The sequence below is a fragment of the Brevibacillus sp. 1238 genome (genome assembly GCF_029892995.1).
GTDB classification, from domain to species: domain Bacteria; phylum Bacillota; class Bacilli; order Brevibacillales; family Brevibacillaceae; genus Brevibacillus; species Brevibacillus parabrevis.
In genome coordinates, this window is record NZ_JARXWC010000001.1 from 1 (window position 1) to 113,659 (window position 113,659).

The 113,659-nt window shown below is 52.9% G+C and carries 112 protein-coding genes and 1 riboswitch (1 of these 113 cut by a window edge); of the genes, 92 read left to right on the top strand and 20 right to left on the bottom strand.

The window, feature by feature from the left end; all coding sequences use genetic code 11:
• The 6 genes from M2298_RS00005 to M2298_RS00030 all read left to right on the top strand — a co-directional run.
• Positions 1-674: IS3 family transposase (locus M2298_RS00005; RefSeq protein WP_280648074.1), on the top strand; the 674-nt coding region annotated here is incomplete at its 5' end.
• A gap of 597 nt (positions 675-1,271) precedes the next feature.
• Entirely contained in the window at positions 1,272-1,679 is a 408-nt protein-coding gene (locus M2298_RS00010; RefSeq protein ID WP_173600014.1) for a hypothetical protein, read from the top strand.
• Positions 1,680-2,038: 359 nt separating this feature from the next.
• Positions 2,039-2,578: an RNA 2'-phosphotransferase gene (locus tag M2298_RS00015; RefSeq protein ID WP_122962727.1), complete on the top strand. Its 540-nt coding sequence runs from the start codon at positions 2,039-2,041 to the stop codon at positions 2,576-2,578.
• A gap of 460 nt (positions 2,579-3,038) precedes the next feature.
• Positions 3,039-3,494: a GNAT family N-acetyltransferase gene (locus tag M2298_RS00020; protein WP_280648075.1), complete on the top strand. Its 456-nt coding sequence runs from the start codon at positions 3,039-3,041 to the stop codon at positions 3,492-3,494.
• 294 nt (positions 3,495-3,788) lie between these two features.
• Positions 3,789-4,208, top strand: coding sequence for a hypothetical protein (locus M2298_RS00025; RefSeq protein WP_122962729.1), 420 nt, complete (start codon positions 3,789-3,791; stop codon positions 4,206-4,208).
• Between the two features lie 14 nt (positions 4,209-4,222).
• Positions 4,223-9,196, top strand: a complete 4,974-nt coding sequence (locus tag M2298_RS00030; protein ID WP_280648076.1) for a DUF4132 domain-containing protein — start codon at positions 4,223-4,225, stop codon at positions 9,194-9,196.
• Between the two features lie 66 nt (positions 9,197-9,262).
• On the opposite strand, the gene M2298_RS00035 is transcribed toward M2298_RS00030, so the two are convergent.
• Entirely contained in the window at positions 9,263-10,030 is a 768-nt protein-coding gene (locus tag M2298_RS00035; RefSeq protein ID WP_173596009.1) for a sulfite exporter TauE/SafE family protein, read from the bottom strand.
• A gap of 172 nt (positions 10,031-10,202) precedes the next feature.
• Here M2298_RS00035 and M2298_RS00040 point away from each other — a divergent pair, with 172 nt between their 5' ends.
• Positions 10,203-10,667, top strand: a complete 465-nt coding sequence (locus M2298_RS00040) for a hypothetical protein (protein ID WP_063228442.1) — start codon at positions 10,203-10,205, stop codon at positions 10,665-10,667.
• A 104-nt stretch (positions 10,668-10,771) separates the two neighbouring features.
• Here the strand turns inward: M2298_RS00040 and M2298_RS00045 are convergent, their stop codons facing one another.
• Positions 10,772-11,209, bottom strand: coding sequence for a Dps family protein (locus M2298_RS00045; protein ID WP_122962735.1), 438 nt, complete (start codon positions 11,207-11,209; stop codon positions 10,772-10,774).
• Positions 11,210-11,324: 115 nt separating this feature from the next.
• Here M2298_RS00045 and mobA point away from each other — a divergent pair, with 115 nt between their 5' ends.
• A complete protein-coding gene (gene mobA / locus M2298_RS00050) occupies positions 11,325-11,948 on the top strand; it encodes a molybdenum cofactor guanylyltransferase (RefSeq protein WP_217364953.1) in 624 nt (207 codons plus the stop codon).
• Positions 11,949-11,985: 37 nt separating this feature from the next.
• Here the strand turns inward: mobA and fdhD are convergent, their stop codons facing one another.
• On the bottom strand, positions 11,986-12,783 hold the full coding sequence (fdhD, locus tag M2298_RS00055; RefSeq protein ID WP_173596010.1) for a formate dehydrogenase accessory sulfurtransferase FdhD: 798 nt from the start codon (positions 12,781-12,783) through the stop codon (positions 11,986-11,988).
• A 397-nt stretch (positions 12,784-13,180) separates the two neighbouring features.
• On the opposite strand from fdhD, the gene M2298_RS00060 reads away from it, so the two are divergent.
• The 5 genes from M2298_RS00060 to mobB all read left to right on the top strand — a co-directional run bounded on the left by M2298_RS00060 (position 13,181) and on the right by mobB (position 19,244).
• A complete protein-coding gene (locus M2298_RS00060; RefSeq protein ID WP_173596011.1) occupies positions 13,181-14,455 on the top strand; it encodes an L-lactate MFS transporter in 1,275 nt (424 codons plus the stop codon).
• Positions 14,456-14,507: 52 nt separating this feature from the next.
• Entirely contained in the window at positions 14,508-14,873 is a 366-nt protein-coding gene (locus M2298_RS00065) for a Na-translocating system protein MpsC family protein (RefSeq protein WP_122962739.1), read from the top strand.
• Between the two features lie 192 nt (positions 14,874-15,065).
• Positions 15,066-17,414 (top strand): FdhF/YdeP family oxidoreductase, encoded by a 2,349-nt coding sequence (locus M2298_RS00070; RefSeq protein ID WP_122962740.1) that lies wholly within the window; start codon positions 15,066-15,068, stop codon positions 17,412-17,414.
• Between the two features lie 43 nt (positions 17,415-17,457).
• A complete protein-coding gene (locus tag M2298_RS00075) occupies positions 17,458-18,717 on the top strand; it encodes a molybdopterin molybdotransferase MoeA (protein WP_122962741.1) in 1,260 nt (419 codons plus the stop codon).
• Positions 18,718-18,719: 2 nt separating this feature from the next.
• A complete protein-coding gene (mobB, locus tag M2298_RS00080) occupies positions 18,720-19,244 on the top strand; it encodes a molybdopterin-guanine dinucleotide biosynthesis protein B (RefSeq protein ID WP_122962742.1) in 525 nt (174 codons plus the stop codon).
• A 33-nt stretch (positions 19,245-19,277) separates the two neighbouring features.
• Here mobB and M2298_RS00085 read toward each other — a convergent pair whose 3' ends face one another.
• Entirely contained in the window at positions 19,278-19,820 is a 543-nt protein-coding gene (locus tag M2298_RS00085; RefSeq protein ID WP_122962743.1) for a histidine phosphatase family protein, read from the bottom strand.
• A 61-nt stretch (positions 19,821-19,881) separates the two neighbouring features.
• Positions 19,882-20,541, bottom strand: a complete 660-nt coding sequence (locus tag M2298_RS00090; protein ID WP_217021854.1) for a suppressor of fused domain protein — start codon at positions 20,539-20,541, stop codon at positions 19,882-19,884.
• Positions 20,542-20,727: 186 nt separating this feature from the next.
• Here M2298_RS00090 and hmpA point away from each other — a divergent pair, with 186 nt between their 5' ends.
• Entirely contained in the window at positions 20,728-21,945 is a 1,218-nt protein-coding gene (gene hmpA, locus M2298_RS00095; protein WP_122962745.1) for an NO-inducible flavohemoprotein, read from the top strand.
• 21 nt (positions 21,946-21,966) lie between these two features.
• On the opposite strand, the gene M2298_RS00100 is transcribed toward hmpA, so the two are convergent.
• Positions 21,967-22,476, bottom strand: a complete 510-nt coding sequence (locus M2298_RS00100; protein ID WP_122962746.1) for a Crp/Fnr family transcriptional regulator — start codon at positions 22,474-22,476, stop codon at positions 21,967-21,969.
• Between the two features lie 268 nt (positions 22,477-22,744).
• Between M2298_RS00100 and M2298_RS00105 the strand changes: the two genes are divergently transcribed.
• The 7 genes from M2298_RS00105 to M2298_RS00135 all read left to right on the top strand — a co-directional run bounded on the left by M2298_RS00105 (position 22,745) and on the right by M2298_RS00135 (position 31,297).
• Entirely contained in the window at positions 22,745-23,686 is a 942-nt protein-coding gene (locus M2298_RS00105; RefSeq protein WP_173596015.1) for an MBL fold metallo-hydrolase, read from the top strand.
• Positions 23,687-23,825: 139 nt separating this feature from the next.
• Positions 23,826-25,607 carry a M3 family oligoendopeptidase gene (locus tag M2298_RS00110; RefSeq protein WP_122962748.1) on the top strand — a complete coding sequence of 594 codons (1,782 nt, stop codon included), beginning with the start codon at positions 23,826-23,828 and terminating at the stop codon, positions 25,605-25,607.
• Positions 25,608-25,828: 221 nt separating this feature from the next.
• A complete protein-coding gene (locus tag M2298_RS00115) occupies positions 25,829-26,791 on the top strand; it encodes a metal-dependent hydrolase (RefSeq protein ID WP_122962749.1) in 963 nt (320 codons plus the stop codon).
• A gap of 204 nt (positions 26,792-26,995) precedes the next feature.
• Entirely contained in the window at positions 26,996-27,937 is a 942-nt protein-coding gene (locus M2298_RS00120) for an ArsR/SmtB family transcription factor (RefSeq protein ID WP_217021856.1), read from the top strand.
• On the top strand, positions 27,930-29,171 hold the full coding sequence (locus M2298_RS00125; RefSeq protein WP_217021857.1) for an MDR family MFS transporter: 1,242 nt from the start codon (positions 27,930-27,932) through the stop codon (positions 29,169-29,171). The genes M2298_RS00120 and M2298_RS00125 overlap by 8 nt, the downstream gene beginning before the upstream one ends.
• Positions 29,172-29,607: 436 nt before the next feature.
• Positions 29,608-30,822: a bis-aminopropyl spermidine synthase family protein gene (locus tag M2298_RS00130; RefSeq protein WP_254223219.1), complete on the top strand. Its 1,215-nt coding sequence runs from the start codon at positions 29,608-29,610 to the stop codon at positions 30,820-30,822.
• A 118-nt stretch (positions 30,823-30,940) separates the two neighbouring features.
• Entirely contained in the window at positions 30,941-31,297 is a 357-nt protein-coding gene (locus M2298_RS00135) for a DoxX family protein (RefSeq protein ID WP_122962752.1), read from the top strand.
• 30 nt (positions 31,298-31,327) lie between these two features.
• Here M2298_RS00135 and helD read toward each other — a convergent pair whose 3' ends face one another.
• The 3 genes from helD to M2298_RS00150 all read right to left on the bottom strand — a co-directional run bounded on the left by helD (position 31,328) and on the right by M2298_RS00150 (position 35,092).
• Complete coding sequence (helD, locus tag M2298_RS00140; protein WP_280648077.1) at positions 31,328-33,694, bottom strand: RNA polymerase recycling motor HelD; 2,367 nt, start codon at positions 33,692-33,694, stop codon at positions 31,328-31,330.
• Between the two features lie 278 nt (positions 33,695-33,972).
• The gene (locus M2298_RS00145; protein ID WP_280648078.1) at positions 33,973-34,572 is read right to left on the bottom strand and encodes a DUF6143 family protein; all 600 of its coding nucleotides are present in this window, start codon (positions 34,570-34,572) and stop codon (positions 33,973-33,975) included.
• Between the two features lie 145 nt (positions 34,573-34,717).
• Positions 34,718-35,092, bottom strand: a complete 375-nt coding sequence (locus M2298_RS00150) for a DUF423 domain-containing protein (RefSeq protein ID WP_122962755.1) — start codon at positions 35,090-35,092, stop codon at positions 34,718-34,720.
• Between the two features lie 201 nt (positions 35,093-35,293).
• Here M2298_RS00150 and M2298_RS00155 point away from each other — a divergent pair, with 201 nt between their 5' ends.
• The 6 genes from M2298_RS00155 (at position 35,294) to M2298_RS00180 (ending at position 42,046) form a co-directional block, all read left to right on the top strand.
• Positions 35,294-35,476 (top strand): hypothetical protein, encoded by a 183-nt coding sequence (locus tag M2298_RS00155; RefSeq protein WP_122962756.1) that lies wholly within the window; start codon positions 35,294-35,296, stop codon positions 35,474-35,476.
• A gap of 279 nt (positions 35,477-35,755) precedes the next feature.
• Positions 35,756-35,983, top strand: coding sequence for a hypothetical protein (locus M2298_RS00160; RefSeq protein ID WP_173596021.1), 228 nt, complete (start codon positions 35,756-35,758; stop codon positions 35,981-35,983).
• A 367-nt stretch (positions 35,984-36,350) separates the two neighbouring features.
• Positions 36,351-37,121 (top strand): AAA domain-containing protein, encoded by a 771-nt coding sequence (locus M2298_RS00165; protein ID WP_280648079.1) that lies wholly within the window; start codon positions 36,351-36,353, stop codon positions 37,119-37,121.
• Positions 37,122-37,326: 205 nt separating this feature from the next.
• Positions 37,327-38,748, top strand: coding sequence for a SpoVR family protein (locus M2298_RS00170; protein WP_122962758.1), 1,422 nt, complete (start codon positions 37,327-37,329; stop codon positions 38,746-38,748).
• 139 nt (positions 38,749-38,887) lie between these two features.
• Entirely contained in the window at positions 38,888-39,823 is a 936-nt protein-coding gene (locus M2298_RS00175; RefSeq protein ID WP_122962759.1) for a 3-hydroxyacyl-CoA dehydrogenase family protein, read from the top strand.
• A gap of 240 nt (positions 39,824-40,063) precedes the next feature.
• A complete protein-coding gene (locus M2298_RS00180) occupies positions 40,064-42,046 on the top strand; it encodes a methyl-accepting chemotaxis protein (RefSeq protein ID WP_217021860.1) in 1,983 nt (660 codons plus the stop codon).
• Between the two features lie 114 nt (positions 42,047-42,160).
• Here M2298_RS00180 and M2298_RS00185 read toward each other — a convergent pair whose 3' ends face one another.
• Positions 42,161-42,595, bottom strand: a complete 435-nt coding sequence (locus M2298_RS00185; RefSeq protein WP_217021861.1) for a hypothetical protein — start codon at positions 42,593-42,595, stop codon at positions 42,161-42,163.
• 267 nt (positions 42,596-42,862) lie between these two features.
• Positions 42,863-43,123, bottom strand: coding sequence for a hypothetical protein (locus M2298_RS00190; protein ID WP_122962764.1), 261 nt, complete (start codon positions 43,121-43,123; stop codon positions 42,863-42,865).
• 181 nt (positions 43,124-43,304) lie between these two features.
• Between M2298_RS00190 and M2298_RS00195 the strand changes: the two genes are divergently transcribed.
• The 29 genes from M2298_RS00195 to M2298_RS00335 all read left to right on the top strand — a co-directional run bounded on the left by M2298_RS00195 (position 43,305) and on the right by M2298_RS00335 (position 69,787).
• Positions 43,305-43,529 carry a hypothetical protein gene (locus tag M2298_RS00195; protein WP_122962765.1) on the top strand — a complete coding sequence of 75 codons (225 nt, stop codon included), beginning with the start codon at positions 43,305-43,307 and terminating at the stop codon, positions 43,527-43,529.
• A 36-nt stretch (positions 43,530-43,565) separates the two neighbouring features.
• Positions 43,566-45,131 (top strand): PucR family transcriptional regulator, encoded by a 1,566-nt coding sequence (locus M2298_RS00200; protein WP_280648080.1) that lies wholly within the window; start codon positions 43,566-43,568, stop codon positions 45,129-45,131.
• A gap of 288 nt (positions 45,132-45,419) precedes the next feature.
• A complete protein-coding gene (locus M2298_RS00205) occupies positions 45,420-47,030 on the top strand; it encodes an OPT/YSL family transporter (protein ID WP_173598476.1) in 1,611 nt (536 codons plus the stop codon).
• 21 nt (positions 47,031-47,051) lie between these two features.
• Entirely contained in the window at positions 47,052-48,113 is a 1,062-nt protein-coding gene (locus tag M2298_RS00210; RefSeq protein WP_173596026.1) for a DUF917 domain-containing protein, read from the top strand.
• A 63-nt stretch (positions 48,114-48,176) separates the two neighbouring features.
• Positions 48,177-49,121, top strand: coding sequence for a DUF1177 domain-containing protein (locus M2298_RS00215; RefSeq protein ID WP_280648081.1), 945 nt, complete (start codon positions 48,177-48,179; stop codon positions 49,119-49,121).
• A gap of 76 nt (positions 49,122-49,197) precedes the next feature.
• Positions 49,198-49,872 (top strand): AroM family protein, encoded by a 675-nt coding sequence (locus tag M2298_RS00220; protein ID WP_217021863.1) that lies wholly within the window; start codon positions 49,198-49,200, stop codon positions 49,870-49,872.
• Between the two features lie 106 nt (positions 49,873-49,978).
• Positions 49,979-50,311, top strand: coding sequence for a hypothetical protein (locus tag M2298_RS00225; RefSeq protein WP_280648082.1), 333 nt, complete (start codon positions 49,979-49,981; stop codon positions 50,309-50,311).
• Positions 50,312-50,507: 196 nt separating this feature from the next.
• Positions 50,508-51,209, top strand: a complete 702-nt coding sequence (locus M2298_RS00230; RefSeq protein ID WP_280648083.1) for a TerC family protein — start codon at positions 50,508-50,510, stop codon at positions 51,207-51,209.
• A 2-nt stretch (positions 51,210-51,211) separates the two neighbouring features.
• The gene (locus M2298_RS00235; protein ID WP_217021866.1) at positions 51,212-52,084 is read left to right on the top strand and encodes a LysR family transcriptional regulator; all 873 of its coding nucleotides are present in this window, start codon (positions 51,212-51,214) and stop codon (positions 52,082-52,084) included.
• Between the two features lie 179 nt (positions 52,085-52,263).
• The gene (locus M2298_RS00240) at positions 52,264-53,343 is read left to right on the top strand and encodes an AbrB family transcriptional regulator (RefSeq protein WP_280648084.1); all 1,080 of its coding nucleotides are present in this window, start codon (positions 52,264-52,266) and stop codon (positions 53,341-53,343) included.
• A 278-nt stretch (positions 53,344-53,621) separates the two neighbouring features.
• A complete protein-coding gene (locus M2298_RS00245; RefSeq protein ID WP_122962775.1) occupies positions 53,622-53,834 on the top strand; it encodes a hypothetical protein in 213 nt (70 codons plus the stop codon).
• A gap of 567 nt (positions 53,835-54,401) precedes the next feature.
• Complete coding sequence (qoxA, locus tag M2298_RS00250) at positions 54,402-55,379, top strand: cytochrome aa3 quinol oxidase subunit II (protein WP_122962776.1); 978 nt, start codon at positions 54,402-54,404, stop codon at positions 55,377-55,379.
• A 21-nt stretch (positions 55,380-55,400) separates the two neighbouring features.
• A complete protein-coding gene (locus M2298_RS00255; protein ID WP_122962777.1) occupies positions 55,401-57,371 on the top strand; it encodes a cbb3-type cytochrome c oxidase subunit I in 1,971 nt (656 codons plus the stop codon).
• Between the two features lie 2 nt (positions 57,372-57,373).
• On the top strand, positions 57,374-57,976 hold the full coding sequence (gene cyoC, locus M2298_RS00260; protein WP_173596270.1) for a cytochrome o ubiquinol oxidase subunit III: 603 nt from the start codon (positions 57,374-57,376) through the stop codon (positions 57,974-57,976).
• 1 nt (position 57,977) lies between these two features.
• The gene (gene cyoD / locus M2298_RS00265) at positions 57,978-58,295 is read left to right on the top strand and encodes a cytochrome o ubiquinol oxidase subunit IV (RefSeq protein WP_063228404.1); all 318 of its coding nucleotides are present in this window, start codon (positions 57,978-57,980) and stop codon (positions 58,293-58,295) included.
• A gap of 137 nt (positions 58,296-58,432) precedes the next feature.
• Positions 58,433-58,957 (top strand): GNAT family N-acetyltransferase, encoded by a 525-nt coding sequence (locus tag M2298_RS00270; protein ID WP_122962779.1) that lies wholly within the window; start codon positions 58,433-58,435, stop codon positions 58,955-58,957.
• Positions 58,958-59,117: 160 nt separating this feature from the next.
• Positions 59,118-59,687, top strand: a complete 570-nt coding sequence (locus M2298_RS00275; protein ID WP_063228402.1) for an FAD-dependent oxidoreductase — start codon at positions 59,118-59,120, stop codon at positions 59,685-59,687.
• Positions 59,688-59,853: 166 nt separating this feature from the next.
• Positions 59,854-61,377 (top strand): MDR family MFS transporter, encoded by a 1,524-nt coding sequence (locus M2298_RS00280; RefSeq protein WP_274874964.1) that lies wholly within the window; start codon positions 59,854-59,856, stop codon positions 61,375-61,377.
• Positions 61,378-61,390: 13 nt separating this feature from the next.
• Complete coding sequence (locus M2298_RS00285) at positions 61,391-61,912, top strand: PadR family transcriptional regulator (RefSeq protein ID WP_063228400.1); 522 nt, start codon at positions 61,391-61,393, stop codon at positions 61,910-61,912.
• A 94-nt stretch (positions 61,913-62,006) separates the two neighbouring features.
• Positions 62,007-62,297 carry a DUF3817 domain-containing protein gene (locus M2298_RS00290; protein WP_122962782.1) on the top strand — a complete coding sequence of 97 codons (291 nt, stop codon included), beginning with the start codon at positions 62,007-62,009 and terminating at the stop codon, positions 62,295-62,297.
• Positions 62,298-62,411: 114 nt separating this feature from the next.
• A complete protein-coding gene (locus tag M2298_RS00295; protein WP_122962783.1) occupies positions 62,412-62,609 on the top strand; it encodes a hypothetical protein in 198 nt (65 codons plus the stop codon).
• 78 nt (positions 62,610-62,687) lie between these two features.
• A complete protein-coding gene (locus M2298_RS00300) occupies positions 62,688-63,614 on the top strand; it encodes an ADP-ribosylglycohydrolase family protein (RefSeq protein WP_280648085.1) in 927 nt (308 codons plus the stop codon).
• Positions 63,615-63,788: 174 nt separating this feature from the next.
• Positions 63,789-64,307: a DUF2179 domain-containing protein gene (locus M2298_RS00305; protein ID WP_122962785.1), complete on the top strand. Its 519-nt coding sequence runs from the start codon at positions 63,789-63,791 to the stop codon at positions 64,305-64,307.
• Between the two features lie 192 nt (positions 64,308-64,499).
• Entirely contained in the window at positions 64,500-65,228 is a 729-nt protein-coding gene (locus tag M2298_RS00310) for an amino acid ABC transporter ATP-binding protein (protein WP_122962786.1), read from the top strand.
• A 33-nt stretch (positions 65,229-65,261) separates the two neighbouring features.
• Positions 65,262-66,116: a glutamate ABC transporter substrate-binding protein gene (locus M2298_RS00315; protein WP_122962787.1), complete on the top strand. Its 855-nt coding sequence runs from the start codon at positions 65,262-65,264 to the stop codon at positions 66,114-66,116.
• 83 nt (positions 66,117-66,199) lie between these two features.
• On the top strand, positions 66,200-66,853 hold the full coding sequence (locus M2298_RS00320; protein ID WP_063228395.1) for an amino acid ABC transporter permease: 654 nt from the start codon (positions 66,200-66,202) through the stop codon (positions 66,851-66,853).
• Positions 66,854-66,866: 13 nt separating this feature from the next.
• Entirely contained in the window at positions 66,867-67,517 is a 651-nt protein-coding gene (locus M2298_RS00325; RefSeq protein ID WP_122962788.1) for an amino acid ABC transporter permease, read from the top strand.
• An 80-nt stretch (positions 67,518-67,597) separates the two neighbouring features.
• Positions 67,598-68,866: a sensor histidine kinase gene (locus M2298_RS00330; RefSeq protein ID WP_122962789.1), complete on the top strand. Its 1,269-nt coding sequence runs from the start codon at positions 67,598-67,600 to the stop codon at positions 68,864-68,866.
• Between the two features lie 3 nt (positions 68,867-68,869).
• Positions 68,870-69,787, top strand: coding sequence for a response regulator (locus M2298_RS00335; RefSeq protein ID WP_122962790.1), 918 nt, complete (start codon positions 68,870-68,872; stop codon positions 69,785-69,787).
• A gap of 141 nt (positions 69,788-69,928) precedes the next feature.
• Here the strand turns inward: M2298_RS00335 and M2298_RS00340 are convergent, their stop codons facing one another.
• The 4 genes from M2298_RS00340 to M2298_RS00355 are packed head-to-tail and all read right to left on the bottom strand — an operon-like array spanning position 69,929 to position 73,468.
• A complete protein-coding gene (locus tag M2298_RS00340; protein WP_280648086.1) occupies positions 69,929-70,657 on the bottom strand; it encodes an ABC transporter ATP-binding protein in 729 nt (242 codons plus the stop codon).
• Between the two features lie 4 nt (positions 70,658-70,661).
• Positions 70,662-71,468 (bottom strand): ABC transporter permease, encoded by an 807-nt coding sequence (locus M2298_RS00345; RefSeq protein ID WP_274874965.1) that lies wholly within the window; start codon positions 71,466-71,468, stop codon positions 70,662-70,664.
• A 27-nt stretch (positions 71,469-71,495) separates the two neighbouring features.
• The gene (locus tag M2298_RS00350) at positions 71,496-72,083 is read right to left on the bottom strand and encodes a nitrous oxide reductase accessory protein NosL (RefSeq protein ID WP_122962795.1); all 588 of its coding nucleotides are present in this window, start codon (positions 72,081-72,083) and stop codon (positions 71,496-71,498) included.
• Positions 72,080-73,468, bottom strand: a complete 1,389-nt coding sequence (locus M2298_RS00355) for a right-handed parallel beta-helix repeat-containing protein (protein ID WP_274874966.1) — start codon at positions 73,466-73,468, stop codon at positions 72,080-72,082. The genes M2298_RS00350 and M2298_RS00355 overlap by 4 nt, the downstream gene beginning before the upstream one ends.
• 281 nt (positions 73,469-73,749) lie before the next feature.
• On the opposite strand from M2298_RS00355, the gene M2298_RS00360 reads away from it, so the two are divergent.
• Positions 73,750-74,061, top strand: coding sequence for a hypothetical protein (locus tag M2298_RS00360; protein ID WP_274874967.1), 312 nt, complete (start codon positions 73,750-73,752; stop codon positions 74,059-74,061).
• 93 nt (positions 74,062-74,154) lie between these two features.
• On the opposite strand, the gene M2298_RS00365 is transcribed toward M2298_RS00360, so the two are convergent.
• A complete protein-coding gene (locus M2298_RS00365; RefSeq protein ID WP_173596032.1) occupies positions 74,155-74,685 on the bottom strand; it encodes a peroxiredoxin in 531 nt (176 codons plus the stop codon).
• Positions 74,686-74,898: 213 nt separating this feature from the next.
• Between M2298_RS00365 and M2298_RS00370 the strand changes: the two genes are divergently transcribed.
• Positions 74,899-76,497, top strand: coding sequence for an FMN-binding glutamate synthase family protein (locus M2298_RS00370; RefSeq protein WP_274874968.1), 1,599 nt, complete (start codon positions 74,899-74,901; stop codon positions 76,495-76,497).
• Here M2298_RS00370 and M2298_RS00375 read toward each other — a convergent pair.
• Complete coding sequence (locus M2298_RS00375) at positions 76,477-77,721, bottom strand: copper amine oxidase N-terminal domain-containing protein (protein ID WP_122962799.1); 1,245 nt, start codon at positions 77,719-77,721, stop codon at positions 76,477-76,479. The genes M2298_RS00370 and M2298_RS00375 overlap by 21 nt on opposite strands.
• A gap of 273 nt (positions 77,722-77,994) precedes the next feature.
• Between M2298_RS00375 and M2298_RS00380 the strand changes: the two genes are divergently transcribed.
• The 21 genes from M2298_RS00380 (at position 77,995) to M2298_RS00480 (ending at position 100,090) form a co-directional block, all read left to right on the top strand.
• Complete coding sequence (locus tag M2298_RS00380) at positions 77,995-80,085, top strand: TerD family protein (RefSeq protein ID WP_280648087.1); 2,091 nt, start codon at positions 77,995-77,997, stop codon at positions 80,083-80,085.
• Between the two features lie 180 nt (positions 80,086-80,265).
• Positions 80,266-80,487, top strand: a riboswitch (cobalamin riboswitch).
• 270 nt (positions 80,488-80,757) lie between these two features.
• Positions 80,758-81,297 (top strand): cob(I)yrinic acid a,c-diamide adenosyltransferase, encoded by a 540-nt coding sequence (gene cobO / locus M2298_RS00385; protein ID WP_173596035.1) that lies wholly within the window; start codon positions 80,758-80,760, stop codon positions 81,295-81,297.
• Positions 81,297-82,403, top strand: coding sequence for a threonine-phosphate decarboxylase CobD (cobD, locus tag M2298_RS00390; protein WP_280648088.1), 1,107 nt, complete (start codon positions 81,297-81,299; stop codon positions 82,401-82,403). Before cobO ends, cobD begins: the two co-directional genes overlap by 1 nt.
• A gap of 5 nt (positions 82,404-82,408) precedes the next feature.
• Positions 82,409-82,939, top strand: coding sequence for a bifunctional adenosylcobinamide kinase/adenosylcobinamide-phosphate guanylyltransferase (cobU, locus tag M2298_RS00395; protein WP_233454051.1), 531 nt, complete (start codon positions 82,409-82,411; stop codon positions 82,937-82,939).
• Positions 82,936-83,676, top strand: a complete 741-nt coding sequence (gene cobS, locus M2298_RS00400; RefSeq protein ID WP_280648089.1) for an adenosylcobinamide-GDP ribazoletransferase — start codon at positions 82,936-82,938, stop codon at positions 83,674-83,676. The genes cobU and cobS overlap by 4 nt, the downstream gene beginning before the upstream one ends.
• Positions 83,673-84,278, top strand: a complete 606-nt coding sequence (locus M2298_RS00405; RefSeq protein ID WP_122962805.1) for a histidine phosphatase family protein — start codon at positions 83,673-83,675, stop codon at positions 84,276-84,278. The genes cobS and M2298_RS00405 overlap by 4 nt, the downstream gene beginning before the upstream one ends.
• A gap of 13 nt (positions 84,279-84,291) precedes the next feature.
• Positions 84,292-85,251, top strand: coding sequence for an adenosylcobinamide-phosphate synthase CbiB (cbiB, locus tag M2298_RS00410; protein ID WP_280648090.1), 960 nt, complete (start codon positions 84,292-84,294; stop codon positions 85,249-85,251).
• Positions 85,252-85,338: 87 nt separating this feature from the next.
• Positions 85,339-87,123, top strand: coding sequence for a precorrin-3B C(17)-methyltransferase (gene cobJ, locus M2298_RS00415; RefSeq protein WP_280648091.1), 1,785 nt, complete (start codon positions 85,339-85,341; stop codon positions 87,121-87,123).
• 50 nt (positions 87,124-87,173) lie between these two features.
• A complete protein-coding gene (locus M2298_RS00420; RefSeq protein ID WP_280648092.1) occupies positions 87,174-88,193 on the top strand; it encodes a sirohydrochlorin chelatase in 1,020 nt (339 codons plus the stop codon).
• 13 nt (positions 88,194-88,206) lie between these two features.
• Complete coding sequence (cobK, locus tag M2298_RS00425; RefSeq protein WP_122962809.1) at positions 88,207-88,974, top strand: precorrin-6A reductase; 768 nt, start codon at positions 88,207-88,209, stop codon at positions 88,972-88,974.
• A 57-nt stretch (positions 88,975-89,031) separates the two neighbouring features.
• Positions 89,032-89,682 (top strand): precorrin-8X methylmutase, encoded by a 651-nt coding sequence (locus M2298_RS00430; RefSeq protein ID WP_063228372.1) that lies wholly within the window; start codon positions 89,032-89,034, stop codon positions 89,680-89,682.
• A 4-nt stretch (positions 89,683-89,686) separates the two neighbouring features.
• Positions 89,687-90,823 (top strand): cobalt-precorrin-5B (C(1))-methyltransferase, encoded by a 1,137-nt coding sequence (locus tag M2298_RS00435; RefSeq protein WP_280648093.1) that lies wholly within the window; start codon positions 89,687-89,689, stop codon positions 90,821-90,823.
• Positions 90,786-92,015, top strand: a complete 1,230-nt coding sequence (gene cbiE, locus M2298_RS00440; RefSeq protein WP_122962811.1) for a precorrin-6y C5,15-methyltransferase (decarboxylating) subunit CbiE — start codon at positions 90,786-90,788, stop codon at positions 92,013-92,015. Before M2298_RS00435 ends, cbiE begins: the two co-directional genes overlap by 38 nt.
• On the top strand, positions 92,012-92,725 hold the full coding sequence (cobI, locus tag M2298_RS00445) for a precorrin-2 C(20)-methyltransferase (protein WP_063228369.1): 714 nt from the start codon (positions 92,012-92,014) through the stop codon (positions 92,723-92,725). Before cbiE ends, cobI begins: the two co-directional genes overlap by 4 nt.
• The gene (cobM, locus tag M2298_RS00450; RefSeq protein WP_063228368.1) at positions 92,722-93,501 is read left to right on the top strand and encodes a precorrin-4 C(11)-methyltransferase; all 780 of its coding nucleotides are present in this window, start codon (positions 92,722-92,724) and stop codon (positions 93,499-93,501) included. Before cobI ends, cobM begins: the two co-directional genes overlap by 4 nt.
• A complete protein-coding gene (locus M2298_RS00455) occupies positions 93,498-94,640 on the top strand; it encodes a cobalt-precorrin 5A hydrolase (protein WP_173596047.1) in 1,143 nt (380 codons plus the stop codon). Before cobM ends, M2298_RS00455 begins: the two co-directional genes overlap by 4 nt.
• Positions 94,637-96,016: a cobyrinic acid a,c-diamide synthase CobB gene (locus M2298_RS00460; protein WP_122962813.1), complete on the top strand. Its 1,380-nt coding sequence runs from the start codon at positions 94,637-94,639 to the stop codon at positions 96,014-96,016. Before M2298_RS00455 ends, M2298_RS00460 begins: the two co-directional genes overlap by 4 nt.
• Entirely contained in the window at positions 96,009-97,526 is a 1,518-nt protein-coding gene (locus M2298_RS00465; RefSeq protein ID WP_122962814.1) for a cobyric acid synthase, read from the top strand. The genes M2298_RS00460 and M2298_RS00465 overlap by 8 nt, the downstream gene beginning before the upstream one ends.
• On the top strand, positions 97,523-98,575 hold the full coding sequence (cobT, locus tag M2298_RS00470) for a nicotinate-nucleotide--dimethylbenzimidazole phosphoribosyltransferase (protein ID WP_217021872.1): 1,053 nt from the start codon (positions 97,523-97,525) through the stop codon (positions 98,573-98,575). Before M2298_RS00465 ends, cobT begins: the two co-directional genes overlap by 4 nt.
• A complete protein-coding gene (gene cobA, locus M2298_RS00475) occupies positions 98,572-99,360 on the top strand; it encodes a uroporphyrinogen-III C-methyltransferase (RefSeq protein WP_122962815.1) in 789 nt (262 codons plus the stop codon). Before cobT ends, cobA begins: the two co-directional genes overlap by 4 nt.
• 73 nt (positions 99,361-99,433) lie before the next feature.
• A complete protein-coding gene (locus M2298_RS00480) occupies positions 99,434-100,090 on the top strand; it encodes a precorrin-2 dehydrogenase/sirohydrochlorin ferrochelatase family protein (RefSeq protein ID WP_173598463.1) in 657 nt (218 codons plus the stop codon).
• Between the two features lie 39 nt (positions 100,091-100,129).
• Here M2298_RS00480 and M2298_RS00485 read toward each other — a convergent pair whose 3' ends face one another.
• Positions 100,130-100,435, bottom strand: coding sequence for a hypothetical protein (locus tag M2298_RS00485; RefSeq protein ID WP_173598462.1), 306 nt, complete (start codon positions 100,433-100,435; stop codon positions 100,130-100,132).
• Positions 100,436-100,520: 85 nt separating this feature from the next.
• Here M2298_RS00485 and M2298_RS00490 point away from each other — a divergent pair, with 85 nt between their 5' ends.
• Together M2298_RS00490 and M2298_RS00495 are read left to right on the top strand one after the other, a co-directional pair.
• Entirely contained in the window at positions 100,521-101,213 is a 693-nt protein-coding gene (locus M2298_RS00490; protein ID WP_280648094.1) for a hypothetical protein, read from the top strand.
• Positions 101,203-101,769 carry a peroxiredoxin family protein gene (locus M2298_RS00495; RefSeq protein ID WP_173596052.1) on the top strand — a complete coding sequence of 189 codons (567 nt, stop codon included), beginning with the start codon at positions 101,203-101,205 and terminating at the stop codon, positions 101,767-101,769. Before M2298_RS00490 ends, M2298_RS00495 begins: the two co-directional genes overlap by 11 nt.
• A 101-nt stretch (positions 101,770-101,870) precedes the next feature.
• Here the strand turns inward: M2298_RS00495 and M2298_RS00500 are convergent, their stop codons facing one another.
• Complete coding sequence (locus M2298_RS00500; RefSeq protein ID WP_122962820.1) at positions 101,871-103,100, bottom strand: cation:proton antiporter; 1,230 nt, start codon at positions 103,098-103,100, stop codon at positions 101,871-101,873.
• Between the two features lie 2 nt (positions 103,101-103,102).
• Positions 103,103-103,600: a cation:proton antiporter regulatory subunit gene (locus M2298_RS00505; protein ID WP_173596053.1), complete on the bottom strand. Its 498-nt coding sequence runs from the start codon at positions 103,598-103,600 to the stop codon at positions 103,103-103,105.
• A gap of 260 nt (positions 103,601-103,860) precedes the next feature.
• Here M2298_RS00505 and M2298_RS00510 point away from each other — a divergent pair, with 260 nt between their 5' ends.
• The 11 genes from M2298_RS00510 to coaA all read left to right on the top strand — a co-directional run.
• Positions 103,861-104,115 (top strand): hypothetical protein, encoded by a 255-nt coding sequence (locus M2298_RS00510; RefSeq protein ID WP_063228359.1) that lies wholly within the window; start codon positions 103,861-103,863, stop codon positions 104,113-104,115.
• A gap of 244 nt (positions 104,116-104,359) precedes the next feature.
• A complete protein-coding gene (locus M2298_RS00515) occupies positions 104,360-105,106 on the top strand; it encodes a stalk domain-containing protein (RefSeq protein ID WP_122962822.1) in 747 nt (248 codons plus the stop codon).
• Positions 105,107-105,279: 173 nt separating this feature from the next.
• Positions 105,280-105,960: a response regulator transcription factor gene (locus M2298_RS00520; RefSeq protein ID WP_122962823.1), complete on the top strand. Its 681-nt coding sequence runs from the start codon at positions 105,280-105,282 to the stop codon at positions 105,958-105,960.
• Positions 105,950-107,434 carry a HAMP domain-containing sensor histidine kinase gene (locus M2298_RS00525; protein ID WP_122962824.1) on the top strand — a complete coding sequence of 495 codons (1,485 nt, stop codon included), beginning with the start codon at positions 105,950-105,952 and terminating at the stop codon, positions 107,432-107,434. The genes M2298_RS00520 and M2298_RS00525 overlap by 11 nt, the downstream gene beginning before the upstream one ends.
• Complete coding sequence (locus M2298_RS00530; RefSeq protein ID WP_173596054.1) at positions 107,431-108,801, top strand: sigma-54 interaction domain-containing protein; 1,371 nt, start codon at positions 107,431-107,433, stop codon at positions 108,799-108,801. The genes M2298_RS00525 and M2298_RS00530 overlap by 4 nt, the downstream gene beginning before the upstream one ends.
• A gap of 233 nt (positions 108,802-109,034) precedes the next feature.
• Entirely contained in the window at positions 109,035-109,964 is a 930-nt protein-coding gene (locus M2298_RS00535) for a S66 peptidase family protein (protein ID WP_173596055.1), read from the top strand.
• A complete protein-coding gene (locus tag M2298_RS00540; protein ID WP_280648095.1) occupies positions 109,961-111,175 on the top strand; it encodes a M20 metallopeptidase family protein in 1,215 nt (404 codons plus the stop codon). Before M2298_RS00535 ends, M2298_RS00540 begins: the two co-directional genes overlap by 4 nt.
• Before the next feature lie 100 nt (positions 111,176-111,275).
• Positions 111,276-111,728: a Dps family protein gene (locus tag M2298_RS00545; protein ID WP_122962828.1), complete on the top strand. Its 453-nt coding sequence runs from the start codon at positions 111,276-111,278 to the stop codon at positions 111,726-111,728.
• 179 nt (positions 111,729-111,907) lie between these two features.
• Positions 111,908-112,399 (top strand): RNA polymerase sigma factor, encoded by a 492-nt coding sequence (locus tag M2298_RS00550; RefSeq protein WP_280648096.1) that lies wholly within the window; start codon positions 111,908-111,910, stop codon positions 112,397-112,399.
• Positions 112,390-113,376 (top strand): hypothetical protein, encoded by a 987-nt coding sequence (locus M2298_RS00555; RefSeq protein ID WP_280648097.1) that lies wholly within the window; start codon positions 112,390-112,392, stop codon positions 113,374-113,376. Before M2298_RS00550 ends, M2298_RS00555 begins: the two co-directional genes overlap by 10 nt.
• 155 nt (positions 113,377-113,531) lie before the next feature.
• Positions 113,532-113,659: the start of a type I pantothenate kinase gene (gene coaA, locus M2298_RS00560; protein ID WP_229049841.1), read on the top strand. Its footprint extends 805 nt past the window's final position; 128 of the gene's 933 nt are visible here — the first part of the coding sequence; the start codon lies at positions 113,532-113,534; the stop codon falls past the right edge of the window.

A 113,659-nucleotide genomic window follows, 5' to 3' on the forward strand; every position in this document is an offset into this window, starting at 1 on the left:
GAACCAGAAAGATCAAGGCAACCCTACAAAAAGAAGGATGGATCGTTTCCAGACGGCGGATTGGACGCTTGATGAAAAAGAATGGTCTTGTATCGGCGTATACGGTTTCCCAGTATAAACCGCATAAGTCACCGTGTAACGATTCACCAATCCAGAATGAACTGAACCGCGAGTTTACAAAAGATGAACCACTCGAGGCGGTTGTGAGTGATTTGACGTATGTCCGAGTCGCAAACAAATGGCACTACATCTGTCTGCTCGTGGACTTATTCAATCGGGAGATTATTGGGTATAGTTGTGGAACCAGTAAAGATGCTGCGCTCGTCTACCAAGCTTTTGCAAGCGTAAAAGGAGACCTACGTCAAATTCAGCTCTTTCACACGGATCGAGGCAGTGAGTTTACCAATCGTACGATTGGTGACGTCATCCGTACATTCAACATCAAGCGCTCATTAAGCATGAAAGGCTGCCCCTATGACAATGCAGTCGCAGAAGCAACTTTTAAGCTGATTAAAACGGAGTTTGTCAAGAATCGAAGATTTGGGTCACTCGCACAGTTGAAGCAGGAACTAGGGGCATACGTGAAATGGTTTAACGAAACAAGAATTCACTCGACATTGGGGTATTTGAGTCCACTCGTTTACAAACAGAAAGCACTTAAGAAATCTGTCTAGTTTGGTGTTGACAGTCCAACGTCATCTCAAAAACGGAGGGGATGTCCACCCCGTATCAGTACAGCGGTGAGGCGTATCCGTTTATCATATCAAGTCAAAAATTGGGCGACGGAGGATATATTAGACGGGACACTTCCGATTTTGAAGGAGGCTTGTCTTATGTATGTGTAGAGTATGCGAAGAAGATGTGGGGATTCGAAGCACAGTGATAGGTTTAGCAAGCGTAAATAAATGAAAGCTTTAGAAACTCTAGACGAATAGGCTGCTGCTCGCTTGGGACCAACTTTCAAAGGCTTATTCCCACTGGAACGATGAGGTGGAATGAGCCTTCTTTGCATCCCAAATATCAAAGGAAGAATAGGTAATTTGTTAAACAAGTACAAGCAACAGCGAAACGTTGGGTTAGCGATTTTGTATCGGCCAACCGTTCCCCTTCAATATATTACTCAGCAATAGTTGATTAGTTTGGGGGAATGGAAAATTTTCCAAGAAAGAATTGCTTTCGAAAAATAGGTTACATGCCAAGCTATATTTAAAGATAGAGAAATAGTGGCATTGTATCTAAAATTAGGATAATTATCAGGATTGGAGGAAAACATGAATGTTGTAAATCCTCACTTCTTGGATGTTTTTTTAAGACCATTAATAGGTTTGGCTGATGACGACGAGGCGATAGCACATTATAAAGAAGTAGAGCTACAAACAGAGGAACAATATAAAGCAGTAATCAGAGAAACACTTGTTGAGCAGTTTAATAATCTTGAGGAAGTGGAAAAGAGAAAATCAAAACTAGCACTTAGCTACTACTTAACAAAACCAGGAATAGATTTTGAAAGTGTATTTGAATCACTGCTTCCACCATTTGACCTTCCGCCTAATGCACGAGATTTCTTTTTATGGCTTTGGGAAGAATTGTTTATTGGTGAAAGTTATGAGTTAGCTGATGCAGAATCATACAAGGTTGTCGCAGATATGTATGAGCCACTCCGCTCTACAAAAAACTAATCTATACTAAAAATTTTGGATGTTAGGAATAGTTGGCGACCATCTAGTGCCTGGCCCTAAACGAGTAATGAATAGCTCGGATGGGGCTTTTTTTACACTGATTCTATGAAATGAAGTGGCAATATGTTAGGGCTACCTTCGCTTCGGCATTGAGCGACCATGTCAGCTAAGCGAATTGAATACTGTGACTTGCAGCATGCAAAATTTGATAACCGAATGATTTGATCAAAAGGATTTTAGCTGACTCCAAAAGTATCTTACTCATGAAGAAGTACGTACTGTCCGATACGAATAAATAATGAATGATGGCTATTGGACTGTTTGATCACCAAAATTACTCCCCAAAAAGGAGGCCCCACATGGACCTGGACAAACTCAGCAAAGAACTCTCATACGCCCTCAGGCACGCCCCGCACGAATATGAGCTGGAACTGGATGAGAACGGCTGGGTAGACGTGCAGCAGCTATTGGAAGCATTGAGGGAAGCAAAGCGGTGGAGGGAAGTTAAGGAAGAGCATTTGTTTCAAATGATCGAAGCCTCCGCGAAAAAACGTCATGAAATATCGGGAGGAAAAATTCGGGCCTTGTACGGTCACTCCGTACCGCAGAAAATCTCGAAGGAGAAAAAACAACCGCCGGAAGTGCTGTACCACGGGACGGCGACACGGTTTGTAAGTTCCATCATGGAAAGCGGCCTCTTGCCAAAAGGCAGGCAATACGTACATTTGTCAGAGGATACAGAAACTGCGCTGCAAGTCGGGAAAAGAAGAGATGAAAAGCCTGTCTTGCTGAAAATTCACGCGAAAAAGGCATGGGAAGAGGGAACTGCCTTTTATTTTGGCAATGAAAAAGTATGGCTGGCGGACGAGATTAGCGCAAAATATATCACGATTTGCTAGGATGCTCCTGCTGATGCGCGAAAAATCCATCCAGAAGTTCCGACACGAAAAGCTTATTCCCACTCAAGCAACGAAGGGAATAAGCTTTTTGCGTGCTCATAATCAATAGCGAAAAGGGACAAGCGACCATGCCAGCAAGCCCTCAAGCAAGGGAAAAAGAACGGAGCTTCATTACCAGCAAGCAGTCTAAAAGGCAGAGGATAGCTGCCGAGACATGTTCCTGCTGCCAAACCAATGTAATGTGTGGCATTTTTTCTATTCATACGTCTTCTATTAATAGTTCGATTTAGCTTCCGGAACACCAGCCAGCAAGGCCCTTTTCAGCAAACAAGGAGCTATCATGCCAAAAAAATCCGAGGTTGATTAGCAGCACGAACGGGGCGGGATGATGAATGGAACTTCCATTTCGCAAGTGAAAGTAAATAAAAATAGAAGACACAGCAAGGAGAGAAACAAACTCATGCATATCCAGCAACTGCAAGCAGATCAGCCATACCTGTCCCAAATCGTGCGTTTATGGAATGACAACGCCCAAGAAACAGCAGATTGCTCGCTGAGCGAAGAAGAGATGGAGGCAATTGGGCAGCAGCTGGCTGATTACGTACAGTCTCCGTATGGAATGGTACACATCGCTGTTGACGACGAGCAAAAACTGGTTGGCTACGGCCTTGCTTCCCTCAAAAAAGACATGCTCACAGAGGACTATATAGGCCAAGTAGATGAGCTTTACGTCGTCCCAGCCTACCGAAAGCAAAAAGCGGGGCAAGCCATTTTTCATAGCCTGAAAAGTTGGTTGGAAAACCAAAACGTTGTGGCGATCCGGGTGTTTGTCGACGTGGATAACGCATCGGCGCAAGCGTTTTGGGAGCGCACAGGATTCAGCAAGGAATTTTATGTGATGTCGGAAGAGGAGTAAAAATGAAGGAACGAAACTCGCATAGCAGCATCGTAAAAAGGGACTTCCCCAGCAGGATTTGCAAAGACTGGGGAAGTCCTTTTTTTGACAGCAAGCTTTCCACAAAGTGCCTAATGTGAGGTGCTTTCTGTTCCCTCTAGGTTGATCGTTCCAATCCCGCCATTTCCCTATAGTTCGAACTAACGATTCTTGCTGGAAAGCACTCTATCAATTTGGAAAATCAAACCACAATTTAGTAGAATAGCTGTATAGAACATATGTATCCATAATTGGACCGAAAGGAGAACACCGCGTATGCGTCTGGCTGTCACAGTCAAAAGCATTGGCAAGCGCAAAAATGCCCTTAGCCGCATCCCGGTCGAGCTGCTGCCATCTCCCCGGACATTGCGGGAGCTGATTGCCGGATTGGTAGAGTGGAATATTCGGGGGCTGCTCGAAAAACAGCAGCAGGTAGCGCTTGTTCCTTACTTGACCGCCGAAGAAGTACAGGAGCAGGCGGAGATTGGCAAAGTGGGCTTTGGCGCTGTCTACAATGACGGGGTTCCAGATGTGCAGCAAGCTGTCGACACAGCGATTCTCGCTTTTGAAGACGGCTTGTATCGCGTGTTTGTTTGCGAGCGGGAAATCGAGGCATTGGATGAGCCGCTTGCTTTAAAAGAGGACGATGAGATCGTGCTGATCCGGTTCACGATGTTGGCTGGGAGATTATGGTGAGAGGGGAGCACCCAATGAGTCATGAAGAAAAAGAGCAAGCATACGAAGAATTGATCCAGGCTCGAATCCAGGCAATTGCGAAAGAAGATCGGGATTTCGCCCATTTGCTTGTCGAGCTGAGCAAACAGAGATACATCGATGAAGACAACATGAACGAGTGCAGAAGTTTTCTGCTGGAGCGGGCAGCGGGGGAGGAGAGCCGTCTGTTCGAGCCGCTCGTCCAAATCGTGGGACAGTTGCTGGAAAGCGAGCAGGCTGAGGTGTTGCGCCATATTGTAGTGCATGCCTCGGAATATCCGTTCGCCCAAGGCTATGCGCGTCGGCCGTTCCGTACAGCTGAGGCAGCGCCGAAAATGGGACTCATCGTTCAAAAGGCAATCGCGCTGATGGTCATGGACAGGGAGCAGTTCAAAATGTCGGATTATTTGACCACGACAGACTACTCTCCGGCGAGAAACTACCAGATTCGCCATGTTATTGGCGACGTGATCGGCTTCGAGCTGGACCGGGGCAACCAGCAAGTGCGCGAGGCACTCAAAGAGATCATTTACGGGGAAAACCAGACAGCGCTGCTCACTCACGAAATGATCAAAGGGATTGTCATGAGTCACCAGGAAGACATGTACCAAATGCTCGGGGAGCTGTTAAAAGCGGCTCGTCTGCAAGAAGGGCTGCGGCAGAGCATCGTCGAGCGGATGGACGAGGGTACGCTTGCGGCAAATTTGTACATGCTCAAGCTGATCATCGACGAAGGCTACATACGTTACAGTTCCGTAGTCCGGGCATTGGGCGTCTGGACGGGCATGTCTCTGGAAGCGGCCAATCAACGGGTGGCCGGACAGTTGATCGAGCAGGCGTACCGCGCTTTGACAGAAGCAGATGTGCGCGAGCAGTGGCTGGCGAGCAGCCATGCCAACGAGGTTTACATTGCGCTCTGGGCGACGGCCGTCCATGAGGAAAAAGACTTGTACGAGCAGATTGAGCGGTTGATGCGCGAGGGACAGCGTCACCAGAAGATCGTTGCGCTGTACGTGCTGGCGAACAGCCAAAACCGCGAGCTGCGTCTGCGATTGGCTCGCGAGCAGCTTCATGAGACTGATCCCGAGCTGCAATACTGGGTACTGATGAATTACTGCTACCAATACTACCCGCTCTGGCGCAAGCCTGGAACAGAAGCAGACGGTCCGACGATTACGTTTGAGCAGGTAGAGGCGCTGAAGGACAAAAACGAGCGGCAGCGTGATTTTTCACTCTTGCTCGCGATGTTTGACGTAATGGAAAAAGAATACTCGGCTCCGTCCAAAGCTCTCGATTTTGTCCATATCCAGTACACGTCCGATTTGCCTGTGCAGAAAATGCTGTACATAGCGGCATACGATATGGACAGCGACTGGATTGCCCAGCTCATCTCGCGCAAAGACAAGATGAGCCCTGACCAGCGCGGCGCCATGCTGTCCCATTTTATGAGCGACAAGGAGCGCCCGGCGCTGCGATCATTTATTTTTGAGAGCCTGACGGACAAAAGCATGAAAAACCGCGAGCACGCGCTGGAACAAGCCAAAGAAATGAGCCTCGCGGACGAGGAACTGCTTCCGATGGAGGAACTGTTGAAGCTCAAGACGGGTTCGCTTCGTCAAAGCACGATTGGGCTGTTGCTCAGCCAGCCGGAAGAGATTTTGAAGTCTTCCCTGACCAGACTGCTTTCGGCCAAAAATGAGTTGCAGCGACTGGGCGGACTGGAAGTTTTGACAGAAGTGAAAAGCGATGCTTCGCGCCAGGAGCAGTTTGAACGATTGCAACCGTTGGCAGAGCTGATCGCTGAGCCGACGGCAAAAGAAAAAGCCGTTCTGGACAAGCTGGTGCAAACAAGCAGTGCAGGACGAGCGGAGGGCTTCGGGTTGTATGATCCTGAGCAGACAGAGCCGTGGTTGCTGGAAGAAAAGGACACGAGCACGTTTTCTTTTGAAAAAGACGCCTTCACGTTGTCCCTGAATGAAATCAAAGCTTTTCTGCAAGGGCTGGACGAACTCGTGCACAAGCATCGCGATGTGGAGTACGTGTCCGAATACTATTCCGGCTACAAAGACACGCTTTTGATCGGCACGAATTTGCGCGAGCTGTATCCGCATCGTTGGCACCAAACCGGGGAAGAACAAGGCTCGCGTCTGGAGTGCTACCCGCTCGCCGAAGAGTGGCGGGCCTATCTGCTGGAGAGCAAGCTGTCGGCTCATGAGCTGATGCAGCTTCATTACTATACGATACTGGAGCCGTTGGATCGGACGCTGGACGGCTTGTACAGCTATTTTTCCGACGAGATGGAGTACAGCGAATTGCAGAAGCACAAGCTCCTGGAAGGTTGGCGCAAGGAGTTTGTCGAGGAAGCTTATCCGCTTGCGAAAATGCTGGAGATTCAGGAAGCGTTCAAGGCGTTGACTTACAACAACCAGGTCAGGCAGTTGATTCAGGCTTTTTATCATGACAGCGACAAGCAGGAAACGTTCCGTTTGACCGATTCGGCTGTCCACAAGCTGATTGCAAACATGCGTCCATACGAGTCCAAAAACTCCACGGGAGTATTTGAGTTGCTGGCGCAGCCATGGCTGAACATGACCCGGACTCGCGTGTACGATGATGCGTCGTTCAAAGAGTTTTACCATACCGTATTCGCCTATGATCGGATGGTTCGCGACAAAAATGGCATGTCCTCTTACACTCTGGAAGAACGGCTGCGCGCTTTTGAAGCAGGGATGATTGGCGAAGCAGAGCTGTACAAGGCGCTGCTCGGCAGTGGCGACAGCAGCAGCTACCTGTGGACGATGACTTCCGGCAGGATCGATTCGCTGCAGGAGCGGCCGAAGGTGAAAGCTGTCCTCGATACAGTCGTGGATCGGATCGTCAGCATCGAGCTTGGTCGAGGAGACTTGGCTACAGAGGTGAGCTCTTTTGTGACAAGGCTGCAGCGATTCGAGGGCATGGACTACTGGGTGCGGCTTTTGGCCGGGCTTGACCAGGATGCTTTTGTCCGCGGCTACGTCTACAGCTACAATGGCAATTTGACGAAAAAGGAAGCGTTCAGCCATCTGCTGAAAAACTGCCACCCGCGCACAGGCGAAGATGCTGCCCTGCTCGGCAAGCTGCTGAAAGAGCACAAAGGCATTACGGAAAAGCGTCTGCTCGAAGCCGCCATGTATGCGCCGCAGTGGATCGATATCGTAGCCGAGCACTTGGGCTGGGAAGGGTTGCGCAGCGCGGCCTGGTACTTCCACGCCCACATCAATGAAAGCTTTTCGGCGGAAAAGGAGACGGTGGTTGCCCACTACTCCCCGATTACGCCGCAAGAGTTCAACGATGGCGCTTTTGATATCAACTGGTTCCGCGAGGCGTATGACACGCTCGGGGAAAAACGTTTCAAACTGCTGTATGAGTGTGCCAAATACATTTCCGCAGGGGCCAACCACAGACGCTCGCAGCTGTTTGCCGATGCTACTTTGGGCAAGCTGGAGCTTGCAAAAATGCGGGATTCAGCGGCAGACAAGCGCAACAAAGACCATCTGCTCAGCTACAGCCTGATTCCGTTGCGTGATGAGCGCGAGCAAGATTTGCGCCAGCGCTATGATTTCATTCAACAATTTTTGTTGCAAAGCAAAAAGTTCGGTGCGCAAAGACGGGCGAGCGAAGGAGTGGCAGGGCAAATCGCGTTGGACAACCTGGCGCGCAATGCCGGATACAGGGACGTTATTCGTCTGAAATGGGACATGGAGGCACGCAAGCTCGACGAAATGCAGGCGTATTTCGAGCCATATGCACTCGATGAAGAAACGACTGTCCAGCTCGTAGTGGATGAGGAAGGGCAAGCAGAGATCAAATCCATTCGCAAAGGCAAAGAGCTGAAATCGGTTCCTGCCAAGTTCAACAAAGCCGAGCATGTGCTTCTGCTGAAAGAAATGAAGTCCGAGCTGACGGAACAGTATCGCAGGGCGCGCCAGGAGCTGGAGCGTTCCATGGTGTCGGGCAACACCTTTACCGGCAAAGAATTGGCGAAGCTCTACGGCAATCCGGTTATTCGTCCGCTGCTGAGCACATTGGTGTTCAAGTGCGGGGAGCATCTCGGCTACTACGAAGGGGAAATCGAGTCGCTGCGCGATCCGTCCGGCAAGCTTGTCGGCCTGACAGACGAAGAGGAACTGCTGATCGCCCATCCGGTGCATCTTTTTGAAAGCGGGCTATGGAGCTTGTTCCAGCGCGATTTGTTCGAGCGCCAGCTTCGCCAGCCGTTCAAGCAAGTATTCCGGGAGCTGTATGTACCGAATGCGGACGAGCTTGCTCATGTGACGCATTCCCGCCGCTATGCGGGCTATCAGGTGCAGCCCAAGAAGACGGTTGCGTTGCTTAAGAGCAGACAGTGGACGGTCAGCTATGAGGAAGGGCTGCAAAAAGTGTTTTACGCGGAAAATCTGATTGCCAGCCTCCAGGCGCTGGCGGACTGGTTCTCGCCAGCGGATACGGAAGCGCCTACGCTGGAACATATTCAATTCCTCGACCGGAAAACGTACAAAAATGTCGGGCTGGATCAAATTCCGCCTGTTCTGTTCTCGGAAGTGATGCGTGACGTCGATCTGGTCGTCAGCGTTGCTCATGTCGGCGGCGTCGATCCAGAGGCCAGCCTGACGACGATCGAGCTTCGCCGTGTCATCGTAGCCGAATCGCTGCGCCTGTTGAAGCTCGGCAACGTGCGGCTGGAAGGCAACTACGCCCGCATAGACGGAAGCCTTGGCGAATTTGCTGTCCACTTGGGCAGCGGCATGGCGTACAAGCAGGCGGCAGGAGCGCTGCACATCGTTCCGGTTCATTCCCAGCACAGAGGACGCCTCTTCCTGCCATTCCTGGACGAAGATCCAAAGACAGCGGAGATTTTGTCCAAAGTCGTCATGCTTGCGGAAGACAGCAAGATCAAAGACCCGCAAATTTTGATGCAGTTGCAGCAATAAGGATTGGTTGTGAAAAAGCAAGAAGCCTCAACAACTCTTCAGGTTGTTTGAGGCTTTTTTGTATGGTTACAAAATTTTAATCCCACTAATAATAATCACAATAGAAATAACCCATCGCAAAAACACAGTCGGCACCTTGCAGGAGAGCCTGCTGCCGATGATTACTCCGGGGATGGAGCCAAGCAACAGCTGCATTACAATGAACAGATCAACCGTACCAAAGCTCATGTGGGCTAGACCTGCTGCACTGGTCAGGAAAAAAGCGTGGGCGATATCTGTGCCGACGACTTCTTTTCCGGAAAAGGCGAAAAAATGCATCAGGGCGATGGCGAACAGCGATCCGCTGCCGATGGAGGTCAGGCCGACAAGAAAGCCGAGGAGTGCGCCGACGGCAATCAAGACGAGACGTTTTTGGGCGAGAGGTTTTTGCTGCCACGTATTGAGCTGCGGCTGGCGGCGGTTCAGCAAGCTTTTGAGCAGCATGGCGATCGGTATGAGAATCAAGGCAAAGCCCAGTATCTTTTTAAAAATCTGATCGGCGGAAGCGACGTACAAATGAATCCAGTTCATCACATGGACAGCTGCGATAGCGCTGGGGATGCTTCCCAACGAGAGGTACATCACGATGGAAAAATGGACGGTTTTTTGTCGCCAATGCTGCCATGTGCCAAAGATTTTTGTGATGGCGTTGTACACCAGGTCTGTGCCTACGGCGACGGTCGGCTGGATGCCTAAAAAAATCAGGATAGGGGTCAAAAGGGCAGCTCCGCCAACTCCGGTGAGCCCGACAAGAAAGCCCACCAACAGACCGACAATCGTCAGATGAAAGTCCATCCCGTGCATCCTTTCCTTGTCGCTTCTTAAATTCAACATCTATCTCTAAGATAAGCAAAAGCCCAGTATTGGTGAGCCTAAATTCTCATTTTCAAGGGGAGCGAATTATATTATCATTGGTTATACATTCCACAAAATTCTACTTTTTACGAAAAGGGGAATACATAACGCAATGTTTAATGAACGGAAAGCGTTGCAGATGACACTACAGGCCATGCTGGAGCAAAGGATGGTTCTGCGCCGTCAATACGTAGATCAGGACAAGCAACTGGGAGCAGACATCAAACAGCTTCTCAACCGGATTCGGGAAATGGACATGGAAGCCGGGATTGAAGCGGTTGAAGCATCTGAAGAAGTAGCGGTGGCTGCAGAGGAACTTCCAGCTGACATGGCAAAACGCATCAAAGTAAGAAAGACGCACATTCGTCATAATTATCAGGAAGTGGCGGACTACATTGAGAACATTTTGCGGGAAAACATGTCGCCCATGTCGCTTGTTGACCTCTGTTCGATCCTGAAAGAAAGACACGATGTTGAATTTGCCAGCCCTTACATCGGTGTACAGAAGTCATTGAAGTACCTGCCGCAAGTAAAGGTGGAAAAAGACGGAAGAAAGCTGATTTTTTCATTGGCCTAATACATTTTTGCGTACACAGCAAAAAGGCGACGTGCTAGCACGATCGCCTTTTTCTGTGAAAAAACGTCTCAACGTTTTTCATGGAGTGAGAGTATTTGTATCGTTTACTGGAGGAATGCTTTGAGCATCCAGATATGTTTTTCCAGGCCGCTGCGGATGGACAACAGCATGTCTTCTGTTGCTTCGTCGCCTGCTTGCTCGGCAGCTTCCATCGCCAGTTTCAGTTCGTCTGTGAGAACCGAGAAGTCACGGGTGATGATTTCCACCATTTGCTCGGCGGTTTCATTGCCTTCCGCTTCCGCGATGCTCGCTGTGTTCAAACATGCAGCAAGGGTGCCTACAGGTTTGCCGCCAATCGAGAGAACGCGCTCTGCCAAAGCATCAATATGTCCGGCAGCTTCGGTGTACAGCTCTTCAAATTTCGCATGCAAGGTGAAGAAGTGAGGCCCTTTTACATTCCAGTGGAAGTTGTGCAGTTTTGTATACAGGACAGTCCAGTTCGCAACTTGTTTATTCAAAACGTTGAACAGTGTGTTTTCCATAGTGATGATCTCTCCTCTTTTTTAAATTAATTCCTTGTTTATAATTATTATAAACTAATACTCGTTATTGTCAAGCTTTTCATCCTGAAATCTTCGAGAAAGCAGGGAAAAAATCATGCAGCCAAGCATACACGCCGTCATTTTGGCGGGGGGAAAAAGCAGCAGGATGGGCGTGCCCAAAGAACAACTGCCATGGCGAGAGGGAACATTTCTGACCGAGCTGGTCAAAGAAGTAGCAGCGGCAGGCATGCCTTGCCTGATTGTTTCCAATGAACCGGAGCGTATCCCGGCAGAGGTGGCGGGACGTCCTGGCGTGCGGGTCACCCCTGATCTGGTGCCGTCCGCAGGGCCAGTGAGCGGGTTGGTGACGGCGCTGCGGCTGTGTACGGAAGAGGTACTGCTTGTACTGTCCTGCGACCTGCCGTTTATGGATCGTGAGCAGATTGCGCGACTGGTTGCTTGCGCAGACGATCAGGAAGCGGGCTGGGAAGCCGTCATTCCGTATGCGCAAGACAGGCTGCATCCGCTCTGCGCCTTGTATCGAAAAAGCACGCAGCCTGTCTGGGAACAAGCGCTTGAGCAAGGAGAGCTGCGGCTGATGAAGACGATTCAGAAGCTGGCGGTTTTACAGGTGCCGGATGGTTGGCTCGATCCGTGGGCGCTGTTCAATGCGAACACGCCGGAAGAGTACGACATCGCCTGCCGCGAGGAAAAGCGCAGAACAACAGGGCAGCAGTAGGCGCAGCTTTGCTTTGTGCGGGGGCGGACGAAAATGTTCAGGGTAAAATAATCCGCTGCGGCTGCGTATACACGTTCATTTTGTTGTGGCGAATGAAGCCGACAGCGGTTATTTGCAGCTCATCTGCCAGTTGCAGCGCCAGATCGGTCGGAGCCGATTTGGACAAGATGATGCCCGCGCCGATTTTGGCTGCTTTCAACAAAACTTCAGACGACAGGCGGCCGCTGAACACGAGAATTTTGTCGGTCGTGGAGATGTTTTCCCGCAGGCATTTTCCGTATATTTTGTCCAAGGCGTTGTGGCGGCCGATATCTGAATACTGCAGCAAGATTTGTTCAGGCGAGCAGAGGGCCGCATTGTGCACGCCTCCCGTTTGCCGATGGATGTCAGAGGAGGCTTGCAAGTCCTCCATGAGCCTGATGCACTGATCTGGAGTGACGGAAGTGGTGCCGCTGGCAGGCTTTGCCGTGCGGGCATCGCTGAAAAAGTAAAAAGATTGCCGGCTTTTTCCGCAGCAGGAAGTAATTCTGCGCTTCGAGTAAAAGCTCTGCGACAAAATCGTCGCTTTGTGCAAGTCTACGTAAGCTATGCCTTTTGCTTCATCAATTGTGATTTGTTTGATCTCTGCAAAGCTTTGGATCGCGCCTTCCGCAGCCAGAAAACCGACGACCATCTCTTCCAGATCGGCAGGCGTACAGACGATGGTAGCAAACTCTTCCTCGTTCAAAAAGATCGTGAGCGGGTATTCCGTGACGATTTCGTCGTCTTCCCAGACGTGGTGGTCAGCCGTAATTTTTAGGACGCTTCGGCTCGTTGTTTTGCTAAGCTCCGACATGATAACCTCCTGTGTGCATATAGTCTTAATGGATAGAAAAGCGATAAATAGATTTATAGAGAGGAAAATATTGTCTAGTGAGCGCTTACATGGTAGTATACTATGTAGAACTTTAAGTGTCATAATATTTCGTTCTTTCAGTAATCAGAACGATCCACAAAGCGAGATGGCACGGAACAGCGAACCTGTCACCGAACCTTTCGCAGCGATTTGCCAACCGAATACGAGGGCACGTGCTTGTTGATGCTGATGTAGCGTTCCTGCTGATGATTAACTGCTGTGTTTCATTGAACCGTTTGTTTCTGCATGCTTTGCATGTTGGGAACACAAGGGCTTCGATGAAATCAGCAGTTTTTCTTTTTGCTTTTCCAAAACCATTCTAAAGGAGATGAGTTCGATGGAGCAACAAGTGAAAAACCGCTGGCTGATTGCGCTGGCTGCGGTGGGAATCCATATCTCGATTGGATCGGTGTATGCATGGAGCGTATTTACCAAGCCGCTTACCCAGCAATTTGGCTGGGAACTGCCGGATGTGCAGTTTACTTTTAGCATCGCCATCCTGTTTCTCGGGCTGTCGGCTGCTTTTCTCGGCCATTACGTCGAAAAGCACGGACCGAGAAAAGCGGGAACGCTGGCCTCGATCTTTTTCGGAGTGGGCATCGTCGGCTCCGGGCTTGCGACCCAGTTAGCCAGTTTGCCGCTGCTGTACATATGCTACGGAGTGTTAGGCGGTATCGGGCTTGGAGTCGGTTATATCACTCCGGTGTCTACTTTGGTCAAATGGTTCCCGGATCGTCGCGGACTGGCGACGGGGTTGGCGATCATGGGCTTCGGTTTTGCTTCGATGATCGCAAGCCCGATCATGAATGCGCTGATTGAAAGTGCAGGAATTGCGAACACTTTTTACGTTTTGGGCATTGTTTATTTCATCGTCATGTTTGCTTCTGCACAATATTTGTCTCCGCCGCCGAAAGACTGGGTTCCCGCAGGCTTTTCCACAAATGGCGAAGCGGGCGACAAGCCGATCAAAAAAGATTTGTGCCAGCTGACGGCCAACGAAGCGATCAAGACGCGGCGTTTTTACTGGCTCTGGCTGATGCTTTTTATCAATGTGACTTGTGGAATCGCTGTCATTTCGGTCGCTTCCCCGATGGCGCAGGAAATGGTCGGCATGTCTGTGCAGACCGCTGCCCTGATGGTGGGGCTGAACGGCTTGTTCAACGGGGGAGGACGGATTGGCTGGGCTTCGCTGTCTGATTACATCGGCCGTGCCAACACGTATACAGCTTTCTTCGCGATCCAGATGGTGCTGTTTTTCCTTTTGCCGAACATGAGCAATCCGTTGCTGTTCATGGTTGCGATGTTCATCATCATGACGTGCTACGGCGGCGGGTTTGCATCGATTCCGGCCTACATTGGCGACTTGTTCGGCACAAGGCAGCTGGGCGCGATTCACGGCTATATTTTGACGGCTTGGGCGGCAGCCGGGCTGGCAGGCCCGATCTTTGCCGCATGGGTTCGGGAGACGACGAAAAGCTACACCGGGACGATGAGCGTTTTTGCGGCGATGTTCATTGTCGCCCTGTTCATTTCCCTCTTAATCCGAGTGGATATTAAAAAATTGAAGGAACAAGCCAAACAAAGAGAAAAGTCTGTTGAATTGGCTAGTTGATCAATGGTAAAGTCATAGTAGAGAATGATTGGAATAAAGGTGAGTAGCGTCGATGAATAAGTTCGAAGCAGAGTTCAGTAATCTGGTCAGAGCTTTCCGCAAGCGACATATGGGAAAGGGACCGAGCAAGATCAGCACCACGTTTTGCAAAAACTGGGCGATCTGCGAGATGGAAGGCAATCTTTCGCCAGTGGAAAAGTTCATTGCCACTTCGAAGGATGGAAAGCAGACATTACGAGCTGCCAGAACCGAAATGGTCAAGGAAATGTATCGAAAGCATCAGCCAGTTGATATGGAAGCGTTTCTAGGAGCCAAGCTCGTCGACCTGTTCGTTGACATCGACATTGAACGTGACTTTGGGATGTCCATCTTTGTATTTGATCAGGACATCGAGAAAAAATGGAAAAACGAACCGTAAGTCTAAACGAAGCAGCGTTCCTGTTCACCGGTTAGACAACGCGGACTTCGCCAGCAAACACGACGTTGAGACTAGGTAGCGAACCTGCCGTAGACAACCACCGTGAACACGCTCTTATCCTTCGGGACAGGGACGGTTTCATGGTGGTTTTTTAGTCTCGCGGGTGATAGACAAGAGGGGAGCGGAAAAGCTATGGGCAAGACGAAGCATAATGGACCGGTCAAATTGGATACTTCTTTGAAGCCTTCCCTGTGGGCTTCCATGATGCCTATGGGCCTTGGCAAAATCAAGCCGCATCACATTCTCGACACGATGAAGGTCGTGTACGACAACCGGGACAATCTCGGCTACGCGTACCGGATTTTGACCCAGGGCGTGTGTGACGGCTGCGCGCTCGGCGTATCTGGCTTGTACGATCAGACATTGACAGGCCCGCATTTGTGCACGACTCGCCTGAACGTTCTGCGGCTTAATACAATGCCTGCGATGGAGCCAAAGTGGCTGGAAAATGTAAGCGCTCTAAGAGAGCTGTCCAGCGTCGAGCTGCGCAAGCTGGGCAGAATCCCGTATCCGCTGTCGCGCAAGCCGGGGGAGAACAAGTTCACGCGAATCAGCTGGAACGATGCCCTGGACAGAATCGCCAAAAAGATCAAGGGAATCAGCCCGAAGCAGCTGGCCTTTTTCCTGACCGCACGCGGAATTACGAACGAGGTGTACTACACAGCGGCGAAAATGGCCCGTTTTCTCGGAACGAACAACATCGACAACGCCTCGCGGATTTGCCATTCGCCGAGCAAGACAGCATTGAAGCGCTCTATGGGGATCGGGGCGTCCAGCTGCAACTATCAGGATTGGATCGGCACGGATGTGCTCGTCTTTTTCGGTTCAGTCCCGGCCAACAACCAGCCTGTTTCGACCAAGTATATGTACGCAGCGAAAAAGGCGGGAACGAAAATCATCCTGATCAACCCGTACAAGGAACCGGCCATGGAACAATACTGGATTCCTTCCGTGCCGGAGAGCGCCGTGTTTGGCACGAAGCTCGCGGACGACTTTTATCAGGTCAACATCGGCGGCGATATCGCCTTCATGAATGGCGTCATGAAGCATTGGTTTGAGATGGAGCAAGCCAATCCAGGATCGGCTATCAATCACGAGTTTGTCCGCGAGCATGCGAACGGGATCGAGGAGCTGCGCGCGCATCTGCAAAATCAATCGTGGGAAGCATTGGAGAAATCATCGGGTGTCAGCAAGGAGCGCTTGAAAGAATTTGCGCTGTTGCTCGCCAATTCCAAATCCGGCGTGTTTGTGTGGAGCATGGGATTGACACAGCATCGCTTCGGGACGGACAATATTTCTTCCGTAGCCAATCTGGCGATCTTGCGCGGCTTTTTCGGACGCAAGCATTGCGGCGTCATGCCGATTCGCGGTCACTCTGGCGTGCAAGGCTCCGGGGAGATGGGAGCGGACCCGTTCAGCTTGCCGGGCGGAGATTTCGATGAAAAAAGCTGGACGCGAATCGAGAAGCTGTGGAATTTTCCGATTCCGAAATGGCAAGGCGATATCGTCGGCGTCTCGCTGGAAAACGCCTTGCTGCCGGATGGACACGAACGCAAGACCAGACTGTTTTACACGAGCGGGGGCAATTTTCTGGAGACGATGCCCGACCCTGATTTCATGCGGACGTGTCTGGAAAGTGTGGAGCTGCGCGTCCATCAGGACATTATTTTCAACACGTCTACGCTTGTGGATGCCAAGGAAGAGGTCATTGTGCTTCCGGCGATGACGCGTTATGAGCAGCCGGGCGGCGGCACCTCGACCAGCACGGAGCGGATGGTGTACTTCAGTGCGGAGATCGAAGGGCCGCGAATCGAGGAAGCCCGGCCTGAGTGGGAGATTTACGTGGATTTGGCAGCCCGCGTCCATCCGAACAAAAAGCACCTCATGCACTTCGCGAGCGCCGCGGAAATTCGCGCGGAGATCGCCAAGGCGAATCCGAACTACGAAGGCATCCAGCACTTGAAAAACCGCGGGGATGTGTTTCAGTGGGGGGGAGCCTGGCTGTGTGAGGACGGTGTGTGTCCGACACCGGATGGCAAAGCGAATCTGCTGCCGATCGACATTCCTGAACTGCACAAGCCGGACGGGCACTTCTACGTGACGACTCGCCGGGGCAAACAGTTCAACTCGATGATTTACAGCAACAAGGACCCGTTCAACAACGCGGACCGCTACGATATTTTGATCAATCCGCAAGACGCTCGGGAGCTGCGCATTGCGGAAGGCGAGAGCATTGTTGTGTATAATAGTTATGGAACCTTCCAGGGACGTGCCAAGTTTGAAGAGACGAAAAGAGGAAATATTCAGGTGTACTGGCCGGAAGGAAACGTGCTGATTCCAAAAGGGGTATACGAAGCCTATGCGGGCATCCCGGAATACAATACAGCGGTCAAGATCGAAAAAGCGGATACTTTTACCGCAAACAAAGATTTAAAATACAAGGAAAGACCAGTAGAGGATTTGGATGTAAACGTCGGCTGATTATAAGCCGCGTGCTGGGCGGTCATGACTAGGAGGACGGACGATGCGTTTTGCGCGACAAACCATTTCGGTACAGGAAGCGGTCGACAAATGGCTGGCGGTGTTGCCGACGCTGGCGACAGAGCAGGTGAACATCGGAGAAGCGTACGGGCGGATATTGGCTTGCGATCTGCACGCGACGCACGACCTGCCGCACTTTGATCGCTCGCCGCTCGACGGCTATGCAGTCAAGGCAGCGGATACGGTGACTGCTTCCGTGGGAAGTCCGGTGGCTTTGCGCGTGATCGAGACGGTAGCCGCAGGCCAGGTGCCTGCCCGGGAAGTGATGGCAGGCTGTGCCACGCGGATTATGACCGGAGCGATGATGCCGGAAGGTGCCGATGCTGTGATCATGTTTGAGCAGACGCAAAATCCGGGGGAACAGTCTGAGCAGGTCTGGATCAAGCGAGCGCTTCAGCCAGGAGATAACGTTTCCCGCCGCGGCGAGGAAATGGCGAAAGGAACGGTAATCGCGCAGGCAGGTGAACGGATCAATGCTGGCACGATCGCGATTTTGGCTACGTTCGGGTTTTCCCGGGTAGACGTTTTTCGCAGGCCGCGAGTGGGCCTTTTGTCCACGGGCAGCGAGCTTTTGGGCGTTGACGAGCCGCTTGTTCCAGGCAAAATCCGCAACAGCAACATGGCGATGCTGTCTGCTTTGGTAGCGGAGGCAGGAGGCGTCCCTGTCTGCTTTTCCGGCATGAAGGACGAACTTGCGCCAGCAAAGAACAAGATTAGCGAGTACATGCAGCAAGTAGATGTGCTCATCTCCAGCGGAGGCGTGTCGGTCGGCGATTACGACGTGATTGCACATCTGGCTGATGACCCTGATGTAGAGCTGTTGTTCAACCGGGTAGCGATGCGTCCGGCAAGCCCTACGACCAGCATGCTCGTGGCAGGCAAGCCGCTTCTGGCGCTGTCGGGGAACCCGGGCGCCTGCTTTCTTGGCTTCGAGCTGTTCGGGCGGACGGCGATCCGTCAGCTTGCCGGGGAAAAAGGGGTAAAGCCGCCGATAATCCAGGCAAGGCTCGCCGTTCCGTACGAAAAGCCTTGCCCATACCCGCGCTATTTGCGGGGGAAATTAATGGAACAGGACAGCGTGTTGCTGGCCGTGCCCGATTTCAACGACAAGGCAGGCAACCTGGGGACGCTGAAAGACAGTGAATGCTTCATTGTCATTCCGGCAGGCGGCAGTGGCAAAGCGGTGGGAGAGCTGGTAGATGTGCTGGCCCATGCCGCCCCTGCGTGGAGAAAGGACGGATAGGAATGGACGAGCGGAGACGGGTATTGCAAATTGTCGGCTATTCCAACAGCGGCAAGACGACGTTGTTAACGAGACTGATTCCACTTTTGGAGGGTACAGGCTTGCGGGTCGGGGTGGTCAAGCACGATGGCGGACACGATTTCGAGTGGGATCAGCCGGGAAAAGACACATGGCGCTACCGCGAGGCCGGAGCTTCGCTCGTCGCGATTACCTCGAAAACAAAGACGGCGATGATCGAGCAGCGCCCCTTGGAGCTGCCTGTGCTCGTCCAGCGACTGACAGAGGCGGGAGCTGATCTCGTTTTGATCGAGGGCTTCAAGCGCGAGCACTTTCCCAAGCTGGTGCTGCTGCGGCGTCCAGAAGACGAAGAGTTGCTCCAGTCCGTCTCTCACCTGGTTGGGGTCGTGAGCTGGTCAGCCGATCGCAAGGAAAATGTACCGTGTTTTCACGTCGATGACGTAGAGAGCATCGCCAAGTTTGTGAGAGAGCGAATACAAAAAGATCATCCCGACGAATATAAGGGATGATCTTTTTTCATGGGCAGATGGGCAATTCGTTTGTCAACAAGGAGGCTTTTCAAAAACGTACAGCTCCCCGTTTTTGGCAATCTTGAATTTCGGCCCTGCAAAGCCGCGGCGAATCAGTTCTTCTCGCATGAACACCATGAGGGCAGCGTGGCTGACGATGAGGACATTTTCCGTGTGGTTTCCAAAGGCGTGATCAAATACTTCGCTGATCCGGAAGCGAGCACGCTTGATTTCCTCGCGCGTCTTGCGGTCGAAGTACATCGACAGCCTGATCCATACCGCCCACATGAGAACAGGAAGCCGCAGACGCTCGGAAAAGGCTGGCGGGGGAATTTCGATTAGCTCGACCATTGGCGTAATCGGCCCGGGAAAAATCGTTTCCGCCGTTTTGACCGCTCTCGGGAGCGTACTGACATAGCACTTGTTCCATTCGATTCCGCTAAGGTCGGTGCTGCCAGATTCAATGTCTGCCTGATCGTACGTTCGGAACCACTCATTCACTACGCGGCCGGGAATGAATGCCCCTTTTGGGTAAGCTTGTTTGACTTTGAAGTGTCTCACTAAACCGACTTTCACGTGTGCCGACTTCCTTTCTTTCTATCAACCAGCAGGCCAGAGGAAACAGAGCGGTCATGAATTACAAGTAGGACTTGCTCCGCGCCATATCCGTCACCAAATACGGATTGTCGGCCTTCATCCGCTCGATCAAAACCTCAGCTTGGGAAGGGTCTTCCTTCAACACTTCCAGCTCTCTTTGCGTGATGCCGACAAGCTGGACAAAATCCACCCGACCGTGCACAGTGTCGATTCCATCTACTTCTGTATCGGCGGCAATCAGAAGGGCGGTGATGGCAGAGTCTGTGCCGATCCGCAAAGATTGTCCGTTTCCGGCGATGTATTGGCCGGGTTCGAAATAGCGCTTCTGGGTATATGTATAGCGGGCCAGATTGGACAGCATGTCAATCGCCCACATGCATTCTTCGTTGGATTCTGCTTTGAGCTTGATCGTCATCTCGTAGCCCCATTGGCTCCACTCGCTTCCATACGCCTGTTCGTTTGTGTACAGCTCCGTCATGCCGTAGGTCAGCAAATGCTTGAAGCCGTGCGACGATTCATAAATGCTGTAGCCATCCAGGTACTCGTCACCGCCAAACATGGCGCGGCTCACCATATTTGTGCCGTAATGGGCAGGCTCCTGACCAGGGTACAGCTTCTGAAAAGCCTCATCAAGGGCATCCCAGCCTGGTGCCCAGTCATCTTGCTCCGAGGCGCGTCTTTGATATTCTTCCAGCGTCATATCGGTCCACTCCCTTAATTTTCCTAGATTTACTATATCGCAGGAGTTGCGCGAGAGGTACCCTTTTCCCAAATTCCTTGTCACAAATCGTTGCTTTTTCCTGTGATTATAATCACACGAGCGAAAACAGCTGCTCCGTTACACTACATACATAAGCAAGACGTTGAACTTCAAGGAGGGTTTTGTATGTTGAACCAAAAAACCATCGACATTATCAAATCGACCGTGCCTGTACTGGAAGTGCACGGCACTACGATAACCAAACATTTTTACAAACGGATGTTTGCCAGCCATCCAGAGCTGTTGAACATTTTCAATCACGCCAACCAAAAACAGGGCAGACAGCAAACGGCACTGGCAAATGCGGTGTACGCGGCTGCTTTGTACATCGACAAACTGGAAACGATTTTGCCGGTAGTGAAACAAATCGCACACAAACACCGCAGTCTGGGAATCAAGCCTGAGCATTATCCGATTGTCGGGGAAAACTTGCTTGCGGCAATCAAAGAAGTGTTGGGGGATGCCGCCACGGATGAGATCATCCAGGCATGGGCAGAAGCGTACGGGGTCATCGCGGATGTGTTCATCAGCGTGGAAGCGGAAATGTATGACCAGGCAGAAGGGCAGACTGGCGGTTGGGCAGACTTCCGGGAGTTCATCGTCCAGCGCAAAGTAAAAGAAAGCGACGTCATCACATCCTTTTACCTGGTGCCAGCGGATGGAAAAGCGATCGCAAGCTACGAGCCTGGCCAGTACATCAGCGTCAAGCTGGATATACCCGGAGAAGAAAATACCCACATTCGCCAATACAGTCTCTCCGATGCGCCGGGCAATCCGTATTACCGCATCTCGGTGAAACGCGAGGACGCGATTGGCGATAAACCTGCCGGAAAAGTATCCGTCTATTTGTCGGAGGATATCAAAGAAGGCGATACGCTTCGTATATCCGCTCCGGCTGGCGATTTTACGCTGGATCAGCAAGACGACAGACCTGTTGTACTGATCAGCGGCGGCGTGGGCTTGACTCCGATGATGAGCATGCTGAAAACGCTGGTGAAAACGTCCCCGACTCGTCCGGTTACTTTTATTCACGCAGCGCAAAACGGCAACGTACACGCGATGCGAAAGGCCGTGGAGGAGCTGGCTGCCGAGCATTCGCAAGTAAAAGCGTTCTGGTGCTATGAAAAGCCGACAGAACAGGATCGCGCTGCACACGCTTTCCATAAAGAAGGCTACATCGACTTGCCATGGCTGCAAAGCATCGTAGCTGACAAAAACGCCAACTTTTATTTCTGTGGTCCCGTTCCTTTCATGACAGCAATCAACCGCGCTTTGAAGGAGTGGGGCGTGGACGCGGCAGACATCCATTTCGAATTTTTCGGCCCTGCCGGTACACTGGACTAAAGCAGAGGCGCTGGCGCGGTTTTACTTCTTATGGCCTGATTGGGCACGCAATAAACGATTGACTGTCTCCCGGCGCAATCCGATGAACTGGCCGATCTCGTCCTGGGTCAAGACTTCAGACAACGAAGCGACGGGAACAAACGACTGGAACCACAGCTGGAGCTTGCGCAGTCTTTCTGCCGGGGAGACTTCCGACAACTGGTCGATGCGCTGCTGCATCATGCGCAGCTTGCCCTGGAGTTGCAAAGCGATCTCCCTGCATTTCTGGTGATCCGCCTCCAGCTCCCGGTACCAGTCTGTTGCGGACAGCACCTCGACTTCACAGGAGACAAGCGCGACGGCTGTTCCGTAGTAAGGGTTCGGGCTAAGCAGCGAATGATGCGGGATTGTCTCGCCTGGAACAATGATGTTCACCAGAGTGAGCGTCCCGTCTGCGTGCACCCGGTTGATTTTGAGCAATCCGCTTTTCAGATGGAAGAGCGGTCCAGTTTCTCCCTGGCGGAACAGCGTCTCGCCTTTATGTAAAATCATGGGCTTTTCCTCCTTCGGAAACGATCAATAAGGCAGTAGCAGTATACCACAATCAGCCCCGCAGGCACCTGCTTTCCTCGACTGGACGGCAGGTGCTTTTTGGTATGTCGCGGCGTGTTTCTTTCTGATCTGGGGCAAAAGCAAGCGGAATGGACATGCGCGGCTTTTTGCAAAACCGGCAGTTTCCGGCACGTTTTACCCTTGCGTCCCTGACGGACCCCTTTGCTATAATGAGACCACAATCACGTTATGACAAAGGGGTTCTTTGATGCATATGACGATCCTCATCTGGTTCGGCTCCTTTTTGGGAGTGCTCGTTTTAGGCTTGATTGGCTATATGGCGTACCGCTACTGGTATCACATGGGGCAGCTTCCCAAGCCAGCGTTTCAGGAGCTTGACGCAAAGCCTGAGCCTGCGAACTGGTCAGAAGATGAGGTGACGATTACATGGGTAGGCCATTCGACGATCCTGCTGAATGTGTACGGAACCAAAATCTTGACTGACCCGGTATTAGGCGAAAAATTGGGACTTCGCGTCGCAGGGCTGCTTCATTTTGGCCCGAAACGCTTCACTCCGCCTGCTCTTGACTTCGACGAGATTGGCACCGTCGATTTGATTTTATTGTCTCATGCGCATATGGACCATGTCGACCTGCCAACACTGCGACGATTGGCGCATCCTGCTACGCACGTCATTACTGCGGCGAACACGGGCAAACTGCTCAGCGGCATGCCGTTCGCTTCCTGCAAGGAGCTTTCCGCGCAGCAAAAAGCGACGACCAAAGACGGCGTGACTATCACGGCGATTCCCGTCAGACATTGGGGAAACCGTTTCCCGTGGAACCACGACTACGGCTACAACGGCTACATCATCGAGAAAAACGGCGTGCGCATTTTGTACCCGGGCGACACGGCGTACATGTCGATGGAGGATTTGCCTGAAAAGTTTGGACCAATTGACATCGTGTTTATGCCGATTGGAGCCTACAAGCCGGATTCCTACCAGGCCGCACACTGCACACCGGAACAGGCGTGGCAAATGTTTCAGGAGAGTCGCGGCAAATGGCTGGTGCCTATCCACTGGAATACATTCGTACTCTCGCGCGAGCCTGTGGAAGAGCCAATGCAGCGCTTGCTTGCGGCAGCAGGCGAGGAAAAACAGCGAATTGTTGTAGAAAAGCAAGGGGAGACGTTTACCTTGCCTGTGTGATCAAGCGGAGCGACTGCTTTTTACGGCAGTCGCTCTTTCCGCTAAATTCATAGATATACGGGCGAACTGCATAAAATAGAAGGAATCATCCCGTTGTTATAGAAATTATTTTATCAAGAGTTTTTGAGGAGGGATACATATGTCACAAGCATTGCCACAACGTTGGGATTTGGATGTGTTGTTTTCCGGTGGAAGTGAGTCCGCTTCGTTCCATGCATTTTTGGAGCAACTGGAAAAAGATATCGCAACTTTGAAAGGCCGGGTTGAGGATGCGGCCCTGAACTTGCAGGAAAAAGCTGCGTTTGTCGATGTCGTTGCCGAAGTGCAAAGCATTGCCGTGCGGGTGAGACAAGCAGGCGCTTTCATTTCTTGCCTGACAGCGCAAAACGTGAAGGACGAGGGCGCCAAGCTGCTCGGCGGACGCGTGAAAACGATCTCTGCGGCATTCGGCGCTGTTTTGACGCGCTGGGATGAGCAATTGCTGCGCATTGACGAAGCGGCATGGAACGCGCTGCTTGCAGACGAAGAATTGCAACCGCTTGCTTTTGTGCTGAACGAACGCCGCCGCCGCGCCCAGGAAAAGCTCACTCCTGAACAGGAAGTGCTGGCGAGCGATCTGGCTGTAGACGGCTATCACGCTTGGCAAGATTTGTACAACGCGGTAGTAGGGCGCATGACGATTGAAGTGGAGCTGGACGGGGAGACGAAGCAGCTTTCCGTAGGCCAAGCCTCCAACCTGATGAGCCATCCGGACCGCGCTGTGCGCGACCAAGTGTTTGCCAAATGGAAAGAAGCGTGGGGCAAGGAAACGGAGCTGTGCGCACAAGCCCTCAACCATCTCGGCGGCTTCCGCCTGGCTCTGTACCGTCACCGTGGCTGGGAGTCCGTACTGCGCGAGCCGCTCGATATCGGGCGCATGCAGGAAAAGACGCTCGATGCGATGTGGCAAGCGATCGACAATCGCAAAGACCGTCTGGTGGCCTATCTGGAGCGCAAAGCCAAGCTGCTTGGCGTTGAAAAGCTGAGCTGGTCCGACGTCTCCGCGCCAGTTGGCAACGTGCACAAAAAAGTGTCCTATGACGAGGCAGCAGCCTTGATCGTCGAGCACTTCAACCGCTTTAATCCGAGCATGGCGCAATTCGCCGAGAAAGCTTTCAAAGAAGGCTGGATCGAGGCGGAAGATCGCCCTGGAAAACGTCCGGGCGGATTTTGCACCAGCTTCCCTGTGAGCAAGCAGTCCCGCGTGTTCATGACGTATGCCGGAAGCGCAAGCAACGTGTCTACGCTGGCCCACGAGCTGGGGCATGCGTATCATCAGCAAGTGATGTGGGATTTGCCAGCGCTCGCGCAAAACTACGCGATGAACGTAGCCGAGACAGCTTCGACGTTTGCGGAAATGATTTTGGCTGACGCTGCCGTGAAAAATGCTGCGAACGACGAAGAGCGTCTCGTCCTGCTCGAAGACAAGCTGCAATCAGTCGTCGCGTTCTTCATGAACATCCACGCCCGCTTCCTGTTCGAGAAAAACTTCTACGAGCAGCGCAAAAAAGGTCTGGTCAGCGCAGCCGAGCTGGATCGGATCATGGAAGAAGCGCAAAAGCAGGCGTTCAAAGGCGCACTGGCGGAATACGAGCCGCACTTCTGGGCTTCCAAGCTGCACTTTTACATCACTTCGTACCCGTTTTACAACTTCCCGTACACCTTCGGCTATTTGTTCAGCCTGAGCGTGTATGCGCGTGCTCTGGAGGAAGGCGAAAGCTTCGCGGCGAAGTACGATGCGCTTCTCCAGGATACGGGCCGTCTGATGGTCGAAGATTTGGCGAAAAAGCATCTGGGCGAAGACATGACGACCGTCGAGTTCTGGCAAAAAGCGGTCGATCTGGCTGTGGCCGATATCGACGAATTTCTGCGCCTGACCTAAACAGCGGGCAAGCTGCCTGTCCGAGTATGAACAGCACCGCGATTGTTGGATGTACACGACAATCGCGGTGCTGTTTTTTTATGCCTGCCGCCGATTCGTAGAGATCTTGTAAAGATGCGCCGGCAAAACTTCGGATAACTTTTACCTGGGATTTATGGAATCGTCGCGTTCATTTTGTACAGTGAGAGGGAAGGGATAGCCATGCAAAGGGAGGTATCATCATGGACACTGCCAGTCATCTTTTGCTTGGGGTCACGCTTGCGGGCCTCGCCCAGCTCACTCCTGCCGTTGCGCACGATCCTGGATTGGCGCAAGCGGTAATGGTCGCGACGGTAGTCGGGTCACACGCGCCCGATTTTGACACAGTGGCCAGGCTTCGCGGGATCTCTTTTTACATCCGTTTTCATCGGGGGATCACTCATTCTATCCCCGCCCTGTTCATTTGGCCGCTGCTCATTTCGCTCCCTGTGGCCTGGGGCTTTGGGCAAATGCAGCACATCGGAATATTGTACGGCTGCACGCTTGCGGCTGTCGTGCTGCACGTCTTTTTGGATATGCTGAACGCGTACGGTGTGCAGTGTGTCCGACCGTTCAGCCGCAAATGGGTTCACCTGGATGTGCTGGCGATTTTTGAACCGTTTCTGTTCGCCATTCATTTGGCGGCTGCCATCTGGTGGCTCGGCTTCCAGGGAGACGCGACGGTGTTGTTCCCGGTTGCGTACGGCTTGACTTTTGCTTACATTGCTTTGCGGTGCTGGCAGCATCAGCGGCAAGTCAAGCGTGTGAAAAGCGCCTTGAATACAGCGGGCGTATGCCACGTATTGCCGAGTCTGCATCCGTTTCACTGGCGGTTTGTCATCGAAGCCGAGCAGCGGTTTTATACGGGGAGAATCGAGTATGACCATGTGCTGCTCGAAGACGTATACTCCAAGCAGTGCCGCGACGAGATCATTCAGGCTACGGTCGGTGTGGACGGCGTGCGCGCTTTTCTCGGATTTGCCCAGCGCATCCACGTCACCTGGAAAGAATCGCAGGACGGATATGAAGTCACCTGGAGCGACGTCCGCTTCTGGTACAACCGGAAACTGCCGTTTGGAGTAGATGTCGTGCTGGATCGCGAGCTGAATGTGGTCGATCATCGCCTGGGCTGGCGCAAAAAAGCGTGGGACCCGCCGTTTGTCTAAGTCGTCTAACTTGTTTAACGTAACCAGGCTAAAGTCAGGTTTGTCATCTACTCCGCCGGAGATTCTGGCGGGGTTTTTTGTTGGGGAAAATAGCGGGTGTCAGGTTTAATCTGTACTTCGGAAAAAGCTCGCGGGAGACGGGCCTTTTCAAAAACGAGCGGAGATGCTACACTAATAAAAAATCTGATGTTCGATGGTGATCGAATGAATAACCCATATTCTATTAGAATCGAATGGTCTGCTGCCTATGAATGCATCATCAGCTTGTATGCGTACATTTACGAAAAGGAACGAAAGCATTTGCAGCTTGGCGTCTCCTGGAAGGAAGAAACGAAGCAACAGCTGCCCACAGCGTTCGCCCAAGAGCTGGAGGATGAGCGCTGGGAGGTGCTGCACAGACTGGTGCTATTGGTCGCGCAAGCCCCGGAGAAAAAATCGGTGGCGGACTTTCTCGGCTGGCTGGAAAAGCTGCCTCCCGGAGAAATTTACGAGCTGCTCGCTCCATGGGTGGAGACGATCCCGCTCAATCTCGGTGAAATCCGCGATCATAGCGTGTCGCTTTTGGCGCGATGGAATGAGCATTATTTTTCCCGGATCTCGCCAGCCATTGTCACGAGTCTGGAGCGAAGCGCGGAGGAAATGACGGAGTTGGCGGGAAAAATGACCGCGATCGAGCTGATCGACCATGCGTCAAACGGCATCTGGATCGAGCCTATGCCCGATTTGCAAGAGGTCGTGCTCATCCCGCAATATCACTGTGCGCCTACGTCCGTTCTCGATTTTTACCGCGGACTGGCCACGTGCTTGTATCCGGTCAGAGATGCCGGACAAACCGAGCCGCAGCCATTGCTTGAGCTTCTGCCGCTTGCCCAGTGTTTGGCGGATGAAAAAAGGCTGCACATTTTGCGGTGCCTCGCTGAAAAAAAGAGTACGCTGGGAGAGCTGCAAGAGCAGGTGTCGCTCGCCAAAAGCACGGTCCACCACCACGTCACGGCGCTTCGCCGGGCTGGACTGATTCGCGCGCACTATAACGGCAGCACAACGATTGCAGCCTACAGCTTGCGCGAGTCATTCGTCGATCGTCTGCCTGTGCTGTTGCGTTCCTTTTTGCACAAGGAGGAAGCAAGGAGAATGACCGATGAATAAGTGGAAAAAAGTTTGGGAGGCGTATCACCCGATTGTGCATCTGCTGATGGCGGGCACGGTGTTCGTCAGCCTGACGCAATCGATGAGCATGCCGTTTCTGGCGATTTACTTGAGCGAGACGACGACGCTGACGCCTGCCTACATCGGGTTGATTATCGGCGCGGGGCCTTTGGCGGGCACAGTTGGCGGCTTCCTCGGCGGGATTTTGTCGGACTTGTTCGGCAGGCAAAAGCTGATGATTTTTTCCATGGTATTGATGGCAGCAGCTTTCGTCGGTTTCGTCTTTTTCGGCAATCTGCTGGTGCTTTTGCTGATCAGTTTGTTGATGGGTTTGTCGGCGTCTTTTTACGGAACGGTGTCGAAAGCGATGATGGGCGATTTGACGGAGGAAGGGAAACGGTTTCGGGTGTTTTCCAACCGCTATTTGGCGATAAACCTCGGAGTGGCTATCGGGCCGATGCTGGGAGCGTTTTTAGGCATTGCGGGCAGCGGGATTGCTTTTATGCTTACGGCGTTCTCCACGCTTTGTTTTGCGGCTGTGCTATGGATCGTGTGCCAAAAGTATCGCGTCTCAGATGGCGCTGCTGGCGGGCAGGCGACAACAGAGAAAGCGAGCTTGCAGCAAATCTGGAGCATCTTGAAAAAAGACGTGGCTCTGCTGTCTTTTGTCGTGGGCGGAATTTTGCTGGTGACGGTTCATGGGCAGATGTCTGTTACGTTGTCCCAGTATTTGCGTGAAAACATAACGGAAGGCGTCGCCTTGTTTGGCGTGTTGATGAGTGCCAACGGCTTTACGGTGCTGCTGTTGCAAGTGCCTCTGACGCGACTGGTTGAGCGTTATTCCTTGTTTTCGCGGATTGCAGCGGGAGCGGCGCTAATGGCGGTCGGAGAGCTGGGCTTCGCCTTTTCGGCTACGTGGAGCTGGTTCGTAGCTGCGATGATCGTCTTTACGTTGGGAGAAATTTTGATCGTGCCAGCCGAGTATGCGCAGATCGACCAAATCAGCCCGGCGAATATGCGCGGCACCTATTACGGAGCGCAGAGCGTCAGCATGCTCGGCAGCTTTCTCGGGCCGTGGGCGGGCGGAATCGTGCTGCACGCATACGGCGGGCCGACGATGTTTGTCATGATGGGCGCGATTGCCATGGTCAGCTTGGTCTTTTACTGGTTAGGCCGCCGCCTTCATGAGCAGCGAAGCATGCAAGAGAGTGTACAAGTGAAAACTGTCAGCTAGTCAAACAAAAAGAGTATTGCCTGTATTTGTGAAAAGCTATATACTGGAACTCAAATCTTTTCACTAGGGGAAATGTTGATGTCGGCGTTTGTGCTTAACTAGTCCAATTGGATAAAGTTCTCCCATTTTTTCGCAAAAAGCCATCTAGCAAGTGGTTTGTTTGTGATGGGAACAGGGAGAGCTTCATTGGTTAAGAACAACGGTCATCGACCTGCCCAATCCGATCAGTCGCCGGAACCGTGCTCTTTTTGCACGGTTTTTTTGTATCAGCGGCTACGATTTTTTCTGCGCACCCAAGGCAGAGGGGAACCATGTGTTCTTCGCTGCCTTTTTTTCATGCAAGTGGGTGTGTCCGCTTGCGGTCATCACTTTGCTCCTCAGATAAAGGGGAAGCACTATGACCGCTTCGGCGCAGGGAGAGGGAGGCATATCCCTAATGAAAAGAGGCGTACACATGCGCAACTATCGCAACTATATAGAAGAAACGTATCGTCAAGTTCAATTGCAGGAAGGGCCGCAAGTGATTGAGCAGTTCCTGCTGCATTGTTATTTTCAGCCGGGCTTGCCTGGCAAAGAGTTGGCGCGAAAAGTCATGCTGCCTGTTCCGGTGGCGACTGCAATCAAAAAAGAACTGATCAAGGCCGGGGCGTTGCAAGCGAGAAACGGCTTGGCTTGCACGGAAGACGGCTTGGCCTACGTGGAAAATGGACTTGGGTTCGGCGGGCTGGACCGGACTTTGTACAGCAAGCTGATGCAAGACGAGTCGGCCTGGAAAAACGAGCTGGCGGACGTGTACAACGAGTTGGAGAGCATCTTGTCCAAGCGGCCGCAAGTGAATGTGCAGCTCGATCAGGCAAAATGCACGGCAGAGACGAGTATGCGCCGGGCGCTGCTTTGTCTGCGGAACCATGCGCTTGTCGGCAAGAAAGTATTGTGCGTGGGCGACGACGACTTGGTCAGCGTGTCGCTCGCCCTTTTGCTCAAACGGTTGTTTCCAGGAAAAGCGGGGGGCGCAGGCAAGATTGAGGTTGTCGATATTGATCAGCGCTTTTTGCAATATATCAGGGATGTAGCGCAGCAGCGGAACTTGGCGATCCAATGCCATCACGCCGATTTGCGCGAGCCGCTGCCTGCGCGGTTGCATCGTCAGTTCGATTGCTTTTTTACCGATCCGCCGTATACGCTGCAAGGGATGTCCCTGTTTTTGTCACGGGGAATCAGCGGTTTGCAGCCGCGCAAAGGACTGCCTGTTTTCTTGTCTTTTGCGCACAAGTCGCCCGATTTTACGTTGCAGATGCAGCAGCAGTTCGTGCAGGCGGGATTGAGCGTCCGGGAAGTTCTCAGTCATTTTAACGAGTACGAGGGGGCACAACTGCTGGGCGGAAAAGGCCAGATGATCGTGCTCGTCACTACCGAGCAGACGGCTCCAATCGTGAAGGAAGCGTACAGAAAGCCGCTGTACACCGGAGAAGAAGTGCGTTCGCGGCGACTGTATCGCTGCAAGCGCTGCGCTCAGGTGGTCAAGGTTGGGGTCAACGAGCGGGTGAAAACGATTGAAGCGTTGAAAAGCAAAGGCTGCCCGCGCTGCCGACAGACGAGGTTTGAACTGATCTCTCGCTGTAGCGCCGAACGTCATGCTGATCATGATTGATTGCCCTGTGGCTCGGTTCGACCGCAGAGCTGCCCATAGGTGCGCTGACCGAACGTCATGCCGAGCACGACTGATTGTCCCGCGACTGGCATATGGTAGTGGTGAGGAGGGGCGAGCTATGGCTTACGAGAGAGCGTTCGTTGTTTTGCGGATGGCGACTGGCGTGCTGTTTTTGCTCCATGGTCTGGCGAAGCTGCAGCGGGGGATGGGGGCGGTCAGCGAAATGTTTGGCGATCTCGGCTTGCCGGGGTGGCTTGCTTTTCTGGTGCTTGCCATCGAGCTGATTGGCGGACTGGCCTTTTTGCTGGGGATCGGAGCGAGCTATGCGGCGTGGGGACTGGCAGGGGTTATGGCAGGAGCGATTGTGACGGTGAAGTGGGAGAAAGGGTTTATCGGCGGGTATGAACTGGATCTGATTTTGCTTTTGGTCGCGATCTATGTCGGCCTTAAACCGACAAAAGCAAGACCCGGTTAAGCCAGAGTGGCGCAGCCGGGTCTTTTGTGATCAGTTGTCCGTTTCCAGATGCTCGTAGCTGCTCGCGGATACGTGGTCGAGCAAGAACGTTTTTGCATCGCGGTAGTAAAGATGCAGCTCGTGCATGGCGCGTGTGCAAGCGGTATAAAACAGCTTGCGTTCGCTTTCCCGGCTGTAGCTCTTGGCAGAAGCGTCGTATAGGATGACGGCATCGAACTCGACCCCTTTTGCCAAGTACGACGGGATGACGAGATTGCCTGTATCGTAGGACAAGGTAGAGGTGGTAATCAGACGAATCGGCAAAAGCGCAGCGAGACTCTGATGCGCTTTCTCGGCTTCCGCAGCTGTTTTCGTAATGACGGCAATCGTCTTGTGGCCGTTTGCCGACAGCTTTTTCACCCGCTCGACAATCTGCTGTGTAAGCTCGGCGTCGCTGTGTACCTTCGTCACGGTCGGCATCCGGCCATCCCGGTTGAAAGGCTCGATCTGCTCGCCGCCTGCGACCAGCTGCTTCGTGAACCGGACAATCGGCAAGGTAGAGCGGTAGCTTTTCGTCAGCACGAATGTTTCTGTCTCTTCTGGTTCAAAGAGCGAGGAGACTGTGCCGAAGCTTTCGTCGTGCGCAGCATGCGCGTAAATCGCCTGATTCCAGTCGCCGAGCACGGTCATTTTGGCGCGCGGAAACAAGTTTTTGATCAGCGCAAACTGAAACGCCGAGTAATCCTGGGCTTCGTCGAGAAATACATGGCGGACGAGATTGTTCGTCTGCTTGCCTTCCAGGCGCTCCTGCAAGTACAAATAAGGCGGAATGTCTTCCTGTGTCAGCTTGCCTTGATCCAAGCACTCCAGGGTCAGCGAACAGATCGCGGGCCATGCAGCTGAACTCAGGGACGGCTCATCCGACAGCAACTGGTCGAGCAGCGCCTGGTCGGCATACATTTGGCGATAAGTGGCCTGTATATCAATAAATTGCAGCGAAGCAATCGAGTCGCGAACCGGCTGAAAATGCTGTTTGACCACCCGCTTTGCCAGCAGCTCCTGCTCGCGGTCGAAGTCGTCGAAAGAATCGTCGCGAAACTGCTTTTTGCGGCGAAGCTGCTGATAGGCGGCTACATAAGCATCTTTATCGAGCAATTGCACCTCGTCCTCGACCCACGGTTTACTGCGCTCGCGCCGTTCCAGCTGTTTGACTTCCGCGAGCAAAGCTCGTGCCACCAGAGCCATCCGGTTCGGGATCGGCAGAGAGGTGTCATGGGAATAAAACAGCTCCTGTATGTGCGCGGCGGAAATAAGCGTGCCCTGGCGAAACGAAATCGGACGGAACACGATGCCTCCTCGCATGAGGCGATCCGCGTACTGATTCATCACGCGCAGGAAAGGCGCGGACGATTTGCAGCGAATCGCCGCAAGCCTTGCCTCGTAGCCAGGTTCGTCATGGGCGGTAAGCACGTACTCCATTTGCTCCAGCGAATTTTCCAGGGAAAAGGAATCGCCAAGCCGATGCTGGGCGTACTCTTGAAAAGTCGTTTGCTGCATGTTTTCCTCGCCCAGCTCGGGAAGAACCGTCGAGATGTAGCTGTTGAACAGCGAGTTGGGGGAAAACAGGACGATCTGCTCTGCGGTCAAAGTCTTGCGATAGCGGTAGAGCAAATAGGCGACCCGTTGCAGGGCGGCCGAAGTCTTGCCGCTGCCGGCTGCCCCGGAGACGATCAGCAAGCGGCTTTTTTCGTTGCGAATAATCCGGTTCTGGTCACGCTGGATCGTGGCGACGATGCTTTTCATTTGCGAATCGGCTTGCTTGCCCAACACTTCCTGAAGCAGCTCGTCGCCGATGGTCACGCCAGTATCGAACATGTGAAGCAGTTGTCCATCGCGGATGATATATTGCCGCTTGCACGTAATCTTTCCTGAGACGACCCCGCTTGGCGTGTCATAGTGAGCCGGGCCGGGGGAATAGTCGTAGTACAGGCTGGAGATCGGTGCCCGCCAGTCATAAATGAGAAAATGCTCGTCGTTTTTGTCCAGTAAAGAGGCGATTCCGAGATAAATGCGTTCTGAACCAGGCTCGGTTTCTTCGTGAAAATCAATCCGGCCAAAATAGGGAGAGTGCATCAATCGCTGCATGGTACGCAACTGATTCTGGGCATGACGCTGGCTGCGCTCCCGCTCCGACAATACTTCAGCTTGCTGCTTGATGCTGACGTACGTCTCGATCGCCTCGGTGGCATCCTCGAAGTTGACGGTCACATCGTCCCAAAAATGCTTGCGGATTCCGACGATATCTTCACTTACGACTTGTACCTGCTGTTCGAGGTCGGTGATCCGGTTGCTGATTTCAGTGATGACTGTCTCAACCCGTTGCTGTTCGTTTTGCCTTTCTTGATCAGTAGCGCTCATGGTACCGCTCCTTTTTCGTTCCCCTTTTTTGATCTGAAGGTTTGACAAGGATGTTGCAATGTGGTAAGATTATATTGGAGATAGAATGATAGTTGTTTTGAAAGTCACCTACAGACCAATTCCCATTGTAGCAGAGGGTCTATAGGTTTTCAACATGTAAAAAATAGTAGCCGATACGACGAAGACGGGGCGATGCCTGTGTCTTCGTTTTTTTGCTTTCAGGGGCAGTTATGGTTATGGAAAAGAGGGCGGGGAAAAAGCGAATGGCTTTTTCCCTCCTATAACGGGTGCTCCCACCAGTTCATGTAAACATAAAAAGCCGGTTGCTCGCCTGTATCCGGGACGCGAATCGTCAAGGCCATTCCCGGACCGATGAGCCACTGGCCGTTTGGTTGCTCGCCCGCTGTCGCCATCGGCGGGACGATGCGGATCGAGGCGAAGACTCCGTCTGGATTGCCGGGTGGATGGTCTGATCCGTACATGATCTGCCCTTGAGCTGCGGGACAGGCAGCAAGCTGGATGTAGCCGGACGTCACTTGCGCCGATGCTTTGGCTTTGGCGATGCCAGTTGCTTTGCCAAACCAGATGTGCGCTTCGAGAGGGCAAGCTTGCGGATTCGTGATCAGCCACTGGTTTACGTATAAAAGCACGCCAGAGCGAAGCGGATTGACCAGAGAAGCGAAGCCGTGCTCGCCGTCTTGAGCGACTATTTTTTCCGATTGCCCGAGGAAGTGCTTGCATGGATCGGAGATTGGCATGGTGTATGGGACGGGCATGTTGCGGTTCAGCGGTGCAGTGGGCGGAGGTGTGGGAAAGGGAAAGTAGCCCATCTGCATGTAAATATCAGGCAGGCCGTAATAGTAGGAGGAGTTGGTCATGTTCTTTTCTCCTTACCGATTCAGTAGTGCCAGCCCTACAGCATATGGCATTCGTCTATCCGGGGTGCGGCGCTGCTTCTTTTACAGAGAAAAACGCCCAAACAGCGAGCGTTGGGCGTACGATGACGTCTGAGGTATGGAGCGGTTACGATACGGCTTTCCAGGCGTGGAAGGCAAGCAGTGCCCAGCCAGCGAGAAACAGGACGCCGCCGATCGGGGTAATCGCCCCGAGCACTTTGATCCCGGTCATGGCCAATGTGTAGAGACTGCCGGAAAAGATCACAGTTCCGGCTGCGAAGCACCATCCCGCCCAGACAAGCCCGGAAGAGTCCGGATACCATTTGAGCAGCAAAGCGACGAGCACGAGTGCCAGAGCGTGAGTCGTCTGGTACGTCACTCCCGTATGAAAAATGCCAAGCGAATATTCATCCAGCTTTTCTTTCAGGGCGTGGGCACCGAATGCTCCAAGCGCAACCGAAAGAAAACCGCTGACACTGCCGAGCAGCAAAAACAGCTTCATGCGTCATTCACTCCTTCAGATGATCGAAATCAGGCACAAATATCCATTATTATTGTACCGCACAAGGATGAGCTATGCCCAATTGCAATTTGATGAACAGTGTGTTGGACGAACGTACAGACCGCTTGTCAGCCTCTGACATAGAGTGAAGTATTGCAGCGGTTTCATTTTTAGGCTGTTGCATAGGGAGGTGACGTGGACATGAACAAATGGCTTTCCTTGGCTGGCGGTCTGCTCGGCGGCTATGCTTTGTTGAACACCCCGTTGGACGGCACGTTTTTGAACGGGCTGAATCCAGTGGTGGACGGCATTGGCCTGATCGCTATGCTCGTCTTCTCCGGTGCTCTTATTTATTCGGGCGTGCGTGACTGGTTCCAAAAATAAGGACGACACGCAGGCGTGAACAAAGCGAAGGCGTCTCCTGGATGGGGGCGCTTTTTTATTGGGGGAACAAGTTCTTGCCAGCCTGGCGATTTAGAAGCATATTGATTCAAGCGTGGCAAAGCAAGTAAGCTAATTGCCTTATCTAACATCGCTGCGTGCATTACATATTTGTGATATAGGGCTAAAGAAATAGACATATTGGAAATTTTCAATTAAAATATTCTGGAAATGAGGATCGCCTGAATTATGTTCATTTGACCGAATTAGGAGGAGCAAAAAATGGCAACTCTTGAAGATGTAGTAAGCGTTTTGGTGGAAATACTAGGTGAGATCAAGGTTTTAAATGAGCGCGTGGATAAGATCGAGGACTATCTTATTGATATGACAGTTGCTGTTGAGTCGATTAAGAATATTACAGAAAGCATAGACGATAATGTCCATACTATAAAATTAGATGTTGATTCAATCGACAATACTGTTCAAAATATTGATATTTCCGTCGGCTAAAGGCATTAAAATCTTAGACCGATTGTGTATAGGGTTGTCCCGAAAGTCAGATGTCTGATTTTTGGGACAGCCCTTAATTATGCTTTTATCCACGTGTATTACTGGAAAAAGGTGGTAGCTGGGGATGAGAAGCAAGCAAAGAGCTTATTGGAATGGGCAAAGCCTAAGTTTCCAGAAAAATGGTTGGCTTGGCATTATCGCTCGCAGTACGAAGAGCTAATCAATTTTTCAAACTACGCATTTTATGACAAACGAGTTCAGATAGCACCTACAGTATCAACGGACAAGAAATCGAAGCCTATCGAATTTATACCTGTTAATGGGCATTGGTTGAACCGATCAAACAGACTGGAAGCCGAGCAGATCGTTGAAACAGTACCAATTCCTTATCGAAGAAGCCAAAAATCGAAAAAATGATGAAGAGAATGTCGGGCTTTTTGTGAAAAATATTGAAAATGTTCAGGGGGATGAACGAGATATTATCCTTTTTTCAGTTGGGTATGCCAAAGATATCGATGGAAAAATGGTAAGTCAATTCGGCCCATTGTCACGTGACGGTGGGGAAAATCGATTAAATGTGGCTATTACACGTGCAAAAAGGAAAGTGTATATTGTATGCTCATTTGAACCAAGTGGTTGGTCATGGGTAGAGACATATGCAAAAGGGGTAAGGCTGTTAAAAAGATATCTGGAATATGGAAAAGCCATCTCAGATAACGATAGATTACTTGCCCAGTCCATATTAAATGGCCTAGTTGATGGAACCAATGTTCAAGAAATGCACAATCAGTTGATTTTTGACAGTGGGTTTGAAGAGGAAGTATATAATGCTCTTCGGAATCGGGGATATGATGTTCATACGCAGATTGGCTTTTCAGGTTATCGAATAGATTTAGAGATTTTGGACCCGATTACGAAGGAGAAATACATTCTTGGTATTGAATGTGACGGGGCGATGTATCATTCCTCTAAGGTTGCGCGGGAAAGGGATATATACAGACAAAGATTTTTAGAAGAAAAGGGATGGGTTATTCATCGCATTTGGAGTCGAAATGGGTGGATTTCAAAGGAAAAAGAGATGGCTAAGATCGAGAGCGTACTTGAACAATTAATGAGCACAAAAATACAAAGAGTGTGAGATAGCATGACATATGAGGGCTTTTAAGTACCCAAGAATAAAGAATGACTAAACTCGATGAAGGCGTTTCCTCAAAAGGAGACGTTTTTTTGTTGTCAAAACACTTCCCTGCCACTCCAACCGTTTTTTCCAAGAACCGTGGCGTCTTTTCTCCACTTGCCCCATATACATAAAGTAGGCTTTGGCGAATGGAGGGGGAAAGGCAATGACAGGCGACGAGCGCAAAGAACTGGAGCGATCCATTGACGAGATCACGGAGATAGCCAAGGGGTTCAACCTTGATTTTTATCCGATGCGATACGAAATATGCCCGGCAGACATCATCTACACGTTTGGCGCGTACGGCATGCCGACCAGGTTCTCGCACTGGAGTTTTGGAAAGAGCTTTTACCGGATGAAACTGCAATACGACCTGAACCTGAGCAAAATTTACGAGCTTGTCATCAACTCCAACCCGTGCTATGCGTTTCTTCTGGACGGCAACTCGCTGATCCAAAACAAGCTGATCGTTGCCCATGTGCTGGCTCACTGCGACTTTTTTAAAAACAACATGCGCTTCTCCAATACGAACCGCGATATGGTCGAGAGCATGGCGGCGAGCGGCGAGCGGATTCGCCAGTACGAGATCGAGCACGGCAAGGAAGCGGTCGAGAACTTGCTGGATGCGAGCCTGGCGATACAGGAGCATATTGATCCGAGCTTGCTGCGTCCCAAGCTGAGATGGAAGCGGGAAGGGGAAGAGCCGCAGAAAAAAGCGAAGTATGAGCGGACATCGCCTTACGATGACCTGTGGGGACTGGATCGCAAAGAAAAAGTGGAGGCTGATCCCGCCAAGCAAGTGCGCAAATTCCCGCCGGCTCCGGAAAAAGACTTGCTGCTGTTCATCATGGAGTACAGCAATGTGCTGGACGATTGGCAACGCGATGTGCTGACGATCATCCGCGACGAGATGCTCTACTTCTGGCCGCAGATGGAGACGAAGATCATGAACGAAGGCTGGGCGACCTACTGGCATATGCGCATTCTGCGGGAGATGGAGCTGACGGAGGCGGAGACGATTGAATTTGCCAAGCTGCATTCCTCAGTCATCCAGCCGTCGACGACAAGCATTAACCCGTACCATCTCGGCTTGAAAATTTTTGAGGACATTGAAAGACGCTGGGACAATCCGACGCAGGAAGAGCAGGAGCGCTTTGGCCGCAAGCCGGGCGAAGGACGCGCCAAGCTGTTTGAGGTGCGCGAGCTGGAATCCGACATCAGCTTTATCCGCAACTTCCTGACAAAAGACTTGGTGAGCGACCTCGACCTGTACATGTTCGGCAAGCAGGGCAACGACTGGGTCGTAACGGAAAAACAGTGGGAGCAGGTGCGCGACGGTCTGGCCGGGACGCGGGTAAACGGCGGCTTCCCATATGTGCTGGTGCATGACGGCGACTATTTGCGCTCAGGAGAGCTATTGCTCAAGCACCACTTCGAGGGCTTGGAGCTGGACGTGAAGTACGTCGAGAAGACGCTGCCTTACGTTTACACCTTGTGGGGAAAAAATATCCACCTGGAGACAGTCGTGGAAGACCGGCAAGTCATGTTCACCTATGACGGCAAAAAGGTGCATCGCAGGTTTTTGTAAAAAAGGCAAGCCGTACGTCCGGGGATGATCCAGCCGGGGGTGCGGCTTTTCTGCTTGCTGCCAGCAGGATTTGGTCCGCCCGTTGTGGAAATTTTCGCAAAGCAAAAGCGATCTACCTACTTCCCGGGAGGTTCTCCACATGATAAAGCACGTAGCAGTAATCGGATCAGGTGTAATGGGGCATGGCATCGCCCAGCTATATGCGTTGGCGGGTTTCTCTGTTTCGCTTTACGATTTGCAGGAGGAACTATTGCACAAAGCAAAAGCGAGCGTGGAACAAAGTCTGGACTTGCTGGAAAAAGAGGGAGTCATTACGGAGCAGGACAAGTCCTCTGCACTGGAGCGGATTGTGCTGACTACCGATTTGCAGCAAGCAGTGGCTGAGGCTGATGTGATTACGGAAGCTGTGCCGGAAGTGATCGAGCTGAAATGGCAGCTGTTCGCCCAGTTGGAGCAGTTTGCCAAGCCGGAGGCGATTATCGCTTCCAATACGTCTACTTTCTCTATCGCGCGGCTGATCGAAAAGGCAAAGTTGCCGCACCGTTTTATCATCACTCACTTTTTCAATCCGGCGCAGCTCGTTCCGCTTGTCGAGATTGTGCGCCACGAACAAACGGCAGAGGAAGTTGTCACAGCGACAGTCAAGCTGATGGAACGAATCGGCAAAGCTCCCGTGCTGCTGAAAAAAGATGTGCCTGGCTTTATCGCCAACCGCCTGCAAACGGCGTTGATGAGAGAGGCGTTTCATTTGCTGGAGGAAGGCGTGGCGAGTGCGGAAGACATCGATACGGTAATGAAAGCAGGCATCGGCTTTCGCTGGGCGTTCGTCGGGCCGATCGAGACCGCTGATTTTGGCGGGCTGGATACGTGGCAGCGCGTCATGGACAATTTGGCGCCGGAACTGGATCAATCTATTACGGCTCCACAGATTATTAGCGAGCACGTGAACAAAGGCGAGCTGGGCACCAAATCAGGAGCAGGCATCTACTCGTACGAGCACGTCTCAGTCGCGGACAGGCTGCACGCAAGAGACGAGCAGTTCATCCGGCTGACCAAGCTGAAAAACGAGCGATAAACAATAGGGCAAAAGCAATCAGGAAAAAAGTCGGGGGATATCCCGGCTTTTTTTCTAGCCTTTTTTTCGCCCGGAAACGCATGCTGCTGCCCTTTTACAGGCAATCCCGGGTATCAAAGCCGACAAACTTTATCGTCTTTTTACTAAAAAAGCATTAGGCAGTTACCGATATTAGTCATTAGGACTTATAACGATTGTCCTTTTTTATCCAAATTCAACAAGGAAAGAAGATGAACAGACTTGAACGTAAGACAGCTAGAATGGATCAAAAGCTTCAAAACCAAGTTGATTGTGACGTTTCTGTTGATCCTGATTATCCCTTCCCTCGTGGTTGGAGCCTTGTCTTTCCAGGAGGCCAAGCAGGAAATTGAGAAGCAGATCATGACAAGCGCGAATGAAAATGTTTCTCTCGTAAATTCGATCATCTCCAATACGTTTGAGCCGAAAATGAAAGACGCTGACTACTTGGCGAAAGTGATCAACAAGAGCATGTATGCAGCAAAAGACAACTCGGAGGCTGTGAAATTCCTCGATATTTACATGGGGATGAACCCGGAAGTAGCGAGTATCAGTTTAGGGACGGAAGACGGGAGTTACATGCGCTCGCCCAGACAGGAAGTGAAGGCAGACTTTGACCCGCGTACCCGCGACTGGTACAAAATCGCGATGGCGAGCAAAGGCAAGGCGATTATTACCGCGCCGTACATTTCCGCCGTTACGGGTGAAGTCATCGTAACGATTGCCAAAGCGACGGATGACGGCTCTGGAGTCATCGGCATTACGCTCGGCATTGAGCAAATCAAAAAAGTGGCCAGCAGCGTGAATATCGGCACGAACGGTTACGTGATGGTGTTGGATGGAACCAAGAAGTACGTTGTGCACCCGGAAGAGACTGCGGGAGAGGAAGCAAAAGAAGCTTTCTATGACAACTTGTACCAGGCGGAGACGGGCCAGTTCTCGTATTCGTTTCAGGATCAGCCAAAAGAAATGTACTTTATGACCAATCCGACTACGGGCTGGAAAGTAGCTGGTTCGATGCTCCGCTCGGAAGTGGATGAGGCTGCCCGCCCGATCTATACGCATACGCTTTGGACGATTGCGGTTTGCTTGATCGTGGGCGGGATGATCATTTTCGTGATTTTGCGTTCGATTATTGCAAGCATTCGCGAGGTGAAAGAGCATGCGGTCCGGGTCAGCCAAGGCATTTTGACCGATTCCATCGAAGTGCGCACGAGCGATGAGCTTGGCGAGCTTGGCCGCGCGTTCAACATGATGCAGGAGCATTTGCGCACGCTCATTTCCGATGTGGAAGCGCGAGCCGAGCAAGTTGCCGCTTCGTCCGAGCAGTTGACGGCAAGTGCCCAGCAGACAAGCATTGCTACGGAGCAAGTGACGAATGCGGTTCTGGAAGTGGCAGGAGGGGCGGAAAAGCAGACCGCAGTCACGGAGCGCAATGTGCACTCTCTCCAAGAGGTGTCGGAAGGAATCGTCCAAATCACGCAAAGTGTCCAGGTTCTCGCGGATATCGCTACGAAAACGACGGAGCAGGCGGATGAAGGCGGAAGCTCGGTGCAGCAAGTCGTAGGGCAAATGAACTCGATTCATGCTTCCGTGGAGAAATCCGATCAAATGATAAAATCGCTGTACGACCGTTCCAAAGAAATCGGCTCGATCTCGGAAGTCATCAGCGGCATCTCCCAGCAGACCAATTTGCTGGCGCTCAATGCCGCGATCGAAGCAGCCCGCGCTGGCGAACACGGAAAAGGCTTCGCCGTCGTCGCGACCGAAGTGCGCTTGCTGGCAGAGCAATCCCAGGAGTCAGCCAAGCAAATCGTCGAATTGATCGCAGAAATTCAAAAAGAGACGAGAGCCTCGGTCGATAACATGGAGAAAGTCAGACAGGATGTGGCTGAAGGCTTGGCTCTCTCTACGGAAACGATCCACAAGTTTGAGGAAATCGTCCAGAGTACCCGCCAAACGAATCCGCTCATCGACGAAGTATCAGCCATTGCGGGACAAATCGCAAACGCGGTGCATGAAGTGACGACAGCTGCGAACGATCTGGCGCAGATTGCGAGAGGCAATGCCGAAACTGCCGAGGAAGTAGCGGCTTCCTCCGAAGAACAGCTCGCCTCCATGGAGGAAATTTCCTCGTCGGCGCAAGCGCTGTCGGTGTTGTCCGAGGAATTGAAAGTGTTGATTAACAAGTTTACGTATGAGTAAAGGCAAAATTTCCAGGTAGGGAGATAGAAGCTCAAAATATACGAAAAGAAACAGGCCCTTTTTAAAAGCTGCCTGTTTCTTTTTGTGTATGGTTCGAAAAATGACAGCTCAAAACTAATAAACAAAATACAACAACAAAAAGATAGAAATGGATACGACCAGGCCACCTATCGCAGTTGTGTAAGAAGCAGTGCGTTTAGTAGAAAGCTGAGCAAGATAAAAAAATATTGAACCGCAAATCGTAATTACAAATGTAATCATTTTGAACGGCAATAAAAACGAAAGAACGATGGAATACGCCAATCCAAGTAGTGCGAATAAAACGATATTAAGCAATACGTTGTGTGACTTTTTTCTTGATAAATTCAAATATAGTGCCAATCCAAAAAGTGCTCCGACAAAATTTAATACAATAATGTAGCCTTGAAGTATATAGTATGTACCGCTATCATCTACTGGTACTACTCCTTCTCTACTTACTACATAAAAATAAAGTAGAATACTTGCAACGAATAATGAACAGCCTGCACCTCTAAAATAGGCTAACATTAATGTACCTCCTTGATATTACCAGCTGTAAAATTATGGTATCATCTTGTAGTTATTATGAGAATACCCCTTTTTACCTAAATGGAAAGCCCTCCTTTAGCGTATCGTGAGTAGGAAAAACGATTTTTAACCGCAGTGCATTTGATTTGGCGCAGATCGCGAGAAGAAATGCCGAGGAATTGAAATTGTTAATCAACAAGTTTACATACGAATAAAGCCAACCCCCCCTGCTCGCCTAAACGCACAGGGGGGCTGTTTTGGTGACATTTACAAATCGCGTGCGACGTGGGGTTTGCTATAATGACTGGTGCCCCCACCGCCAACGAGGACTCTGCCGCCTTTGCCGAAAATCAGCAGTTTTCTGGAACCGTCCGCCAACAGGACGATGATTTTGGCCTGGTTAGCTGTTGCCGTATAAACGACGTATCCGCTTCTGGACACGAATGTGCGCCAGTTTCTGTCAAATTCCGAGCGCAGAACGCGAGTGGAGTACACTTGGTTTTCTACGCGTGTTGCCGTTTTTTTCATCTTGATGAACACCTCCTGTCCCTTTTACTTTATTCACAAGCGAACAATTGGTTTGGACAAGTGTTGGTAGACGTCGCCTATTTTCGTTGCAAACCAGCACCAGGCGTACTATGATAACAACAAGGATGGCAGTCGCAGACGGTACCAAAGCGAACGGGCCGCCACAAAGGAGTGAGTGAAAATGGCAAAAAGCAGCGCGCGCAAGCATCGGGAAAAATTGGCGCGGGAAGGCAAGCGCAACCCGGAGTTGAACAGGAGCATTTTCGTGTTTGCTGACATGAGACAGCGAGCGACGAAGACAAAAGCGGAGAAACTGAATCAGCACAAGCACAAGAGATCGTTGTCCTATCAAAGTGATGACGGTCTTTTTTATTGCCGTTTTTCTGCCCTCCGCATTTTGTGGTAGCATGTAGCCAAGAGTCAAAAGCGAAGAGGTGAAGTCATGGAAAACTCTCCTTTTACCGTCGAGCGGCTGTTGCAATTGCCTGTGTTTCGCGGATCGGAAATCATGGCCGGACACGCAGGAATCGCCAAAGAAATTTATTACATAAGCTCCGTGGAAATGCCTGATTTGACAGGCTTTTTGCGGCCGAACGAACTGATTATTACGACAGGTTACGCGTTTCGGCATGAGCCGATGCTGCTCTGCCGCTTGCTGGATGAAATGCATCGGATTGGCAGTTCGGCTATCGGCATCAAGACGAGGAGAGTCATTCAGGAAGTGCCTGCGGAGGCGTTGTACAAAAGCAATTTGTACGGTATCCCGCTGTTTGATATCCCGCTGGAAAATTCGTTTATCGACATGACGCATGCCGTGATTGACCAGGTGCTTCAGCGCCAGGCGTTTTTGTTGCGCGAGGTGCGGGAAGTGAACCAGCAGTTTACCAATCTCGTCCTGAATCGGCGGACGACCGAGCTTGTCGTATTGATCGGGAACATGCTCGCTTGCGAGGCGGCTGTGCTGAAAGAGGACGGGGAAATCGAGAGTGCTACGTCGCAGTTTGATGTTAGGCAGATTCAACAAAAGCGGCCGATCCAGGTGGGCAGCAGGGTGATGGGCTATCTTGCCATTTCGCGCGAACTGAAAGAACAGGAACGCTTCGAACAAATGTGCCTGGATCATGCGGTGACCGTGTTGGCGATTGACTTTACGATCCGCCAGTCACAGCAGTTGCAACGGGAACGAGAGCAGGAGTCGTTTTTGGTCGAGCTGTTTTCCGGTTCTGCCCACCAGGAAGACTTGCTGCGCTACCGGGCCAAGCAACTGGGAATCTCGCTCAGGCAATATCATTACGTAATCGTCATGCGTGTGCAAAGCAAGGTTGAGATGGCGCAAAAGGAACGGGATGAACAGCTTGCGCAGGTGTACCATCTGCTGTTGCAAAAGCTGAACAAGCCAGGGGTGCATGCACGCAAAGGAGTCGTCATCAACGATTCGCTGCTCGTGCTCTGTTCATCGGCTTTTGCCGAAGCGGACAAGCAAAAAGCGGAAGCGGAAGCACTCATGAGGGAGCTGGCGCTTCTGCAAGAGGAGTTTTCGGCCCAGTGGCAGCTTGCTGTAGGAATCGGGGGAGCGCGCGAGCATTTGGCAGACGTTCCGGCTAGTTCGCGCGAAGCGTACAAAGCGATTGCTGTCGGAGCCAAGACGCGACCGAAACAGGAAATGGTGCATTATCACGAGATTCTCGTCGAAGACTTGCTGCTGGACAACACAGGTCATCCGGTGCTGGCGGCGCTCACCTCCATGCTGATCGAGCCGCTCGTCCGCTACGACGAAGAGTACGGGACAGAGTTGCTGGCGACATTGGGCGCTTTTCTTCAATCGGGGGGAAATACAAAGCGGGTCGCAGAGGAAATGTTCATTCATCGCAACTCGGTCTTGTATCGGCTGGAGCGAATTGGCGAGATTCTGCAAACCGATTTGAATGATCCCGAGGTGCGGTTTCGTTTGGATGTCGCCATGCGAGTCTGGAAAACGCAGGGAGTCGACATTCATTCGTTCGAATAACGACAGGCCGTTTGTGATCGTGCCCAAAAAAGGGTGCGAACTTTTGGGACGCTTCCCATAGGGGAAAGCGTCTTTTTTTTGTTAAAGTGGAAAAACACAGAATAGAAAGAAACGTGGCGCAAAAGGGGGGAAAGCAACAAAGCTTTTGGCCAGCGAACGTGGAGGCGCTTTCATGGCAAAAGGCGAAGCGGATTGGCAATACTAGCCAACAAATAAGTTGGATTGCAAAAAGGCTATTTTCCATTTTTTCTTTTCATCATGATTCATTCAACAAAGGAGGCGCTACTTATGCAAAAAGACAAGACACCACGAGAAAAACATCCCTCCGCATTTGAGCCAATGACGCTTATTCTCAATATCGCCTTGTCCGTATTCGGGGCGATGATCGGGATGCAACTGATTACTTCACTCGGGGTCACACCGAGCACATCGATTATCGGGGCGATTGCCGCGATGCTGATTGCGCGCATTCCGATGGAGATTTTCTCCAAATACCGCTCGACTCATCGGCAAAATCTGGTGCAAACGTCGATCTCCTCTGCGACGTTCGGGGCTGCCAACAGTTTGTTGATTCCGATCGGGATTCCGTTTGCGATGAACATGCCGGAGCTGATTATTCCGATGCTGATCGGGGCTGGACTGGCGATGTTTGTGGACACGGCCCTGTTGTACAAGCTGTTTGATTCGAAAATTTTTCCCGCTTCCGGGACATGGGCACCTGGCGTAGCAACGGCCGAGGCGATTATCGCCGGAGACAAAGGCGGCAAGCGCGGCGTGTTGCTGGGAGTCGGTACAGGCGCTGGATTGTTAGGCTCGTACCTCGGCATTTCGATGTCGGCGTTCGGGGTGGCGTTCATCGGGAACATCTGGGCGCTCACGATGTTCGGAATCGGTCTTTTGCTGCGGCAATATTCCGTTCCGTTGTTCAATCAAGACTTGAACGCGCTGTACATTCCGCATGGCTTCATGATCGGGGCCGGGATCGTCGCGCTGTTCCAGGTAGCTTTTATCATTTTGAAAAAGAAAAAGCCTGCTGCGGCCACCGCAGGAAACGCGAACAATCCCGAGGACAGCTACACCCAAAATGAAAAGACGACATCCCGCATCTTGGGGCTTGGCTTCGTCGCATATCTCGTCGTAGCGCTGATTGTTGCGCTTGCAGGCGGATTGATGACGGACATGTCGTTTGGCATGCTGATCGGCTTTCTGTTGTTCGCCGCTTTTGCTGCCTATGTTCACGAGCTGATTGTGGGGATTGCGGCGATGCATTCCGGCTGGTTCCCCGCGTTTGCGATTGCACTGATCACGCTGATTATCGGGATGATGATTGGCTTCCCGCCTGTCGCGCTCGCTCTTCTGGTCGGCTTTAGCGCAGCGACCGGGCCTGCTTTTGCCGACATGGGCTACGATTTGAAAACCGGCTACATTTTGCGCGGCCAGGGCGCAGACGCGGCTCTGGAGGTAGACGGTCGCAAGCAACAGTACATTACCGGATTGATTGCCTTCGGGGTTGCGCTCATTACCGTTGCTTTTTCCTATCAAAGCTTTTTCTCGCAAGGCTTGATTCCGCCAGTAGACAAAGTTTACGCCAGTACAATCGCAGCAGGCACTTCCCCGGAAGTGGCCAAGCAGTTGTTCCTGTGGGCGATTCCGGGTGCGCTCCTGCAATTGATTGGCGGCTCCAACCGTCAGCTCGGCGTCATGTTTGCCACAGGTTTGCTGATTCTCAACCCGAATGCGGGCTGGGCCGTACTGGCGGGAATTTTGATCCGCTTTGTCGTCCTGAAAGTGAAGGGCAAACAGGCGGAAAGCACACTGAGCATTCTCGCAGCAGGTTTTATCGCAGGTGACGCGCTCTACAGTTTCTGTAACTCCCTGATCAAATTCGCGAAAAAATAAAGCAACTGGAGGAGAAACGAAATGGCGAAAATCATACTGGATCAAGCAATGATGGAAGCGGCCGTCTACGGCGGAGCAGTCCTTGGCGGCGGCGGGGGCGGCTGGATCGAGGATGGCATGGAGACAGGACGTCTCGCCCTTGAAGTCGGCTCTCCTGTCCTGGTGACAGCAGATGAAATGAATGACGATGACTTGTTGGCAACCGTTGCGCTGGTCGGAGCGCCTGCTGCGGAAAATCAGTACGTCAAGCCGATGCACTACGTACGCGCTCTGCAACTGCTGGAAAAGACGATCGGACAACCGATCAAAGGAATCATCACCAATGAAAATGGCGCCGGAACGACCGTAAACGGCTGGTTCCAGGCCGCAGTGACGGGATTGCCCGTAATCGACCTGCCTTGCAACGGCCGTGCCCATCCGACTGGTTCGATGGGAGCGATGAATCTGCATGAGGTAGAGGGCTACATTTCCCATCAGGCGGCAGTCGGCGGCAAGGATGAGCTTTACCATGAAGTATGTGTGAGCGGACAGTTGCAGCAGGCGGCAGGTCTGGTGCGCAAAGTGTCGGTCGAGACGGGCGGTCTGGTAGTCGTGGCCCGCAATCCGATCAGCGTAGGCTATGCCCGCGAGCATGGAGCGCCAGGAGCGATCAGCCAAGCGATTGAAGTGGGGCAGGCACTGCTCGGGGCAAAAGGCGAGGCTGCGATCGAAGCTGTGTGCCGAAAATTGGGCGGGCGCATTGTGACGGCAGGCTCCGTAGATGAATGCGAATTGACGACAGCGGGCGGTTTTGACGTCGGGCGCGTAGTGATTAGCGGGCACGAGATGACTTTCTGGAACGAGTACATGACATTGGAGCACAAAGGAGAGCGGCTCGGCACGTTCCCGGACCTGATCATGACACTCGACGCCAATACAGCGAAGCCGATTGTTTCGGCGGAAATCGAAAAAGGACAGCAAATTGCCGTCATTCACGTCCCGAAAGAGAACTTGCTTCTCAGCGCGACGATGCGAAACAAACAACTGCTTGCCGCTGTGGAAGGTGCCGTGGGCAAACAAATCCTGCCTTATCTTTTCGGCTAGAAACGATTGATTCCACATCACATCACGAGACAACATCTATGTTCGGATCTAGGAGGAGCAACCATGTCTTTGAAGCAAACGATGACTGTTTTTGAAACGATGGACAGCGCCTATGTGAATGGCGAAACGATCAAGGAGCTGTTTACCGCCTACCCCGGCGTTTCGGTTACCGTGCAAACGGTCGCAGGAGCAGAAGGCAGCACCGATTTCGTAAAAATCGTCGTACCGGGGAAAAACGGCAAGTCCACTGGCGGCAGCGCGCGAACATTCGGGATTATCGGCCGACTTGGCGGAATCGGAGCGCGTCCGAGCCGGATCGGGATGGTATCTGATGCCGACGGCGCTGTAGCTGCAATCGCTTGCGCCTTGAAGCTTGCCGAGATGCAAAAAAATGGCGACGTTCTCGATGGCGATGTGATCATCAGCACGCACATATGCCCGAATGCGCCGACACAGCCGCATGAGCCGGTCGATTTCATGGGATCGCCTGTCGATATTTTGACGATGAATCGCTATGAAGTCATCGACGAGATGGAAGCGATTCTCTCGATTGACACGACAAAAGGCAACCGCATCGTGAACCATAAAGGAATCGCTATCTCGCCAACTGTCAAGGAAGGCTACATTTTGCGCATCAGCGAAGATTTGTTGCGGATCATGGAAATGACGACAGGGCAGCTGCCTGTGACGTTCCCGATTACGCAGCAAGACATCACGCCGTACGGCAACGATCTTTTTCACATCAACAGCATTTTGCAACCCGCTGTCGCCACCGATGCTCCGGTAGTCGGAGTAGCGATTACGGCCCAGACGGCTGTTCCCGGATGCGGCACAGGCGCAAGTCATGAGACGGATATTGCGCTCGCGGTCAAGTTTGCGGTTGAAGTGGCGAAAGAATACACGAACGGCACAACCAGCTTTTACGACGAACAAGAATTTGCTCATATCAATCGCCGCTACGGCTCCATGAAAATTTTTCAAACGATGGGCGTGGAAGCGCACAACTAAACAAGCGAACGGGGAGAGCTGGATTCTCCCCGTTTTTTTACAAACAAGCGATGTGGAAAAAGGAGGCAAGCAGCCGATGAGAAAAGTAGGAATGATTACGATTGGACAAGCACCGCGGCAAGACATTGCGCCGATTGTAGAAAAGCATTTGGCGGGCCGGGCGGAGCTGGTCCAGGCCGGGGTGCTGGATCAGATGACGAAAGCGGAGATTGCAAGCAAGCTGGCTCCGACTGCGGGCGATTACGTGTTGACTTCGCGCCTGACAAGCGGCGAGTCTGTCGTCTTGTCCAGGGAACGGATTCAGCCGATTTTGCAGCAAAAAATAGCGGACATGGAGCGGTCAGGAATCCGCAACATTTTGCTTTTGTGCACGGGAGTCTTTCCCGGACTGCGCGCAGAGCAGGCTTTTTTGCTGGAACCGGATCGGATCATTCCGCCCATGGCAGCAATTATGGCAAAAGGCCGCAGACTCGGGGTGCTTGTGCCTTTGGCCGAGCAGGTGGAAGCGCTGCGGGAAAAATACGCGCCGCATGGCTTGGAGCCAATATTTGCCGTCGTCTCCCCGTTCGCGCTGGACCGGGCGGCATACCAGGCGGCAATCGAACCGCTCAAAGACAAGGTCGATGTCCTGCTCATGGATTGCATGGGGTATACGGAGGAAGCGAGAGAGCTTGTGAGCGAACTGACCGGATTGCCTGTTGTATTGTCCAGCGCTTTTATGGCGAAGCTGATAGCGGAGTGGTGCAGTTAGGCTCGCCGCGCGGTCATGCTTTTTGCGCATGTTATGGTTGTTGAAAGCATGGGGATTGCTTATGCTAGAAGGGCAACTATATATAGAAGAAACGAGGCATTTGTTTATGAATGACCGTTTGGCGAATGCGGCCAGTTCCGATGTTCATCCCGATTGTGCGAGAGCAATTCGGCAACTGCTTCAGATGAAAGAACCGAAGCGAGAAGATTTTCTGGCCTTGCGCACTTACGGCAATGACCGTTATTCGGCAATGGGCTGGGAAGAGCTTCAGTCCTACATAAATGAAAAGACGGTCATTATCGTCGAGCAGTTTGAGAATGAGCAAAATATCATATCGGCTTTGCGTTGGGTAGCGCGGGGCTTGCCTGTCTGGCATGCGATCCGCAAAGTAAAGGCCGACTACTCCGTATACGGCTACAAGGGACAGGGCAACAACTAATGCAATCGCGTTAGATGAATCCCTCAGCCAGCCGCAATCGAACGAAAACAGAGTCTGTCGCGATGGGCAGACTTTTTCTGTGCCTGAACCTGAACTGTTTCCAGCTAAAAAGTGCAGGCAAAAGCGAAAAAAATACTGCAGATGAAAACGAAAAGGTCTATTATTGTCACTATCATCGCCTACGGAGGGAGCCATCATGACAGAATTGTTACTTAGCTTACTACAAATCATCATCGTCAATCTGGTCTTGAGTGGGGACAATGCCGTCGTTATTGCGCTGGCTTGTCGTAACTTGCGTCCAGAAGTGCAAAAGAAAGCTGTTTTCTGGGGCGGATTCGGGGCAATCGGACTGAGAATCATCCTGACTTTCATTGCCATTTGGCTGCTGCAAATCCCGTTTGTCCAAGTTTTGGGCGGACTGCTTTTGATCGTGATCGCGGTCAAACTGCTCAAAGGCGAGGAAGAGGATGCCCGCATTGATAGCGGTTCGAACATGATGGAGGCTTTGAAAACGATTATTTTTGCCGATTTGATCATGAGCCTGGACAACGTCATCGCCGTTGCAGGTGCGGCAAATGGCAACATGCTGCTGGTCGTCATCGGGCTTGCGGTCAGCATTCCTTTGATTGTGTGGGGCAGCCAGCTTTTGATGAAGCTGATGAATCGGTTTCCGATCATCGTCCTGCTGGGAGCGGCATTGCTTGGGTACACAGCAGGCGAGATGATCGTCGGCGACAAGGTAGTCGGAGCTTTTCTGGAACAACTGTTGCCTGCTTTGCATGTCATTTTGCCGGTCGCTTTGGCGCTCGTGGTCATTGCTGTGGGCACGTACCTGAAGCGCAAGGGTGAAAAGTCAGAGGAAGGCAGCGCCGCGCAAGATCACGCGGAGACATTGTAGCCATGGAATACCGCGACTGGTCGATTTTGCGAACGCTGTATCAGGAACAAAACATTACCAAAACGGCGAAAAGCCTGTACTTGTCCCAACCTGCTTTAACCAAGCGTCTGCGGCAAATCGAAAAAGAATTTGGCGTGCAAATCGTGCAGCGCGGCAGAAGGGGCGTTCACTTTACACCGGAGGGCGAGTATTTGGCGAACTGTGCAGACGAAATGCTCGTCCGACTGCGCAAGATCAAGGAACATGTGGCGAATATGGGAGAAGAGGTTAGCGGCACTTTGCGCCTGGGCGTCTCCAACTACTTTGCCCGCTACAAGCTGCCAGGGCTTTTGAAGCTGTTCAAGCAAAAGTATCCGCTGGTGGAATTTAAGGTGGAGACAGGCTGGAGCAAAGACGTGTACCAGGCCGTTTACAACCAGGATGTGCACCTTGGCTTCGTGCGCGGTGATTACAATTGGCCGGGGGGCAAGCAGCTTTTGTTTGAGGAAAGCGTGTGCATTGTCTCGCAAACTCCGCTCGATTTAAAAAGCCTTCCTGACTTGCCGCGAATTGATTACGAGACTGATCCGCTTTTGCAGACATTGGTGGATAGCTGGTGGACACAAAATTACTCCTCGCCGCCGAGAATCGACATGGAAGTAGACAAGGCTGACACGTGCGGCGAGATGGTCGCGAGCGGGCTTGGCTACGCCATTTTGCCCCGTCTGGTGGCAGAGGGCAAGGAAGGGCTGCATCTGATCGAGCTTCTGGATGCGGCAAACCAGCCGATCAGGCGAAGCACATGGATGTTTTACCATGAGGAATCCATGGAGCTGCAAAATGTAAAAGCGTTCGTCCGCTTTATGCAACAGATGGATTTTCCTCATTCCTATTAACGCGTTCGTCGCTGCCCGAGCAAGGAGTGCAAGCTCCACGCGGGCAGCTTTTTCTTTTGTGCCATTCGCGAAACGAATCGATCGCGATAACGATTCGGTATTTTTCAGCTGTTTTCTTCTGGCGTACACTGGAACTGTACAAAAGATCGCAACGCCAGACAGGGAGAGAAGGAATCAGCATGAACTTGCTTCGAATAGGGCTTGCACTGTCGCTCGGAGCGGCTGGAGGCTGGCTGTTTGCTCTCGTTCACAGCCCGCTTCCATGGATGATCGGTTCGCTCGTCGCCACCGTCGCTGCTACGATGTTGGGCAGCAAAAACTTGTGGATTCCCGGTTGGTTCCGTCAGGCGGGACTGATCGTGATCGGCATATCGCTTGGCCTGCGCATGACGCCGAGTATTTGGCAGACCATGACAGATCATATCGGTTTGATGCTGATCGCCACCTTGTTCACCGTGTTGCTCAGCCTGTTCAACGCGTGGCTTTTTTACAAAATCGGCAAGGTGGATCGAATTACTGCTATCTTCAGCAACATACCGGGCGGGCTGTCGGAAATGGTGTCGATTGGACAGTCCATCGGCGGCAATCAGCAGATCATCTCCATTTTTCATTCGATCCGCGCCGTCATGATTGTGCTGTGCATCCCCTTTTTGATTTCCTGGATATCCGGGAACCACAGCTCGACTACGGGGGTGTTGGCGAGCGGCCAGCAGCTGGCATGGCTCCCGACTGTGCTTCTGGTCATCGCCAGTTCGCTTGCTGCCTTGCTCGCAGCGCGCTGTCGCGTGCCAGCGCCATACCTTCTCGGGCCATTGCTGATTGCCGCGATTGTGTCGCTGAACAACCCGTCGGGCAATGCAAATCCGCTGCTGGCGGGAGAGCTGGTCAAGGCGGCGCAAGTGATGATCGGGGTGAGTATCGGCCTTGGCTTTCGCAAAGAGGAAGTCCGGCAGCAAAAACGCTTCTTTCTATTCGCCGTCATGCATGCTCTGCTGCTGTTCGCGATCGTAACAGCGATGGCTGCCGGCATGACTTATTTGGCTGACATGGAGCTTGCGACAGGCATCCTGGCGACTGCGCCCGGCGGAATCGCGGAAATGAGCCTGACTGCGATGACGATCGGAGCCGATCCGTTGCTTGTGACCGCCTTCCAGTTGTTCCGCGTCCTGTTTGTCCTGACGTTGTTCTCTGTTGGCGGGCGCAGTTGGGGCAAAAGGCACAGGAATGAGGCGGCTGCCACTTTGGAAAAGACAGCTTGATTGGTTGATGGGCAAGGCAAAAGGGAACAAAAGAGTCTGCCGTTTTTCGCAAAAGCGAGGCGGCAGGCTTTTTTTGTCCGCTTTTTCCCTGTTTCACAATTAAGACACAAAGGAAAAATGTAACAACATAGACCGCAAGAGGTTTGCGAAAAAACTTTTGACAAATTTTCAATCAAAATTTGAACAAAACATGAACAAAAAGTGAATTTTGTGTTACAATAAGTTCAACAAAGAAAACGAGCAAAGACGAAAATCCAAAACGACAGGGGTTTTAAATCATGAATACAGATAAAAGAGCCGCAGATGTGCTGAGATGGATTGCCTGGACCGCAATTGCAATTGGTGGCCTGCTGATGGCGTTTACTGCAAGCGATTTCAGAGCAGAGAACTTCCCGTTGATGGTATCGATTGGTTTCTTGATTGCAGGAATGAACATTTTCATTATGAGCACCGTTTTCCGCCTGTTGAATCTGCGTAAGCAAGAAGTGTAAAGAGCGATGACAAATTCATAGACAAAACCTCTCATGAAGCTTCCTTTTTAAAATGAGAGGTTTTTTTCTGTGAAAAATGTCTCGACGTTTTTCATGAAATGAGATGTGACCGCTTGCGGTCAACAAAACGGTCATGACCGTTTGTTTGCCTTGATCCAGCCCCTTCTTCTGGCGATGTCCAAAGGAAGGGGCTGTTTATTTTAAATGAAACAACGCAAAGGCGGCAAAACGGCTGGATATCGCGACCAATTTTGGATGGAGATGTGCATCGCAGGGGATTGTTAACAAGAATTTGATCAACTCGTGACTGGTTCGTGAACACTTTGTCACAGAAAAGCTACGAATTATTGAACGTCCGAAAAAAGAAGTACAAAAGTTCTCCGTCTCTGATAGTATGTATATGCGGTTAGTTGATATGTTCACTTACGTTAAAATTCTCTGCTGAGTCCTGCTCGAAGATGGATTCCATCCTCTGTCGTGAAAGACTCGGAGGGGAAGCGGACGCGAATAGCGGACACATCATCAGTTAGAGGCTTGTTGTTTTGTGAAAGAGGAGGGATTAGGAGAATGAGTGGAGGAAAAATGCTGAGGCAAATCCACTTTTGGATCTTGGCAGCGTTAACCACCGTCCTGCTTTCAGGCTGTGGTAGTGAGTATCTTGTCTTGAATCCGAAAGGGCCTGTAGCAGAGACGCAGTACAATCTCATTATTATTTCCACGATATTGTGCGCCGTCATCATCGTTCCGGTTCTTGCGCTTACCGCTTTTATCGTGTATCGATATCGGGATAAACCGGATAACAAGGCGCCTTACAAACCTGAGTGGGCACATAACTCGGTCCTTGAAGCAATCTGGTGGGGCATTCCGGTAGTCATCATTGCGATCTTGGGTTACTTTACCGTTCGCGATACGTATGTGCTGAAGGAATCTCCGAATAAAGAAGTAGCACCGATGACCGTTCAGGTTACCGCATTGGATTGGAAATGGATGTTCACTTATCCAGAACAAAACATTGCGACGGTCAACTACCTGGAAATTCCGGTTGGTGTACCTGTTCATTTCCAAATTTCCGCAGAAGCTCCGATGAACTCTTTCTGGGTGCCATCGTTGGGCGGTCAGGTTTACGCGATGGCAGGTATGGCGACTGAGCTGTATTTGCAAGCAGATGAACCAGGCGAATTTGCTGGATTCAGTTCCAACTTCTCTGGTGAAAAATTTGCGCACATGCAGTTTAAAGTAGTAGCGAAACCGCAAGAAGAGTTCAATAAATGGGTCAGTGAAGTAAAAGGCACTTCCCCTGCTATGACAAAAGAAGATTACAACGAGCTGAAAAAACCAGGATTGGCTGAGGAAAAACTGTACTCTGCATTCCCGGAAGGCTTGTTTGAAGAGATTGTTCAAAAATACGGTCATGGCCATGATATGGACCATGTAATGCAAAAGCAGCCTGCTCCGACAGGCGATAAGTCAAAAGAAACCTCGCAATTGCCACCAACTGACATGAGCAACATGCCTGGAATGGATCATTCCAGCATGAAACATTAGGAGAGGGAGGAGGAATACCACGTGTGGGAGGACATTAAGGATTTTGCATCCACGTTCTTTGTAACTGGTGACCCACTGATTTACGGTGCGGACGTATCGATTGTTTTGACAATGCTCGCGATCGTGTTTGTCCTGACCAAATATAAAAAATGGGGTTGGCTCTGGCGCGAGTGGCTGACTACCGTTGACCATAAACGTATCGGGATCATGTACCTGATTGCATCGCTCCTCATGCTGTTCCGCGGTGGGGTTGACGCCCTGCTGATGCGTTTGCAGCTGGCATTCCCGAATTTGGAATTCCTGCATGCCGATCACTATAACGCGATCTTTACGACTCACGGTACGATCATGATTTTGTTCATGGCGATGCCGATGATGTTTGGTTTGTTCAACATGGTTGTTCCGCTGCAAATCGGTGCGCGCGACGTTGCGTATCCGTTCCTGAACGCGCTCAGCTTCTGGCTGTTCTTCCTTGGCGCGATGCTGTTCAACCTGTCGTTCGTTATCGGGGGCTCCCCGGACGCTGGTTGGTTGTCTTATCCGCCATTGTCACAAAATGATTTCAGTCCGGGACCTGGTCAAAACTTCTGGATCTGGGGTATTCAAATTTCCGGTATCGGTAGTTTGGCAACAGGTATCAACTTTATCGTTACGATTCTCAAAATGCGTGCACCAGGAATGACTCTTTCCAAAATGCCGCTGTTTAGCTGGTCGGTATTGTCTTCCAGCATCATGATTATCTTTGCTTTCCCAATCTTGACTATTACAATCGCACTTTTGTTCCTTGACCGTTTCGCAGGTGCTCACTTCTTCACGATGGACGGCGGCGGTAACCCGATGATGTACCTGAACCTCATCTGGATGTGGGGTCACCCAGAGGTATACATCGTAGTTGTACCAGCATTCGGTATTTTCTCTGAAGTAGTTGCGACATTCTCGCGCAAACGCATTTTCGGTTACAAATCCATGGTGTGGGCTTTGATGGCGATTGCGATCGCGTCCTTCTTCACATGGGCTCACCACTTTTTCACAATGGGTACAAGCGCCAGCGTTATCGCGTTCTTTGCGATATCGACGATGGTCATTGCGATCCCGACCGGGGTTAAGGTATTTAACTGGCTGTTTACGATGTTCCGTGGTCGGATATCCTTTAAACAACCAATGCTGTGGACCATTGCGTTCATTCCTTGCTTCCTCGTAGGGGGAGCGACAGGTGTCATGCTGGCGGTAGCTCCGGCAGACTACCAGTACCACAACAGCTACTTCCTGATTGCCCACTTCCACCAAGTGTTGATCGGTGGGGTTGTGTTCGGTTACCTGGCAGGTATTTACTACTGGTGGCCAAAACTGTTCGGCTTCAAGCTCGATGAGAAGCTCGGACGTTGGGGCTTCTGGTTCTGGAATATCGGTTTCTATATTTGCTTTATGCCGCAATACGCGCTCGGTTTCATGGGTATGACACGCCGTTACTACACATACGGCTGGGATCGCGGTTGGGAAGACCTCAACCTCGTATCGACTGTCGGTGCCTTCATGATGGGGATCGGTTTCATCTTCCAAGTATGGCAAATTACGTACAGCATCAAGCATGGGGAACGGGATACAACAGGCGACCCATGGGATGCGCGTACACTGGAATGGTCGATTCCATCTCCAGCACCGTTCTACAACTTTGCTGTCGTTCCGAATGTAAAAGACTCGGATGATTGGTGGGCAACAAAACAAGCGAAAGCAAACGGCACGTATAAAGAAGAGCCGGTGCATCTGGAACCAATTCATATGCCGAAAAACTCGGGTATTCCGATTATCATGTCGACCTTCTGGTTCCTGATTGGATTTGGTTTCACCTTTGGATGGGTATGGATGGCCGTAGTTGGATTCATTGGAGTTGCCGTGTGCATGTGGGTACGCTCCTTCCAATACGATACGGATTATTACGTACCGGTGGATGAAGTGCGTCGCACGGAGGCTTCACTGGGGAGGGTGTTGTAATGATGGCTAATCATCACGACCATAGTCATGGCCATGACCATCATGAAGAGCATGAGCAACTCAAGGTTCTTGGCTTCTGGATTTTCGTTGTAACGGACTGCATTTTGTTCGGTACGCTGTTTGCTACCTATGCGGTAATGATGCATAGCTTTGCAGGCGGACCGACTGGAAAAGAATTGTTTGAACTGCCTGGGATCATCGCTTCAACCTTTATCTTGTTGACCAGTAGCTTTACCAGCGGACTTGCTGTACTGGCGATGAACAAAGGGAAAGTAAAAGAGCTGATCGCCTGGCTCGCTGTAACTGCTGTTCTCGGTCTTGCGTTCGTCGTGCTGGAGGTTAACGAGTTTACGCATTTGATGCACGAAGGTGCGACCATGGCTACTAGCGGCTTCTGGTCCGCGTTCTTCACACTGGTCGGTACGCACGGTTTGCACGTTTCCGTTGGTCTGTTCTGGATGGTAGCGCTGATGATGCAGCTGAAGCGCCGTGGAATTAATGCGGTAACTCGCCGCAAAGTTACCAACCTGAGCTTGTACTGGCACTTCCTGGACGTTGTGTGGATCTTCCTCTTCACAGTCGTCTATCTGATGGGGGTGATGTAAGATGACACAACATCAAAACCATGGCGGTCATCAAGATCACGGATCGCTGAAGTCTTACGTGATCGGTTTCGTTCTCTCGATTGTGCTCACCATCATCCCGCTGGTGCTGGTCATGAATCAGATGCTCGAAAAAACGGCTCTCGTAATCACGATTCTGGTGATGGCCATCTTGCAATTCGTTGTTCAGCTGTTCTTCTTCATGCACATCCGTGAGGGAGAAAAGCCGCGCTACAATGTACAGACACTGATTCTCGGACTTGTGATCGTGTTCACGATTATCGCAGGTTCCATCTGGATCATGATGTTCAACAAGTACTAAGAAGCAAGGGTAATTTTCAAAAACAAACAAGGCGTGATGCGAGCGATTGGCTGCTCGTGTCACGCTTTTTTTCTTGTCCAGCGGCGATGTCCATGCTAAGATAGACGGAATTTATTGACAAAAAGGAGAGAACAAGCATGTCGGAGACGCCGTATTTGGTCAAGCCGTCAGTCGAGCGCAAACAGGAGTATTTGGCTTTTTACGAGGAATGGAAGCAAAGCGGGGAACCGTTCGTTCCATGGGTGATCGGGCACGATCCGCATGATTTTGAGACTTATCTGGCATTCATGGAGCGAGAGGGAAAGGAAGAAAACTTGCAAGCAGGTTGGGTGCCGCACTCTACTTACTGGCTGGTCGATGGAAAAGAGCAGATCGTCGGGGCGGTCAACATTCGCCATCGCCTGAACGAACGGTTGCTGAACGTCGGGGGACATATTGGCTACGGCATCCGGCCCAGCGAAAGACGCAAAGGCTACGCGACGGCAATTCTTGCCCAAGCGCTGGACAAGACGAGGGAGCTTGGCCTGGAGCGGGTGCTGGTCGTGTGCGACAGTCACAATATCGGTTCGGAAAAAACGATTCTCGGCAACGGCGGGGTGTTTGAATCCGAGGTGATCGAAGAGGATGGCAATGTCGTGCGGCGGTTTTGGATTCGTCTGTAAGGTTTTGCGCCAAAGCCGTGCATCGTTTTCTGCGAAGATTTCATACTATTGAAGGGTGCAGAACGTCTTCGCGAGATTTTCAGAGAAGGGAAGGCTTTTCTTTTCACAAACAAAGTATATAATTATGTCTTGTAACACATTTTGGAAAGGGGAGATTTCTTTGTTTGATATCGTGATTATTGGAGCAGGTCCAGCGGGAGGCAGCGCAGCGATTTTCGCTGCAAAAGCAGGCAAAAAGACGCTGTTGATTGACAATGACAAAAGCATGACCAAACGCGCTTGGATGGAAAACCACTATGGCATCATGGAAATCTCTGGCCCTGACCTGATTGAAACGGGGAAAAAACAGGCTGCGAAATTCGGAGCAGAGCTGGTGGAAGACCAAGTAACCAACGTGACGAAAACCGAGCAAGGACTGGTAGTCGAAACGGCGGAAAAAGGCTCGTTCGAAGCGAAGCACGTCATTTTGGCGACGGGAGCAGTCACAGCTCTCGCGGAAACAATCGGCTTGAATACGAAAGATGGCACGGAGCCAAGAATCAAAACAATAGTAGATGTAGACGCGCAAGGAAAAACGAACATCGACGGCATTTGGGCAGCGGGCACGTGCGCAGGCGTGAGCGTACATACGATCATTACTTCTGGCGATGGCGCCAAAGTTGCGATCAACGTCATCAGCGAGCTGAATGGCGAGCGTTATGTCGATCACGACGTGTTGAAAACGAACTAAGCGAAAAGTAAGGCACCTTCTCTTTTGGGAGAGAAGGTGTTTTTGTATCGCGCGAAGAGAAGGAGAAGCCAGTTGAGTTCTCCAATATTTTTTTACAGACAAATGGTCAAATTTGAATATAATAAGGAATATTAGTTTGATTTGACTATCAGGGAGGACAACGGCAATGATCGCCAAAGAAAGCAAAGTGAATTTTGTCGTCGCGGGCCTCTTGTTAGGGCTCTTGATCGCGTCTATGGACAACACGATCGTGGCGACTGCCATGGCGACGATTGTGGGCGAGATGGGCGGCATGGACAAATTCGTCTGGGTAACATCCGCTTACATGGTCGCGACGATGGCGGGTATGCCGATCTTCGGCAAGCTTTCCGACATGTACGGGCGCAAGCGTTTCTACATATTTGGCCTGATCGTTTTCTTATTGGGTTCGATTTTGTGCGGAACGGCAAACAGCATCATCGAATTGAGCATTTACCGCGCCATTCAGGGGATCGGCGGAGGCGCTTTGATGCCGATTGCCTTCACGATCATTTTTGACGTGTTCCCGCCGGAAAAGCGCGGGAAAATGACGGGGCTGTTCGGAGCGGTTTTCGGTACTTCCAGCGTGTTCGGGCCGTTGCTCGGAGCGTATATCACGGAGTACGTCAGCTGGCACTGGATCTTTTTCATCAACGTGCCAATCGGGGCGCTGTCTCTTTGGTTTATCGCGAGGTACTACAGAGAGTCGCTTGAGCACCGCAAGCAAAGCATCGACTGGTGGGGAGCGATCACGCTTGTCGGCGCTGTCGTCAGTCTCATGTTTGCCCTGGAGCTTGGCGGCAATCAGTACGCATGGAACTCCGTGCAAATCATCGGACTGTTCACTGCGTTTTTCCTGCTGTTCGTGATTTTTCTGTTTGTGGAAAAGAAAGCTTCGGAACCGATTATTTCGTTTGCGATGTTTGAACGCAGATTGTTCGCTACGACGAATGCAGTCGCTCTGCTGTACGGAGCCGCTTTTATCATCACGACGGTCTATTTGCCGATCTTCATCCAAGGGGTATATGGCGGGTCTGCATCCAATTCCGGCTTGCTCCTGACGCCGATGATGCTCGGTTCGGTTGTCGGCAGCCAGGTCGGCGGTTTTCTCACGACGAAAACGAGCTTCCGCAACATCATGCTGCTGTCAGCGGTCTTTTTCGTACCGGGATTGTTCCTGCTCAGCACCTTGTCGCCTGACATGGCTCGCTCTACGGTGACGATCTTCATGACGATTACCGGATTTGGCGTCGGGTTCAATTTCTCGGTTCTCGGGATATCCGCGATTCATGGCTTCGACATGCGCCAACGTGGATCGGCCAGCTCGACGAACTCTTTTTCCCGTTCGCTCGGCATGACGCTGGGGATTACGGTGTTTGGCATTTTGCAGCGCAACCAGTTTGAAAATGGCATGGCTTCTGCTTTCTCCGGTCAAGGTGCAGCTGGTGCGATCACCGATCCGCGCGCGATTTTGACGCCGGAAGCAAGAGCTGCGATTCCGGCTCCCGTGCTGGAAAAAATGACGGACATTCTTGCTTCTTCCATCGCTCACACGTTTTTGTGGGCGCTTGTTCCCGCTCTACTCGCGGTCGTCTGTATTTTGCTGATGGGCAATGAGCGAGTGGTAACGTCGGGAAAAAAGGCTCCGCAAGCCAAGCCTGAACGCGGGTAAGAGGGGAGTAGCTATGAGTTTGAAATTGCTTATTTTAGGGCTGCTGATGGAAGGGGAAAAGCACCCGTATGAAATCCAGCAGCAGGTGAAGACGCGAGGAATCGATTGCTACGTCAAATACGCCAAAGGCTCACTCTACTACGCCATCAATCAGCTTGAAAAGGGTGGGATGATCGAGATTACGCAAGTCATTCGCGAGTCTAACCGCCCGGATAAGACAATGTATCGCATCACCAAAACAGGGGAGGCGGAGTTTCAGGAGCTGCTTTTGCAGGAAATGCGCAAGCCGATGCAACTCACCAATCCGATTTATACAGCTCTGACCTTCGCCTCTCATGGCGATCCCGCAAAAATGGGGGAAGCTTTGGCCGTGAACATCCAGGAGGTGCAACGGCTTGCTGCCTTGCTCGAATCGATCATGGAGCAGCAGCAACTGAATTGGGGGGCGAAGACGATCCTGATTGGGGCGATCGAGCATTTGCATGCCGAGGTGCGCTGGATGGAACGCATTCGCGAACAATCATGGGGCCGCTGATTTTGAATTTATTATGAACAATGGACAATTCTCATCATTTAGATAGTTTTTCGTTTATAATGATGATAATTACAAGCAAGGATGGTATCCGCCCATGATGAATACCGCACTCGGACGTTTTCGCGTTATCGGCATTATTGAAGGAATTTCGTATCTGGTGTTGCTGTTGATTGCGATGCCGCTCAAGTACTACCTCGATTTTCCGGACGCAGTAAAAGTCGCAGGCTCATTGCATGGCTTGTTTTTTGTCCTCTATATTTTGGCCTTGGCTCATGTTACATTTAAGGACAGATGGTCCATTTTGAAGGTAATCGTGGCGTTTATCGCGTCTCTGTTGCCGTTCGGCAATTTTGTTCTGGATGCACGATTGAAAAAAGAGCAATAAAACAACAAAGAGCGCAGAGGAAAGGCGGGTCATCGTACCCGTCTTTGCTGCACCAGCAGATAAGTTCAATCGTAGGTGGGTTGTCTATATTTACCACGACGGGGGAGGATCTGTGTGGAGACCAGGATTTTGGCAGGTGTTCTTTTGTGGGATAACGAAGGGCAGTATGTGCTGGAAACCGTGATGGAGAATCGGTACAAGCTGGTAATGCCGCAGATTATTACCTTCACGCAAAGCGACGAGAAGGTGGCGTCTGACGAGCTGGACGAGCAGCATGTCGGCAAGAGTGTGATTGCCAGATGTTTTGTCTGAAGGAGGTAGGGTAGGCAAGAGCCTATTCTGACCTGCTGATAAATAGATTGATAATTCTGTTAAAAGGTGGTGTTGGCTATGGAACTGCGTGAGCGTTATGCAGGCAGTTTGCTCGGTTTGGCAATAGGGGATGCGCTTGGAGCGACGCTGGAATTTCGCAAGCCAGGCACGTTTGAGCCGCTTACGGAAATGATCGGCGGAGGGCCGTTTGATTTGCAGCCGGGTCAATGGACGGATGATACTTCCATGGCACTGTGCCTGGCGGAGAGCCTGAGCGAGACGGGGAGGTTCGATCCAGAGGATCAAATGAACCGTTACTTGGCCTGGTATCGCAAAGGGTACATGAGCTGCAAGGATCACTGTTTTGACATCGGCAATGCGACAAAGGAAGCGCTGTGGCGGTATGAACAGACAGGACAGCCATACAGCGGATCGACAGACCCGAGGACGGCTGGAAACGGTTCGATCATGCGGCTGGCTCCTGTAGCGCTCTTTTTCGCAGGCGAGCCGAGGCAAGCCATCGACATGTGCGCCCAAAGCTCGCGCACGACGCATGCGGCAGCCCAAGCGGTAGATGGCTGCCGGTTTTTGGGTGCGCTGTTGCTGGGAGCTTTGCAGGGCGTGCCAAAGGAGCAATTGCTGGCGGGAGCCTATTCGCCTGTCGAGAATTTGTGGGCAGAGGAACCGCTTGATCCCGGCATTGCCCGCGTCGCTCTTGGTTCGTACAAAGGCAAAGCAGAGACGGAAATCAAAGGATCAGGGTACGTGGTAGAGTCGCTGGAAGCAGCGCTGTGGGCTTTTTGCACGACAGACACATTTGAGGCGGGCTTGTTTCGCGCTGTCAATCTCGGTGATGACGCGGATACGACCGGGGCTGTTTACGGTCAATTGGCAGGAGCCTACTACGGAGTCGAGGCACTGCCCAAGCGAATGCGCGATTTGCTGGCCAAGCGCGAGCTGATTGAGCAGATGGCTGACAAGCTGCTGGATCGGCGGGCAAACTGAGCAAATCTACCCAATTCTTTTGGTCATTAAGCTGTTTTGGGCTGTTGGTGAAAGGCGGCTCGCTGGAAAATTTTAAGCGTCCTTTTCCAGCTAGATTTTGCACGGCACATCGTTTATATTCGAGACGTGATTGGAAAACAGCAATGACCCGGTCTGGGTGGGGGTAGGGGAGAAATGGGCTTCGAGTTTGTGTGGATCATCATCGGGATTAACATTTTGTACGTGTCTTTTTTTACGCTGAGACTGTTGATGGTGATCAAAGGGTACCGCGTGTTGGCTTCGCTCCTGGCGATGGTGGAAGTGTTCGTGTATTTGAAAGGACTGGCGATTGTTCTGGATAACCTGGACAATCCGGTCAATCTCGCCGCTTACTGTATCGGGTGGGGAATGGGCGTGTACATCGGCAGCAAGATCGAGGAATATTTGGCCCTGGGCTATGTGACGCTCCAGGTGGTGGTCGATTCTGTCGATCTGGACGTTCCGGTGAAGCTGCGGGAACATGGCTTTGGCGTCACTTCCTGGGTAGCGGAAGGCCGCGATGGGCATCGGCTCATGATGCAAGTGCTGACCAAGCGCAGCAACGAAAAAAAACTGTGGCAGCTCATTCAGCAGATCGCGCCTAAAGCTTTTGTCATTTCTTTTGAGCCAAAACACTTGAAGGGCGGTTTCTGGGTGAACCGTCTGCGGGGATAAGGCGATCCCAAAACGAAGCCAGTTGACTTTTGTGCCGGGCAGGCATGGGGGCAACTGGCCTTTTTTGTGCTTAAATTCCGTTCACAATTTAGAAAATTATAAAGAGAAATAAAATTGATTTGTATTTTTCTGTAGATTCGGGTAGTTCGCCTTTACGATACAAACTATGAAAGAGAGCAAGGGGGGATCTGGTTGATCAGTTTTCATCAAGTCAACAAACATTACGGAAGCTTCCACGTCCTGAAAAACATCGACCTGCATATCAACCAGGGAGAGGTTGTCGTCGTCATCGGACCGTCCGGTTCGGGGAAGAGTACGATGGTTCGTTGCATCAACAGATTGGAAACGGTTACAAGCGGAGAGCTTTTGGTGGACGGCGTAAAAGTAAACGACAAAAATACCGACATCAACAAGCTGCGCCGCGATATCGGCATGGTGTTCCAGCACTTCAACCTGTATCCGCACAAGACTGTTCTGGAAAACATCACGCTTGCGCCGATCAAAGTATTGGGTGTCTCCAAACAGGAAGCAGAAGAAACGGCGCTCTATTACTTGGAGAAGGTAGGGATTCCGGAAAAGGCGGAAAAATTCCCGACCCAGCTCTCCGGTGGGCAGCAGCAGCGCGTAGCGATTGCCCGTGGACTGGCGATGCGTCCGAAAATCATGCTGTTCGACGAGCCGACCTCAGCGCTCGATCCCGAGACGATCGGGGAAGTGCTGGACGTCATGAAGACGCTTGCAAAAGAAGGGATGACGATGGTCGTTGTCACGCACGAAATGGGCTTTGCCCGCGAGGTGGCCGATCGCATCGTGTTCATGGACCAGGGAACGATTTTGGAAGAAGCGACACCGCAGGAATTTTTCGCAAGTCCGCGTGAAGAGCGCGCGCGTCTGTTCCTGAGCCGAATTTTGAATCACTAGCCATTCACATAAAAAGAGATGAGGGGTAATCAAATGAAAACAAAAAACGTCTGGAAAAAAATTGCGGGAATGGGTCTTGTCTTGATGCTTAGCGCAACTGCTTTGGCAGGCTGTGGCGGGGCCAAGTCGGAGGGAGGAACCGCTTCGACTGGCGCTGGTGCGGCAGCTGGTACCGGAACATTGGCAAAAATCAAAGAAAGAGACAAGTTTGTCGTCGGCGTCAAGTACGACCTGAACCTGTTCGGTTTGAAAGATCCGGCGTCCGGCAACGTAGAAGGCTTCGACATCGATATCGCCAAAGCGATTGCGAAAAAAGTGCTCGGCGACGAAAACAAAATCGAGTTGAAGGAAGTAACCTCCAAAACGCGCATCCCGATGCTGAAAAACGGGGAAATTGACGCAATTATCGCGACGATGACCATTACCGAGGACCGCAAAAAAGAAGTAGACTTCTCCGACGTGTACTTCCTGGCTGGACAGTCTTTGCTCGTGAAAAAAGACAGCCCGATCAACGGACTCAAAGACCTGCAAAAAGGGATGAAAGTGCTGACAGCCAAAGGCTCCACTTCTGCGAAAAACATTCGCGCCAGCGCGCCTGATGTAGAAGTGCTCGAATTTGAAAACTACGCAGAAGCCTTCACAGCGCTCAAGGCTGGACAAGGCGATGCGCTCACTACCGATAACGCTCTCCTGTACGGAATGGCGAAGCAAGATCCGAACTACCGTGTAACAGAAGAAACGTTCACCGAAGAGCCGTACGGTATCGCGATCAACAAAGGCGACGCTGAGTTTGTCAAAGCCGTCAACGACCTGCTGAAAGAAATGAAGGAAAACGGCGAATACGACAAGATTTATGAAAAATGGATCGGGGAAAAACCAAAAAAATAAGCGGTTCTACTCCATGACGGATGAGCGGTTCACTTCGCCGCTCATTCCCTTATTTTCTTACGACTAGGGGGATCGCTACAGCTATGATCGATTTTTCCATCTTGTTTGATCATTGGGATATGTACCTCGAAGGCTTCTGGAACACGGTGCAAGCCAGCCTGCTCGCTCTCGTCGGGAGCTTTGTTTTGGGAACGCTTTTTGCGATTTTTCGGATTTCGCCGATTCGCCCGCTCAACTGGATCGGAACGGCTTACGTGGAGTTCGTCCGCAACATTCCGCTGATTCTCGTCGTGTTTCTGTTCTTTGTCGGTCTGCCTGCCATGGGCATTTTGCTGGCGCCATTCGTAGCCGGGACGCTTGGACTGACCGTGTACACCGCAGCATTCATTGCGGAGACTATCCGCGCCGGAATTTTGGCTGTACCAAAAGGGCAAATGGAAGCAGCCCGTTCCTCGGGACTTACGTACGGACAGGCGATGCGCTACATCATTTTGCCGCAAGCGATCAAGGTCGTCATCCCGCCGATGGGCAACCAGTTTATCAACCTGGTGAAAAATTCCTCGGTGCTCGGTGTCATCGCGGGTCTTGATTTGATGTACTTCGGGGATTTGATTTCTGCCGACACATTCGTGACGTTTGACGTTTACATTTTTGTCGCTATCTTTTATTTGATTTTGACACTTCCGTTGAGCATGCTCGTCAGCTATTGGGAGCGACGCTTGGCTGGAAGCCGCTAAGGGAGGGGAAAACATGGACTTTATCGGAGCATACGCGCCCAGTCATTTGACCTTCCTGCTCGAAGGTTTCTGGCTTACTTTGCAAGTTGCCTTTTTAGCGATTGTGTTCAGCTTTGCGATCGCGATTGTCGTCGGGGTTCTGCGTTACGCCAATATTCCCGGTGTTTCCCAAGCTCTGGCTACAGTCGTCGAGCTGATCCGCAACCTGCCGCTCTTGTTGATTATATTTTTCACGTACTTTGCTTTGCCGGAAGTCGGCATCAAGCTCGACAAGTTTTATGCAGCTGTCCTTGCACTGGTCATCTTTGAAGCGGCGATGCTCTCGGAGATCGTGCGCAGCGGTTTAAAATCGGTGGAAAAAGGGCAAATTGAGGCTGCGCGTTCATCGGGCCTTACCTACGTGCAAACGCTGTGGCACATCATTTTGCCGCAAGCTTTGCGAAGAATGGTTCCGCCGATCGTCAGCCAGTTCATCTCGCTGCTGAAAGACACGTCGCTCGCCGTCGTAATCGCCCTGCCAGAGCTGATGAACCACGCGCAAATCATCAACGGGCGCAACGTCAACTACGTGATCCCGACCTTCCTGCTGGTAGCGGTCATGTACTTCGTCGTCAATTACGCCTTGTCGATCGTGTCCAAACGACTTGAAAACAAACACGCCTGATGCAAAAGCATCTGTTCGGATCTCCAGTTCTTAGTAAAATAGGAATGGGAGATCTTTTTGCGTAGGAAAGGGGGGAATCTATGCGCGAGCGCCTGTTGGTCCTCATGATTATTATGCTGGCAACGGCCTTTTTCGGAGAGATGAAGGTCAATCCACTTGGAGGATCGTTTCGCTTCTCGCTGGGGATTGCTGCTTTTTCTTTCGGTTTGCTCTGGTTTTCTTCCGTACCTGTGATCACGACAGGCTTTTTAACCGGGACGTTCATCCTCGGCTTTCGGGTCGGCATGGACATGCTCATGGGCTACGGCCCGTGGCTGGAAAGCGTGTATGATCACCTTCCCTCTGCGTTTTACTATTTCAGCTTTGCCATTTTGTTCCGGGTGCTGCGGGCAAGAAACTACGTGGAATTTCCGCTGAAAATGGGGCTGATCGGAGCTTCTGTCGACTTTGCTTCCAATCTGGTCGAATTGCAGGTGCGCGAGTTTTTGAACGGTTTTCCGCCGCTTACGTGGCAAGGCTTTTTCATGCTCTTGTTCTTCGGCGTATTGCGCAGCTTTTTCGCTGTCGGTCTGTACAACAGCGTCTCGATCCGGCAAATTCGGGCGGTTGGCGAGGTGCGCCAGCAAGAGCTGGAACGGCTGCGGATGATCAATACCGAGCTTTACGAAGAGGCGTTTTACTTGCGCAAATCGATGACGCAACTGGAGGACATCACCCGTGAAAGCTATCGGTTGTACAGGCGGCTGCTGACGTCGCAGCATGCCGAATCTCCTACGGCTTTGACGATTGCCGAGCATGTGCACGAGGTAAAAAAAGACTCGCAGCGCATTCTCGCAGGTATTTCCAAGCTGATCAATCAGGAGGGACTGGCTCCCCAGATGCCTGTCGGCGAATTGTGCGAGCTGGTGATGCGAGCGAATCAGAAGTATGCGGAGATGCTCGGAAAAGAAATCGAATTTGCCTGGAGCTGTCAGGTCAGCCTGGCGACCAATCAAATTTATGCGCTGTTGTCTGTGCTGAACAATTTGGTGGCGAATGCCGTAGAAGCAATCGACGGATCGGGTAAAATTGAATTGAACGTCAGACTGGAAGGGCGGCAAATCGTCTTTCAGGTGCTGGACACCGGGCCGGGAATCTCGCAGGATGAACGGGAGTGGGTGTTTGAACCGGGCTATACGACGAAATACGACGCGCAGGGCAACGCATCCACCGGGATTGGCCTGACACATGCTAGAGGCATCGTGCAGAGCTTGCAGGGACAGTTGCACATTTTGCGCGATCTGGGAGAGTGGACTCATTTTGAAGTGCGGATTCCGACTCATCAATTGCTGAGAGGGGAGGGAGGATAACCGATGATACGTTTCTTTTTGATTGAAGACGATGCCGTAGTGCGGCGCATGCTGGAGCGAATCATAGCGGACAGCGGCCTGGGCGAGATCGTCGGCCAGGCAAGCGATGGCAACTGTGTCTCCATCGATCAGCTTTACGGAGTAGATGTCGTCCTGATCGATTTGCTCATGCCTGGGCTGGATGGCATCCAGACGATCAAGAAGTTGCAAGCGGAAGGGTTCGCGGGCCGGTTCATCATGGTTTCTCAGGTGGAGAACAAGGAGATGATCGGAGAGGCTTATTTGCAGGGGATTGATACGTTTATCCAGAAGCCGATCAACCGCCTGGAGGTCATCGCAGTGCTCAAAAGGGTGTCTGATTACTTGACGCTGGAAGCCTCTTTGCAATCTATCCGCAAGTCGTTGCAAATTCTTGATGTCAAAGGAAAAGAGCAGCCGACGGGCGGGCTGAAAGCTCATTCCTCCGACGAGGAGGGCTTGGCGCAAAAAGCGAGACAACTGTTGTTGCAGCTCGGGATCGCAAGCGAGGCGGGGGCGCACGATTTGCTCGTCATCATGGGCTGGCTTGCGCAAAACGATCGGGAAGTGGACAAACTGCGGGATTTGCAGCTGAAGGAGCTGTACACGCAAATTTTGCTCAAGTTGCACGGCAGCCTCGACGAGCAGGCGTTGACCAAAGAGGTACGGGCGATGGAGCAGCGGATTCGCCGCATGGTGTTGCAAGCGTTTACGCATTTGTCCTCGCTCGGTTTGACGGATTACGCGAACCCGACTTTTGAGCATTTTGCCCCGCGCTTGTTTGACTTCCAGGAAATTCGCCAACGGATGCAGGAGCTGGAAGCCGGAGAAAAGACGACAAAATGCCGCATCAGCGTGAAAAAGTTTTTATCTGTTTTTTATATGGAAGCGAAGGCGATTTGAGTTACAAAATCATGGTAGACAAGGCTTTTCAGGGGAAAGGGATTGCCAAGGCAGCGACAGCGCTGATGATTGCCGAAATGGCTGCAATCAAATCGATGGACTGAATAAAAGCAAAAAGCTTGGGATTATTCCCAAGCTTTTTTATTGCGCATGCGCCCGAGACACCAGCTCCGCGAACGCACCGTACAGCCCGACATTGCCGTACTGCTCCTGGTACTGATCAATCGTGTCGTCGCGGACGATTTGTCCGTTCATGAGGAAAATCGCGCGGTCAGCCACGGCGTCAGCTACTTGAAGCTGGTGAGTGGAGAAGATGACCGACTGTCCCGCCAGGCGCAGCTCGCGCACGAGATCGACGAAGGCGTCCATCCAGTAAGGGTCGAGGCCGTTTGTCGGCTCGTCCAGGACGACCAAGGCCGGTTTTGCCAGGATCGCCTGGGCGAACAGCAGACGTTGCTGCATGCCTTTGGAAAAGTGCGAAACGCGCTTGTTGCGGGCATCGTGCAGACCGACGGCTTTCAGCATCCGGTCGGCATCTTCTGCGGTCCGATTGCGCAACGCTGCGTAAAACTCCAATGTCTCGCGTGCAGTCAGACCAGCCGTGAAGGAGAAATGGTCGGGCATGTAGCCAATCTGCTGCAAATAGTCGACGCGCTGCTCCTCCCAGCTCATGCCGTTGAGCTGAATCGTGCCTGTAGTGGGACGGAGAATGCCTACCAGCATGCGCAGGATCGTGCTTTTTCCCGCTCCGTTTCCGCCGCACAGAGCGACCACTTCGCCAGGCTCGATGCGCAGGCTGAAAGGATGGACAATCGTTTTGTCGTTGATCGTCTTGCTTACCTGATCGACGGTAAGACCGAATGTTTGCATCGTATTATCTCCTTTCCCATGCCCGGGTAGCGATAAACAGCGTAGCGCTAATCCACAGCAGACAGAGTGCGACGAAGCAAACGTCGCCGAGCGCCGAGTCGATCCAGTAAATCCACTTGTAGTATTCCGGCCCGAAAATGGCACCGCCGCCAAGCCGGGTCACAGAATAGACGCGGACAAATTCAGCTGGATTGAAAAAAGTCACGATTTGCAGCAAGGGCTTGATCCATGTGTACGGCACGAAGCTGAGCAAGGAAATCAACAGCGTCGGCCAGGCCAAGATGTAGAAAAACCAGATGCTGACGCCCATGGTCAAAGCTTGCCAGCGATTCCGGCACAGCGCGCCAATCAGCATGGCGATTCCGAGGAATAAAAGGATCAGACAAATCGAGAAGACGAGCAGGAACAGCAGGGTGGAAAAGGCAAAGCTTTTGCCGAGCAAAAGTCCAGCCACCCCGGAGATGCCGTAGCCAAAGCTGACGATGGCAATCAGGACGAGCGCCTGGCCGACGTATTTGCCGATGAGAAACGACGAGGTCGTCATCGCGTAGGTCGAGAGCAGTTGCCAGCTACCTTCCTCTTTCTCCGCAGTCAGGGAGAAAGAGGAGAGGAGCATCGTCATCAGCGGCAGCAAATACAAAATCAGATTGAGCATGGTGCCTGTCGTATACGTGTAGCCTTTCATGTAGGACTGCGACTGGATCACCAGCAGCCCCAGGCTAAACAGGGAAAACAGAGCCATGAAAGAGTAGGACCATGGGTTGCGGAAACCTACCTTCACTTCCCTTTTCGCAATCAGATTGATGTGCAAGGCTCGCCACTTCCTCTATTCGTGGTATTAGTGGTGTGTAGTCGTTGGCGTGCTTGTGCCATTGCCGTGTGCTGGGGCAGGAGTGCTCTCCGTACCGCCCGATTGATGTCCGCCCGAAGAATGTCCGTCTTTTTTCATATGCTCGCTCATGCTGCGTTCCCACGTGTGGCTTTTCAGGCCTTCCGCGTTCATGACGACGCCTTTCTTTTGTTCCGCCACGAATTTGTCCGCTTCCGCTTTGTCTTTAAACGAGTAGATACCGTAGCTCATTGGCGTTTTAAATTCTTTGTCGTAGGCAAAAGTTGCCGTATCGGCTTTTGTCCACTCTGCCGTATAGTAGTCGCGAACGTATTGCATGGCGACTTCGTCTGTTCCGTGTTCTTTCGTCCATTCATGCAAGCAGCCGATATCGTCGAACTTCAGCGCTTTGCCGTCCTTCAAAATGATTTCTGTTGCGTTGTGGTCGTTCGGCACGTGCATGTGGCAGAGGTCACATTTGTCTACGCCTTCCGCGATGTCTACAGGCTGTGCTTCTTCTTTTCCGCAGCCGACCATGAGCAGGCTGATTCCTGCGATTGCTCCCAGTGTGGTTACCCATTTTTTCAATTTCATCATGATTTCTTCACTCCTACGTATATGAATGTACAGCTTCCCAGTAAAAGAATGAGGCCAAGTATGCCAGCACCCCAGCCGCTGGTCGTTTGGGCATCGGCTGCCAAGACAGCGGATGTCGGCATCAGCGGCGAGTTGTCCCGAATCGGACTGCCTGCGCCGTTTGTGAACAAATTTTCCAGAAACACGAAGCCCGGCGACTGGAAAAACAGCTGATAGGCGGGAACGGCGTCAGTCAGGCCGAGGTAAAACGGGTTCATTTCGTACGGCAGATCGCTGATATGATCGCCGTCTACGTCAAGACCGAGCAAGTTGTCCCAATAGTTGCCGTTTATGTTGTCAGTGGCGCTGTCCTGGGCTTGCGCCGCGATGACATTGGAGATGAACTGGTTGTTCGTCCACGTGTTTTGCGAAGAGGACGTGAGCTGCATCCCGACGAAATTGAGCGCCAGCTGATTGCCTTTGACGGTAATCCCGGTCGAGCGCTCCAGGTACAGTCCGACCCGGTTCCCTTCGATGCGGTTGTCCGTGATGAGCGAGTTTTGCACATCGTACAGCAAAATGCCTTGGGAGTTCGGATTTTTCTGCTGCTTCAAAAATTGGTTCCCGATGACTGTGGCTTCGCTTGTTTCCATCAGCATCGCGCCTGTCACATTTTCGCTGCCGGTATTGTTTTTCAAAGTTGTATTCGTGGTGCCCATCAGGTGATAGCCGTAGCGCGACTTTTCCACCCAGTTTTGCTCCAGCTGATTGCCGCTGCTTTTCTCCAGGTAGATTCCGTCAAAGACGTTCGTCACCTGATTGTCGGTCAGGCGATTGCCATTCGAGTCGTACAGGTCGATGCCGTTTCCTTTTTGAGCCTGGACCGTCACCTTTGGCTTGCTTTGGCTTTTGGACAGATGAGCGCTGTGATCGTGGCCGGCATCACTCGTACTGCCCCTGTCTTTTACCTTGCCGATGACGAAAACTTTGTGCAGCGTATTGGAGTTGGCCCCTCGCAACTGAACGCCCGTTCCCATCGTATCCACGGTGACTTTTTCCAGCAGATTGCGGTTGCCCTTGACGATAATCGAGGCATCCTCGCTGTTGATTCTCCTGTCCACCACCGTAATGCCTTGCAAGGTAACGTCGTCTGCCGCGATGATCAAGGCAGCTTCCTCGCTCGGGTTGGTCAGCTTGACGTCTCCGTCTGCCACCAGTTTGAGCGGCTTCGTAATGCGAATCGGCCCTTCGTATTTGCCTTCCGGTATCGTGATAGTTTCGCCTGGTGCCGCCCGGTCGATCTGTGCTTGCAAGGAGTCTGCGGACTCTTCCGCCAGCGCTGTGAGGGCAGCAGGCATGACAAGCGCGATTGCCAGGGAAGCAGACAGCAGTTGGCGAAGCGCCATTTTTTTGTTCCTAGTACGAGTCAGGGTACGTTCCCCCCTTTGTAATGAGAGCTCTCGATAATTCCTCCTGAGGGAAGGGGCTGCCAGCTAAGACTAGGATAGCAGTCCCGATTCATTTGCGTATGACTCAAACGGGCTATAAAAGGTGTCAAAAATCGCAACGATTATAAAAAATGGAAGGGACTTCATCCGAAAGCGGAGGTGCCGGAAAGGCTGGAAAAGGGCAGCGAAAGCGGTCATACTAGCTAGGAAGAATACAGGAGCGAAAAGGAGGGCGGAGCATGGACGCGACGATCGAAAAAGCACTGCGCCAGACGCTGGATGCGTGGGAGCGGATGAAAAGAAGCCATGAGGATGACGCCGAAGATGACGCCAACCAGTTCGAGGCGTCGTTTTACAAGCTGATGGATGCGATTCGCGGCTGGTTCAATGAGCTGCCAGCAAAGCCCAAAACGCTGGAAGACGCGCTGCTGCTTCCCGATTTGGCAGAGGTCGCCGACCAGATGCCGGGCGAAATCGTGCTGAACTTCGAAACGGAGCTGGAGCTGATCGTGGACGGGCAAATACGCGTGGACGACGAGAAGTACGATTAGGCTGTTTGTTCGCCAAAAAGAAACCTCGACCGGAGCTGTCAACCAGCTCGTTCGGTCGAGGTTTTTCGTTGCCTGTCAGTTGCTGTATGCCTGTTAAGAGATCGTTTTTTGCCCTGGCTTCCAGTCCATCGGACACAGGCCGCCGGATTGCAAAGCTTCAATGACCCGCAATGTCTCATCTACGCTTCGGCCCACTTTGGAGTTGGAGACAACCGCATACTGCAAGATGCCTTCCGGGTCAATGATGAAGCTCGCCCGCAGCGGTGCTTTGGTCGCTTCATCGAGCACGCCGTAGCTGTTGGTCGCTTCTTTGCTGTAATCAGAAGCCAGCGGGAACGACAGCGGCCCGATTCCGTCGCTTGCTCTCATCCAGGCTTTGTGCGTATGTACACTGTCTCCGCTGACGCCGAGCACTTCGACGTTCAGCTCACGGAACTCGTCAATTCGGCGATTGAGACTGAGAATTTCGGTCGGGCATACTTTGGAAAAATCAAATGGATAAAAAAATAGCAGCAGCCACTTGCCGCGGTAATCGACCAAGCTTCTCGGAACAGGGAAGCCGTTGTCAAACGTCACGGTGTCCATCGTAAAATCGGGTGCGGGAAGTCCAATGCGTGCGCTCATCGAGAATCTCCTCGTTTCTGTAGGCATGATGTATGGTTCTGCTATCAAATTATCATGAATGATATTTATAATCAATATCATTTGAAAGTTACTTTAAATAATATTTTGCACAAAAACAGGAGCGGAATTGCCCTAAACCGCCGTACTGTATGAGAGGAAGGATCAGGTAGCATCCTAATGAACGAAGATGCTCAATGCCGGAGGGGAAACAAGATGCAGTCGATACTTTTGATCATGGTGCTCGTGGTGGTGGTACTGCCGCCGCTTGTCTTTTTCGGATATATGTACGCCTTGTCCAAACAGCCGAAGCATTCGATTATCCGCTCGCACCCGTTTTTGGGCTGGGTGCGCTATTTGCTGGAAAAGCTCGGGCCGGAATTTCGCCAATACTGGTTTGACAACGACACAGACGGCAGACCGTTTTCCCGCGCTGATTTCGTCGGGTTGGTCTACGCGGCGAAATACCGCACGGATCTCATCTCGTTTGGCGGCAGACGAGATTACGAAAAGCCGGGCTTTTACTTGTCCAACGCCATGTTTCCCAAGCTGACGAGCGAGCTGCGGGTAGACAACGAGCAAGTGCTTGTGGGCAAAAAGTACGTGATTACAGATGAGGGCCTGTTCACTCGCCAGGAAAAGTTCATCGAGGAACAAGTGAAGCCGTGGCTGCTGGCTGATCAGGATGCGATTGTCGTGGGAGAGCGCCGCGAACACCCGTGGCGGCTCAAAGGCATGTTCGGGGCATCTGCCACATCGTACGGGGCGGTCGGAGAAAACTACATTTTGTCTACGGGAAGCGGAGCCAAAATGGCGGGCGGTTCCTGGATCAACACAGGGGAAGGGGGCGTGGCGGAAGTCCACCTCGCTACAGGCGCGGATATCGTCGCACAGATCGGGCCAGGCATGTTCGGATACCGCGATGACGAAGGGCGATTCTCGATCGAGGAATACAAGCGCAAGGCGAGTCAGCCTGCGATCAAAGCGTTTGAACTGAAATTTCATCAAGGGGCAAAAATACGGGGCGGCCATCTCGAAGGCTCCAAGGTGACAGAAAAGGTGGCGGCAGCGCGGCTGGTGCCTGTGGGCAAAACGGTCAATTCCCCCAACCGTTTTGCGTTTCTGACCAAACCAGAGGAGGCTCTCCGGTTTGTCAGCACGTTGCAGGAAGCGGGCGGAAAGCCAGTGGGAATTAAAATCGTCGTCGGTGACGCCAAAAGGCTGGAGCCGCTGTTCGCCAAAATGACCGAGCTGGATATTTACCCCGATTTCATTACGGTTGACGGCTCGGAGGGAGGTTCTGGCGCGACTTTCAAAGCGATGGCGGACGGGATGGGGCTGCCGCTCTATCCTGCGCTGCTCATCCTCGACGATGTGGCGCGGAAATTCGGCGTGCGTGACCGCTTCAAAATTTTTGCGTCCGGCAAGCTGATCACGCCTGACAAAGTGGCGATTGCTCTCGCCTTAGGGGCGGACGCTGTCAACTCTGCGCGCGGCTTCATGATGGCGAACGGCTGCATCATGGCGATGCAATGCCATACAGGCAAGTGTCCGACCGGAATTACGACCACGGACGCCAAATACCAGGAGGCGCTCGCCCCGGAAGAAAAGCAGTGGCGGGTCATGAACTATATTTTGCAGTTGCGCGAAGGCTTGTTTTCGCTCGCCGCAGCCTGTGGACTGGAAAGCCCGCGTGATTTTACTCGCGAGCATGTCGTCTACACGAATGAAAGCGGCCAAAGCGTGCGGGTAGCGGATTTGTTCCCGTATCCCGAGCCCGAGCAGCCCGGACACTCAGAAGCTGTCTTGCTTTAGTTTCGTCCAGTGGTTGTAGTCATGAATGGCAAAGCCTGCGTAGCTTGCGTGCTGAGCGAGCTTTTCCTTGGCGAGCTGAAGCTCTGTTTTCAGCACATGTGTCGGCAGCGAATGAAAAGTCGTATGGGCGCCTTCCGCGCTGGGGGCGGTTTCGATTCCGACGATGACCTGCTTGCCCAATGTGCCCGCTTCCCGCAAAATCGGCTGGGCATTGGCGATGATTCCGTCATTGCCCAAAGCGGAGTTGCGGTAATCCATGATGACCACCGCATCGGCTTTTTCCAGCATCCACGCACTCAAACTGTAGCGGGTGTCGGGAACCTTGACCTGATGCAGCCAAAAAGGAATGTCCAGCGTAAGCCGCAGACCGTTCGCTTTTGTTCTGCGCTCGATCAGGCGTATGCTGTCCATCCAGTTGCTGACGACCCGTGTCTGATCGCTTTTCCATTCGGGAAGCACGTACGGTTCAATGTCAAAATGCAGCCCGGAAAACCTCTCCTCAGGGGCGACAGCCGCATTGTAGGCTTCGACCCAGTCGATAAAAGCCTCGATCTGGCTGTGGCCGGAAGGAAAAGCCCATCCGGGGCGGCCGTTCAATGCTTCTACTTTGATTTGCCTTTTTTGCGCTTTTTGCATGAACGATTGGTATACAGCTTGCGGAATGTCCTTGTCGATTTGCAAGTAAATGCTCGTCACTTGCTGTTCCGCGGCAAATTCAATCATTCGCTCCTGTTCCTGACCGCTCAAAAGCAAGGACGCATCCCACAGCCACGTGCTGTGCTGCTTTGGAGCGGCTGTCGCGATAACAATCAGATTGCGCTCGGCGTTCCAATCGATCCGGGCGTCAAATGATTCGCTGATAAAACGGAGCGGCACCATTGTCCGGCCATTGCGGAGCGCAGCTGCCGTATCCAGCTGGACTTGCTTGCCGTTCACGTGCGCAATGCTTTGACCGACCGTCAGCCTGATCGTGGTTGTCGCGTTTTGCAGCGTAACCTGTCCGGTTTTTGCATCCCATTGCGTGCGCAGCCCGAGCTTTTCAGCCACGAATCTGACGGGCACCAGCGTACGTTGCGAGCGTGCGTCTACATACGGCTGGACGTCGGGAAAGGCGACAGCTTGCCCGTTTACCGTGACGTCGACGGGCTGTGCGCAGACAGGAGTGCCGAAGGAAACAGCGCTTTGCAGTACAGCCAGCGCCATGATTTGCTGAATTTTTTTCATCTGTCATGTCCTCAATGTTTTTCATTTCAGGCAGGTGCTGTCTTATTGTACTATGGGGTTGTTTTCCAGTGCCTGATCGAAAGGATGCAAGGCCAAACAGACCGCCTGTGAAGAAACTCCTATTTTTCGGGAGAGCCTTTACAACCTATGGCAAACAGGATAATATGTATAAAAATGACAAAAGGAACAAAAAAATCAGGCTATTGTACACCTTCCTTCTACTCAACTTGGATATTAGGGGTACTGCTTTCCTGATTTTTTTTATTGCTGCCGATGAAAAATCAAATCTACCTTCGCCGGAAAAACAAACTGATTGTGAAAGCGGGACAGCATGAATTGCCTGTCTCTTACTTGGCTGCGGCCTTGCGCAATATGGAGAGCCTGGGCTACACGTTTTCCCTGGAGCTGATCGAGCGAATCCGCACGCTGTCCGAAGCGGAATTTTTCCCGCTCTACTCGGAGGTAGTGAGAGTTTTAAAAGACATGGTCGGTGCCTCCAGGCGCTTTAAGCCTTTTTATCCGAATTTCCCGCGCCAGGTCATGGAAGCGAGCGACGGGGAACTGTACCTCCAGGCGATTATCCATTACTTGACGTGGCAGCTTCCCGTGCATGAAGTGAAAAAGCGGCTGCCGCTCCTGAAAGAATCCCGTTTGAAAGTGATTCAGCTGGGAACGGACGAAGAGCTGCTGCAAATAGGCATGAACATGCTGCGGGCGAACAGTTCGCTCTCCGCTCAGGACAAGGAAGACTTGAAAGGCTTGATTCACGGTTGCAAAGGGATTGCGGAAGCTTTGCCGCCGGAAATCCCGCACAAGGAAAATGCCGCTGTCGTGGCGAGCGTGTTGCTTCGGGCTGACAAAATGCCGCCTGACTTTTTGGCGAAGTATTGCAAGACGTCGACAGATGTTCTGCGACTGGCGGCGGCTCTGTCCGACGGGGATGTCAGCCTGGCTGCTCCTGTGAAGTTTCGCAAGTTCAGACGGGCCGAGCGCAGGCTGTTGCTTCGATTGCTGGAAGCAAGCCCGAACCTGGCGGAAGACATGCAGCGCTATAAAAACCGCTGGATTCGCCTCGGGGAGATTTTGCATCCTTTTGAATACAAAGACCGCTATCCGCGGGCAGCGGAAGCGTTTGATATTTTGCGCAACAATCGGCGCATCGAGACTTTCAACAGTCAGGTCGAGCTGGCGATCCTGGTGTGCGATATAAAAGAAGCGACCAGATTGCTGATGCAACGGCCAGGTGAATTTGCCCGACGGCTGGATCACATGCTCCGCTTGACGGAAGCGGGCGATCAGGTGTTGCGCTCCTTTGAGCAGATAGCGACTTCTGTATCGACCCCCGTCCTTTTGCAGGTGATGAATCACTTTGACAAGCGGGAGCGATACGGTGAGTGGCGAACGTTCTTTCCAAAAGGAGAAGTGGCAAAAGTACAGGCGATCCCCAATGCGCTTCCACGGCTGGTGGATGAACAGCGCGCGCGTGCAGCCGGGATATGTCGCGAGGTGTTGATTCAGCGCTTTTCTGCCTTGCCTGCTCTCGGAAAAGTTTATATCGACCCGCAATTGCACGAGCAACTGGTGCCTTTTTCCCAAAGATCGGCAAGCAAGGCGTTGCGCACGATAGCGCGCGGCTCCAGACTGCCGATCCCCGAGGGGAGCACGATCCGCTTTTTCACCTGGTGGAAGGAAGGGATCGTCAACGATGTCCCTACCGGGCGGGTAGATATCGATTTGTCCGCTGTCCTGTATGACGAGAAGTGGACGTACATGGAGCATGTGTCCTACACCAATTTGCGGTCCGAGAAGTATCGCGCCTGCCATAGCGGCGATGTCGTACAAGCGCCGAACGGAGCGTGCGAGTTCATCGATGTCGATATCGAGTCAGTGCTTCGATACGGCGGGCGCTATGTCGTGATGTCACTGAACTCGTTTACGAGCCAGCCGTATTGCGATTTGCCGGAGTGCTTCGCAGGCTGGATGATCCGCAGTCAGCCCGAGTCCGGCGAAGTTTTTGAACCGTTGACAGTTCAGGATAAAGCCGACATCGCTGCCCGTTCGACGATCTGCCTCCCGGTCATTCTCGATCTGGCAGAGCGAAAAGTCATTTGGACGGACATCGCGCTGCGTTCGCATCCGCGCTTCGTCAACAACGTAGAGGCAAATGGCGGCGGTATCGAATGGATGGGCCGCGCGCTGACGACACTTGTGAAGCCGACCTTGCACGAGCTGTTCACCCTGCACGCACAGGCGAGAGGGACGATTACCGACCGGATGGAGGAAGCAGACACGGTTTTTTCCATGGAAGAGGGGATTACCCCGTTTGACATGGAAGTGATCTTGGCTGATTTCCTCGCTGGTTAATGATGGGAAGTTTAAAAGTCAGCTCAGGCTGGCTTTTTTCGTTGTTTGCAAGAATCGCTCCCTCGGATTTTCCGTGTTTTTCCATTTTCCCTCTCCGATTTGCAGCTTTTGCTTGAATCCACGGTAGCATTTGCTATTATTAAAACAAGTGAGTGTTATTGAAATGAATGAACGACATTTGAATAGGATAGAAAACAGGTCCTTGTGTTTTTGCGAGTGCTTATTTCGTGAAAGACAGGGTTAAAAGGGAAGTTTGGTGAAATGCCAACGCGGTCCCGCCACTGTAAAAGAGTAGCTCTTCTTCCTGGCAACGGCGCCATCCACTGCCCCACTACGAGGCGGGAAGGAGAAGAAGAGTGATGATCCTTGAGCCAGGAAACCTGCCTGTTTTGGTGTATGCACTGTTTTCCTTCGGGTCAAAGGAAGAGGTGAGGATTGTTTTTGTCAGCTATCCGCGCTTTGTTTTCCTTCTAGATTTTGGAAAACAAAGCGTTTTTTTGTGCGCCTGACAAGCAATCGCTGACACTTTTTGGACTGGACAATGGGGTCCCCGAAAAGTACCTGAAAAGGGCTGGAGAAAACTATCCTTTTTAGGTAACTGACGGGGGCCCTGAAAAGTATGTAGGGTCAAAATGACAGCAAGGTCTTCACTTCAATCTGGGGGTGTGCGTTGTGAGCAATAAACGTGGACTGTTTTTGGTCTATACCGGAGACGGAAAAGGAAAGACGACAGCAGCGGTGGGCCTGGCTGTACGGGCGACCGGGCGGGGGAAAAAGGTGATTATGATTCAGTTCATCAAGTCGCCTGAGCGGACGTATGGAGAGAAAATCATTTTTGACAAGCTCGGCATCGAGATCGTGCAAAAGGGCGTAGGCTTTACGTGGACGAAGACGCCAGAGGAGCATCGGGAAGCGCTCAAGGAGGCGTGGACTTTTGCCCGGGAAAAGCTGTCTTCGGGAGCGTATGACGTCGTGATTTTGGACGAGCTGAACAACGCGCTGGCGATCGATCGTTTTCCCATTGACGATGTGCTGCCGCTGTCGGATGTTTTGGAAGCGATTCAAAACAGGCCGAGCCATGTGCATCTGGTCGTGACGGGGCGGAGCGCCAAGCAAGAAGTGATGGACATGGCTGATCTGGTGACAGAAATGAAGCCGCTCAAGCATTACTATGACGAAGGAATACCAGCAGTGCTGGGGGTAGAATTTTAATGAACGTGCTGGAAACGTATGGTCACGGTGGCGACTTGCTGACCGCCTCGCAACGCTTTGGCGTAAAGCCAGGGGAGTTTCTCGATTTCAGCGCCAATATCAATCCGCTCGGCATGCCGGAACGGGTCAGGGACATGCTGCTGGATTCGCTGTCTGCGGTGTTGCGCTATCCGGACCCGGGACACCGCGAGTTTCGCCAGGCGCTGGCGAAGCGTCTCGGACTGCCGGAAGCATGTCTTTTGCCAGCCAATGGAGCGGCGGAAGCGATGGCTTTGGCGATTCTCGGGCTGCAACCAGAGACAGTCGGCGTCGTGTATCCGTGCTTTTCGGAATATGCAGAGCTTTCCGAGCAGTTTGGCGCGCGTGTCATTGGTTGCTACGGAAAAGCAGAGAACGGCTACAAGCCGGATCGCGCCGAGCTGTACAAGCTGTTTGAACAGGCTGATCTCGTATTTGTCGGCTCGCCGAACAACCCGACCGGGATCTTGTACGAGCCGCAGGAGCTGTTGCAAATGGCGGACTGGGCGGCAGAGACAGGCACCTGGCTGGTCGTGGACGAAGCTTTTCTCGATTTCGTGGCGGAAGAACGGCAATTTACGCTGGCGAGTCGCCTGGAGAGCTTTCCGCGGGTCATTTTGATGCGGTCGATGACGAAAATGTATGCGATTCCCGGCCTGCGTCTGGGATACGCGATCGCCCATCCGGACGCGATCGCCAACATGCGGCAAAAGCAAGTGAGCTGGAGCGTGAATGCGCTGGCCCTTTTGGCGGGGGAACTGTGCCTGATGGAGCAGGAGTACGAGCGAAAAACCCGCAGCCTGATCGCCGAAGAGCGGGCCAAATTGCTCGACTTCGTCGGCAAGGAGCTGGGATGGCAAGTGTGGCCGGGAGAGGCGAACTTCTTGCTCGTTCGCTCGCCGGGGGAGCTGCCGGCGGCCCAGTTGCAAGAATGGCTTGGCAAAAAAGGGGTGCTGATCCGCAATTGCGCGATGTATCCCGGACTGACTGCCCATGACGTGCGCATCGCGGTTCGCGGAAGTGCGGAAAATGCTCGCCTGATGGCGGTCTTGCGCGAGGTGCGGGATGAAAGGGGCGGCAAGCGTTGAGTCTGGTGTTGGTGACAGGCGGCGTTCGCTCCGGCAAGAGCCGCTTTGCCGAAGAGCTGGCCGAACAGGCTGGCGAGCGAGTTCTTTACGTAGCAACGGGGCAAGCCTGGGACGAAGAGATGAAGCAGCGGATCGAGCGGCACAAAGAGCGCCGTCCAAGTCAATGGGGAAGCGTCGAGGTAGGGGAGCGGCTTTGCGACTACGAGAGCGTTGCATCAGGCTACGGGGTCGTGCTGATTGATTGCTTGTCGACATGGGTGAGCAATCGGCTGATGAGCGTCGAGGAAGCGCAGTGGCGCAGCCAGGAGCATACCGAAGCGCTTTTGCAGGAACTGGAGGCGTGGCTTGCCCTCGTCAGCCGCTCCCCGCAAAAAGTGATCGCAGTCACCAGCGAGGTCGGCTTGGGCGGAGTGGCGATGAACCGGCTGGGCAGATGGTTCGCCGATGTGCTCGGGGATGTCAATCAACAGACTGCACGGCAGGCAGATGCCGTCTACGCGGTAATGGCCGGAATCCCGTGGAGGATCAAAGGATGAATGCATTTTGGCACGCGATTGCCTTTTTTACGCGGATTCCCGTCCCGTGGCTGCGCCCATCCGATGAGGCGTGGAAAAAAAGCGTCAACTGGTATCCTGCTGTCGGGCTGGTCATAGGTATTTTGCTATGGGGTGTCCACCAGGCAGGGCTTTCGCTCTTCAGTCCGTGGCTTGCCGCCGTGTTGACGCTCGTCGTCTGGGTGTACATCACAGGCGGACTGCATCTCGACGGCTGGATGGATTTGGCGGACGGATTGGGCAGCAGCAGGCCAAAAGAACAAGTGCTTGCGATCATGAAGGACAGCCGCGTGGGTGCTTTTGGCGTGCTGGCGGCGCTTTTGCTACTGCTGCTCAAGGCGGGCGCTTTGGCAGAGCTGACACATCCAGGCTGGGGGCTGCTCCTCGTTTTTGTTCCCGCAGCGGCGCGGACCCATGTCCTGCTTGCCATTCGGTTCTGGCCGTACTTGTCGGCGGATAAAGGGATCGGCAAAGGCATCAGCGCCGGATTGTCGCTGTGGGCGATCGTCATCGGCTATGTGGCTTTGCTCGCAGTTGGCTGGCTGGCAGGCGGCTGGCAGGTCGTCGCGGCGATCGCTGGATCGTGCTTGTTCGCTCTGCTGTTCTGTCGTTCGGTTGCCCGCAAGCTGGGCGGGCTGAACGGGGATTGCTACGGGGCGGTCATCGAGAGCAGCGAGGCGGTCATGCTGCTTGTACTGGTCGGGAGTTGGTGGTTATGAGGTGGGTCTGGATACGCCATGGCGAGACTGACAGCAATCGGGAACACAGATATCTCGGGCATAGCGACGTCCCTTTGAACATAGATGGAAAAAGGCAGGCGAGTGAACTGGCAGAGCGCTTGTCCCGCCAGATCGAACGGCCTGATGCGCTCTACGCCAGCGATTTGCTCCGGTGCATGGAGACGGCCCAACCGCTGGCCGACGTATGGGATGTGCCGATCATCTCTGTTCCGGCTTTGCGGGAGCTGTCTTTTGGCGACTGGGAGCTGCTGACCTACGACGAGCTGATGCAGGCGGATTGCGAGCGGGCTACGCGCTGGTACGACGATCCTTTTCACTGCTGTCCGCCTAACGGGGAAAGCCTGCAAGCGCTGGGCCACCGCGTAGACGGCTGGTTGTGCAAGCTGATGGATCGGCAACAGCGGGAACCAAACGAAACGACCGTATTGGTTGCCCACGGCGGAGTGATCCGCTGGTTCCAGGCGGCATGGCTTGCAAAAGATCCGCGCCAATACTGGCAAGTAGACGGGCTAAAGCACGGAGAAGCGCTGTTTGCGGAGTGGGATGGGCAGCGCTGGCACAGACAAAGGCTGGGAAGCTAAAGAGAGGGACAACATGACGGAAGTGTGGGTATTGTGCGCGGCATACTTGATTGATCGGGCGGTAGGCGACCCGCGCAGCTTGCCGCATCCGGTGGTGATCATCGGATGGTGGATCACGCGGCTGGAGCGTGTCATTCGCGCTGTCGTCAAGCGGGAATCGCATTTGAAGCTGGCGGGAATCTTGTTTCCGCTCCTGATCGTGTCAGGCAGCTATGCCGCCGTCTGGCTGATTTTGTGGGTGGCTGCTCTCGTGCATCCACTGCTCGCGTGGGTGGTTGGAGCCTGGCTCATCTCCACGACGATCGCGACAAAAGGCTTGGCGGACGCCGGGCTGGAGATTGCCCGCCATCTGCTGGCAAATGACATGGCGGCGGCAAGGCGATCCTTGTCGATGGTGGTAGGGCGTGACACGGATCAGCTCGATGAGCCGGAAATTTGCCGGGGGGCGGTGGAGACGGTAGCGGAAAACATCGTGGATGCGATTGTTTCCCCGCTGATCTACGCCGCATTGGGCGGTGCGCCACTGGCGATGGCTTATCGGGCGGCCAACACGCTTGATTCGATGGTCGGCTACAAAAATGAGAAGTACAAAAACTTGGGCTGGGCGTCCGCGCGTTTTGACGACGTGATGAATTACATACCCGCTCGCCTGACCGCGCTGCTTTTGGTCATGGCAAGCTGGTTGCAACGACTGGACTGGAGACAGTGCTGGGCGATGATCAAAAGAGACGCGCACCTGCATCCAAGTCCAAACAGCGGATTGCCGGAAGCGGGGGTGGCTGGCGCACTTGGCGTACAGCTTGGGGGTCTTAACTACTACCAGGGTGTGCCGTCCAATCGGGCAAGGCTCGGGGACCCGCATCGGCCGTTGGCTGCTGCCGATATCACGGCAACCATTCGTCTGATGTATCTCACTTCCTTGCTGTGCCTGCTTTTATGTTCGGGGATTGCAGCAGCTCTGGCACTTGTCTAGCCGGATGATGAGCGAAAAGACACCGTAAGAGTAAGACCATATAACGCCTGCATGCGACACGTATGCGATGGAAAGGGGAGGGGCCGTATGAGCGGCAAGTTGTTTGTGATCGGGTTTGGCCCGGGAAGTTTTGAACATATCACCAAGCGTGCGCGGGAAGCCCTGCAAGAATCTGACGTCATTATCGGTTACTCGACGTACGTGGATTTGATCCGCGGACTTTTGACCAATCAGGAGATCGTCAGCACCGGGATGACCGAGGAAGTGACGCGTGCGCGCGAAGCCGTGCGCCAAGCGGAAGAGGAAGGCAAAAAAGTAGCGGTGATCTCCAGTGGAGACTCCGGCGTTTACGGGATGGCGGGTCTGGTCTACGAAGTGCTGGTCGAGAAAGGCTGGACAGAGGCGACTGGCGTTCCGATCGAAATCGTTCCGGGCATCTCGGCGATCAACTCCTGTGGCGCTATTCTCGGTGCTCCGATCATGCATGACGCCTGCACGATCAGCTTGAGCGACCACTTGACGCCGTGGGAGCTGATTGCCAGACGGATCGATGCAGCCGGGATGGCTGATTTCGTCATCGCCTTGTACAACCCGCGCAGCGGTCGACGCACGCGCCAGATTGTGGAGGCGCAGCGCATCCTTTTGCAATACCGTTCGCCTGATACACCTGTCGGAATCGTGAAAAGCGCCTACCGCGAGCGCGAGACGGTCGTGGTGACGACACTTGCGCAAATGCTGGAGCACGACATCGGCATGTTGACGACGGTCATCATCGGGAACTCTTCGACGTTCGTATACGATGGCAAAATGATTACGCCGCGCGGCTACCAGCGCAAATACACGCTGTCGGCAGACGAACAGCCGCTCAAGCCGCATCAACGGCTGCGCGTGGAAAATGAACCGTGGTCATTGGAAGCAGGCGACGAAAGCGTGGGCACGACTGCCCCAAAGACAGTAGAGCCAGCAAGTGAGCGACCTGTGCTGGCGACTGATGTGGAAAGTCCGTCGGCTGCTGGTCAAGCCGGACTAGCCGGAAGTGCAACGAGTACGGCTGTCCTGGAAGCTCCTCCGGTGGAACAGGCAGCGCAAACGGTTGCTCACCAGGCAGAGCGCTCGCCGCTCGATTGGGCCATGCAAGCGCTGAGTGCCGTCAATACGGCAAAAGGCATCGAAACGAAGCCTGCCCAAGCAAGCGCTGTTCGTACGGCTTCATCGTTTCAGCCGGAAATGATTTTTGAGTTCGCCGTCAGTCCCGGTGTCGCCAACAAAAAAATCACGCCGATGCAGATGATGGCGATCGCCGAAGTCGCAGGAGAAAAAGGCGAGATCGAATATACCCCGCACCACCAGATCATCATGCGTGTGCCGACTGCTGATCCGGAAAGCGTGACCAGCCGTTTGCGCGAGCTGGGGCTTATCCTCAGCCCGATCGGGGATGTGTTGCAGGTGAAGGCGTGCGATTTTTGCGATGGCGAGAAAAAAGACAGCATCCCGTACGCGGAGGAGCTGCACCAGCGGCTGGGTGGCAAGGAAATGCCCAAAGAGCTGAGAATCGGCTTTAACGGCTGCGGCATGGCCTGCTATGGAGCTGTTCAGGAGGATATCGGAATCGTGTTCCGCAAAGGCAAATTCGATTTGTTCCTGGGCGCGAAAACGGTGGGACGTAACGCGCATTCCGGCATTCCGGTTGCGGAAGGCATTGATAAAGAGGCGATTGTGCCGCTTGTCGAGCGAATCGTGAACCGATTCAAAAAAGAGGCGTTTCCGAATGAGCGCTTCCACAAGTTTTTCCAACGGGTAGGCGAGCTGGAGGGGTATGCCTGGTACGAACCTGCCAAAGCGGAAATCGAGAACGCCGCTTGCGGAGATTGACAGACGGATCAATAGGTAGCGGAGTTGACCGAAAACGAGGGGGAAACGAAATGGACGCGGTTTTATTTGTAGGACACGGAAGCAAGGACCCGGAAGGCAACGAAGAGATTCGCCAGTTTGTCGCTTCCCTTGCGCCTGAGCTGGATGTGCCGGTTATCGAGACGTGCTTTCTCGAGTTTGCCAGACCAGACATGCTGCAAGGATTGAATACGTGTGTAGCGAGAGGAGCGACGCGGGTAGCGGTCATCCCGATTATCCTGTTCTCTGCGGGGCATGCGAAAATCCACATCCCGGCGGCGATTGACGAAGCGAAGGAGCTGCACCCGCACGTACAGTTCATCTACGGTCGTCCGATCGGCATTCACGAAGAAGTGATCAACATTTTGTCTACACGCATGGCAGAAGCGGGCTTCGCTTCCGGTGAAGATTACGACGATCTGGCTGTGCTCGTCATCGGGCGCGGCAGCAGCGACGCGGATGCCAACAGTGATATTTACAAAATGTCCCGCCTTTTCTGGGAGCGTTACAAGGCGCCTTTGGTCGAGACAGCTTTCATGGGTGTGACCTACCCGCTGTACGACGAGGGAGTGGAGCGCTGCCTGAAGCTTGGCGCCAAGCGCATCGTGCTGTTGCCGTACTTCCTGTTTACAGGTGTGCTGATCAAACGGATGAGCGATCAACTGGAGAAGTTCCGCGCGCAATATCCGGATGCCCAGTTTGAGATGGCCGAGTATTTCGGTTTCCACCCGTTGCTGAAAGAAGTGCTCAAGGATCGCGTCGAGGAAGCTTTGCACGGGGAAGTGAAGCTGAACTGTGACACCTGTCAGTACAGACTGGCAGCGATGGAGCATATCGACCACCATCACCACCACCATGATGACGATCACGGACATGGACATCACCACCACCATCACGGGCATCATCATGATCACGATCACCACCATGACCATGATCATCACCATGACCACGATCACCACCATGCTCACGATCATAACCATGACCACGATCATTACCATGATCATGACCATGATCACAAACACGACCACAAGCATGACCACGTAACCAAGTAGGAGGAGACACAGCATGATTCTCGTATTGGCTGGAACGAGCGACGCGCGTGAATTGGCCTTGTTGATCAAGGAAAACGGCTACGATCTGCTGACCACCGTCGTAACGGACAACGCAGCGAAAAGCATGGAGGAGGCCGGTGTGCCCGTCCAGGTCGGACGCTTGACTGCCGACGACATCCAGCAGTTGATCCAGGAAAGGGGCGTGCGCTGTGTCGTTGACGCGAGCCACCCTTTTGCGGAGGAAGCCTCGAAAAACGCGATGGCGGGCGCACAAGGAGCGGGTGTTCCGTACATCCGTTACGAGCGTGAGAGTCTGGATGCGCCAGGCAGCGAAAAGCTGATCATCGTCGAGGATTACGTGCAAGCAGCCGAGCTTGCGGCTGACAAGCGCGGCGTCATCATGCTGACGACTGGCAGCAAGACGTTGAAGACGTTCACGGATCGTCTCCTGGGCCTGCCGGACACGACATTGGTTGCCCGCATGCTGCCGCGGCTCGACAATATGCAAAAATGCGAAGAACTCGGCGTGGAGCAAAAAAACATCGTCGCCATGCAAGGGCCTTTTTCCAAAGAGCTGAACAAAGCGCTCTACGCCCACTATGGCGTGACGCTGATGATTACGAAAGAGAGCGGCAAGGTAGGCGCTTTTGACGAAAAAGTGGAAGCAGCGCTGGAAATGGGCATCGAGACAATCGTCATCGGACGTCCGAAAATCGATTACGGCACCAAGTTTTCCGACTACCAAAGCGTGCTGAACCAGCTTAAAGAGGTCGTGCAATAACACGGCATCCCGCCTGTATAAACAAGCATCCAAACAAGTGACTGGAGGAAACCAACCATGGACTTCAAAACCGAATTTAAGCCTTTGACTGTACAACCGCAAGAGATCGAGGACATGAGCTTTCAAATCATTACCGACGAGCTGGGCGAGCACCCGTTTACAGAGGAACAATACCCTGTCGTGCAGCGCGTCATCCACGCTTCCGCCGACTTTGATCTCGGACGCAGTCTCGTTTTCCACCCGGATGCTGTCCAATCCGGTATTCAAGCGATTCGCAGCGGAAAAATCGTCGTGGCGGACGTGCAAATGGTTCAAGTCGGCATCAGCAAAAATCGGATTGAGAAATTCGGCGGCGAAGTGAAAGTATACATCTCTGACCGCGACGTCATGGAAGAAGCAAAGCGCCTCAACACCACTCGTGCGATTATTTCCATGCGCAAAGCTGTGAAGGAAGCAGACGGAGGAATTTTCTGCATCGGTAACGCGCCGACAGCTCTGTTGGAGCTGATTCGCATGGTGAAGGAAGGGGAAGCGAAGCCAGGACTTGTCATCGGAATGCCAGTAGGCTTCGTATCTGCGGCGGAGTCCAAGGAAGAGCTGGCGAAGCTCGACATTCCTTTCATCACCAACATCGGGCGCAAAGGCGGAAGCCCTGTAACTGTAGCGGCATTGAATGCCATCTCCATCATGGCGGAACGGTTGGGCTAAGCAGATGGCAGCCAAAGCAGCATCGGACGAAAAAGAGGCGAAACCCCTCCGCCACGGCTACACAACTGGATCATGCGCAACGGCGACGACCAAGGCTGCTTTGATAGCGCTGATAACCCAGGAGCCGCAAAGGGAGGCTACCATCCGCCTGCCGATCGGGGAAGACGTGACTTTCCAGATGGAGAGCTGCGAGTTTTCGCCGGAAAAAGCGACAGCAGCCACGATCAAGGACGGCGGTGACGACCCGGATGCCACGCATGGGGCGTTGATTCTTTCCACTGTCGAATGGTCAGACGAGCCTGGGATTATTTTGGACGGTGGCGTCGGGGTAGGACGGGTGACCAAGCCAGGGTTGCCTGTCCCGATTGGCGAGGCCGCGATCAATCCCGTTCCGCGCAAAATGATTCGCGAGACGGCTCAGGCGGTACTCGATGAGTACGGGATAGAGCGCGGGATCAAAATCGTAATTTCCGTGCCTGCGGGCGAGGAAATTGCAAAAAAAACATTGAACGGACGACTCGGCATACTCGGCGGCATTTCCATTTTGGGGACGCGCGGAATCGTGGTGCCGTTTTCCACTTCTGCTTACAAGGCAAGCGTGGCTCAGGCGATCAACGTCGCCAAAGAAGCGGGCTGCGATCACATCGTCCTCTCCACGGGCGGAAAAAGCGAGTCGTATGGAATCGCTACCTACCCGGAGCTGTCCGAGGAAGCTTTCGTGGAGATGGGCGATTTCGTCGGGTTTGCGCTCAAGCAGTGCAAGGTCAGGAAAATGCGCAAAGTGACGCTTGTCGGCATGATGGGCAAGTTTTCCAAAGTGGCGCAAGGTGTCATGATGGTTCACTCGAAAAGCGCTCCTGTCGACTTCGGATTTTTGGCCCAGATGGCGACGGAAGCAGGTGTTTCCCAAGAGCAAGTGGACGAAATACTGGGAGCAAATACAGCCTCGCAGGTCGGGGATATGATGGCGGAGACGCCTGCCTTTTTCGAGATCATGTGCGCCAACTGCTGCCGTGCCGCCCTGAAAGAAGTAGGCGGCGGCATCGTGGTCGAAACCATCATCATTACTATGAAAGGGTCCCTGCTGGGAAGGGTGACGATCGATGACACAAGCGATGAAAGTGATCGGGATCGGGGATGACGGACAGCAAAGCTTGCTGCCGCTGTACCGGACCTGGATCGAAGAAAGTGAGCTGTTGGTTGGAGGAGAGCGGCATCTTGGCTTTTTTCCGGAGTACAAAGGGGAAAAGCGAGTTTTGAAAGGCGGCTTGACCGCGATGGTCGAGGAACTGCGGTCAGAGACGCGCAAGACGGTCATTCTCGCTTCCGGCGATCCGCTCTTTTACGGGATCGGCAGCCTTTTGGCGAAAAAGCTTAATGTGGACATTTACCCGCACCTCAGCTCCATTCAGCTCGCTTTTGCCAAAATGGGCGAGGCGTGGCAAGATGCGACATTGCTCAGCGTACACGGCCGCAGCATCAAAGGGCTGGCGCAGCGGATGGACGGCAAGGACAAAGTCGCGCTGCTCACCGATCGGGAAAACACGCCTGCGGCGATCGCCAAGTATTTGCTGTCGTTTCAGATGACCGAATACGATGCGTTCGTGGCGGAAAACTTGGGCAGCGAAGACGAGCGGACAGGCTGGTACGCTTTGCAGGACATGGCTGACGGCGTCTTTTCCGATTTGAATGTCGTGATTTTGAAAAAGCGTCGGCCAAGCCCGGTCTGGCCGTTTGGGATTGCGGACGAGGAGTTTTCCCAGCGCAAGCCGGACAAGGGACTGATTACGAAAAAAGAAGTGCGCATTTTAAGCATCGCCCAACTGCAATTGCACGCCAAAAGCATCGTTTGGGACATCGGCACCTGCACAGGCTCCGTCGCGATCGAGGCAGCGCGAATCGCACGCGAAGGCGAAGTGTACGGCGTGGAGAAAAATGCGGACGACCTGGAAAACTGCCGCCAAAACATGGCGAAGTTTCGCACCGATCTGACTGTTGTGAATGCCCGCGCGCCAAAAGGACTGGATGAGTTCCCCGACCCGGATGCCGTCTTTATCGGGGGCAGCGGCGGAGAATTGCGCGAGCTTTTGAATATTTGCTGCACGCGGCTTCGGGCAGGCGGACGCATCGTGGTCAACGCAGCGACGATTGAGACGTTGTACGAAGCGACGCAAGCTTTTGCAGAGGAAGGCTTCGAAACATCGGTCACGCTGGCGCAACTGTCGCGCAGCAAGCCGATTTTGTCTTTGACCCGTTTTGAAGCGTTGAATCCGATCTACATCATTACGGCCTGGGCCAAGCAGGCAGAGGAACAAGGAGGAGACAGCAAGTGACCAAGATCGGAACATTGTACGGGCTGGGAGTCGGCCCTGGCGATCCAGAATTGATTACTGTAAAGGCATTCCGCCTGCTGCAGCAATCCCCGGTAGTTGCGTACCCGAAAAAACGGATGGGCAGCAAAAGCTACGCCCACCAAATTGCCGAGCTGTACGTGCAGCCGCAAGACAAGGAAATGCTCGGACTCGTCTTCCCGATGACACGCGACAAAGAAATTTTGGAGCGCGAGTGGAACAAAACGGTCGAAATCGTCTGGGAGCGTCTGTCCGAAGGCAAAGACGTCGCGTTTGTCACCGAAGGCGATCCGATGTTTTACAGTACGTTCATCCACATGATGCGCGTCATGCATGAAGAGCACCCGGAAGTGCCTGTCGTAACCGTGCCGGGCGTATCTTCGTTCCTCGGAGCTGCTTCCCGCTTCAACATGCCGCTCGCGGATGGCGACGAGCAAATCGGGATCATTCCGGCTACAGAAGACAAGGAAGCGATGCGCAAAGCGATTGAAGATCACGATACCGTCGTGTTTTTGAAGGTAGCAAAAGTGCTGCCGATGATCATCGGTTTGCTGAAAGAAATGGGACTCGCAGACAAAGCCGCTGTTGCGACAAAGGTCACTTCTTCGGAAGAAATGGTCTGGACGGACATGCGTGAACTGGAGCGGGCAGAGCTTAGCTATCTAACACTGATGGTGGTGAAAAAGGGATGAAACTGTACATAGTGGGAGCGGGTCCCGGCGACCCGGATTTGATTACCGTAAAAGGCATGAAGCTGCTGCAAAAGGCAGACGTCATTTTGTACACCGACTCGCTCGTCAACGAAGAGCTGGTTGCGCTTGGCAATCCTGATGCAGAGGTGCTGCACAGCTCCGGCATGGCGCTGGAAGAAATGGTAGAGCTGATGGTAGACCGCATCAGCAGCGGAAAAACAGTCGTGCGCTTGCATACGGGCGACCCGTCCGTGTACGGAGCGATCATGGAGCAGATCGCTTTGCTGAAAGCAAAAGGCATCGAGGTAGAGATCGTGCCAGGCGTCAGCTCCGTATTTGCGGCAGCAGCAGCAGTAGGCGCCGAACTGACCATCCCGGAGCTGACCCAGACGCTCATCCTCACCCGCGCAGAGGGGCGCACGCCTGTACCGGACAGGGAGAAGCTGCGCGCGCTTGCCGAGCATCACTGCACACTCGCTTTGTATTTGAGCGCGACTTTGACGAAAAAAGTAGTGCGCGAGCTTGTCGAGGCAGGCTGGAGCGAAGATACGCCAGTCGCTGTCGTGCAACGGGCAAGCTGGCCGGATCAGCTGATCGTGCGCACGACCTTGAGAAATTTGGACGAAGACATGGGCAAAAACGGCATTCGCAAGCACGCGATGATTTTGGCAGGCTGGGCTTTGGACCCGGATATCCATGAAAAAAGCGAACAGTACCGTTCCAAGCTGTACGATAAAACCTTCACGCACGGGTACAGAAAAGGTGTGAAAGAATGATTATCGAACTGGTTGAAGGGGAAATTCCAGCCATCCGCCAGCGCGGGGAATATGCGATCGTCGCCATCACGAAGCACGGGGTAGAGATGGCACGCGATCTGGCGCAAAAATTTCCCGGGGCAGACTTGTACTACATGAGCAAGTTCGCCCGTGGAGACGAGGAAGCTCGCGGCATCCAGCTGTTTTCCAACAGTGTGCGCATGCTGTTTCCTGCGCTTTGGCCCGCTTACAAAGGGCTGATTATCATTATTTCGCTCGGGGCGGTTGTGCGGATGATCGCTCCTTTGCTGGAAGATAAAAAGAAAGACCCGGGTGTCGTCGTCGTGGACGATCGCGGGGAAAATGTGATCAGCGTCCTGTCCGGCCACCTCGGGGGAGCCAATGAGCTGGCTCGCGAGGTAGCGGCGATCATGGGCGCTCGTCCGATCATCACGACTGCTTCCGATGTACAAAAGACGATCCCTGTCGATTTGTTCGGCCGCCGTTTTGGCTGGGAGTGGGATTCGGCTGACAAGCTGACGCCAGTGAGCGCCTCTGTCGTCAACGAGGAGCATGTAGCGGTGGTCAACGAATCAGGCGAGCGCGACTGGTGGATGCACGACACGCCGATGCCGCCGTCGATCAAGGAATACAAGACGATTGCCGAAGCGCAGGCAGCCAATCCGCATGCCGCGCTCGTCGTCTCTCACCGCTTGCTTGCGCCAGAGGAGCAGACGATTTTGGACAATGGCGTCCTGTATCGTCCGAAAGTAATCGTGCTCGGAATGGGCTGCAACCGGGGAACATCTGCCGAGGAGATCGAGGCGGTCATCAAGGAGACGCTGGATGAATTGCAGTTCTCCATCAAAAGCGTCAAGGCTCTTGCGACGATTGAACTGAAAAAAGACGAGGCTGGACTGATCGCCGTGTGCGAGAAGTACGGCTGGCCTTTTGTCTGGTATTCCCCGGAGGAACTGAACAAGGTGGAGATCAGCGATCCGTCCGAGACGGTATTCAAGTTCACGGGAGCGTACGGGGTAAGCGAGCCTGCGGCGAAGCTGTACGCAGGTGTCGACGAACTCGTCCTGACCAAGAAAAAATCGGGCAACGCCACTATTTCTGTCGCTTTAATGCCTTATCGTGAGGAGGAGCGCGTATGACGGATAACAGCCGCCGTATCGTAATCGCCGGAACGGGCAGTGGGGCAGGCAAGACGACCGTTACCATCGGACTGATGGCTGCCCTGATCCGCAAAGGCCATGTCGTCCAAGGCTTCAAGTGCGGCCCTGACTATATCGATCCCACTTACCATACAGCCGTAACAGGCAGAGCGTCGCGCAACCTCGACAGCTTCATGCTGGAGCATGAGGTGGTCAAAGAGATTTTCGTCCGCGGCAGCGAAGGCGCGGACATCTCGATCATCGAGGGCGTCATGGGCATGTACGACGGCAAGGAAGCGACGAGCGACAAAGGAAGCACGGCTGAAATCAGCATTTTGACAGCTTCGCCTGTGTTGCTCGTGGTCAACTGCCAAAGCATGGCGCGCAGCGCGGCTGCGATCGTCAAAGGCTTTCAGCTGCTCAATCCGCAGGCGAAAATCGTCGGTGTGATCGCCAACAAAGTCGGCAGCGAAGGGCACCACAAAATCGTCAAGGCGGCGATTGAGCAGGAGTGCGGGATTCCGGTTGTCGGCTATTTGAAACGGGAAAACGAGCTGGAAATTCCCGAGCGTCATCTCGGACTCGTGCCATCCGTGGAACGCGGCGAGCTTGCGCCTCTGTTTGCGAAGCTGGCAGACTTGATTCACGAAACGGTAGACCTCGACCTGGTTTGGGAACTGGCGAAAGCAGAGCCGCTGCAAGTGGAGCCAAAGCTGTTCGCGCCGCGTCAAGCGAACTACGACGTGACGATCGCGGTAGCGAAAGACCCGGCGTTTCATTTTTACTATCCGGAAAATTTGGAACTGCTGCAGGCGCACGGAGCGAAGCTGGCCTTTTTCTCGCCGCTGGCAGGAGAAGGCGTGCCGGAAGCAGCGGACGGCCTGTACATCGGCGGAGGCTTTCCAGAGGAGTTTGCTGCCGAGCTGTCGCAAAACGAGCTGGTGAAAGACTCGTTCCGCAAGGCGATTGCCAAAGGCTTGCCGACCTTGGCCGAGTGCGGCGGGTTCATGTTTTTGACGGAAGCGATTGTGACCACAGACGGCGAGAGCTTCCCGATGCTCGGGATCGTGCCCGGGAAGGTGACGATGCAGAAAAAGCTGGCCGCGCTTGGCTATCGGGAAGTGCGCGGCAAGGCAGGCAATTTCCTGATCGGCCCGGATGAACAGGCAAAAGGGCACGAGTTCCATTATTCGACTTATTCCAGCGAGCAACAGCTTCCTGCGGCCTATGAGACAAAAGGGCTGCGCGGAACTAAGCCAGAAGGATTCGCAGAGGGCAATCTGGTCGCAGGCTACACGCACTTGCACTTTGGCTCCAATCCAGAGCTGGTGAAGCGGTGGCTGAGTCTGTGCGCGGAGGTGGCGGCTCGTGCCTAAAGCTCTCCCGCTGATGGTTCAGGGAACCAGCTCAGACGCAGGGAAAAGTGCGATCGCAACGGCACTTTGCCGAATTTTTGCGCAGGATGGCTACAAGACGGCCCCGTTCAAATCGCAAAACATGGCGCTGAACTCCTACGTCACGCTGGACGGGAAAGAAATCGGGCGGGCACAGGGCGTTCAGGCGGAAGCGGCCGGGATTCTCGCCACGACCGACATGAATCCGATCCTGATCAAGCCGACGCGCGATTCCGAGTCGCAAATCGTGGTGAACGGCGAGCCGTACGCCAACATGAAAGCGATGGCGTATCGCCAGGAGTTTTACGAGGAAGGACTGCGGATTATCGGCGAGGCTTACGAGCGGCTCGCCGCCGCGTATGAGCGGATCGTGATTGAGGGGGCAGGCAGTCCGGCAGAAGTCAATCTCAACGATCGCGAGCTGGTCAACATGCGGGTCGCGCGACTGACGAACGCTCCGGTCATTTTGGTGGCTGACATCGAGCGCGGCGGCGTTTTTGCCAGCCTGGTCGGCACGCTGCAACTGCTCGAACCCGAAGATCGCGACCGGGTGATCGGCGTCGTCATCAACCGTTTTCGCGGCGATCTGACGCTGTTGCAGTCAGGCTTGGACTGGTTTGAGGAGTATACGGGCAAGCCTGTGCTTGGCGTGGTGCCGTTCATTCCCGACTTGTGGATCGATGCGGAGGACTCGCTGATTTTGCATCGCTACCAGGGGCAGAGAGAGACGCCGCGCGATCTGGACATCGCGGTCTTGCGCTATCCGCGCATTTCCAATTTCACAGACGTAGACCCGTTTTTTGTGGAGCCGGATTGCCGGATGCGCTTCGTGACTCGTTTGGAAGAGCTGGGCGAGCCTGACCTCATCGTGTTGCCAGGCAGCAAAAATACGCTGGAAGACTTGCAGTTTTTGCGCGAGTCAGGGCTGGCAGACGCCGTGAAACAGCTCCATGTGCAAAAAAAATCGTACGTAGTCGGTCTGTGCGGCGGCTATCAAATGCTGGGGCTGACGATTTTGGACCCGGATGGCGTGGAATCTCCGTTGCAGCAGCTTGACGGGCTGGGGCTGATTCCGATGACGACGACGATGGAGACAAAGAAGACGACGGTTTTGTCGAGGGGCGAAGCGGTGTTTGCCGGAGAGCGGCTCGAAGTGGAAGGCTACGAGATTCATATGGGCCAGTCCGCTTATGAGCAGGTGGATGCCCCCTTTATCCAGATGGGAGAGCGCACGGAAGGCTACTGTCAGGAGGAGCGCCAACTGATCGGGACGTATTTTCACGGGTTGTTTCACAACGACCGCTTTCGTACGCTGCTATTGAACGCAATCCGTGCGAAAAAAGGGTTGGAGCCAATCGTAGAGCGTCCGTCCTTCGTGGCGCTTCGCGAGCAAGGCTACGATCTGCTGGCAGATACGGTACGCCGTCATGTGCGGATGGATGTCATTGAAGAACAGATGAAGGCTTATCAGGAAAAAGAGGTGCGTATATGATGGCAGGCTTGGAAAAGCTATTTCCGGCGATTGAGCCGCGAAACCATGAGGCAAGTGAGCAAACGAGACAACATGTGGATCAGCTGACCAAGCCGCTGGGAAGTTTGGGACGCCTGGAGGAACTAGCTGTGGAGCTGGCAGGAATGACAGGAGAGACGTTTCCGGTCGTAACGCCGCCTGGCGTACTTGTTTTCGCGGCGGATCACGGTGTCGCTGCTGAGGGAGTGTCGGCCTATCCCCAGGAAGTAACGGCGCAAATGGTGCTGAACCTGGTGAACGGTGGCGCGGGGATCAACGTGTTCGCCCGGCAAATCGGCGCGATCCAAAAATTCGTGGATGTCGGCGTGGCTGTAGAGGTAGAGGCTCCCGGAGTGACCAGCAGACGTATCCGCTCTGGCTCGGGCAACATGCTGAAAGAAGCGGCGATGTCGCCGGAAGAAGCGCGGCAGTCGCTTGCGGTCGGCATCGAGCTGGCGCAGCAGATCATCGATGAAGGAGCCAAGGTGCTGATCGTCGGTGAAGTAGGGATCGGCAACACGACAGCGAGCAGCGCGATTTTGTCCGCTTTGACGGGCGCAGACCCGGATGAGATTGTCGGGCGGGGCACAGGCTTGGACGACGCTGGCTGGCAGCGCAAAAAAGCCGTTGTCCGCGAAGCGCTCGCGCTGCATCGCCCGGATGCGGATCAGCCGCTCGACGTGCTGGCAAAAGTGGGCGGACTGGAAATCGGCGCGATGGCAGGGGCCGTGATTGGCGCTGCATCCAGACGCGTTCCGGTGTTGCTCGACGGCTTTATCGCCACCGTAGCAGCACTTTTGGCGGTGCGGTTGGAGCCAGGCGTAGCGGACTACTTGATTGCCGGTCACCGTTCCCAGGAGCCGGGACATGCTTTCGCACTGAACGTACTGGGCAAACAGCCGTTGCTCGATTTGAACTTGCGGCTTGGCGAAGGCAGCGGAGCGGCAGTGGCGTTTTCAATCGTCGAGGCATCGGCACGGATGGTGCGCGAGATGGCGACTTTTGCTTCGGCGGGAGTCAGTGACCGATGAGCGGCGCGGGAAAAGTGTACCTCGTCGGCGCTGGACCTGGTGATCCCAAGCTGATTACGGTCAAAGGGCTTGAATGCTTGCAAAAGGCTGATGTGGTCGTCTATGACCGCCTGGCTAACCCTGAATTGCTCGCTTATGCGCCTGAAACGGCAGAGCGTATTTATTGCGGCAAACTGCCTGATCATCACACGATGCGCCAGGAATCGATCAATGAAGTCCTCGCGGAGAAGGCGCTGGAAGGCAAGATCGTCGTACGCCTGAAAGGTGGCGACCCGTGCGTGTTCGGACGTGCGGGAGAAGAAGCCGAGCATCTGGCTGGGCGAGGAGTCGCTTTTGAGATCGTGCCAGGCGTCACGGCGGGAATCGCGGCTTCCGCATACGCGGGAATCCCGGTGACTCATCGCGATCACGGTTCATCTTTTGCCGTAGTGACAGGTCATCTGCGCGAAGACAAGCCGGAGCTGGCTGTGGAAAAATGGCGGGCGCTGGCGAGCGGGATCGACACGGTTGCCTTTTACATGGGCGTCGCCAATTTGCCGCTGATCCGCACGCAATTGATCAAGCACGGCCGCGACGCAGAGACGCCTGTCGCTGTCATCTCCTGGGGGACGCTGCCCAAGCAAGCGGTCGTAACGGGCACTTTGGCAAACATCGAGGAACGCTTGGCAGAGAACAGCCACGTCACCAATCCGGCGATCATTTTGGTCGGCGATGTCGTGAAAATGCGGGAAAAAATCAACTGGTTTGAGGCCACGCTTGGCGTAAACGATAGTCTTGCCGAGTAAAGCGCAACGGCTGGGCGGCTAGGCTAGACGGTTTGCTGCCGCGAATATGTAGTATTGCAGGGAGGGACGGCGGATGCCGCACTATGCGATGATGGTCAATCTGGAACGTAAACGTTGCGTCGTAGTCGGTGGCGGACAGGTCGCAGAACGGAAAATCGCCAGTCTGCTTGCCGCTGGCGCGGATGTCTGCGTCGTCAGTCCCACCTGTACAGAAGCGATTCACGCCTGGGGGCAAGCGGGCAGGCTGACGCTTTGGCAGCGACCGTTTGCTTCCGCTGATGTTTCTTCTGCTGTGCTCGTTGTCGCTGCGACCAGCGATTCTGCGGTCAATCTGGCTGTCTACGAAGCGTGTCAGCAAGCCGGGTGCCCGTGGATCAATGTAGTGGATCGTCCCGACCTGTGCTCGTTTACGGTTCCGTCCGTAGTCGAGCGCGGCGACCTGACTGTGGCCATCTCGACAGGGGGCAACAATCCGGGCTTGGCGAAAAAACTGCGCCGCCAGCTGGAAGCGTGGATCGGGCCTGAGTACGAAGACTACACGCGCTTTTTGGGAACGATGCGCAAACGGGTGCTCGCGCTGGACGAACTGGACGCTGCAGGCAAACGAGCCGTTTTGGCCGAGCTTTTGGATGACCGTTTCCTGGAATGGACCCGCAGCGGGGAGGTCGAGCGAAGGGATCGGGAGGCAGAGGCGGTTGTAGCTGAATGGCTGGGCTGTGATCGATCATAGGCAAAAAAGGAACAACCTAAGTCTGATCGGGATGTCGACTTAGGTTGTTTCTTTTTGTGCGCGATCCGCGATGAGAAGCAGGCAGCTTAGCTCGCCCGAAAAAGGCAAGGAGGGATGCAATGTTGCTTTCAGATGTCCCAGCCCTCGTTCTTTGGCGTCCTGTAGCTGCCTGGCTATGTAGCTTTTGATCCAGCCTTCATCCGGCGCGTCATAAATTTGGCTGAAATTGCTGGAATACATGTCTGAAATGTTCTCGTCCCGGTAGTGATGAACGTGGGGCACGGTCGTGCGTTTCGAGAAGGAGCAGTCAAAGCTCTCTTGCAACGCAAAAATTTGCTGAAGCATTCCATTATTCTCCTTTTCCTGATATGGTGATAGTTGGTACGTATACCCTCTAGCGTAAGTCATTTTTTTCAGGGAGGAAACCTCTTTGTGGGATGCTGTTCAAATCGGCCCGTTTTTATTGAAAATGAGCACCTTGGCCGTCATCGTCTCCATTGCGACGGGCTTTCTTGCAATCACGTTTCTTGTCAAAAAAGACAGGGCGACAAGAGGGGCGCTCACGGAGCTGCTAAGCAACGCCGTTCTCCTCGGCTTTTTGGTTTGGAAGTTCAGCTATGCGCTGTTTCATCTGGACCAAGTCGTGCAAAATCCTTCGTCGCTTTTGTATTTCTCCGGCGGCGAGCGTGGAGCCTGGCTGGCGGCGCTTGCTGTGCTGGTATATTTTTCGCTGCGTCTGCGCAAAAAATCGGTTCCGGTCGACCTCGTGGCCTGGGCGGTGGCTACTGGTTCGTTGGCTGCGACAGGCATGTATCAGCTATTGACGGTGCTGCTTGAACAAAGCGGCTTTTTGTACCATGTTCAGCAGATCGTTTTATGCCTGTTGTTCCTTGTCTGGCTCCAACGCGCGCGAAAACAGCTGAACGAGCTGGCTGTCTGGCTTATGCTGCTGATGTGGTTTGCGATTGGACAAGTGTACGTGCAGTTTTACGTTCAACCGCGCGAATCCGCCTTCGCGGGACTTTCCTCCGAGCAGCTTGTCTACTACGGGGGCGCGCTGTTGCTGCTCTTTTTGTCCAGACGCATGACCAAACGGAAAGGTGAGAACGCAGATGAAGTTTAATCAAATAGCGGCGTTTGTCGTGTTGATCGGCTTGCTGGCGTGGGGAATTGTCGATGCCTCGATCCTGTCGCCAAAAGGGAAAAATGCCGCGACGAGCGGGCCGGGGGCGACTAGCACAGCGCAGGTCGGCACGGAAAAAGGAAATGCGGCTCCCGATTTTGAATTGCAACAGTTGGACGGCAAGAAAGTAAAGCTGTCCGATTTTCGCGGGAAAAAAGTGATCGTCAATTTGTGGGCTACCTGGTGTCCGCCTTGTCGGGCAGAAATTCCCGACATGCAGCAATACTATGAAGCAAACAAAGACAACGATGTCGTCATTTTGGGCGTAAACTTGACGACGACAGAAACAAAGCCGGAAGATGTCGGCGTGTTCGTAAAAGCGTACGGCATGACGTTCCCTGTCCTGCTGGATGAAGACAAGCAAGTCACCAACGAGTACAAGGCGATCTCGATTCCGACCAGCTACATTATTGATTCGAATGGCATCGTCCAGCACAAGTATATCGGGCCGATGAGCTACGAATGGATGGAGGAGACGCTGGCAGCGATCCAGTGAGGAAGCATGGGGGCGGAAAGCGGCGAGCACGATGATGGACGGAACGGACGAAAAAGGCAGCCTGTACACGCAGCGGCTGCCTTGAATCACCTATCAATACACTATGAATCGGACTGGTTTGCAGGAGGCTGCTTGACACTGCCGCGCTCCAGTGGAAGGACGGCATTCAGCAGCTGGTAGATGCGCTTTGATTCTTTCGTCAGCAAAGGGCCTAAAATGGCGAGAATCAGCACGTACAGAGCTGCGAACGGCTGGAGAATATCCATGAGTGCGCCCGCTTTTCCCAGATTAGCCATGATGATGGAAAACTCACCGCGTGAAACGATTGTCAGTCCAATGTTGGTGGAAGCTTTGGGCGGCAGCCCGGCGCTGCGTCCTGCCAAAAGTCCGGCAGCGACGTTTCCGATGAGGGTGATGACGACCGCAGCGATGGACAGCCAGACGGCTCCCCCCAATGACAGAGGATCAATCGTTAAACCGAAGCTGAAGAAAAACATGGCGCCGAAAAAGTCGCGAAATGGCAGTATCAGATGTTCGATGCGTTTCATATGTTGTGTTTCTGCTAATACGAGCCCCACGAGCAGCGCGCCGATGGCTTCAGCTACATGGATTGTCTCGGAAAAACCCGCAATCAAAAACAGGGCGGCAAACACCGTAATCATGAACACTTCGTTTGATTTGATGTTTAGCGCGCGATTCAAAAAAGGGACGAGCCTGCGGCCTACGACGATGAGCAGGAGCATGTAGCCGAGAGCAATCAGAGCGGAGGAAACCACGCCTCCGAGAGAAGTTGCTCCGCTGAGGACAAGCCCCGATACGATCGAGATGTACACGGCCAAAAAGATGTCCTCGAACATGATGATCCCAAGAATCATCTCGGTTTCGCGATTGGCTGTCCGTTTGAGATCGACCAGGACTTTTGCGACGATGGCGCTGGACGAAATCGTAGTGATTCCGGCGATGATCAGCACTTCTTTCAGCGGGAAGCCGCAGACCCAGCCAAACAGCACGCCGAGAGTAAAGTTAATGGCGATGTAGATCGTCCCGCCGATCGCGATAGAGCGCCCGGCCTTGATCAGACGCCCTACCGAAAACTCAAGGCCGAGGTAAAACAGCAGGAAAAGCACCCCGACTCTGCCCATAAATTCGATGAGCGGCGCACTGTCGATAAAGCGCAGATCGAACAGGCCGATATCGGGGGCGTGCGGACCGACGACCATCCCGACCAAAATGTAAAAGGGAACGATGGAGAACTTCAACTTGATGGAGAGGAAGCCGGCGATGGCAATCAGAGCGAGCGCCAGGCCGACTTCAAACACGATGTGCTCCAAGGTCAATCACCCCCGTTGCTGAGAATAGTCTTGAGCGCTTTCACCTGCTTTCGTTCACCTGCTACTACGAGGGTGGAGCTTGCACGAAGCACATACTCCGGTCCAGGATTGATCGTTTGTGTGTGGTCTTTTTCAATGACAGCGATGATCGTGGCACCCGTCTCCTGACGCACGTCCAGCTCGCCGATCGTCTTGCCGACGGCGCGTGAGCCAGCGTCGATTTTGTACCATTCGATCATAAGCTTGTCCAAAGCGACCTCAACTGTTTCCAGAGCGGTCGGCGTGTACGTCAGGCCGCCGACAATCGCTGCAATTTGCCGCGCCTCGTCGTCATCCAGCGTAACCATCGAGATGTTCTCATCCGGATCTTCGCGGTCAAAATGGTACATTTCCCGGCGGCCGTCATCGTGAATGACGATGACCAGCTTGTCGCCGCCTTTTGTTTCTACCTGATATTTTCTGCCGATTCCCGGCAAATCCGTCTCGCGAATCGAGAACATGCAACAACCTCCTTCTACGTCTGCCCATATGTATATAGGTAATCACTCTTATGCACGAAAGAGCGCCCTGCATGTCGCGCAAGATCATTTGGAATTATAACCATTCCGGTGTTACTTTAGTAATAATTCCGGATCATCCTTGGAAGCATTGTCGACATACGTACCCATTATCCATTATTATACACGAAGCGGCTTTCCCTTTTTGGCATAACCGAAACAAATTCGCATAGATTTGACACATTTTTTAAGGGTGATGAAGCGTGGCTAACAAGCAATATCGTTTGACAGAAGCAGAGTGGAACTTTATTTCGGACATGCGCTCCATGGAGATGGATGAGCTGCTGGACATTGTCATCGCTCTGCGCAATGAAGTGCGAGAGCTGGAAAAGAAAGCGGAAATCATCCGCGAACGGGAAAAAGAAGGCTGGGAAGCCGAATACCAGGCTGCCAAGAAGCGAATCAATCACCTTCGCCAGTTTGAGCAAGACTTGCGCAAGACGTGGCCGCATGATTAATCAGGCAGCCCGGCATGGCTGGCGCTTGCCAAAAGCATCCAAAAGGAAACAGCAGAACCTGCGATCAGCGGGTTCTTTTTTTTGTCTGATGGAATAAACTTGGAGGTGCGAAACAGGATGTCTCCGGAATTTGGCAAGGAAAAAATGCGATGTTGACATACTCTCGACACGATCAATAGGTAAAGTAAGTTATGTACATAGCGACATGATAGGAAAAAGACAACCGGGAGAAGGAGGACTTTTCATGTTCAAAAAACAGTATCTAGCAGTTTTCTCAGCGGTGGTTCTTGCGACGAGCTTGCTGCCGACTGGCTCTCAGGCAGCGACTGGAACAAAAAACTTGCAGGCAAAGTACAACAATATCAAGGTCTTGTATAATGGTGCTACTGTTCCGACTACGATCGAACCATTTATCGTAAACGGAACCACTTACATCCCGCTTCGCATGATGGCAGGCGTGTTCAACAAGGAAGTCGAGTGGAATGGCACGTCCTACACCATCACGGTAAAAGATCAGGCAGATGCGCAGCATGCAGCCGAGTTGTCCGCGCGTGACGCCCAGATTCGCACCTTGCAAAGCAAGATCGACACGCTGAACCAACAAATCTCTGATCTGGAAGACGATTTGGACGATGCGAAAAACAAAGACGATGACGACGATGTAGATGACCGTATGGACGATCTGGAGGATGCCCTGAATGACGACTACGGAGATTTCCGTGGCGTTGAATGGGATATCACCCTGAGCGGCGACGAGGATGACATCGACGTAGAAATCGCGCTTGACTTCGATGAGTACGAGGATGAACTGGATCAATCGGACTTCGAAGACCTCGTGGAAAATGTCATCGAAGACATTTGGGATGAGTTTGAAGACGCTGACGTAACAGGCGAAATCGTAGACTCCAGCAACAACGACAAAACGGAATACGACTTTGATGGCGATGCCAGCGATGAAGAAATCAGCTTCGAAGACGATGTTATCAACTAATCTTTTCTAAAGAAAAGCCTTGCTTCCGGAAAAATGGGGCAAGGCTTTTTTCCTATTTTCCAAAAACCGCAAATCCAAATATAAAAAGAAAGAGGTAAACTGATAGTATTAGGAGTACGTATTGGAAAGAGAGGAACCATGCGAGCAATCGCGAATGGGAGAAAAGGGAGCCTATGAAAAGCATTTTGTTGGTAGAAGATGAACTGGTAATCTCGCGCGTTTTGAAGGCGTACCTGCAAAAGGAAGGCCATCAGGTCTGGCAAGCTGACGATGGAATCGCCGCCATTCGGCTGTTTGACGAGAAAAAGCCGGATCTCGTTCTTTTGGATGTCATGCTTCCGGAGCGAAGCGGCTGGGAGATTTTACAGTATATTCGCGAAAAGAGCGCCTGTCCGGTGATCATTTTGACTGCGCTGGGGCAGACCGATCAAAAGCTGAAAGGGCTGAACCAGGGAGCCGATGACTATATAACGAAACCGTTTGTCGCTGAGGAAGTAGTGGCGCGGGTCAATGCTGTGCTGCGGCGGTCGGCGATTTTGGTAAAAGATCAGGAGACGCGTTTTTTCGGCAGTCTGAGAATCAACTTCCAGTCTCACCACGTAACCTTGCATGGACTGGAGCTGGTGTTTCATCCTCGCGATCTGTCGCTGCTGCTGTTTTTGGCCCAAAATCCGAATCAGACGTTCACGCGGGAACAATTGATAGATCAAGTGTGGGGAATCGACTTTGCAGGCAGCGATCGCGCTGTGGACCTCGCTATCAAGCGAGTGAGAAAAACATTGGAGAACTGGCCTGCCCAAGAAGGCGAGATCAAGACGCTCCGAGGGGTGGGGTATCAGTTCTGTGTTTACTAAAAAAAACGAGCCTGTCTCGCTGCTGCGCTACTGGACGACGCGCTACCTGCTGACGTTGGTAGTAGGGCTGCTCATCGTCGGAGCGGTTTCCGCCTACTGGATCAAATACGCCGCTGTGGAGAAGCAGATTGAAGTGACCAAGCTGTTCGCCGAAGAAGTAGCGGATCGGGTCGTAGACGACGATGGCAACATTTTGGTAGGCGGCAAGCTTCATCAGACGCTGGACAATCGGCGAAAATTTATGGGGGTGGATCGCAACCTCGTTTTGTTCATCAAAGACAAGCAGGGCGAAGTGATCTACAGCCGACCGGGGATGGGCATGCTCCCTCCCGAAATTCAGAAGGTGCTTCCCGGTTTGCTCCAGCAAGCAGACGAGGCAGACAAAATTCGGCAACCGACAGGAGATACGCTGTACGTCATCAGGAAAAATTTGGAATATAATGACAGCGTAATCGGGAAGGTCATTTTGCTGTTTCCGGAAACAGACATCAAGATCGGCAGGGAGCAGCTACAGTATTTGGTCATCATGCTCGGCAGTCTCGGCGTGCTCGGTTGGGCCGTCATCTACTTCCATTCCAGAAGGTTGTCTGAGCCGATTCAAAATGTCGTGCTGTCTGCGCGCAAAATCGTGGAGGGCAACTACGATGTGACGATTACGAAGCCGATCAAGGAGCGGGAAATTCACGAGCTGGTGTATACTTTCAAGGAGATGGCGGATCGGCTTCGTCAACTGGAAAGCATGCGCACGGAGCTGTTGGCAGGTGTGACCCACGAGTTGAAGACTCCCGTCACTTCGATTAGCGGATTGGTGCAGGCGGTTAACGACGAGGTCGTTTCGGGAGCCGAGCAGAAAGAATTTCTGGAGATTTGCCTGCGCGAAACAAAGCGTCTGCAAAAAATGGTCGAAGACTTGCTCGATTTCAACTCGTTTGCGGTCGGAGCCATTACAGTCCAGCAAGAAGAGCAAAACATCAGCAAGCTGGTCAAAGAAATCGCTTCGCAATGGCGAATCGTCCAGGAGCTGGAAGGAATCGTGTTTGAGATCGTCGTCCCGGAAAAGCAACTGCTGCTGTTTGTTGACTCTGGCCGCGTTCAGCAAATCTTGACGAATTTGTTGAACAACGCAAGACAGGCAGTAGGCAAAGCAGGCGCGCGCGGGAACATCCAATTGGTGATGTACGAGACAGAGCACGCGGTGTGCATCGATGTAAAAGACAATGGCAACGGGATTCCCGTTGAGGAGCAGCCGCTTGTTTTCGAGCGCTTTTTTCGGGGCAGCAACAAAAAAGACAAAGTGCGCGGATTGGGATTGGGGCTGTCCTACTCCCGTCTGATGGCAAAAGCGCTCGGCGGGGAGCTGGTGCTTGCATCCAGCAGTGAGCAAGGCTCTGTTTTTACCCTTGCATTGCCATTGCCCAAGCGAGCGGAGGCAGGCGCAAGCGAGCACGAGACTGGGGGTGGCAAGCGGATATGATCGATTACGAAGCCATTTTGGGGGCGCTTTTTGATATCGTGCACGTCACCGACGAAAAGGGACGGACACTGTATTGCTCCGGGCGCTACGAGGAATTTTTCGGGATTGACCCGCAGGAAATGATCGGGAAGCCTATCGAGGAATTTTATCATTTGGGCTATTTTTCTCCGACCATCACGATGCGGGTCATTCGCGACAGAAAAAAGGTGCATACGATTCAGACGACGCGCAACAACCGCAGATTGCTGGTCGAAGGCACTCCGCTGTGGGATGCGAACGGGGAGTTTTGCGGAGTCGTCAACACGTCGCTTGATATTACCGATCAGGAGCAGCTACAGCAGGTGCAGAACGAGAGGAAGTACGTCGGCGGCATTTTGCAAAGCGAGATGACCAAGGAGAACAGCAGGAAAAAAAGCAAAACGAACCTGATCTACCGCAGCCAGTCGATGGAGCAGGTGACCACGATGGCAGAAAAGCTGGCGCAGGTCGAGTCGTCGATGATTTTGCTTGGCGAGTCAGGCGTTGGGAAGGGCGTCCTGGCGAAATACATACACGAGTGCAGTCCGCGCTCAGGGAAGCCTTTTATCCACATCAACTGTGGTGCGATCCCCGAGACTTTGCTGGAGTCCGAGCTGTTCGGGTACGAAAAAGGCGCGTTTACCGGAGCGGACAAGGACGGCAAAGCAGGCTTGATCGAAAAGGCGAACGGCGGCACGCTGTTTTTGGATGAAATCGGCGAAATGCCGCTATCTTTGCAAGTCAAACTGCTCAATGTGTTGCAGGAAAAAACGATTACGCCTGTCGGCAGTGCGGTCCCGCGGAAAGTCGACGTCAAGCTGATTACCGCCACCAATCAAAATTTGCGGCAGATGGTCAAAGAGGGCAGATTTCGCGAGGATTTGTACTACCGGATTCACGTCGTGCCGCTGGAGATTCCGCCATTGCGGGAACGCCGCGAAGAAATTCCGGTGCTCGTCCATTACTTTCTCCATGTTTTTTCGGAAAAATATTGTTTGGACAGACGGCTGGCCGATGTGTGCTACCGGATTCTTGCGGAGTACGAATGGCCTGGCAATGTGCGTGAATTGGAAAATGTAGTGGAGCGGCTTGTCGTGACTTCACCGGACGTCCTCATCACGCCGAGTCAAATTCCGCGCTATATCCACGGCCACGAGGGCAGCCCTTCAGGGGGAATCAAAGTGGAGCGGGTGATGCAGATGCAGGAGGCGATGGAGGAAGTGGAGCGGCAATTGCTTGAGCGCGCCTACGAGCAGCATAAGACGACGACAAAAGTAGCGGAAGTGCTTGGCATCAGCCAGCCGTCAGCGAGCCGGAAGCTGCGAAAATGGCTATTCACGCGTGAATAAACGCTATTCAACTGCGAATAGCACGCGAGCCGATGATTTTCGCTTTTAGCGACTCCGATATGCAGCGGTGAATAGAGGAGGAGCGGATCGCGAGCAGCCAACGTATTGGCATTGTTTTTGCAATATTACGAAAGTCATCAACAGCATAGTGGCAGCGTACGCGGAGCGTGCCAAGTTGCATGCAACAGGAAGCTGTGAACGGGATCAATCATCGTAAAAGGGAGACGGGTCGGATGAACAAAGGAAAAGCGTTGCGTGCAGGAGATACGATCGGACTGGTTGCCACTTCAAGTCCGGCTACGGAAGAAATGTTGAACAAAGCGATTGCCGGGCTTGTGGAGCTTGGCTTCAAGGTAAAAGTCGGGGAAACGTGCTATGAGACGTACGGCGGGTATTTGGCCGGGACGCCGCTGCAGCGGGCTGGCGAGCTGAACGCGATGTTTGCCGATGATGAAGTGGACGGAATCATGTGCATGCGTGGCGGATACGGGGCGCCGCAAATTTTGCCGATGCTCGATTACGACCTGATTGCGCAAAATCCGAAGCTGTTTGTCGGCTACAGCGACATTACAGCGTTGCACACCGCTTTTGGGCAGCAGGCCGGGCTTGCGACTTTGCACGGCCCGATGGCGACTTCCGATATTGCACACGGGCTGGATGACTGGTCCAAACAGTATTTGCTGCGGGCGATGACGCGACCGGAGCCGCTCGGACCGATCATCAATCCGCCGGGAGAGGACGTTGTCTGTCTCGTAGAAGGGCAAGCGTACGGGCCGATTGTCGGCGGCAATCTCGCTTTGATCGCCACTTTGATGGGCACGCCTTATCAGCTGGATACGCGAGGAAAAATCTTGTTTCTGGAAGATATCGACGAGGAGCCGTACCGCATCGATCGCATGCTGACACAGATGGCGCTCGGCGGGCTGTTCAACGATTGCGCGGGCGTGGTCATCGGTACGTGGACCAACTGCGAGCCGAAAAAACGCGAAGGCTTTTCCGTGTGGGACGTCTTCCAAAACATTGTCGTGCCGTACGGGAAGCCGACCATCTGGAACGTGCAAATCGGGCACGGCGCTTTCAACATGGCTCTGCCTTTGGGCGTGGAGGCTACGCTTGACGCAACGCACGGGGTGTTGGCGATTGAGGAGAGTGTGACGGTATGAGTACAGGGCTAAACGAAGCGTTGCTGCAACGTGCACAAGAGCTGCTTCCGTGGCTGACGGAGGTTCGCCGCGATTTTCACCGATATCCCGAGTTCGGGATGGAGGAGTTCCGTACCCAGGAAAAAATCAGCGCCTACTTGAACGAACTGGGCATTCCGCATGAAAAAGTGGCGGGCACAGGTATCGTCGGAATAATCGAAGGAGCGCATCCGGGTGGTGTTGTCGGGCTTCGCGGCGATATGGATGCCTTGCCGATCTGCGAGGAAAACGCGGTGGAGTACCGCTCCCAGATCGCGGGCCGGATGCATGCCTGCGGTCACGATGCCCACATGACATGCTTGCTTGGCGCAGCGCGGCTGCTCGTAGCGCAGAAGCATCAACTGGCAGGCAGCGTGAAGCTGTTTTTCCAGCCAGCAGAAGAGACGGTAGGCGGGGCGTTGCCGATGATTCGCGAAGGCGTGCTGGACAACCCGCGTGTGGACGCCGTCTTTGGCTTGCACGTATCCCCGGAGCTTGCCGTCGGCAGCATCGCGGTCAAATACGGACAAATGAACGCCGCGTCTGACGATGTACACATCGTCGTCAGGGGAGAAAACGGGCACGGCGCCTATCCGCACAACGGAAGAGACGCGATTGTGATCGCCGCCCACGTCATCACCGCTCTGCAAACGATTGTCAGCCGAAACGTCGATCCGCGCGACTCGGCGGTGCTGTCGCTCGGCATGATTTCCGGCGGGACGGCGAGCAACGTGATCGCTTCGGAAGTGAAGCTGACCGGAACGATTCGGACGCTGGACAAAAAAGTCAGGACGATGGTGAAGGAGCGCGTGCGCGAGGTGGCAGAGCTTGCGGCGCGAAGCCTCGGCGGGGCGGCTGAGGTCGTGTTTGAGGAAGGCTACACTTCCTTGATCAACGACAGCGCCATGGTTGACCTCGTGAAGCAGTGCGGCGAGCAACTGCTGGGAACCGACAAGGTTAAGGTGAATGAGCTGCCCAGTCTGGGCGTAGAGGACTTTGCCTTTTTTGCCGATCATGTTCCCAGTGCTTTTTACCACCTGGGCGTGCGCAATGAGCAGGCGGGCCTCGTTTATCCCGTTCACCACCCGCGCTTCGACCTCGATGAGCGCAGCCTGATGATCGGCGCAGCCATGCAAGCCTGTAACGCCATGACCTTTTTGCAAAAACAGGCGGCGCAGCGCCAAGCAAAATAGCGAGGAAGCTGAATCCGTGGGACGGGTATAGGATATCGCGAGCGGCGGCACAATACAGACGCATATCTTTTTTAGGAAAGTGAAGAGAGGAGCGTCTTTCATGAGCATGACAATGAGTCGGCCTGTCACCGATGTGTTGAATAAGCAGGTTGCCAACTGGTCTGTGTTGTATGTGAAGCTGCACCATTTCCACTGGTATGTAAAAGGCCCGCATTTCTTCACGCTCCATGCCAAATTCGAGGAGCTGTACAACGAAGCCGCGACGTACGTGGACGACCTGGCTGAACGACTTCTCGCTGTCGGCGGAAAGCCTGTCTCGACCATGAAGTCCTGTATCGAGCAAGCTTCTATCAAGGAAGCGGCTGGCGGCGAGTCGGCCGATCAGATGGTGCAAGCAGTCGTGAGCGATTTCACGACATTGATCGGGGAGCTTGAAGAGGGCATCACGGCGGCGGAAGCGGCAAACGACGAAGCGACAGGCGACATGTTTTTGGGAATGAGTGAAAGCTTGCAAAAGCATGTCTGGATGCTGCAGGCGTACTTGGGAAAATAAACGAAAGCAGAAGCAAGCTGATGCCTTTGGTGTCAGCTTGTTTTTATATGAAAATATTTACAAAATAGCTGTAAGAAACAAGCAGATGTTGTATCTAACAGGAGAAGGAGGCGAGAAAGCTGAGGAATAAAGAGCTGCTATCGTCCATCTCGGTTCTCCACGCAACGGCGGAAGTCTCGTTGGAACAATTGGTTGATGACCATCTTTATCGCGTGTATCGCCTGTGTTGTTGGCTGGTCCAAGATCGGCTGGTTGCGGAAGATATCACGCAGGAAGTGTTTTTGCGTGCGTATCAGCATCTGCCGAACTTTCGGGGCGATAGTAAAGTCGAAACCTGGCTGTATCGGATTGCTGTCAATGAATGCAAAAGATATCGAAGATCATGGTCATTCCGAAATTTGTTTTACCAGGCAGATCCGCTTGTTCCGGGGTTTACCGAATTGGAAGAGAAAGTCATGCAAAAAGAAGAATGGCATCAATTGGTTACAACTGTATCCAAACTGCCCTATCGGCATCGACAAATGCTGATTCTCTGCTATTTTGAAGAGCTTAGCGCGGAAGAGATCGCAGAGGTGCTTGGCATCTCGACTGGTGCGGTGTATACGCGATTGCATCGTGCCCGCGAAAAGCTAAAGGCACTTTTGCTAAAGGAGGGAGAGGATTGGACATAGAGAAAGGACTGCGCCTGTTGGCAAAGCGCGAGCAGAAGGCATTCAAGGCGGATGCAGAACACTTGAAGCAAATCGAACAAAACATTTTCGCCCAGGTAAAGGGAAGGAAAAAAAGCGGGTCAGGCCGGATCGCAGCCATTTTGGCGTGCTCGGTTCTCATTGCCGTGACAAGTGCAGGCGTTACGAGCGAGTTTGGCCAGGAGAGCAGCAAAAATTGGTCGCAGGAAAAAGAGAGCGTTCCAGTGAGCGATTATTTCGTTCAAAGGCAGCTGGAAAGCATGAAAGAGCTGCTGTGGGTATATGGAGGGGTGAACATCGAGAAAATGTCACGTTCACCACTGGACGGTGTCTTCCTCGATGCCAAAGAAGCGCTGCTGTTAGAAGACAAGCGCAGGAAGCTTCATGTCGTTTTGTTCCCGGAAGGCTATCAGGCAGACCAGATCAAGATCAAAGAAGACTTCACGCGCTCGCACGATATTACGTATACGTTTGAGAATGCCCGTTTGAAAGCAGAACGGCTGCCGCTGCGAGCCAGTGGGCCAACTTATGTGTATGCTTTTCAAAACATTCTTTTTTTGACGAACAACCTGGAATTTCAGGCAGATGTGAAGTATGCCTATGAACTTGCGCAAAAAAAAGCAGCGATGCTCCAGTCTTTTTCTCTTGAGCCGTCTGCCTTTATTTACCTCAGCAATGACAAGCAGGGTCGTATCTACGCTGATTTGGGATGGAGGGAAGAGGCGTTAAAACAAATCGCTCGCCTCTCCATGCAACCAGTTTTCGAGAACAGGCCGTACAAAGGGAGCCTTCCTTCCGTATTTTTAGCAAGGCATAATCCTACCGCAATCGTGATTTACAATGACGGAAAGGGAAGGGATCAGTCTGTTCGCTACCGCTGGGTGGAGCAAACGAAAACCTGGGAATTGGAGGAAAAACAGAGCTTGCCAGCCAAAGACTTCGCGAAACAAGAAAGGTGATATTGCTGTGGGAATGTACTCATTTTCGCAGGGGGAAAGTGTCCGTGATTTGCTTCGGGACATCCCTCTTGTTCCCAAGAGCGGCATGCTAGTGTAAACTTACTTTGTGATGAAACAAAGAAAGCACTTTCATGATGGAAAGGATGTACATTCCCATGGCATCACCCTACGTTACTTTCAACCGCGAGCAGTGGAGAGCACTGCGTGCTTCCACACCGCTAACCATATCAGATGAAGAGCTCTCCTGTTTGCAGGGACTGAATGAAAATATATCTATGACCGA

What these genes read in the sequence shown, in the direction of transcription:
- M2298_RS00540 (WP_280648095.1), top strand. Translation starts at nt 109,961, where the DNA reads ATGAGTACAGGGCTAAACGAAGCGTTGCTGCAACGTGCACAAGAGCTG.
- M2298_RS00235 (WP_217021866.1), top strand. Translation starts at nt 51,212, where the DNA reads ATGGAATACCGCGACTGGTCGATTTTGCGAACGCTGTATCAGGAACAA.
- M2298_RS00210 (WP_173596026.1), top strand. Translation starts at nt 47,052, where the DNA reads ATGGCGAAAATCATACTGGATCAAGCAATGATGGAAGCGGCCGTCTAC.
- M2298_RS00360 (WP_274874967.1), top strand. Translation starts at nt 73,750, where the DNA reads ATGGACGCGACGATCGAAAAAGCACTGCGCCAGACGCTGGATGCGTGG.
- M2298_RS00205 (WP_173598476.1), top strand. Translation starts at nt 45,420, where the DNA reads ATGCAAAAAGACAAGACACCACGAGAAAAACATCCCTCCGCATTTGAG.
- M2298_RS00100 (WP_122962746.1), bottom strand. Translation starts at nt 22,476, where the DNA reads ATGATTTTACATAAAGGCGAGACGCTGTTCCGCCAGGGAGAAACTGGA.
- M2298_RS00305 (WP_122962785.1), top strand. Translation starts at nt 63,789, where the DNA reads ATGGGCTTCGAGTTTGTGTGGATCATCATCGGGATTAACATTTTGTAC.
- M2298_RS00405 (WP_122962805.1), top strand. Translation starts at nt 83,673, where the DNA reads ATGAGGTGGGTCTGGATACGCCATGGCGAGACTGACAGCAATCGGGAA.
- M2298_RS00215 (WP_280648081.1), top strand. Translation starts at nt 48,177, where the DNA reads ATGTCTTTGAAGCAAACGATGACTGTTTTTGAAACGATGGACAGCGCC.
- M2298_RS00430 (WP_063228372.1), top strand. Translation starts at nt 89,032, where the DNA reads ATGGACTTCAAAACCGAATTTAAGCCTTTGACTGTACAACCGCAAGAG.
- M2298_RS00135 (WP_122962752.1), top strand. Translation starts at nt 30,941, where the DNA reads ATGGCTTACGAGAGAGCGTTCGTTGTTTTGCGGATGGCGACTGGCGTG.
- cobM (WP_063228368.1), top strand. Translation starts at nt 92,722, where the DNA reads ATGAAACTGTACATAGTGGGAGCGGGTCCCGGCGACCCGGATTTGATT.
- M2298_RS00105 (WP_173596015.1), top strand. Translation starts at nt 22,745, where the DNA reads ATGCATATGACGATCCTCATCTGGTTCGGCTCCTTTTTGGGAGTGCTC.
- M2298_RS00455 (WP_173596047.1), top strand. Translation starts at nt 93,498, where the DNA reads ATGATTATCGAACTGGTTGAAGGGGAAATTCCAGCCATCCGCCAGCGC.
- M2298_RS00125 (WP_217021857.1), top strand. Translation starts at nt 27,930, where the DNA reads ATGAATAAGTGGAAAAAAGTTTGGGAGGCGTATCACCCGATTGTGCAT.
- M2298_RS00065 (WP_122962739.1), top strand. Translation starts at nt 14,508, where the DNA reads ATGAATAAGTTCGAAGCAGAGTTCAGTAATCTGGTCAGAGCTTTCCGC.
- helD (WP_280648077.1), bottom strand. Translation starts at nt 33,694, where the DNA reads ATGAGCGCTACTGATCAAGAAAGGCAAAACGAACAGCAACGGGTTGAG.
- M2298_RS00485 (WP_173598462.1), bottom strand. Translation starts at nt 100,435, where the DNA reads ATGCTTCAGCAAATTTTTGCGTTGCAAGAGAGCTTTGACTGCTCCTTC.
- M2298_RS00195 (WP_122962765.1), top strand. Translation starts at nt 43,305, where the DNA reads ATGGCAAAAAGCAGCGCGCGCAAGCATCGGGAAAAATTGGCGCGGGAA.
- M2298_RS00365 (WP_173596032.1), bottom strand. Translation starts at nt 74,685, where the DNA reads ATGAGCGCACGCATTGGACTTCCCGCACCCGATTTTACGATGGACACC.
- M2298_RS00325 (WP_122962788.1), top strand. Translation starts at nt 66,867, where the DNA reads ATGGACTTTATCGGAGCATACGCGCCCAGTCATTTGACCTTCCTGCTC.
- M2298_RS00335 (WP_122962790.1), top strand. Translation starts at nt 68,870, where the DNA reads ATGATACGTTTCTTTTTGATTGAAGACGATGCCGTAGTGCGGCGCATG.
- M2298_RS00010 (WP_173600014.1), top strand. Translation starts at nt 1,272, where the DNA reads ATGAATGTTGTAAATCCTCACTTCTTGGATGTTTTTTTAAGACCATTA.
- M2298_RS00030 (WP_280648076.1), top strand. Translation starts at nt 4,223, where the DNA reads ATGAGTCATGAAGAAAAAGAGCAAGCATACGAAGAATTGATCCAGGCT.
- mobB (WP_122962742.1), top strand. Translation starts at nt 18,720, where the DNA reads ATGGACGAGCGGAGACGGGTATTGCAAATTGTCGGCTATTCCAACAGC.
- M2298_RS00110 (WP_122962748.1), top strand. Translation starts at nt 23,826, where the DNA reads ATGTCACAAGCATTGCCACAACGTTGGGATTTGGATGTGTTGTTTTCC.
- cobJ (WP_280648091.1), top strand. Translation starts at nt 85,339, where the DNA reads ATGAGCGGCAAGTTGTTTGTGATCGGGTTTGGCCCGGGAAGTTTTGAA.
- M2298_RS00245 (WP_122962775.1), top strand. Translation starts at nt 53,622, where the DNA reads ATGAATACAGATAAAAGAGCCGCAGATGTGCTGAGATGGATTGCCTGG.
- M2298_RS00380 (WP_280648087.1), top strand. Translation starts at nt 77,995, where the DNA reads ATGAAAAATCAAATCTACCTTCGCCGGAAAAACAAACTGATTGTGAAA.
- M2298_RS00545 (WP_122962828.1), top strand. Translation starts at nt 111,276, where the DNA reads ATGAGCATGACAATGAGTCGGCCTGTCACCGATGTGTTGAATAAGCAG.
- M2298_RS00075 (WP_122962741.1), top strand. Translation starts at nt 17,458, where the DNA reads ATGCGTTTTGCGCGACAAACCATTTCGGTACAGGAAGCGGTCGACAAA.
- M2298_RS00070 (WP_122962740.1), top strand. Translation starts at nt 15,066, where the DNA reads ATGGGCAAGACGAAGCATAATGGACCGGTCAAATTGGATACTTCTTTG.
- M2298_RS00170 (WP_122962758.1), top strand. Translation starts at nt 37,327, where the DNA reads ATGACAGGCGACGAGCGCAAAGAACTGGAGCGATCCATTGACGAGATC.
- M2298_RS00240 (WP_280648084.1), top strand. Translation starts at nt 52,264, where the DNA reads ATGAACTTGCTTCGAATAGGGCTTGCACTGTCGCTCGGAGCGGCTGGA.
- cobK (WP_122962809.1), top strand. Translation starts at nt 88,207, where the DNA reads ATGATTCTCGTATTGGCTGGAACGAGCGACGCGCGTGAATTGGCCTTG.
- M2298_RS00115 (WP_122962749.1), top strand. Translation starts at nt 25,829, where the DNA reads ATGGACACTGCCAGTCATCTTTTGCTTGGGGTCACGCTTGCGGGCCTC.
- M2298_RS00020 (WP_280648075.1), top strand. Translation starts at nt 3,039, where the DNA reads ATGCATATCCAGCAACTGCAAGCAGATCAGCCATACCTGTCCCAAATC.
- M2298_RS00040 (WP_063228442.1), top strand. Translation starts at nt 10,203, where the DNA reads ATGTTTAATGAACGGAAAGCGTTGCAGATGACACTACAGGCCATGCTG.
- M2298_RS00495 (WP_173596052.1), top strand. Translation starts at nt 101,203, where the DNA reads ATGAAGTTTAATCAAATAGCGGCGTTTGTCGTGTTGATCGGCTTGCTG.
- cobT (WP_217021872.1), top strand. Translation starts at nt 97,523, where the DNA reads ATGATGGCAGGCTTGGAAAAGCTATTTCCGGCGATTGAGCCGCGAAAC.
- M2298_RS00155 (WP_122962756.1), top strand. Translation starts at nt 35,294, where the DNA reads ATGAACAAATGGCTTTCCTTGGCTGGCGGTCTGCTCGGCGGCTATGCT.
- cobS (WP_280648089.1), top strand. Translation starts at nt 82,936, where the DNA reads ATGAATGCATTTTGGCACGCGATTGCCTTTTTTACGCGGATTCCCGTC.
- M2298_RS00025 (WP_122962729.1), top strand. Translation starts at nt 3,789, where the DNA reads ATGCGTCTGGCTGTCACAGTCAAAAGCATTGGCAAGCGCAAAAATGCC.
- M2298_RS00225 (WP_280648082.1), top strand. Translation starts at nt 49,979, where the DNA reads ATGAATGACCGTTTGGCGAATGCGGCCAGTTCCGATGTTCATCCCGAT.
- fdhD (WP_173596010.1), bottom strand. Translation starts at nt 12,783, where the DNA reads ATGTCGGAGCTTAGCAAAACAACGAGCCGAAGCGTCCTAAAAATTACG.
- M2298_RS00280 (WP_274874964.1), top strand. Translation starts at nt 59,854, where the DNA reads ATGATCGCCAAAGAAAGCAAAGTGAATTTTGTCGTCGCGGGCCTCTTG.
- cobD (WP_280648088.1), top strand. Translation starts at nt 81,297, where the DNA reads ATGAACGTGCTGGAAACGTATGGTCACGGTGGCGACTTGCTGACCGCC.
- M2298_RS00145 (WP_280648078.1), bottom strand. Translation starts at nt 34,572, where the DNA reads ATGACCAACTCCTCCTACTATTACGGCCTGCCTGATATTTACATGCAG.
- M2298_RS00320 (WP_063228395.1), top strand. Translation starts at nt 66,200, where the DNA reads ATGATCGATTTTTCCATCTTGTTTGATCATTGGGATATGTACCTCGAA.
- M2298_RS00290 (WP_122962782.1), top strand. Translation starts at nt 62,007, where the DNA reads ATGATGAATACCGCACTCGGACGTTTTCGCGTTATCGGCATTATTGAA.
- M2298_RS00270 (WP_122962779.1), top strand. Translation starts at nt 58,433, where the DNA reads ATGTCGGAGACGCCGTATTTGGTCAAGCCGTCAGTCGAGCGCAAACAG.
- M2298_RS00015 (WP_122962727.1), top strand. Translation starts at nt 2,039, where the DNA reads ATGGACCTGGACAAACTCAGCAAAGAACTCTCATACGCCCTCAGGCAC.
- mobA (WP_217364953.1), top strand. Translation starts at nt 11,325, where the DNA reads ATGCAGCCAAGCATACACGCCGTCATTTTGGCGGGGGGAAAAAGCAGC.
- M2298_RS00315 (WP_122962787.1), top strand. Translation starts at nt 65,262, where the DNA reads ATGAAAACAAAAAACGTCTGGAAAAAAATTGCGGGAATGGGTCTTGTC.
- M2298_RS00300 (WP_280648085.1), top strand. Translation starts at nt 62,688, where the DNA reads ATGGAACTGCGTGAGCGTTATGCAGGCAGTTTGCTCGGTTTGGCAATA.
- M2298_RS00420 (WP_280648092.1), top strand. Translation starts at nt 87,174, where the DNA reads ATGGACGCGGTTTTATTTGTAGGACACGGAAGCAAGGACCCGGAAGGC.
- M2298_RS00435 (WP_280648093.1), top strand. Translation starts at nt 89,687, where the DNA reads ATGGCAGCCAAAGCAGCATCGGACGAAAAAGAGGCGAAACCCCTCCGC.
- M2298_RS00350 (WP_122962795.1), bottom strand. Translation starts at nt 72,083, where the DNA reads ATGATGAAATTGAAAAAATGGGTAACCACACTGGGAGCAATCGCAGGA.
- M2298_RS00175 (WP_122962759.1), top strand. Translation starts at nt 38,888, where the DNA reads ATGATAAAGCACGTAGCAGTAATCGGATCAGGTGTAATGGGGCATGGC.
- qoxA (WP_122962776.1), top strand. Translation starts at nt 54,402, where the DNA reads ATGAGTGGAGGAAAAATGCTGAGGCAAATCCACTTTTGGATCTTGGCA.
- M2298_RS00285 (WP_063228400.1), top strand. Translation starts at nt 61,391, where the DNA reads ATGAGTTTGAAATTGCTTATTTTAGGGCTGCTGATGGAAGGGGAAAAG.
- M2298_RS00520 (WP_122962823.1), top strand. Translation starts at nt 105,280, where the DNA reads ATGAAAAGCATTTTGTTGGTAGAAGATGAACTGGTAATCTCGCGCGTT.
- M2298_RS00160 (WP_173596021.1), top strand. Translation starts at nt 35,756, where the DNA reads ATGGCAACTCTTGAAGATGTAGTAAGCGTTTTGGTGGAAATACTAGGT.
- hmpA (WP_122962745.1), top strand. Translation starts at nt 20,728, where the DNA reads ATGTTGAACCAAAAAACCATCGACATTATCAAATCGACCGTGCCTGTA.
- M2298_RS00370 (WP_274874968.1), top strand. Translation starts at nt 74,899, where the DNA reads ATGCAGTCGATACTTTTGATCATGGTGCTCGTGGTGGTGGTACTGCCG.
- M2298_RS00375 (WP_122962799.1), bottom strand. Translation starts at nt 77,721, where the DNA reads ATGAAAAAAATTCAGCAAATCATGGCGCTGGCTGTACTGCAAAGCGCT.
- cyoC (WP_173596270.1), top strand. Translation starts at nt 57,374, where the DNA reads ATGGCTAATCATCACGACCATAGTCATGGCCATGACCATCATGAAGAG.
- cobA (WP_122962815.1), top strand. Translation starts at nt 98,572, where the DNA reads ATGAGCGGCGCGGGAAAAGTGTACCTCGTCGGCGCTGGACCTGGTGAT.
- M2298_RS00340 (WP_280648086.1), bottom strand. Translation starts at nt 70,657, where the DNA reads ATGCAAACATTCGGTCTTACCGTCGATCAGGTAAGCAAGACGATCAAC.
- M2298_RS00460 (WP_122962813.1), top strand. Translation starts at nt 94,637, where the DNA reads ATGACGGATAACAGCCGCCGTATCGTAATCGCCGGAACGGGCAGTGGG.
- M2298_RS00355 (WP_274874966.1), bottom strand. Translation starts at nt 73,468, where the DNA reads ATGGCGCTTCGCCAACTGCTGTCTGCTTCCCTGGCAATCGCGCTTGTC.
- M2298_RS00515 (WP_122962822.1), top strand. Translation starts at nt 104,360, where the DNA reads ATGTTCAAAAAACAGTATCTAGCAGTTTTCTCAGCGGTGGTTCTTGCG.
- M2298_RS00045 (WP_122962735.1), bottom strand. Translation starts at nt 11,209, where the DNA reads ATGGAAAACACACTGTTCAACGTTTTGAATAAACAAGTTGCGAACTGG.
- M2298_RS00035 (WP_173596009.1), bottom strand. Translation starts at nt 10,030, where the DNA reads ATGGACTTTCATCTGACGATTGTCGGTCTGTTGGTGGGCTTTCTTGTC.
- M2298_RS00090 (WP_217021854.1), bottom strand. Translation starts at nt 20,541, where the DNA reads ATGACGCTGGAAGAATATCAAAGACGCGCCTCGGAGCAAGATGACTGG.
- M2298_RS00330 (WP_122962789.1), top strand. Translation starts at nt 67,598, where the DNA reads ATGCGCGAGCGCCTGTTGGTCCTCATGATTATTATGCTGGCAACGGCC.
- M2298_RS00190 (WP_122962764.1), bottom strand. Translation starts at nt 43,123, where the DNA reads ATGAAAAAAACGGCAACACGCGTAGAAAACCAAGTGTACTCCACTCGC.
- cbiB (WP_280648090.1), top strand. Translation starts at nt 84,292, where the DNA reads ATGACGGAAGTGTGGGTATTGTGCGCGGCATACTTGATTGATCGGGCG.
- M2298_RS00120 (WP_217021856.1), top strand. Translation starts at nt 26,996, where the DNA reads ATGAATAACCCATATTCTATTAGAATCGAATGGTCTGCTGCCTATGAA.
- cyoD (WP_063228404.1), top strand. Translation starts at nt 57,978, where the DNA reads ATGACACAACATCAAAACCATGGCGGTCATCAAGATCACGGATCGCTG.
- M2298_RS00060 (WP_173596011.1), top strand. Translation starts at nt 13,181, where the DNA reads ATGGAGCAACAAGTGAAAAACCGCTGGCTGATTGCGCTGGCTGCGGTG.
- cbiE (WP_122962811.1), top strand. Translation starts at nt 90,786, where the DNA reads ATGACACAAGCGATGAAAGTGATCGGGATCGGGGATGACGGACAGCAA.
- M2298_RS00480 (WP_173598463.1), top strand. Translation starts at nt 99,434, where the DNA reads ATGCCGCACTATGCGATGATGGTCAATCTGGAACGTAAACGTTGCGTC.
- M2298_RS00150 (WP_122962755.1), bottom strand. Translation starts at nt 35,092, where the DNA reads ATGAAGCTGTTTTTGCTGCTCGGCAGTGTCAGCGGTTTTCTTTCGGTT.
- M2298_RS00220 (WP_217021863.1), top strand. Translation starts at nt 49,198, where the DNA reads ATGAGAAAAGTAGGAATGATTACGATTGGACAAGCACCGCGGCAAGAC.
- M2298_RS00530 (WP_173596054.1), top strand. Translation starts at nt 107,431, where the DNA reads ATGATCGATTACGAAGCCATTTTGGGGGCGCTTTTTGATATCGTGCAC.
- M2298_RS00535 (WP_173596055.1), top strand. Translation starts at nt 109,035, where the DNA reads ATGAACAAAGGAAAAGCGTTGCGTGCAGGAGATACGATCGGACTGGTT.
- M2298_RS00185 (WP_217021861.1), bottom strand. Translation starts at nt 42,595, where the DNA reads ATGTTAGCCTATTTTAGAGGTGCAGGCTGTTCATTATTCGTTGCAAGT.
- M2298_RS00230 (WP_280648083.1), top strand. Translation starts at nt 50,508, where the DNA reads ATGACAGAATTGTTACTTAGCTTACTACAAATCATCATCGTCAATCTG.
- M2298_RS00130 (WP_254223219.1), top strand. Translation starts at nt 29,608, where the DNA reads ATGAAAAGAGGCGTACACATGCGCAACTATCGCAACTATATAGAAGAA.
- M2298_RS00200 (WP_280648080.1), top strand. Translation starts at nt 43,566, where the DNA reads ATGGAAAACTCTCCTTTTACCGTCGAGCGGCTGTTGCAATTGCCTGTG.
- M2298_RS00505 (WP_173596053.1), bottom strand. Translation starts at nt 103,600, where the DNA reads ATGTTCTCGATTCGCGAGACGGATTTGCCGGGAATCGGCAGAAAATAT.